The organism is Paenibacillus haidiansis (assembly GCF_036553665.1).
GTDB classification, from domain to species: domain Bacteria; phylum Bacillota; class Bacilli; order Paenibacillales; family Paenibacillaceae; genus Fontibacillus; species Fontibacillus haidiansis.
The window spans coordinates 1-115,343 of record NZ_JAZHPZ010000001.1 but is presented as its reverse complement, the minus strand read 5'-3'; the positions used below and the strand labels follow the sequence as shown (position 1 = coordinate 115,343).

94 protein-coding genes, 4 pseudogenes and 1 riboswitch (1 of these 99 running past the window's edge) are annotated in these 115,343 nt (G+C 51.9%); of the genes and pseudogenes, 75 read left to right on the top strand and 23 right to left on the bottom strand.

Annotated features, from left to right (window positions below; genetic code table 11):
- A protein-coding gene (gcvT, locus tag V3851_RS00490; RefSeq protein WP_331844535.1) for a glycine cleavage system aminomethyltransferase GcvT crosses the window boundary here: on the bottom strand, positions 1–432 show its 5' end (the start). Its footprint begins 684 nt before the window's first position; the window shows 432 of its 1,116 coding nt (coding positions 1–432); it begins with the start codon at positions 430–432; the stop codon falls past the left edge of the window.
- A 206-nt stretch (positions 433–638) separates the two neighbouring features.
- Positions 639–737: riboswitch (glycine riboswitch) on the bottom strand.
- A 222-nt stretch (positions 738–959) separates the two neighbouring features.
- On the opposite strand from gcvT, the gene gcvH reads away from it, so the two are divergent.
- Positions 960–1,355, top strand: a complete 396-nt coding sequence (gene gcvH, locus V3851_RS00485; RefSeq protein ID WP_331844534.1) for a glycine cleavage system protein GcvH — start codon at positions 960–962, stop codon at positions 1,353–1,355.
- Between the two features lies 1 nt (position 1,356).
- Here the strand turns inward: gcvH and V3851_RS00480 are convergent, their stop codons facing one another.
- From V3851_RS00480 to proB, 5 genes and pseudogenes are all read right to left on the bottom strand, one after another.
- A complete protein-coding gene (locus tag V3851_RS00480; RefSeq protein WP_331845225.1) occupies positions 1,357–1,482 on the bottom strand; it encodes a hypothetical protein in 126 nt (41 codons plus the stop codon).
- 197 nt (positions 1,483–1,679) lie between these two features.
- Positions 1,680–1,940: pseudogene (locus V3851_RS00475) on the bottom strand (class II aldolase/adducin family protein); the annotation flags it as partial.
- A 45-nt stretch (positions 1,941–1,985) separates the two neighbouring features.
- Positions 1,986–2,846: a pyrroline-5-carboxylate reductase gene (gene proC, locus V3851_RS00470; RefSeq protein ID WP_331844533.1), complete on the bottom strand. Its 861-nt coding sequence runs from the start codon at positions 2,844–2,846 to the stop codon at positions 1,986–1,988.
- Positions 2,847–2,862: 16 nt separating this feature from the next.
- Complete coding sequence (locus V3851_RS00465; RefSeq protein WP_331844532.1) at positions 2,863–4,110, bottom strand: glutamate-5-semialdehyde dehydrogenase; 1,248 nt, start codon at positions 4,108–4,110, stop codon at positions 2,863–2,865.
- 368 nt (positions 4,111–4,478) lie between these two features.
- Positions 4,479–5,585, bottom strand: a complete 1,107-nt coding sequence (gene proB / locus V3851_RS00460) for a glutamate 5-kinase (RefSeq protein ID WP_331844531.1) — start codon at positions 5,583–5,585, stop codon at positions 4,479–4,481.
- Between the two features lie 469 nt (positions 5,586–6,054).
- On the opposite strand from proB, the gene V3851_RS00455 reads away from it, so the two are divergent.
- A complete protein-coding gene (locus V3851_RS00455; RefSeq protein WP_331844530.1) occupies positions 6,055–6,864 on the top strand; it encodes a carbon-nitrogen family hydrolase in 810 nt (269 codons plus the stop codon).
- Here the strand turns inward: V3851_RS00455 and V3851_RS00450 are convergent.
- Positions 6,852–7,760, bottom strand: coding sequence for a LysR family transcriptional regulator (locus V3851_RS00450; protein ID WP_331844529.1), 909 nt, complete (start codon positions 7,758–7,760; stop codon positions 6,852–6,854). The two genes, V3851_RS00455 and V3851_RS00450, sit on opposite strands and share 13 nt — an antisense overlap.
- 200 nt (positions 7,761–7,960) lie before the next feature.
- Between V3851_RS00450 and lepB the strand changes: the two genes are divergently transcribed.
- From lepB to V3851_RS00435, 3 genes are all read left to right on the top strand, one after another.
- Positions 7,961–8,512, top strand: coding sequence for a signal peptidase I (lepB, locus tag V3851_RS00445; RefSeq protein WP_331844528.1), 552 nt, complete (start codon positions 7,961–7,963; stop codon positions 8,510–8,512).
- 32 nt (positions 8,513–8,544) lie between these two features.
- Positions 8,545–8,781 carry a hypothetical protein gene (locus V3851_RS00440; protein ID WP_331844527.1) on the top strand — a complete coding sequence of 79 codons (237 nt, stop codon included), beginning with the start codon at positions 8,545–8,547 and terminating at the stop codon, positions 8,779–8,781.
- A 198-nt stretch (positions 8,782–8,979) separates the two neighbouring features.
- A complete protein-coding gene (locus V3851_RS00435; protein ID WP_331844526.1) occupies positions 8,980–10,026 on the top strand; it encodes a 2,3-butanediol dehydrogenase in 1,047 nt (348 codons plus the stop codon).
- Between the two features lie 66 nt (positions 10,027–10,092).
- Here V3851_RS00435 and V3851_RS00430 read toward each other — a convergent pair whose 3' ends face one another.
- Positions 10,093–10,773: an SOS response-associated peptidase gene (locus tag V3851_RS00430; protein WP_331844525.1), complete on the bottom strand. Its 681-nt coding sequence runs from the start codon at positions 10,771–10,773 to the stop codon at positions 10,093–10,095.
- Positions 10,774–10,983: 210 nt separating this feature from the next.
- On the opposite strand from V3851_RS00430, the gene leuC reads away from it, so the two are divergent.
- From leuC to V3851_RS00370, 12 genes are all read left to right on the top strand, one after another.
- Positions 10,984–12,408 (top strand): 3-isopropylmalate dehydratase large subunit, encoded by a 1,425-nt coding sequence (leuC, locus tag V3851_RS00425; RefSeq protein ID WP_331844524.1) that lies wholly within the window; start codon positions 10,984–10,986, stop codon positions 12,406–12,408.
- Positions 12,409–12,438: 30 nt separating this feature from the next.
- Positions 12,439–13,029, top strand: coding sequence for a 3-isopropylmalate dehydratase small subunit (gene leuD, locus V3851_RS00420; protein ID WP_331844523.1), 591 nt, complete (start codon positions 12,439–12,441; stop codon positions 13,027–13,029).
- Between the two features lie 271 nt (positions 13,030–13,300).
- A complete protein-coding gene (locus tag V3851_RS00415; protein ID WP_331844522.1) occupies positions 13,301–14,797 on the top strand; it encodes an N-acetylmuramoyl-L-alanine amidase family protein in 1,497 nt (498 codons plus the stop codon).
- 44 nt (positions 14,798–14,841) lie between these two features.
- Positions 14,842–15,447 carry a GerMN domain-containing protein gene (locus V3851_RS00410; RefSeq protein ID WP_331844521.1) on the top strand — a complete coding sequence of 202 codons (606 nt, stop codon included), beginning with the start codon at positions 14,842–14,844 and terminating at the stop codon, positions 15,445–15,447.
- Between the two features lie 182 nt (positions 15,448–15,629).
- A complete protein-coding gene (locus V3851_RS00405; RefSeq protein ID WP_331844520.1) occupies positions 15,630–17,069 on the top strand; it encodes an N-acetylmuramoyl-L-alanine amidase family protein in 1,440 nt (479 codons plus the stop codon).
- Between the two features lie 28 nt (positions 17,070–17,097).
- Positions 17,098–17,715, top strand: a complete 618-nt coding sequence (locus tag V3851_RS00400; RefSeq protein ID WP_331844519.1) for a GerMN domain-containing protein — start codon at positions 17,098–17,100, stop codon at positions 17,713–17,715.
- Between the two features lie 72 nt (positions 17,716–17,787).
- Positions 17,788–20,514 carry an S-layer homology domain-containing protein gene (locus V3851_RS00395; protein ID WP_331844518.1) on the top strand — a complete coding sequence of 909 codons (2,727 nt, stop codon included), beginning with the start codon at positions 17,788–17,790 and terminating at the stop codon, positions 20,512–20,514.
- A 795-nt stretch (positions 20,515–21,309) separates the two neighbouring features.
- On the top strand, positions 21,310–21,978 hold the full coding sequence (nth, locus tag V3851_RS00390; RefSeq protein WP_331844517.1) for an endonuclease III: 669 nt from the start codon (positions 21,310–21,312) through the stop codon (positions 21,976–21,978).
- Between the two features lie 35 nt (positions 21,979–22,013).
- Positions 22,014–22,298, top strand: a complete 285-nt coding sequence (locus tag V3851_RS00385) for an NAD/NADP transhydrogenase alpha subunit (RefSeq protein ID WP_331844516.1) — start codon at positions 22,014–22,016, stop codon at positions 22,296–22,298.
- A 485-nt stretch (positions 22,299–22,783) separates the two neighbouring features.
- Positions 22,784–26,479, top strand: coding sequence for a dynamin family protein (locus V3851_RS00380; RefSeq protein ID WP_331844515.1), 3,696 nt, complete (start codon positions 22,784–22,786; stop codon positions 26,477–26,479).
- Between the two features lie 138 nt (positions 26,480–26,617).
- On the top strand, positions 26,618–27,799 hold the full coding sequence (gene purT / locus V3851_RS00375) for a formate-dependent phosphoribosylglycinamide formyltransferase (protein WP_331844514.1): 1,182 nt from the start codon (positions 26,618–26,620) through the stop codon (positions 27,797–27,799).
- Positions 27,796–28,251 (top strand): GNAT family N-acetyltransferase, encoded by a 456-nt coding sequence (locus V3851_RS00370; RefSeq protein ID WP_331844513.1) that lies wholly within the window; start codon positions 27,796–27,798, stop codon positions 28,249–28,251. Before purT ends, V3851_RS00370 begins: the two co-directional genes overlap by 4 nt.
- Positions 28,252–28,345: 94 nt before the next feature.
- Here the strand turns inward: V3851_RS00370 and V3851_RS00365 are convergent, their stop codons facing one another.
- Positions 28,346–29,203, bottom strand: coding sequence for an AraC family transcriptional regulator (locus V3851_RS00365; protein WP_414859252.1), 858 nt, complete (start codon positions 29,201–29,203; stop codon positions 28,346–28,348).
- A gap of 197 nt (positions 29,204–29,400) precedes the next feature.
- Positions 29,401–29,979, bottom strand: coding sequence for a hypothetical protein (locus V3851_RS00360; protein WP_331844511.1), 579 nt, complete (start codon positions 29,977–29,979; stop codon positions 29,401–29,403).
- A 230-nt stretch (positions 29,980–30,209) separates the two neighbouring features.
- On the opposite strand from V3851_RS00360, the gene V3851_RS00355 reads away from it, so the two are divergent.
- The 17 genes from V3851_RS00355 to gyrA all read left to right on the top strand — a co-directional run bounded on the left by V3851_RS00355 (position 30,210) and on the right by gyrA (position 51,260).
- The gene (locus V3851_RS00355) at positions 30,210–31,868 is read left to right on the top strand and encodes a response regulator (RefSeq protein ID WP_331844510.1); all 1,659 of its coding nucleotides are present in this window, start codon (positions 30,210–30,212) and stop codon (positions 31,866–31,868) included.
- Positions 31,865–33,655: a sensor histidine kinase gene (locus V3851_RS00350; protein ID WP_331844509.1), complete on the top strand. Its 1,791-nt coding sequence runs from the start codon at positions 31,865–31,867 to the stop codon at positions 33,653–33,655. The genes V3851_RS00355 and V3851_RS00350 overlap by 4 nt, the downstream gene beginning before the upstream one ends.
- Positions 33,652–34,632: a substrate-binding domain-containing protein gene (locus V3851_RS00345; protein WP_331844508.1), complete on the top strand. Its 981-nt coding sequence runs from the start codon at positions 33,652–33,654 to the stop codon at positions 34,630–34,632. The genes V3851_RS00350 and V3851_RS00345 overlap by 4 nt, the downstream gene beginning before the upstream one ends.
- A gap of 43 nt (positions 34,633–34,675) precedes the next feature.
- Positions 34,676–35,572, top strand: coding sequence for a helix-turn-helix transcriptional regulator (locus V3851_RS00340; protein ID WP_331844507.1), 897 nt, complete (start codon positions 34,676–34,678; stop codon positions 35,570–35,572).
- A 92-nt stretch (positions 35,573–35,664) separates the two neighbouring features.
- Positions 35,665–36,852: a M28 family peptidase gene (locus V3851_RS00335; protein ID WP_331844506.1), complete on the top strand. Its 1,188-nt coding sequence runs from the start codon at positions 35,665–35,667 to the stop codon at positions 36,850–36,852.
- 118 nt (positions 36,853–36,970) lie between these two features.
- Entirely contained in the window at positions 36,971–37,792 is an 822-nt protein-coding gene (locus V3851_RS00330) for an MBL fold metallo-hydrolase (protein WP_331844505.1), read from the top strand.
- Between the two features lie 201 nt (positions 37,793–37,993).
- Positions 37,994–39,022: a galactose ABC transporter substrate-binding protein gene (locus V3851_RS00325; RefSeq protein WP_331844504.1), complete on the top strand. Its 1,029-nt coding sequence runs from the start codon at positions 37,994–37,996 to the stop codon at positions 39,020–39,022.
- Between the two features lie 165 nt (positions 39,023–39,187).
- Positions 39,188–40,699 (top strand): sugar ABC transporter ATP-binding protein, encoded by a 1,512-nt coding sequence (locus V3851_RS00320; RefSeq protein WP_331844503.1) that lies wholly within the window; start codon positions 39,188–39,190, stop codon positions 40,697–40,699.
- A 24-nt stretch (positions 40,700–40,723) separates the two neighbouring features.
- On the top strand, positions 40,724–41,731 hold the full coding sequence (gene mglC, locus V3851_RS00315; protein ID WP_331844502.1) for a galactose/methyl galactoside ABC transporter permease MglC: 1,008 nt from the start codon (positions 40,724–40,726) through the stop codon (positions 41,729–41,731).
- 135 nt (positions 41,732–41,866) lie between these two features.
- Complete coding sequence (locus V3851_RS00310) at positions 41,867–42,382, top strand: CAP domain-containing protein (protein ID WP_331844501.1); 516 nt, start codon at positions 41,867–41,869, stop codon at positions 42,380–42,382.
- 145 nt (positions 42,383–42,527) lie between these two features.
- Positions 42,528–43,196 (top strand): PspA/IM30 family protein, encoded by a 669-nt coding sequence (locus tag V3851_RS00305; RefSeq protein WP_331844500.1) that lies wholly within the window; start codon positions 42,528–42,530, stop codon positions 43,194–43,196.
- A gap of 46 nt (positions 43,197–43,242) precedes the next feature.
- Positions 43,243–43,749 carry a DUF4178 domain-containing protein gene (locus V3851_RS00300; protein ID WP_331844499.1) on the top strand — a complete coding sequence of 169 codons (507 nt, stop codon included), beginning with the start codon at positions 43,243–43,245 and terminating at the stop codon, positions 43,747–43,749.
- A gap of 186 nt (positions 43,750–43,935) precedes the next feature.
- Positions 43,936–44,751, top strand: coding sequence for a GDSL-type esterase/lipase family protein (locus V3851_RS00295; protein WP_331844498.1), 816 nt, complete (start codon positions 43,936–43,938; stop codon positions 44,749–44,751).
- Positions 44,752–44,769: 18 nt separating this feature from the next.
- Positions 44,770–45,753 (top strand): ABC transporter ATP-binding protein, encoded by a 984-nt coding sequence (locus V3851_RS00290; protein ID WP_331844497.1) that lies wholly within the window; start codon positions 44,770–44,772, stop codon positions 45,751–45,753.
- Complete coding sequence (locus V3851_RS00285) at positions 45,737–46,738, top strand: ABC transporter permease (protein ID WP_331845224.1); 1,002 nt, start codon at positions 45,737–45,739, stop codon at positions 46,736–46,738. The genes V3851_RS00290 and V3851_RS00285 overlap by 17 nt, the downstream gene beginning before the upstream one ends.
- Positions 46,739–46,819: 81 nt before the next feature.
- A complete protein-coding gene (gene parE, locus V3851_RS00280; protein WP_331844496.1) occupies positions 46,820–48,805 on the top strand; it encodes a DNA topoisomerase IV subunit B in 1,986 nt (661 codons plus the stop codon).
- Positions 48,806–48,818: 13 nt separating this feature from the next.
- Positions 48,819–51,260 carry a DNA gyrase subunit A gene (gene gyrA / locus V3851_RS00275; RefSeq protein ID WP_331844495.1) on the top strand — a complete coding sequence of 814 codons (2,442 nt, stop codon included), beginning with the start codon at positions 48,819–48,821 and terminating at the stop codon, positions 51,258–51,260.
- Between the two features lie 79 nt (positions 51,261–51,339).
- Here gyrA and V3851_RS00270 read toward each other — a convergent pair whose 3' ends face one another.
- On the bottom strand, positions 51,340–52,221 hold the full coding sequence (locus V3851_RS00270; RefSeq protein ID WP_331844494.1) for a LysR family transcriptional regulator: 882 nt from the start codon (positions 52,219–52,221) through the stop codon (positions 51,340–51,342).
- Positions 52,222–52,321: 100 nt separating this feature from the next.
- On the opposite strand from V3851_RS00270, the gene V3851_RS00265 reads away from it, so the two are divergent.
- Both V3851_RS00265 and V3851_RS00260 read left to right on the top strand, forming a co-directional pair.
- On the top strand, positions 52,322–53,395 hold the full coding sequence (locus V3851_RS00265; protein WP_414859251.1) for a branched-chain amino acid aminotransferase: 1,074 nt from the start codon (positions 52,322–52,324) through the stop codon (positions 53,393–53,395).
- A gap of 205 nt (positions 53,396–53,600) precedes the next feature.
- A complete protein-coding gene (locus tag V3851_RS00260) occupies positions 53,601–54,011 on the top strand; it encodes a MarR family winged helix-turn-helix transcriptional regulator (RefSeq protein WP_331844492.1) in 411 nt (136 codons plus the stop codon).
- Positions 54,012–54,103: 92 nt separating this feature from the next.
- On the opposite strand, the gene V3851_RS00255 is transcribed toward V3851_RS00260, so the two are convergent.
- The gene (locus tag V3851_RS00255; protein ID WP_331844491.1) at positions 54,104–54,871 is read right to left on the bottom strand and encodes an RluA family pseudouridine synthase; all 768 of its coding nucleotides are present in this window, start codon (positions 54,869–54,871) and stop codon (positions 54,104–54,106) included.
- A 4-nt stretch (positions 54,872–54,875) separates the two neighbouring features.
- Entirely contained in the window at positions 54,876–55,739 is an 864-nt protein-coding gene (locus tag V3851_RS00250; protein ID WP_331844490.1) for a class I SAM-dependent methyltransferase, read from the bottom strand.
- 243 nt (positions 55,740–55,982) lie between these two features.
- On the opposite strand from V3851_RS00250, the gene V3851_RS00245 reads away from it, so the two are divergent.
- On the top strand, positions 55,983–57,707 hold the full coding sequence (locus tag V3851_RS00245) for an ABC transporter ATP-binding protein (protein ID WP_331844489.1): 1,725 nt from the start codon (positions 55,983–55,985) through the stop codon (positions 57,705–57,707).
- Here V3851_RS00245 and V3851_RS00240 read toward each other — a convergent pair.
- The 5 genes from V3851_RS00240 to V3851_RS00220 all read right to left on the bottom strand — a co-directional run bounded on the left by V3851_RS00240 (position 57,704) and on the right by V3851_RS00220 (position 62,734).
- Positions 57,704–58,540, bottom strand: a complete 837-nt coding sequence (locus V3851_RS00240) for a GNAT family N-acetyltransferase (protein ID WP_331844488.1) — start codon at positions 58,538–58,540, stop codon at positions 57,704–57,706. The two genes, V3851_RS00245 and V3851_RS00240, sit on opposite strands and share 4 nt — an antisense overlap.
- Before the next feature lie 73 nt (positions 58,541–58,613).
- Complete coding sequence (locus tag V3851_RS00235; RefSeq protein WP_331844487.1) at positions 58,614–59,735, bottom strand: GerAB/ArcD/ProY family transporter; 1,122 nt, start codon at positions 59,733–59,735, stop codon at positions 58,614–58,616.
- 18 nt (positions 59,736–59,753) lie between these two features.
- Positions 59,754–59,975 (bottom strand): hypothetical protein, encoded by a 222-nt coding sequence (locus tag V3851_RS00230; protein ID WP_331844486.1) that lies wholly within the window; start codon positions 59,973–59,975, stop codon positions 59,754–59,756.
- Positions 59,976–59,995: 20 nt separating this feature from the next.
- Positions 59,996–61,192: a Ger(x)C family spore germination protein gene (locus V3851_RS00225; protein ID WP_331844485.1), complete on the bottom strand. Its 1,197-nt coding sequence runs from the start codon at positions 61,190–61,192 to the stop codon at positions 59,996–59,998.
- 6 nt (positions 61,193–61,198) lie between these two features.
- Positions 61,199–62,734 carry a spore germination protein gene (locus V3851_RS00220; RefSeq protein WP_331844484.1) on the bottom strand — a complete coding sequence of 512 codons (1,536 nt, stop codon included), beginning with the start codon at positions 62,732–62,734 and terminating at the stop codon, positions 61,199–61,201.
- A 225-nt stretch (positions 62,735–62,959) separates the two neighbouring features.
- Here V3851_RS00220 and V3851_RS00215 point away from each other — a divergent pair, with 225 nt between their 5' ends.
- On the top strand, positions 62,960–64,003 hold the full coding sequence (locus V3851_RS00215; RefSeq protein WP_331844483.1) for an HD-GYP domain-containing protein: 1,044 nt from the start codon (positions 62,960–62,962) through the stop codon (positions 64,001–64,003).
- Positions 64,004–64,088: 85 nt separating this feature from the next.
- Here the strand turns inward: V3851_RS00215 and V3851_RS00210 are convergent, their stop codons facing one another.
- Positions 64,089–64,745, bottom strand: a complete 657-nt coding sequence (locus tag V3851_RS00210) for a L,D-transpeptidase family protein (protein WP_331845223.1) — start codon at positions 64,743–64,745, stop codon at positions 64,089–64,091.
- A gap of 199 nt (positions 64,746–64,944) precedes the next feature.
- Between V3851_RS00210 and V3851_RS00205 the strand changes: the two genes are divergently transcribed.
- The 6 genes from V3851_RS00205 to V3851_RS00180 all read left to right on the top strand — a co-directional run bounded on the left by V3851_RS00205 (position 64,945) and on the right by V3851_RS00180 (position 73,402).
- A complete protein-coding gene (locus V3851_RS00205) occupies positions 64,945–65,709 on the top strand; it encodes a hypothetical protein (RefSeq protein ID WP_331844482.1) in 765 nt (254 codons plus the stop codon).
- On the top strand, positions 65,694–66,716 hold the full coding sequence (locus V3851_RS00200; protein WP_331844481.1) for a DNA-methyltransferase: 1,023 nt from the start codon (positions 65,694–65,696) through the stop codon (positions 66,714–66,716). The genes V3851_RS00205 and V3851_RS00200 overlap by 16 nt, the downstream gene beginning before the upstream one ends.
- 201 nt (positions 66,717–66,917) lie before the next feature.
- Positions 66,918–67,931, top strand: coding sequence for a phosphotransferase (locus V3851_RS00195; RefSeq protein ID WP_331844480.1), 1,014 nt, complete (start codon positions 66,918–66,920; stop codon positions 67,929–67,931).
- Between the two features lie 69 nt (positions 67,932–68,000).
- Positions 68,001–71,660, top strand: a complete 3,660-nt coding sequence (locus V3851_RS00190) for a YobI family P-loop NTPase (protein ID WP_331844479.1) — start codon at positions 68,001–68,003, stop codon at positions 71,658–71,660.
- 147 nt (positions 71,661–71,807) lie between these two features.
- Positions 71,808–72,515, top strand: coding sequence for a FadR/GntR family transcriptional regulator (locus tag V3851_RS00185; RefSeq protein WP_331844478.1), 708 nt, complete (start codon positions 71,808–71,810; stop codon positions 72,513–72,515).
- Positions 72,516–72,604: 89 nt separating this feature from the next.
- Positions 72,605–73,402: an ABC transporter ATP-binding protein gene (locus tag V3851_RS00180; protein WP_331844477.1), complete on the top strand. Its 798-nt coding sequence runs from the start codon at positions 72,605–72,607 to the stop codon at positions 73,400–73,402.
- Positions 73,403–73,451: 49 nt separating this feature from the next.
- Here the strand turns inward: V3851_RS00180 and V3851_RS00175 are convergent, their stop codons facing one another.
- A complete protein-coding gene (locus V3851_RS00175) occupies positions 73,452–74,186 on the bottom strand; it encodes a cupin domain-containing protein (protein ID WP_331844476.1) in 735 nt (244 codons plus the stop codon).
- A 245-nt stretch (positions 74,187–74,431) separates the two neighbouring features.
- Between V3851_RS00175 and V3851_RS00170 the strand changes: the two genes are divergently transcribed.
- From V3851_RS00170 to V3851_RS00140, 7 genes are all read left to right on the top strand, one after another.
- On the top strand, positions 74,432–75,202 hold the full coding sequence (locus tag V3851_RS00170; protein ID WP_331844475.1) for an SDR family NAD(P)-dependent oxidoreductase: 771 nt from the start codon (positions 74,432–74,434) through the stop codon (positions 75,200–75,202).
- Between the two features lie 201 nt (positions 75,203–75,403).
- The gene (locus tag V3851_RS00165; RefSeq protein ID WP_331844474.1) at positions 75,404–76,729 is read left to right on the top strand and encodes an SPFH domain-containing protein; all 1,326 of its coding nucleotides are present in this window, start codon (positions 75,404–75,406) and stop codon (positions 76,727–76,729) included.
- Positions 76,726–77,463, top strand: a complete 738-nt coding sequence (locus V3851_RS00160; protein ID WP_331844473.1) for a hypothetical protein — start codon at positions 76,726–76,728, stop codon at positions 77,461–77,463. The genes V3851_RS00165 and V3851_RS00160 overlap by 4 nt, the downstream gene beginning before the upstream one ends.
- 35 nt (positions 77,464–77,498) lie before the next feature.
- Complete coding sequence (locus V3851_RS00155) at positions 77,499–78,065, top strand: hypothetical protein (RefSeq protein WP_331844472.1); 567 nt, start codon at positions 77,499–77,501, stop codon at positions 78,063–78,065.
- Between the two features lie 132 nt (positions 78,066–78,197).
- Complete coding sequence (locus V3851_RS00150) at positions 78,198–79,298, top strand: GIY-YIG nuclease family protein (RefSeq protein ID WP_331844471.1); 1,101 nt, start codon at positions 78,198–78,200, stop codon at positions 79,296–79,298.
- A gap of 23 nt (positions 79,299–79,321) precedes the next feature.
- Positions 79,322–80,149, top strand: coding sequence for an AraC family transcriptional regulator (locus V3851_RS00145; protein ID WP_331844470.1), 828 nt, complete (start codon positions 79,322–79,324; stop codon positions 80,147–80,149).
- Positions 80,150–80,267: 118 nt separating this feature from the next.
- Positions 80,268–81,314: an ABC transporter substrate-binding protein gene (locus tag V3851_RS00140; RefSeq protein WP_331844469.1), complete on the top strand. Its 1,047-nt coding sequence runs from the start codon at positions 80,268–80,270 to the stop codon at positions 81,312–81,314.
- Between the two features lie 81 nt (positions 81,315–81,395).
- Here the strand turns inward: V3851_RS00140 and adhP are convergent, their stop codons facing one another.
- Positions 81,396–82,409 (bottom strand): alcohol dehydrogenase AdhP, encoded by a 1,014-nt coding sequence (adhP, locus tag V3851_RS00135; RefSeq protein ID WP_331844468.1) that lies wholly within the window; start codon positions 82,407–82,409, stop codon positions 81,396–81,398.
- 97 nt (positions 82,410–82,506) lie between these two features.
- Positions 82,507–83,718 (bottom strand): oxalate decarboxylase family bicupin, encoded by a 1,212-nt coding sequence (locus V3851_RS00130; protein ID WP_331844467.1) that lies wholly within the window; start codon positions 83,716–83,718, stop codon positions 82,507–82,509.
- A 177-nt stretch (positions 83,719–83,895) separates the two neighbouring features.
- On the opposite strand from V3851_RS00130, the gene V3851_RS00125 reads away from it, so the two are divergent.
- From V3851_RS00125 to V3851_RS00050, 16 genes and pseudogenes are all read left to right on the top strand, one after another.
- The gene (locus V3851_RS00125) at positions 83,896–84,561 is read left to right on the top strand and encodes an MOSC domain-containing protein (RefSeq protein ID WP_331844466.1); all 666 of its coding nucleotides are present in this window, start codon (positions 83,896–83,898) and stop codon (positions 84,559–84,561) included.
- A 76-nt stretch (positions 84,562–84,637) separates the two neighbouring features.
- The gene (locus V3851_RS00120) at positions 84,638–84,955 is read left to right on the top strand and encodes a thioredoxin family protein (protein WP_331844465.1); all 318 of its coding nucleotides are present in this window, start codon (positions 84,638–84,640) and stop codon (positions 84,953–84,955) included.
- Between the two features lie 233 nt (positions 84,956–85,188).
- Positions 85,189–86,277: a GGDEF domain-containing protein gene (locus tag V3851_RS00115; protein ID WP_331844464.1), complete on the top strand. Its 1,089-nt coding sequence runs from the start codon at positions 85,189–85,191 to the stop codon at positions 86,275–86,277.
- Complete coding sequence (locus V3851_RS00110) at positions 86,274–87,524, top strand: hypothetical protein (RefSeq protein ID WP_331844463.1); 1,251 nt, start codon at positions 86,274–86,276, stop codon at positions 87,522–87,524. Before V3851_RS00115 ends, V3851_RS00110 begins: the two co-directional genes overlap by 4 nt.
- Before the next feature lie 307 nt (positions 87,525–87,831).
- Positions 87,832–88,860 carry an SAF domain-containing protein gene (locus V3851_RS00105; protein WP_331844462.1) on the top strand — a complete coding sequence of 343 codons (1,029 nt, stop codon included), beginning with the start codon at positions 87,832–87,834 and terminating at the stop codon, positions 88,858–88,860.
- A gap of 11 nt (positions 88,861–88,871) precedes the next feature.
- Positions 88,872–89,555: a hypothetical protein gene (locus V3851_RS00100; RefSeq protein WP_331844461.1), complete on the top strand. Its 684-nt coding sequence runs from the start codon at positions 88,872–88,874 to the stop codon at positions 89,553–89,555.
- Between the two features lies 1 nt (position 89,556).
- Positions 89,557–90,396, top strand: coding sequence for a hypothetical protein (locus V3851_RS00095; protein ID WP_331844460.1), 840 nt, complete (start codon positions 89,557–89,559; stop codon positions 90,394–90,396).
- Positions 90,396–92,315, top strand: coding sequence for a pilus assembly protein CpaF (locus V3851_RS00090; RefSeq protein ID WP_331844459.1), 1,920 nt, complete (start codon positions 90,396–90,398; stop codon positions 92,313–92,315). Before V3851_RS00095 ends, V3851_RS00090 begins: the two co-directional genes overlap by 1 nt.
- A complete protein-coding gene (locus tag V3851_RS00085) occupies positions 92,308–94,377 on the top strand; it encodes a hypothetical protein (RefSeq protein ID WP_331844458.1) in 2,070 nt (689 codons plus the stop codon). The genes V3851_RS00090 and V3851_RS00085 overlap by 8 nt, the downstream gene beginning before the upstream one ends.
- Before the next feature lie 17 nt (positions 94,378–94,394).
- Positions 94,395–94,886: an ABC transporter permease gene (locus tag V3851_RS00080; protein WP_331844457.1), complete on the top strand. Its 492-nt coding sequence runs from the start codon at positions 94,395–94,397 to the stop codon at positions 94,884–94,886.
- A 24-nt stretch (positions 94,887–94,910) separates the two neighbouring features.
- Complete coding sequence (locus V3851_RS00075; protein ID WP_331844456.1) at positions 94,911–95,378, top strand: ABC transporter permease; 468 nt, start codon at positions 94,911–94,913, stop codon at positions 95,376–95,378.
- A 63-nt stretch (positions 95,379–95,441) separates the two neighbouring features.
- Complete coding sequence (locus V3851_RS00070; protein WP_331844455.1) at positions 95,442–95,804, top strand: hypothetical protein; 363 nt, start codon at positions 95,442–95,444, stop codon at positions 95,802–95,804.
- A 3-nt stretch (positions 95,805–95,807) separates the two neighbouring features.
- Positions 95,808–96,371 (top strand): hypothetical protein, encoded by a 564-nt coding sequence (locus V3851_RS00065; protein WP_331844454.1) that lies wholly within the window; start codon positions 95,808–95,810, stop codon positions 96,369–96,371.
- Complete coding sequence (locus tag V3851_RS00060) at positions 96,358–97,350, top strand: hypothetical protein (RefSeq protein ID WP_331844453.1); 993 nt, start codon at positions 96,358–96,360, stop codon at positions 97,348–97,350. The genes V3851_RS00065 and V3851_RS00060 overlap by 14 nt, the downstream gene beginning before the upstream one ends.
- Before the next feature lie 655 nt (positions 97,351–98,005).
- On the top strand, positions 98,006–99,730 hold the full coding sequence (locus tag V3851_RS00055; protein WP_331844452.1) for a colicin E5-related ribonuclease: 1,725 nt from the start codon (positions 98,006–98,008) through the stop codon (positions 99,728–99,730).
- Positions 99,731–99,919: 189 nt separating this feature from the next.
- A pseudogene (locus V3851_RS00050) lies at positions 99,920–100,138 on the top strand (helix-turn-helix domain-containing protein); the annotation flags it as partial.
- Between the two features lie 106 nt (positions 100,139–100,244).
- Here the strand turns inward: V3851_RS00050 and V3851_RS00045 are convergent.
- Positions 100,245–100,899 (bottom strand): annotated as a pseudogene (locus V3851_RS00045) (IS630 family transposase); the annotation flags it as partial.
- A gap of 128 nt (positions 100,900–101,027) precedes the next feature.
- Between V3851_RS00045 and V3851_RS00040 the strand changes: the two are divergent.
- The 8 genes and pseudogenes from V3851_RS00040 to V3851_RS00005 form a co-directional block, all read left to right on the top strand.
- Complete coding sequence (locus V3851_RS00040) at positions 101,028–101,237, top strand: hypothetical protein (RefSeq protein ID WP_331845271.1); 210 nt, start codon at positions 101,028–101,030, stop codon at positions 101,235–101,237.
- A 656-nt stretch (positions 101,238–101,893) separates the two neighbouring features.
- A complete protein-coding gene (locus tag V3851_RS00035; protein WP_331844451.1) occupies positions 101,894–103,024 on the top strand; it encodes a copper amine oxidase N-terminal domain-containing protein in 1,131 nt (376 codons plus the stop codon).
- 7 nt (positions 103,025–103,031) lie between these two features.
- On the top strand, positions 103,032–106,454 hold the full coding sequence (locus V3851_RS00030) for a DUF5704 domain-containing protein (protein WP_331844450.1): 3,423 nt from the start codon (positions 103,032–103,034) through the stop codon (positions 106,452–106,454).
- 67 nt (positions 106,455–106,521) lie between these two features.
- Positions 106,522–108,210 (top strand): restriction endonuclease fold toxin, encoded by a 1,689-nt coding sequence (locus tag V3851_RS00025; protein ID WP_331844449.1) that lies wholly within the window; start codon positions 106,522–106,524, stop codon positions 108,208–108,210.
- Between the two features lie 23 nt (positions 108,211–108,233).
- Positions 108,234–108,638 carry an Imm7 family immunity protein gene (locus V3851_RS00020; protein WP_331844448.1) on the top strand — a complete coding sequence of 135 codons (405 nt, stop codon included), beginning with the start codon at positions 108,234–108,236 and terminating at the stop codon, positions 108,636–108,638.
- Between the two features lie 668 nt (positions 108,639–109,306).
- Positions 109,307–109,507 (top strand): hypothetical protein, encoded by a 201-nt coding sequence (locus V3851_RS00015; protein ID WP_331844447.1) that lies wholly within the window; start codon positions 109,307–109,309, stop codon positions 109,505–109,507.
- A gap of 1,054 nt (positions 109,508–110,561) precedes the next feature.
- Positions 110,562–111,033, top strand: a pseudogene (gene tnpA, locus V3851_RS00010) (IS200/IS605 family transposase).
- Positions 111,034–111,381: 348 nt separating this feature from the next.
- On the top strand, positions 111,382–115,343 hold a 3,962-nt coding region (locus tag V3851_RS00005; protein ID WP_331844446.1), incomplete at its 3' end, for a pre-toxin TG domain-containing protein.

The following is a 115,343-nucleotide window of genomic DNA, read 5'->3' as shown; positions in this document are numbered from 1 at the left end:
GGAACGGTCATACATAAGGACGCCGCCGTTAAAGGGTCGGCTTTGCTCCTCAAGCCAGTCCCAGTCTTTCCCGATGTTGGAGGCGTTCACGACGAGCATAAATTTTTGTTCATCCAGCTTATAGACAAGCAGATCGTCAACGACGCCGCCATCCGGATAACACATCAGCGTGTATTGGGCTTTTCCCGGGACCAGGTCGCTGACATTGTTGGTCGTCATCCGCTGCAAAAATGCTTCCGCATCAGGCCCTTCGATCACAAACTCGCCCATATGCGAAACATCGAACAACCCGGCCGCCTGGCGTACGGCCTCATGTTCCTTTTGAATGCCGCCGAATTGCACGGGCAGCTCCCAGCCGCCGAAATCGATGCAGCGGGCGCCTTCGTATTGTCCATAGAGGGGGAAAAGCGGGGTTCTCAGCAAATCCGACATGTTCATCACCTCGCAGTGGCCTTATTAGCCATATTCTTATCTCATGTTTTTGAAAAACAAAAAGACAGGCCAAAGAATAAGCATGCAAAATGCATATCATTCTTTGGCTCTGTCCCTTGTACCTGATAGTTACCCCGCAATATGAAGCGGTACGGGTTTCCCCTTGGGTGATCTGCGGTTTAACCGGCAGATGCTCTCCAGAGTCGCGTCCGGTAAAGGTCCTTTTGCCTGAGAGATTCACCGCTTTCTCCAAGCGGCTTGCTCCTTCGGCGTTACTGTGCAGTAATCTCTCCCATTACCTTCAATCGCTAGTTTTAAATCCATTAATACGTAAAACATGCTCCTATGTCAACAAAATTATCATGAAAAATAAAAATTTAAGTAATTATTGTAATTGATAACGATTACAATAATTTTCGTAAGGTTAGCTTGTAAGTAATCTTGACATGTCCAAGGAGGGTAGAATATGTTATAAAACAGAACTATGTTTTATAGTATTTGCCAATACGGTTGGGGAGGCTTAGTTCGTGGCAGGCGAAATCAAAGACAATTATTACTATAGCGAGGAGCATGAATGGGTTAGGGATTTGGGGGACGGTACGGTAAAAATCGGCATAACGGATTTTGCCCAGCATCGCCTCGGCGATATTGTGTTTGTAGAATTCCCCGAAATCGGTCGGGAGGTAGAAGCGGAGGATGGCGTCGCAACGATCGAATCCGTCAAGACAGTTTCCGACCTGTTTACGCCCGTAAGCGGAACAGTGCTGGAAATCAACGGGCAATTGGAAGACGAACCTGAACTGGTCAATTCCGATCCGTACGATAAGGGCTGGATGGTGCGCATCCGGTTGCGGGATCAGCCTGACGACGCTTTCGCCAAACTGCTGAATGCGGAGGCATACGCCAAACATATCGATGAATAATCTAGGTCTTGGGCGGCAGAAGCAGGGAGCGGTACAACACTTCAAAGGCGAATTCAAAACCTTCGAGGCGCCGCTTTGCTTCATGTACGTTGCCGCCACAGACATAGATGCCGCGATTGCGGGCAATAAGCAGGGGAGGTCGGGACGAAAGCGCCGCCGGAATTTGTTTGCCGCGGCAGCGGGGTCGGCGCTACCTGCGATAACCGGGATGTGCAAAGGGGCGGCGTTCTCCGTGCAAATCCCCAGCTCCTTGAATATTTCCGGCCTTTGGATAGGATCGTCTCCGCGCCCTCCATAATATTCGCCGATTACATGACTATAGACGGTGTGCACGTGAAAAGCGGCGCCGCAGCCGGTCAAACGGTAGATCTTGGCATGAATCGACGACTCCGCCGCGAGCGAAAGAGCGGTAGCTTCACAGGGCCTTCCGTCCTGATCGACAAACAGAAATCGCCCGGCCGCGGATATGGCAAAGTAAAAGCACCGCGGCGCAAACCCGCCGACGCGCGCCGACAGATTGCCGGTTACGCCGGGAAACCAGCCCTGGTCAGCGTATTGGCGGTGAATGGCCTTTAGCTCATCCAAGGTCGTCTGTTTGTGTCGGAAAAATTCATGGCTATGCTCTCCTTTTTAGAGCAGGGCTTTTTTTACTTCTTCTCCCATTTCGCGGGAACGCTCGGCGCAGCGGTGTACGGCGGCTTTTACAATTTCGGTGAACCCTCCGGCGCTCAGCACCTCGATGGCCGCTTGGGTCGAGCCGTTCGGCGAGGTGATGTCCTTCCGCAGCTTGGCCGGATCTTCCTTTGTCTCGCGCATCATCATCACGGCGCCCAGCACGGTTTGCTCCGTCAATTCCCGCGATTGTTCCGGCGACAGACCGCCTTCGATTCCCGCGGCGATCATGGCCTCCATCATGTAGTAAATATAAGCGGGTCCGGAGCCGGATACTCCGGTCAAAATTTCCTGATCCTTTTCCTCGATAACGACGGCTTTGCCCACGGCTTCAAAAAAGGACAGCACTTTTTGCCGCTGCTCGTCATCGACTTCGGGCGAAAAGGATATCCCCGTCGTACCTAGGCCGATCGTGGCCGAGGTGTTCGGCATCGTGCGGGCGACGGGTTGTTTTGTGCCCAGTAGTTGCTGAATGGTGCCGATCGACAAGCCGGCGATGAACGAAATGATCAGTTGCTTTTCCGACAGCAGGGGGCGTATCCGGCTGATCGCTTCTCCGGCGTCCTTCGGCTTCATCGCAAGAAAGATAATCGAGGCGCTCCGGATCATTTCGTCTTTTTCCGTTTGATCGGCGGCGGTATTCACTCCGTAATGCTCCGAAAGGTAAGCCAGGCGCTCCCGGTTGCTCCGGTTGAACATGGAGATTTGCCCCGGCTTGGCCACCGAACGGGAAATGAGTCCGCGCACGACGGCCTCGGCCATCGATCCCGCTCCATAAAATGTAATGTTCTCTTCTGGGTTTGTATGCAAGAAACTCAAATTATTTTCCTCCCTTTTACGGTCTGATCTGGCCGTTTCCTTGAATGACATATTTCGTCGAGGTCAGTGCCGGCAGACCCATAGGTCCCCGGGCATGAAGCTTCTGGGTGCTGATGCCGATCTCCGCCCCGAACCCGAATTCAAATCCGTCGGTAAAACGGGTGGAGACATTATGATATACGGCGGCCGCATCCACTTCACGCAAGAAATGCTCCGCATGCTCGCGATTTTCCGTGACGATGCATTCGGAATGCTTCGTCCCGAACCGGGCGATATGCGCCAACGCTTCATCCAAACCTTCGACAATTTTAATGTTTAAAATGTAGTCGTTATACTCCGTTGCATAATCCTGTTCCGCCGCCTCGTTCGCCCTAGGGACAAGCTGCCGCGTTCTGGCGCAGCCGCGCAGCTCGACATTCGCCTGCCGCATCGCTTCGGCGATTGGAAGCAGCCGCTGTTCCGCAAACCGCTCGTGTACGAGCAAGGTTTCCATGGCATTGCAGACGGAGGGCCGCTGGACTTTTGCATTCAGCGCAATGTCCTGCGCCATCTGCGGGTCGGCGGATTCGTCGATATAGGTGTGGCATATTCCGGCCCCCGTCTCAATGACGGGCACGGTGGCGTTTTGCACCACATTTTGGATCAACGCTCTGCCGCCGCGCGGAATGACCACGTCCAGCAATCCGTTGGCCCGCAGCATTTCATCCACAGACGCCCGGTCCGTATCTTCGATCAACTGCACCGCGTCCGCGGGCACCGAAGTGGACGATAATGCCTGGTGAATGACTTCCACGATTTTGCGGTTGGATGCGATGGCGGAGGAGCCGCCGCGCAATACTACGGCGTTGCCCGTTTTCAGGCACAGTCCGATCGCGTCTACCGTCACATTGGGGCGAGCCTCGTAAATGATGCCGATTACGCCGAGCGGAACGCGTTTCTTCGTAATGAGCATGCCGTTGGGCCGCTCGATCGTTTCCAGAACTTCGCCGACGGGATCGGGCAGGTCGACGATCTGCCTCAGGCCTTCGGCAATCCCGGCGATCCGCTGCCCGTCAAGGGCCAGGCGGTCCAGCAAGGAGGCCGATGTGCCGTTATCCCGCCCGCGCCGCAAATCTTCTTCATTCGCCGCGATGATGGCATCGGCATTCGCCAGCAGCGCGTCCGCCGCCGCAAGCAGGGCGTCATTTTTTTCCTTGGTCGTCAGCCTGTTCAATACGGCCGCCGCCGTGCCGGCCTGCTTTGCTTTTTGTATCACTTCGCTCATCACAGAACCCTCCAAACGTAATGAAAAATAAAAAAACTTCCGCCCCTGCCAAGCAAAGGACGAAAGTTATACTTCCGCGGTACCACCTTAATTGATGACTTATCGGTCATCCGACTTTGAGCCCGGTAACAGGGGCGTCTGTCCGGCTTTGGACAGCCGGCCGTTCGGGGATAGGTTCGGAAAGGGCAGGCGGTAAATTCTCGCAGCCGTTCGGAATTTACTCTCTGAAATACGCCGCTGATCATTCTTACTGGTCCCGTCATCACGTTTCGGTGAAGCAATCTATCCGGTTTGATTACTGATAGAATACCACGCAATAACTACCAATGCAAAGGAAAACGGCAAAATAGCCGCGCGCCGCCGCCCGCCTAAGATTTTAGAGAGATCCACTCGTCGCGGTGTATGACTTCCAAACGATGCACCTCGTGCACCCGCTTCATGACCTCGCTGCTCGGCAGGCCGAGGATTTCCTGGAGCTGTTCGGCGTCATAATTGATGATTCCGCGGCCCAGTACCTCGCCATCCTCGCTAAGCACTTCGACCACGTCGCCGGTCTGGAAATGCCCTTTGGCTCCGCGGACGCCGACCGGAAGCAGGCTGCGCCCGCCGTGGATGAGCGCTTCTTCGGCTCCGGCGTCGACCAGCAGGCTCCCGATCGGGGTCGACAGGAACCCGAGCCACTGCTTCTTTCGCGGCAGGGCGGAGCCATGGGACTCGAAATAAGTCCCGCGCCCCTGGCCGTCGACGATTTGCCGCAGCTCGCCCGGGAGGCTCGCTTTCCCGACAAACACCGGCACGCCGCCGCGCGAAGCGATTTTGGCCGCGTCGATCTTGGAGCGCATGCCGCCCGTGCCTACGGAAGAGCCCGCTCCGCCGGCGATTCCGTAAATCTCCTCGGTGATTTCCTTCACGTGCCCGATCCGTTCGGCAGAGGGGTCGATGCGGGGATCCCGGGTATAAAGACCGTCGGTATCGGTCAGAATCAGAAGCCGATCTCCCTTAATCAGATTCGCCACCAGCGCGGACAGCGTATCGTTGTCCCCGAATTTCAATTCGTCGACCGAAACGGTATCGTTTTCGTTGATAATCGGCAGGATGCCGCGGCCCAGCAGCTCTTCCAGCGCCATGCTGGCATTTCCCATCCGCTTCCGGTTCTGGAAATCAGATCGGGTGAGCAGCACCTGGGCGGCCGACACACCGTGCAAGGCCAGCTCTTCCCGGTAAACCTGCATGAGCAGCGCCTGTCCGACGGCGGCCGCGGCTTGCTTCTCGTGCAGCAGCTTCGGCCGCTCCGCATACCCGATCTCGCGGAATCCGGCGGCCACGGCGCCGGAGGTAACAAGCAGCACTTGTATATCCGCTGACTTCAAAGCGGCCAGCTCGGCGGCGAAATAGGCGATGGCATCCCGGTTTAGTCCTCCTTCCGGGGTAGTCAGTGAACTGCTGCCGATTTTCACGACAATACGGCGTTGCATGGAGATCACTCCTTAATGTAATAAATATGTAAATGCAATTTTTCGATGAAACCAAAAAAACTTCCGCCTTTGCATGCAAAGGACGAAAGTTTCGACTTCCGCGGTACCACCTTTATTGATGATTGATCATCCGACTCATATAGCCCGGTAACAGGGGCGCTGTCCGGCGTTGTCGGCCGGCCGTTCGGGGGTAGGATTCGGAGGGGCGGTCCGCAAATTCTCGCAGCCGATGGAATCTGCTCTCTTTAGGTCCGCTGGTCAATCTCTTACTGGTCCCGTCATTACGTTTATTGATAGAATACCATGCCGATGGAGGCTTTGCAAAAGAAAACGGCGGATTTGGCCCGAGGCTGCCGAAGCGGGAAAGACTTGCACGGCTGCGGAAGGCCCTATATGATGAGAGTCAGAATCATGCATTTTGTAATTTGTCATATATAAATAGATGCGAGTAGAGGAGGTTGCTTAGTCGATGGACCGCAACGCAAAAGCATGGCAGATCGCGCTGATCCAGTGCGATATCGCGCTCGGGAATCCGCGCCTGAACCGGGAACGGCTTGCGGACAAAATGGAACAGGCCGCAGCCGCGCCCGTGAAACCGGATGTGATCGTTCTGCCGGAAATGTGGAACACCGGGTATGCGCTGCCGCAAATCGGGGGCCTCGCCGACCCCGAAGGGCAGGATACCCGGGCCTGGGTATCATCGTTTGCCCGGAATCACGGCATTCATATCGTAGCCGGTTCGATCGCGGAGAAGCGGGACGGCCGGGTCTACAATACAATGCTGATGTTTGACCGGGAAGGAAGGGAAGCCGGCGCTTACTCCAAAATCCATCTGTTCCGGCTGATGGAGGAAGAGAAGCATCTGGCCCCGGGAGAACAGCCCGTCTTATTCGAACTTGACGGCTTCAAGGCCGGCGCGGCCATCTGCTACGATATCCGCTTCCCCGAGCTGATCCGCACGCTGGCGCTGAATGGCGCCAAAGCGCTGTTTGTGCCGGCGGAATGGCCTCATCCCCGGCTGCATCACTGGCGGACGCTGCTGGCGGCGCGGGCGATCGAGAACCAGATGTACGTGATCGCCTGCAACCGGACCGGCGCGAGCGGCAATGACGCCTTCTTCGGACATTCGCTCATCATCGACCCTTGGGGCGAAACCGTGGCCGAGGGCGGTGAAGGGGAAGAGATCGTCACGGGAGCGATCGACCTGGACCTGGTGGGGCAGGTCAGGGAACGCATCCCGGTATTCGCCGACCGGCGGCCCGGGCTTTATGAGCTGTAGCGCTGGGTAAGCGTCGATTTGAACGTTTCGATAAACGCTTCGGCCGCCTTGGACAAGTAGCGGCCCCGGCGGTAGGCGATCACCAGCGTCCGGCTCGGGGAGGAGGACAGCGGAATGTACACCGGGATCAGCTCGCTGCGTTTCGAGCGGGCGATGAACCGGGGCACCAGCGTGATCCCCATCCCGGCGGCCACCAATGATTGCACCGTTTCGATATTGTTGCTTTCAAATACAATATTCGGTTCAAAGCCGGCGCTCCGGCACAGGTCGATCGTCAGCTTGCGGAAGCCCTGGCCTTTCTTCAGGACGATAAACGGCTCGTCCTTGAGCTGCTCCAGCGCAACTCCTCCGGGGCTGGCTTCGAAAGACGCCAGCGGATGCTGCGGCGGCACGGCCAAATCGATGATTTCTTCTCCGATCGGCTCATAGGTCAGAGTCGGCTCCTGCAACGGCAGCGACAGCAGACTGAGGTCGGTTCCGCCCCCGGCGGTCAGTTTCTCCAGGTTCAGTGACGTATCCTCCAGCAGGGCGACTTGAATATCCGGGTAAGCCTCCTTAAACGCGGGCAGCACATAAGGTAGCAGATGCGATCCGGTGATCGGCATGCTGCCGATGACGACACGCCCGGCCCTAAGCTGGGAGATGTCGTCCATTTCCTGGCGGAGCTGCTCGACGGCGTCCATGATTTTGCGGGCATGCTCGATAAAGCTGGCGCCCGCGTAAGTCAGTTCGACGGTGCTGGTGTTGCGCTGGAACAGCTTGACCCCGAGTTCCCTCTCCAGCTTGGACAGCTGCTGGCTGAGCGAAGGCTGAGCGATATGCAGCTTGTCGGCGGCCCGTGAGAAATTGCGTTCTTCGGCGATTTGCAGCGTATATTGAAGCTGGCGGAGTTCCATATGTTCACCTCGTTAAAATCTTTATAAGTTTTACCTATTAAACATTATAACCTATATAGGCGGTTGGCAGGAGTCCTCTAACAGTTGTTTATAGCAAACGGGTATATTCATGAAACAAGTTTGAGATGGACCCGAAGTTGCATGTATAATAGATACATAATTATGATAATTATGATAAGTTTACGATGGAGGTGTACGGTTTGAAAAAGGTTTGGAAAGAGATTCAAGGCTGGGGCATCGCCGTCGTGATCGGCTTTGTGCTCAGTTTATTCATCGGAATTTTCGTGATTCAGCCCTATAAAGTCGAAGGCCATTCCATGGAGCCTACCCTGAACGACAATCAGCGGATTTATGCCTGGAAAGTCAGCCATGCGCTCGACAAGCTGCCCGAATATGGCGATATAGTCATCATTGACAGCCGGGTTGACCGGAGCCGGTCCTTTCTGGACGACTTGAAAGAACACCCGTTAATCAAGCTTCTGTCGGGCGGGCAAGAGGAAGAAATTTTTTACGTCAAAAGAGTGATCGGGCTGCCCGGAGATACGATCGAAATCAAGAACGGCCAGGTATACCGCAACGGAGAGGCGCTGCAGGAGCCGTATATCAAGGAGCGGATGAACACCGGCGTCGAACAAGTGTTTGAAGTACCGGAGGATCACATCTTCGTAATGGGCGACAATCGCAACAACAGCAATGACAGCCGGAATATCGGCCCGGTCCCGCTGGATCATGTAATGGGGATCGATTTCTGATTCGCCGGCATCGCATATGAGGAGAGAATGAAATGACGGATGTATGGGAATCTTGTCCCAAATGCAAATCCAATAAGGTGGTTTCCAGAGGCAAGCTGTACTATTTTCTGCTGTGGTTTGCCGCCGGCGGCTGCCTGCTGTGGCTCGGTTTGCTCGTGTACTGGCCGTTGTTGATCTTGGGATTCGTTTTTATAATCATCTCGGTATTCAGCTTCATGATGCCCAGAGTCAACCGCTGCACAGAGTGCAAGCATAAATGGAAACCGTAGTTTGCCGGGAAAAGAAAATTGGGAAGGCGCTGTAATCCGAAACGGATCGCGGCGCCTTTTTTATGGGTGTAAGCCAAGCTAATGGCGATGCGTTTTTGTTGCCGGCGAAATAACAGTGTTATAATTAAAAATGTCAATGACAATTTTTACAGACTTCTCATATTTATCAAAAAACGAATGTTAAGGAGATGCTTATTCATGAAAGCGGCTGTTATTTACGGCGCAAAAGACGTACGCATCGAAAATATTCCCGAACCGAACGCAACGGCCGGGAATGTCAAAGTCCAAGTCGACTGGACGGGGATTTGCGGGAGCGACCTCCACGCCTACCATCACGGCATGGGCGTATCCGAAACGCCGCATCCGGTGAGCGGGCGCAGTCTTCCTTTAACGCTCGGCCATGAATTCGCCGGGGTTGTTACGGAGATAGGAGAAGGCGTTAGCGGGTTGGCCGTTGGCGACCGGGTGGCGATCGAGCCTTTGATTTACGCGCAGGATGATTACTATGCAGGCTTGGGCAAATACAATCTTTCCAACACGTTCGGATTCCTGGGCCTGAACGCGGACGGCGGGTTTGCCGAATATGCGATCGTCGGCGCCGGCAAGGTCCACAAGCTGCCGGACAATGTGTCCATGGAGGAAGGCGCGCTGGTGGAACCGGCGGCGGTAGCTTTTCAAGCGGTCAAATCCAGCGATCTGAAGGCCGGAAACAATGTGATTGTCTTCGGCGCGGGACCGATCGGCCTGTTGACGATCATCTCGGCCAAAGCCGCCGGAGCCGCCAATATTATCGCGGTCGATATTTCCGCGGAACGCCTGGAAAAGGCGCTCGAGGTCGGCGCTACGGTGAGTGTCAACAGCCTGGAAGAGGACGTGGACGCAAAAGTCCGTTCCTTGTTCCCGCTTGGCGTGGATGTCGCTTATGAAGCGGCCGGCGCTCAAGCCACTTTTACAAGCGCGGTCCATTCGTTGAAGAAAGGCGGGCAATTGATGATTATCGCCGCCTTTGCCAAGCCGGTCACGCTGGACGTCACTCCGGTTCTGATCGGAGAGTTGAAAATTACGGCCTCTCTGGCGTACCGCCATGTCTTCCCCGAAGTCATCGCGCTGATCTCCGCCGGCCAACTGGACGTGAAGAAGGTCATCACGAAGAAAATCGGCTTGGACAACCTGGTCGAAGACGGTCTGGAGCTGCTGATCAAGGATAAGAGCCAATCGAAAATTTTGGTGAATCCGCGTGGATAACGGCAAGGAAATTTGAAACTTCGGCAATAAAATAAGCAGGGCAGGGGAGGTCTCTGCCTTGCTTTTTTATTTGGGCTCTGAAATTTCCTCCAGCAGCTCCGCCGAATCGTTCCTCACGTTCCCGACTGCAGAAGATACGGGGTAGGCTCGCATTTCGTTTGCGCCATACGGCTTCAATAGCTTAAGCAGCGACGGCACATCCGTATTTTCGCGGTCCAGCCAGGCAGCTTCTTCTTCCCGGCGGAGGATGACGGGCATCCGGTTGTGAATCTCGGCCATCAACGAATTGGGCTCGGTGGTAATGATCGTACAAGTAGCCAGCTTGTCGCCTTCCGGACCGGTCCAGATATCGTACAGCCCGGCAAAAGAGAAAATGCCGCCGTCCCGCATCAGAATCCGGTACGGCTGCTTCCCGCCCGCATTTTGCCGCCATTCGTAGAAGCCGTCCGCCGGAATGACGCAGCGGCGGGAGGAGAGCAGCCGGCCGAATGCCGGCTTTTCCGTCAGTGTTTCCGCACGGGCGTTGATCATTTTGCTTCCGATCTTATCATCCTTGGCCCATGACGGGACGAGGCCCCAGCGGAGCTCGCCCAGCCGGTTGCCCGCCTTGCTCCCGACAATCGCCGGAACCTTCTGGAAGGGAGCTACATTATATTTTGGCGTGAAATATGCCATTGTCGACTCTTCGATAAGATATCTTAAAATCAGCTCATCCAATGATATGGTAAGGGTATATCGTCCGCACATAAGAGGGCTCCTTAGCGTTTTACCAATATTGTAATTCGCGGCATTCAAAAATTCAAAGGAACGGGCCGGTTCACTTATAGGATCAAACTATCAATATTATAGTTATTATATCTTGGAACAATGAAACGAGAGATGATATATTTATTCTCAACAGAGAAACAGCCGTGTCTGTTTCGTCAAATGTTCGAATTCTTGTGTGGGGTGAATTCAATGACCAGCAAAAAGACGATGTATGAGAAAATTTGGGATAATCACGTGATCTATCAAGAGGAAGGCAAGCCGAGCATTTTGTATATCGACCTGCATCTCGTTCACGAAGTAACTTCGCCTCAAGCCTTTGAAGGGCTGCGCCTTAGCGGCCGCAAGGTTCGCCGTCCGGAGCTGACGTTCGCGACGATGGACCATAACGTGCCGACCAAGGACCGTTACAATATCGCGGACCCGATCTCCAAGCAGCAAATCGATACGCTGTCGCAAAACTGCCGCGATTTCGGCGTGACGCTGTACGATCTGGATACAATCGATCAAGGGGTAGTTCACGTCATGGGTCCGGAGCTGGGCTTGACGCATCCGGGCAAAACGATCGTCTGCGGCGACAGCCATACGTCCACGCACGGCGCGTTCGGCGCGCTCGCCTTCGGGATAGGGACGAGCGAAGTCGAGCATGTACTGGCAACCCAATGTTTGCAGCAAGCCAAAGCGAAGACACTGGAAGTGCGGTTTGTCGGCAAACGCAAACCGGGCGTGACGGCGAAGGACTTGATCCTCGGCGTGATCGCCAAGTACGGAACGGATTTCGCGACCGGGTACGTCATCGAATATACCGGCGAAGCCATCCGCGAGCTGTCGATGGAAGAGCGCATGACCGTCTGCAACATGTCGATCGAAGCCGGAGCAAGAGCCGGATTGATCGCACCGGACGACACGACGTTCGATTATCTGCGCGGCAGAGAGCATGCGCCGCAGGGCGAAGCTTTTGAGCTTGCGGTGGCGGAATGGAAAAAACTGACGACCGACGAAGGCGCGGAATACGACCGCGTCGTCGAATTCGACGTCGATTCCCTGATTCCGCAAGTCACCTGGGGCACAAGCCCGGGTATGGGCACCAGCATCAGCAGCCGCGTGCCGAACCCGGCGGATTTTGCCACGGACAACGAACGGAAAGCGGCCGAAAAAGCGCTTGAATATATGGGCCTTACTCCCGGCACGCCGATGACCGATATCGAAATCGACTATGTGTTCATCGGTTCCTGTACCAACGGGCGGATCGAGGATCTGCGCGCCGCCGCGGAAGTGGCCAGAGGCTATAAAGTATCCGATAAAGTGACGGCGATCGTCGTCCCGGGCTCCGGCCGCGTGAAGATTCAGGCGGAGAAGGAAGGGCTCGACAAAGTGTTTATCGAAGCCGGGTTTGAATGGCGCGAAGCGGGCTGCAGCATGTGCTTGGCGATGAACCCCGATGTGCTTCAGCCGGGACAGCGCTGCGCATCCACTTCGAACCGCAACTTCGAGGGCCGTCAAGGCCGCGGCGGCAGAACGCATCTCGTCTCGCCGGCGATGGCGGCGGCAGCGGCGATCAAAGGCCGCTTCGTCGATGTGCGCGAATGGAATGTGAAGAGCGAAGTCGTAAGCTAACCAAAGCGTATAGAGGGGAGAATAAGAACAATGCAAGCATTTACGAAAATGACCGGTATCGTCGGCCCTGTTGACCGTGTTAACGTCGATACCGATGCGATTATACCGAAACAATTTTTGAAGCGAATCGAACGGACCGGGTTCGGACAGTTTTTGTTCTATGAATGGCGTTTTGATACGGAAGGCAATGTGAACCCGGACTTTGCCCTCAACCAGCCGCGCTACGCGGGGGCATCGGTTCTGATCTCGCGCGTCAATTTCGGCTGCGGCTCCTCCCGGGAGCACGCGCCATGGGCGATTCTCGACTACGGCTTCCGCTGCGTGATCGCACCGTCTTTTGCGGATATTTTTTATAACAACTGCTTTAAGAACGGCATCCTGCCGATCAAGCTTTCCGAAGAGCAGGTGGAAGATCTGTTTCAGCGCACGGCGGCCCATGAGGGCTATAAACTGACCGTCGACTTGGAAAGCAAAACGATCACAGATGAATACGGCCTTCATATCGATTTCGATCTTGACGAGCACCGCCGCCAATTCCTGCTGCAAGGCCTGGACGACATCGGCCTTACGCTGCAGCATGAGGACTTGATTGCGGCCTATGAGCAAAAGAAATTCGCCTAATAGATTTATGTAAGGCAATCTTGCAGCCGCCCGGAATTCAAGAGAATTCCGGGCGGCTTTTTTGCATGAGGGGGTAATTTTGCCGTCCTTTTTTGTCTGCCTATGAAAATATAAGTCTATCAGAAAGGAATAATTTCTGATATTATGGAAGCAATTAGTAAACTTGTCGCATCGTTGGCCGCCGTCCGTTTTTTTATGACATGAGTTTGTCGGTATTCCTCGCACATACCGGAGCCACCCGGTAAATAACGAGAATGGTAGGGATTACATAATGAAGAAAATCGGATTTTTGCTTGTACTTGCTTTTTTTCTGCTGGCGTTCCCGGGATTGAGTCGAGCCGAATCGTCGGGAGCCCATATTTACCTGGACGGAGTCGAATTGGAGCAGCCTGCCCAGGCCAAGGCGGGCAATATTAACGGCAGCGTAATGGTTCCGCTGCGGGTGATTGTGGAAAGTCTGGGCTATGACGTGAATTGGGAGAAAGAGACCGGGGTGGTGACGATTACCCAGGGAGAGACGGATTTGCGGCTGACCGTCGGAAGCGGCGAAGCGACTGTGGACGGCAAGAGCGTAAGCTTGTCCGCTCCTCCGGTATTGCAAAGCAATTCGACGATGGTTCCTCTGCGGTTTGTCGGCGAACAAACGGGGCTTAAAGTTAGCTGGGATAACGATTCGAAATCGGCCTATCTTTATAGTCCAAACGGAGGAGCCGGAAGCTCCGCACGGCCCGGAATGGGCAGCGCCTCGCCGGGGGCGGAAACCGATGAGGTATTGCCGCCGGACGATAGCGATGTGGAAGACGCATACATACCCGAAACGCCGGTCGAGGATGAGTCTGACGGCGCAGGCGAAATCGGCTATATCAAAGGGATCAGCTTCAGCGAGAATCGGCTGATGATCGCAGGACCGAGCGACATTGAACCGAATGTGTTCACGATGAACGGGCCGGACCGGCTGGTTGTGGACATCCCGGATGTCGCTTTTGACGAGAGCTTCGGAGACATGCTTCCTCTTGATGAAACGAAGCGCGGACAATTTGCGGTAAGTGATTATCCCGATGTTACCCAGGTCCGTTACTCCCTGTTCAGCAGCGAGCCTTCGACGGTCCGGGTCGTTGTCGACCTTACTCACAGCGTGCAATATCAGGTAACGAATGACGGGAACGGACTACTCATCATTGATTTGACCGCGTCCTCCGCGAACTCGGGACTGAAGCCGGGCGCCGGCGGCAAGCCGCTTGTCGTCATCGATGCGGGGCATGGCGGCAGCGCGCCGGGGGCGACCAGCATTAATAACAAACTGGAGAAGGAATTTACGCTTGCCGTCGTATTAAAGGTTGAGCAATTACTCCGGCAGGAGAGCGGTCTCGATTATGTTTTGACCCGTTCCGCCGACGACACCCTATCATTGGAGGACCGGGCGAAGTTGGCGAACGATTTGAATGCGACGATCTTCGTGTCCGTTCACGGCAACAGCTTCGATGGGGCTTCCAATCCGACCGGTTTGGAAACGTATTATACGCGGGATGATAGCATTTCGCTCGCCAATGTGATGCACAACCATATGGTGGCGGCCACGGGGTTGACCGACCGCGGTGTCCGGCAAAAGAGTCTGCATGTAACGCGGGAGACGAAGATGCCGGCCGTCCTGCTTGAAGCGGGATACTTAAGCAACGTAAACGATGAGGCGCTAATGTACTCCGAAGATTTCCAGCAGCGTCTCGCCGAAGCCATTGTGGCGGGAATCAAGGAATATTTGGGCTTGTAGTCCGCCGCCATGGCGGGTACAAGCTTGATCAAGGGGGTTAAAGCATGAAAAAAATAGCGATTACGGGACTGCTTCTGCTTTCGATGTTGGCGGCCGCGGGCTGCGGACAAAAGCCGCAAACGGCTCCGGCCGCAGAACCCGGGGAACCGGTTCAGGAGACCCAAGTTACGGATCCGGGTACGGAAAATCCGGAGGGTGGCGGTCAAGTCGCGGAGGGAGCGGGTAGCGGCGAAGGGACTAAGGCGGACTCCGCGGCGCCGGAAGCCACCACGCAGACGATCGGGGTTTATTTTACCGATGATAACTTGATGGAGCTGCAACGAGTAGAGCGGGAGATTACGTATACGGAGGATCTGCTGAAATACAAGGAAGCGTTCAAGGCGCTGCAAACCGCAGACCCCGGACAGCTCTCATTGTGGGAGAAGATTGAACTGAATTCGGTACAATTTGCGGAGGGCGAGGTCGCGCTGGACGTTACCCTTCCCGCAGGAGCGCAGCTCGGAGCCGGCGGTGAGTCGCTTGCGATCGACGCTTTGAAACAGACGTTTTTCCAGTTCGACGAAGTGAAGGCATTGGAGCTTACGGTGGATGGCGAGAAGCCGGAGTCTCTAATGGGACATGTGGATCTTGAACATCCGTTCAAAAAATAAAAACAACGCCTAGCTGCCCTGGAGGGAACTCCGGGGCTCTCTTTATTTGCCAAGAAAAATAGCAATTTATCGCAACTTTTGAGGATTATGGGCGTCTAATATGTCGTCTGGTGGTGCCTGGGGCAACGGGCTTCTTCACCCGGTCATCATGAGGCAAAATTTAAGGATGGTAGGGGTGACGGATGAAAAAAATTGGGTTCACAGTGTTCATGTTTTTGGCTTGTATTTTATTTGTTTTTCCGCAAATCGGACAAGCCGCATCGGCGACCAGCATTTATCTGGACGGTAAAGCGCTGGATTTGCCGAAGAACGGCGAGATCCAAAACATCAATGGAAATGTGATGATTCCTATTCGTGTCGTCGTGGAGGAGCTGGGTTTTGACGTCAATTGGGATAAAAAGACGCGCACGGTAACCATAGAGCAGTCCGGTACAGTGATTAAACTGACCGTGGACAGCAGCACGGCAACGGTAAACGGCAAAGCGGTCAAGCTTGCGGCCGCGCCGAAATTGGTCAGCGACACGACCATCGTCCCGCTTCGCTTCATTGGCGAGCAGACGGGACTGAAAGTAAGCTGGGACAATACCAAGAAGTCCGCATATCTCATTACCCCGAATTCCGGAAGCGGAAACGGGACCGGCTCCGGCGAAAACGCCGGCAGCGGCAGCGAGGCCGGGGAGCCCGAGCAAGTGCCGGATCCGTCAGTCGATCTGGCGAATGTCGGAGGCATCAGCTTCGCCAACAATCGGCTTATGATCGCGGTCGACAAAAATGTAACACCGAAGGTGTTTACGATGACGGGGCCGGACCGGATCGTCATCGATCTGCCGAATACCAAATTCGCGGATACTTTCTCGAACGGGCAAATGCTTGATGAAACGAAGAACGGATACCTTGAAGTTACGGAATATCCCGATGTCTCCAAAGTCCGGTACGCATTGTTCAGCGATAATCCTTCGACCGTTCGGGTCGTTTTGGATATGAACAACGCCAAGTATTATGAAGTAGTTAACGAAAATGACGGCATTATTATCGTTAATCTGGATGCGGTTGCTCCATCGGAACCTGCGAAGCCGGGCGGCAACGGCAAAAAACTCGTTGTAATCGACGCCGGACACGGCGGCAAAGATCCAGGTGCGATCAGCGTGACCGGCAATAGGGAGAAGGATTTCAATCTTGCCGTCGCGCTGAAGGTGGAGGAACTGCTCAAGCAAGAGACGGATATCGATTTTGTCTTGACGCGAAGCAGCGATACTTATCCGACATTGCAGGACCGGGTCAAGATCGCGAATGATCTGGACGCCGATCTCTTCATTTCGATTCACGCCAACTCGGGCAGCGCGAGCGCAAGCGGCGTAGAGACCTATTATACGCGGTCGGAAAGCAAAGCGTTGGCCAACATTATGCACAAGTACCTCGTTCAGTCCTCGGGATTGTCCGATCGCGGCGTACGGACCGCCAGCCTGCATGTGACCCGGGAAACCGACATGCCGGCCGTCCTGCTGGAATGCGGGTATCTCAGCAACAAGAGCGATAACGCGTTGCTTTATACCGAAGCTTTCCAAGACAGCGTCGCCGCCGGGGTGGTTGAAGGAATTAAAGAATATCTAGGCATGAACTGACAGCATTTCGGTTAAGGAGGAAACGACAATGATTAAAAAACAACTATGGATTACCGGGATGCTCGTTCTCCTGCTCGCTTTGAGCACCGGATGCGGGCAAAAACCACAGGCTTCTTCGCCGGACGAGGGCTCCGTCAACGGAAACGCCGGGAACAGCGTGAGCGGGAATCAGACCGGCTCCGCCGCCGGGGGGAACAACAGCGTATCCCCGGGCGTCTCGGACCCGGATCAGGCCGCGGGCGAGCAAACGGAAGCAGAAACAGAAACGATCGAAACGTACTATACGGACGATCAAATGCTGGACCTGAAAAAATCTTCCGCGGAAATCACTTACGAAGATGAGGCGGAGAAATATCTGGCAGCTTTGGAAACTTTGAAATCAAGCGGGCAGGACGATTTGTTCGCCCTGTGGGAGAAGGTTGAATTCAATAAAGCCGAGCTCGAAAACGGACAATTGACGATCGATATTACGCTGCCGGACGAAGCTCGCCTGGGCGCCGGCGGAGAATCGCTGGCTTTGGATGCGTTAAAGCAAACGATGTTTCAGTTTACGGAAGTGCAATCGATCGAGCTGCTCGTGGACGGTGAACAGGTCGACACTTTAATGGGACATGTGGAGCTTGAACATCCGATGACAAGAAATTAGTCGATTTTTAGAGGAACATGGGGGCCGGCCGTCGAACATGGTAATGTGATCTTTTTTAAAGGGGAGAATGTGATGTCATCTTATAAACGAACTTTTAGACGTAGCACCAAGAAGGCAGTATCCACCATGCTCGTAACGGCGATGGTCCTTGGCGGGGGAACGGCCGCATTCGCGGACGGGGACCAGACTTCCACAACAACGCAAACGACAGCGTCTTCTTTAATTTTTAGCGATGTGAAAGACGGTTTCTGGGCTGAAAAGTACATCTATAAACTTGCTTCCGAAGGAATCATTCTGGGGGATGCCGGAAAGTTCCGGCCCGGCGACAGCGTGACCCAGCAGGAAGCGGTGACGATGGCTATCCGGTTTATGAATCTGGATTCGAAGCTTGGCGACGGTTCGGCCACTCCTTCCACGATGGAAGTGGGCACTTATTTTAAGCCTTATGTGGAGCTTGCGGTAAATGAAAATCTGATCAGCGAAGCCGAAGAAGTAAAGGCGACGGCGGCGGGCGAATCCTGGGGCAGCAAAAAGGCGACGCGTGAATGGGTCGCCAAGCTTCTGGTCCGGGCGCTGGGCAAAGATGCCGAAGCGAAGTCCGCGGCGGGAACTTCCACCGGTTTCGCGGATCAAGCCAACATTTCCGAAGCCGCCCGTGGTTATGTCAATGTGGCGGTGCAGCTTGAATTGACAAACGGGGTGGAAGGCAACAAATTCGAACCGCAAGGCAGTGTAACGCGGGCGCAGCTCGCCACCTTCTTCGGCCGGGGCAGCGAATATGTCGATCCGGGATACAGCACGGTTTCCGAAGGCATTGTTACCGGGCTGACCGATGACAAGATCACGCTGTACGTGGATGGCATGACCAAGAGCTTCGTACTCGATAATCGTTCCGTTTATTTTACGAAAGATTCGGAAACGAAGATCTCCAAAAGCAATTTGCGGCTCTACACCAAGGTGATGGTGGTCGATAAAGTCGGCTCGGCGGCTTACGTGGAAATTCGCGATCCCGAATTGCAGCTTGTCAGCACGGAAGGGACCCTGCTTTACACACTTTCGGATAACCGTCTGCTACTGCTTGTTGACGACGATTCGGTAACTTATACGTATGACAGCAGCACGAAATTCATCGACCAGAACGGCAATGAAATCAGTCCGGAGGATTTAACCAAGGACAGCATTGTGATCGTGCAGCGCGAGACGTTCAGCGGCTTGAACAAACCGGTGATCATTCAGGTTAAATCGGCCAATATCAACAAGAGCGGCAGCGGAACCGTCGAGGACGTGGATTTGACTGATAAGACGATCAGCATTCAGGACGATTCCGGCAACATGGAAACGTTCGGATTCGACAGCAGTTCCATTATGCTGTATCAGAACGAGCTGCTGGGCAGCGCGGGAGAAATCCAGGAAGGCGCTTCCGTCGAATATACCGTCAAGAACAGTGTCATTACCCGGCTGGAAATTACCGAAGGCATGGAAAGAACTGTAAAAGGAACCTTGCTCAGCATTGAAAGAGACAAGCTGCTCAGCTATACCAACACTTCCGGAAAGGCTGAAATCAAGTCTTTGGATGAGGATGTCGAGGTTATCATCGACGGGATTCTGAATCCGACCCTGGACGATCTGATTACGGACGTAAACGGCGGGGACATTGTGGAATTGACATTGAGCCCGGACGACGTGATCACCAAGATCGAAGTGACCGGCCGCCAAACCGAAGAGATGACGAATCTGACCGTCGTAAGCTACGATTCGAAATATCAAGCCTTGATGGTCGTGGATTCCAACGAGAAGATTCAGGCTTTTACACTCGATGACGACACGGAAATTATCGATGATTCCGATACGCTGACTCTATCGAAGGGCAAAGACCTTTTGTCCAAGGGCAAAAAAATCAGCTTGACCCATCTGGGCGACAGAGTTTTGTCTCTCGAACTGATTTATAAGTACGAAGGTACTTTTGTGTCTTATGACAAAGGAGACAAGGAGATCACCATTGAACTGGCAAGCGGCAAAGAAATCACGCTGTCTTACGATGGCTCCTCGCCCGATATTGAAGTATACGGGGAAAGCAGCCCATCGCTGTCCGACATCGAGGAAGGCGATCCGGTTACTGTGATCCTTTCGTCAAACCAGAACGAGGTAGACACGCTTGCCCTGAACAAAACGATGCAATTTAAAGTCGATCAGATCGGCGGCTCGAACAGCCGCGTCCGCGGCATTTCGGATGGAGAATATTATACGTTCTATGTCGATAAGGCGAAGCTCCTCGATGACAACGGAAAGGTGATCGATATTTACGATCTTGAGGAAGGCCAAACCGTCAACGTCGTTTTCAGCGGGCAGACGGCAACCTCCTTGCAAGTCATCAACCTGACCTATGGCGCGGTTGAGAGCATTGGGGATTCTTCGCTCGTCGTGAAGGATTACTCCGGCGAGTCTCAATCGTTCTCGCTGAAAAACGGCGTGAAAGTGGTAAGGGGCACGTCCGAAAGTAAAAATATTTCCAGTTTGACCACTTCGGACCGGGTGGAGGTCCGCAAGGCTACCGACGGTTCGCTGGTCGTAACGGTACTGACCAAGGAAGAACGGAAAGTATCCCGCTATGACGCGGTCAACAAAGAGATCATCACCTTGAGAGCGGGCCTCAGCGATACGAATTACCGCTTCCCGGTATCTTCGGACACATATATTCACCAAGGCGACACGACAATTTCCGTGCAATCCCTCCAAGAAAATGATAAAATTGTTCTATATTTCGACGGCGACACAGTGGTTGAAGTGGAAAAACAATAATCGTTTTCGTGAGAATAACCGTCTTGATACGGGATCATTCCCCGGTCAAGGCGGTTTTTTTGGGCGCTTCGGGATCGTGACGGGCAGGGAAAAGGCTGGATCTTTCGGCTTTCTCAACGTGAAGCCTATGCTTCCTGTTAGCATTTTTGCAAAACGCTTCAGGTTGCGAGAAGCTAGGGATTGAGGAACGGAGCTGAACGTTTTCGGAGAAAACGACTTCGGAAGCAGAGGCCGGAGAAGCCTACGTGAGTACCGGAAAGCCCGGCTGAACGCAAGATTCGATGCCGAATAAGCTTAAGAGCCTAGCTTCGCGATCAAAAGACGAATTATTAAATTACCGGAAGATGAAGATTTAATAATTTGGCTTTTCAGCGCCGAGAAGGTTGCGAGAAGCTAGGGATTGAGGAACGGAGCTGAACGTTTTCGGAGAAAACGACTTCGGAAGCAGAGGCCGGAGAAGCCTACGTGAGTACCGGAAAGCCCGGCTGAACGCAAGATTCGATGCCGAATAAGCTTAAGAGCCTAGCTTCGCGATCAAAAGACGAATTATTAAATTACCGGAAGATGAAGATTTAATAATTTGGCTTTTCAGCGCCGAGAAGGTTGCGAGAAGCTAGGGATTGAGGAACGGAGCTGAACGTTTTCGGAGAAAACGACTTCGGAAGCAGAGGCCGGAGAAGCCTACGTGAGTACCGGAAAGCCCGGCTGAACGCAAGATTCGATGCCGAATAAGCTTAAGAGCCCAGCATCGCGATCAAAAGACGAATTATTAAATTACCTTTAGGGGGTGGGGGAATGAATGCTGCAGAAGTGCGCCATATCCTGGACTGCATCGCCGCAATGTTTCCGGACGCGCATTGCGAGCTCAACCACAGCAACGCTTTCGAATTGACGATCGCGGTGCTGCTGTCGGCGCAATGCACGGATGCGACCGTAAATAAAGTGACGGCGGATTTGTTCCGGAAATACAAAACTCCCGAAGATTACGTTTCCGTTCCGCTGGAAGAGCTGGAGCAGGATATTCGCCGAATCGGCCTGTTCCGCAGCAAAGCGAAGCATATCCAGAATCTGTGCCGCATTTTGATCGAACAATACGGTGGCGAGGTACCCAGCGAGCATGATAAACTTGTAGAGTTGCCCGGCGTCGGCAGAAAAACGGCGAATGTCGTAGTATCCAATGCCTTCGGCATCCCCGCGATCGCGGTGGATACCCATGTGGAGCGGGTGAGCAAGCGCCTCGGGCTGGCGAATTGGAAGGATTCGGTGCTCGAAGTCGAGAAGAAGCTGATGAAGCGGGTCCCGAAGGAAGAATGGACGCAAACGCATCACAGGCTAATTTTTTTCGGCAGGTATCATTGCAAGGCCCAGAACCCGAACTGTCAGGTTTGTCCGCTGCTCGACGTATGCAGAGAAGGCAAGAAGCGTATGAAAAGGTCACAAGTAAGTAAAAATAGAGAACAGTGACAAAAAAAGATAACGATAGGTGAGGATGAGACTCAATGAAATGTATTTCCGTTTATACTGACAATTTCGAATTGTTTTCCGATGTATTTGAGCAAGTGATGGAAATGGACCTGCAGGAAAATGACGAACGTGAGCTGGAAGGCGTCACCGTCAGCGACTCCGGGGAAGTGCCGCAGCATTATGTAGAACGGATGTCGGTCAAACCTGAAGTAGTAGTTATGAGAGACCGCACCAAAGGGGTTACGATTTTGCAGCACGGCAAAGTGTTTGAAATATTGATCCCATCGCCGTCGGATGAGACCGAGGCGGCAGCATTATAATTGAAATGTAAATCAGCGGTGGCCGGGAGTTTCCCGGCTGCCGTTTTTGTTTTTTGTGGTAATTACCGCCGCGACACTGAGCAAACTATGCACACAAAATAAAGGGAAAACCTCCAGTTAATTTTACGGAATTATCGGTTTTCGAATAATTAACGGGAAAAGTTACAGTTAATTCCGCTCATTTGCTTCATTTTGGCTGATCTCGCAAAATTAACGGCATGTTTTCCAGTAAAAAAAGTAATAAAGGAGTTAAGCCCGAAAATAACTGGAGGTTTTCCAGTTAATTATTATAGTGGAAAACCGGCATGCATGAAGGAATTCTACATTTTAGATAAAAATTAAAGGATTTGTCCGGGAACGCTTCCAAGTGGTTTTAAGGTAAGGTAAAATGAATGCAAAACTAGAGAAAAAGAGAGTTTATCGGTCTTCCCGCCCCGGCTTGTCTCGCGGGCGAGCGGATGAGGAAGGGAAAAGGAGGGGTAGAGGTGGAAACGATTACAACCGAACCGGGGCCTGAAACCGCCTTGCCGGAAAGGCTAAACCGGCTGGAAGAATGGTACACGCACCAGGGCGATCCGGACGCCCGCGCAAAGGTTCGCGATTTAAGGGGAAAATGGTTTTCCGGCAAATTGACCTTATCGTTCTGCGGCCATTTCTCGGCGGGGAAATCCAGTTTGATCAACATGCTGTGCGGCAAGCCGGTGCTTCCGTCGGGTCCGGTCCCGACGACGGCCAATGTGGCTGCTTTACATAACGGCCCTCCACAAGCGCTGCTTGTCCCGGCGCAAGCGGAGAAGGGGAGCGGCGTGATTGACGGGAAGCTGCCGCTTAAGGTGGAGCTTGGCCGGTTGGATGAATATTGCCGGGACGGCGAAGCCTACGAAATGGTCTCCATTTGGGACGATATTCCACTGCTGGGCGAGCGCGGCGTGCTGCTGGACACCCCCGGGGTGGATTCGGGGGAGGCCGGCCACGCGTTGGCTACAAATTCGGCCTTGCATTTGGCGGACATCGTCTTCTATGTGATGGATTATAACCACGTCCTATCGGAAAGCAATCTCTCCTTTGCGCGGCGGCTTGCCGACTGGGGGAAGCCGCTCTACCTCGTGGTGAATCAAATCGACAAGCACCGGGAAGAGGAAGTGGAGTTCCGTTCCTACCGGGAGTCGGTGGAGCAGGCTTTTGCATTATGGGGGATTGAGAACGCAGGGGTCTTTTATATCTCGTTAAAAGACGAGCATCACCGGCTCAATATGCTGCCGCTGCTGAAACGGACGATTCAATCGCTCCTGGAGCGCCCGGGCGAGCTGCTTGAATACAGCATCGCGTGTTCGCTGCGCCACGGGGGTGAGGAGTTCTTGAAGCGCAAGGAAGCGGCCGAAGAAGAAGAGCGGGAGAGGCTGCTCAGCGAAGCCGGCGGAGAAGCGGGCATGGATGCGATCCGGGAACAGCAAAGCTCGCTCGAAGCGAAGCTCGAGGAAACCGCGGGGGCGGCCGAGCGCGTCCGCCGCGAGTGGCTGGCGGAGCTGGACCGCCTGCTCGGCAGCGCTTATCTTATGACCCCAGCGCTGCGCGAAGCTGCCGGGCATTATCTGGAAAGCCTGCAGCCCGGATTCAAGACGGGGCTGCTGTTTGGGCGCGGCAAGCGGGAGCGGGAAAGAGAGCGGCGGGCCGAACTGTTTCTGGCGCAGCTGAAAGAGCAGGTGTCCGCCCAGCTCGACTGGCATATCCGCGATTTGCTCCGCGGGCTGGGCCGCAGCCATGAGCTTTGGAATCCGGCTTGGGAAAGCCGGATGGACGAAGCGCTCCCGCAGGCGGAGGAAGCCTGGATCAGCGGCCCGGCCCGGGAGGGCGCGGTGCTGTCCGGCGAGTATACGCTTCGCTATACCGCCGATGTCGCGGCCGGCATCACCGGCCGCTACCGCCGCTCAGCCCTCGCCCTCGCGGACGGGCTGCTGGCGGAGCTCGCGCCGCGCCTGGCGGCGGCGCGGGAGGACCTGGCCGCGCAGCGCGAGGCGCTGCTGGCGCGGTCCTCGGCCGCGGCGCGGCTGGCGGCGCTCCGCGCTGCCGCCCAGGAGCGCGCGTCGCAGCTGCACGCGCTGCTCGGCGCGCCCCCGTCCCTCCCTCCTGGCCTCCTGCCGGAGGTGAGGGACGTGCCGGGCCTGCCGCCCGCTTCGCGGCGGCAGCAAACCCCGCCGGCGCACGCCGCGGGCGCGCCGGAAGCGACGGCCGCGCCGCAGCCCCGCGCGGCCGCTGTGCCGCCGGCCGCGGCCGAAGGCCGGCGGCGGCTCACGGCAGCCGCCGCGGCGCTGGAAGCCGCGGCGGAGACGCTGGCCCCGTACCCGGCCTTCGGGTCCGGGGTCCGGGACCTGCGCGCCCGCGCGGCCCGCTTGCGCGGCGGGACCTTTACCGTCGCGCTGTTCGGGGCGTTCAGCGCGGGCAAATCGTCCTTCGCCAACGCGCTGCTCGGCGCGCGGGTGCTGCCGGTATCGCCGCATCCGACGACGGCGGCGATCAGCCGCATCCTGGCCCCGGGCGACGGAATGAAGCACGGGGAAGCCGTGATCGGCTTCAAAACCCGGGAGGCGATGATCGGCGATCTCGCCCACTCCTTCACGGCTTTGCAGCTGGGCCCCTGGAAGGAGCGAAGCTGGCGAAGCGAAGTGGAGAAGCTGAAGGCGACGGATGTGCCACCGTCCGGCCGGGCTCATTACAGCTTTCTGAAGGCGGCCGCCGCCGGATGGGAAGACAACGCCGCCCGGCTGGGGACGCGTGCGACCGCCGGACTGGACGAATTCTCCGCCTACGCGGCCGAGGAATCCAAAGCCTGCTTTGTGGAAAGCATGGATCTTTACTACTCCTGCCCGGTCACCGAGCAGGGCATCGTCCTCGTCGATACGCCGGGGGCGGATTCGATTCATGCCCGGCACACCGGCGTGACGTTTCAATATATGAAAAACTGCGACGCCTTACTGTACGTAACGTACTACAATCACGCTTTTTCCCGGGCCGACCGCCAGTTTTTGGCCCATCTCGGGAGAGTCAAGGGCAGCTTTACACTCGACAAAATGTTTTTCATCGTCAACGCCTCCGATCTGGCCGCTTCCGAAGCGGAGCTGGCCTCGGTCGTGGAGCATGTGACGCAAGGCTTGCGCGGAGCGGGCATCGAGCGGCCGCAAATTTACGCGCTGTCGAGTCAAAACGCACAAACGGCGCAGGCCGCCGGTGATGAAGAACGGCTTGCCGCCTCCGGATTTCCGGCCTTCGAGGCGGTATTCTTTGACTTTATCGGCAAAGAATCGGCCGGCTTGGCCGTAGAGTCCGCCGGCCGGGAGCTGCAAACGGCGATCGGGCGGGCGCGGGATTGGGGACATGCCTTGACCCAAAGCCGCGAAGAACGGGAGGAACAGCTTGAGGTTATTCGCATGGAGCGGCATAGCTTTGCCGAAATGCTGCAAAGCTTGTCAGCCGCCGACAAGAGTCCGCAGATCATTCAGGAAACGGAGGAGCTGTTGTTCCATGTCCGAACCCGGCTGCGGCTGCTGGCGGGTGACCTGTATCACGAATTTTTCCACCCGGCCTTGCTCCGCGAGGAAGGCGGCGATTTAAAGCGGAAATTCGCCGCATCGTTCCAAGGCTGGCTGAGCCAGCTGTCGGTGGAGCTGGAACGCGAGCTTCAGGCGACCTCGCTGCGGCTGGAGAAGCGGTGCGACGCGATTATCGCGGCGGAATACACGGCCTGGATAGAGAAGGTAAAGGCCGAACTGAGAGTCTTTCCGGCTTTCCCGCAGAGCTCGGCTCCCTTAACCTGGGTAACGCCGGATTTCGGCGAAGGCGCGCTGGAGCAGCGCTTGAATGCAAGCGATTATGCCGGCTACTTCCGCAATCCGAAGGCCTTCTTTGAAGCCGGCGGCAAGCAGAAGCTGCGCGCGGTGTTGGAGCAGCCGCTGGAGCAAACTCTGAAGGAAGCGGTGGAAGAGGCCGGCCGCGGACTGGCGGACTATTATTCTTCCGAGACATCCCGCCGGTTTACCGCGATCGCAGCAAGGGTCGAGGCCGAATGGCTGGAGTGGGAGACCGGATTCGCGGAATTGGCGGCCGTTCCCGGGGAGGAATCGGAGTGGAATAAGGTTATGGAGCGGCTTACGGAATTGGCTTCCGCCATGACGCAGGAACCATAGGAAGCTTAAGGATAGTTTCGAATTTTGTAACTTTTTGTCGAATTATAAAGATTGTTAAAATTGGAGTATTGCATTATTTGCCGGAAAACCTGAAAATAGAGTTTAGAACAAGTTTTATCAAGGGGGAAATCGGTACTCATGTGGGGTGCTCCTGTATCAGAACGCGCCAAGAGCATTATGCTGCTTGGGGGCGGGGAACTGGGCAAGGAAGTCGTCATTGAAGCGCAGCGTCTCGGCCTGCGGACGATTGTCGCCGACCGGTACGAGCATGCTCCGGCCATGGGAGTCGCCCATGAAGCCCACTGCATGGATATGCTCGACGGAGAAGCTTTGGAATCGCTGATTACCCGGGTTTCGCCGGATATTATCGTGCCCGAAATCGAAGCGATCGCCACAAAAGTACTGGTGGAATTGGAGCAGGACGGCTTTAAAGTCATTCCTACGGCGAGAGCCGCCCTGCTGACGATGGACCGCGAAGGGATCCGCCGGCTGGCGGCCGAAGAGCTTGGCCTGCCGACCGCCGCTTACCGCTTTGCGGACAGCTTGGAAGAACTGGAGGCAGCCGTCGCGGAGATCGGCGTTCCTTGCGTCATCAAGCCGCTGATGAGCTCCTCGGGCAAAGGCCAAAGCGTGTGCCGCAAGCGGGAAGATGCCGCGGCCTGCTGGAACCTGGCCTTGGAAGGAGCCCGCGCCAAACAAACGCGGGTCATTGTCGAAGCGTTCGTTCCTTTTACCAGCGAAATTACGCTGCTTACCGTTCGCTCCGCATCCGGCACCATTTTTTGCCCTCCGATCGGCCATATCCAGCAGGACGGGGATTACGTCGAATCGTGGCAGCCGCATGAAATGAGTGAAGCGCAGATTCGGGAAGCCCAGGCGATCGCGCTTAAGATCACGGATGCGCTGGGCGGCTACGGATTGTTCGGCGTTGAGCTGTTCGTTACGAAGGAAGGAATCGTCTTCAGCGAAGTGTCGCCAAGACCGCACGATACGGGCATGGTCACGATGGTCACGCAGGATCTGTCGGAATTTGCTCTGCATGTCCGGGCCATTCTCGGACTTCCGATTCCCGGCGTGGAGCTTCTGACTCCCGGAGCGTCGGCGACCTTGAAAGCCGACCGTGAAGGCGAAGATTTTGGGATCAGCGGCTTGGAAGAAGCGCTGTCCCTGCCGAGAACGCAGGTCCGCGTCTTCGGCAAACCGTTGTCCAAACCGGGCAGACGCATGGCCGTCGCCCTCAGCAGCGCCGATGATGTAGAAACAGCCCGCAGCCGCGCGAAGCAAGCGGCGAGTCTATTAAAGGTGGTATGGTCCAATTGAGTACTCAGGTTTGCGCTCCGGCCTTGGTGATCCGGAAAAGTTGTTGTGAGGATGCCCAGCATCTGCTTCCCTTGATGCGTCAGCTTCGTTACCCGACTACACCGGGTGTGCTGAAAGAGCGTCTTTCCATGCTGGAAGAACATGACCAGCTTTGCGGTTTGGTTGCAGAACTGGACGGAGGTGTCGTCGGCACGATCTTTCTGAAGCAGCATCAGACGCATGATATGGCAAAACCTGTTACTCGCATTACGGCCTTGGTAGTCGACGAGAAGCACAGGGGTAAAGGAATCGGCAAGCGCCTGCTATCGGAAGCGGAAGCGTGGGGCAAAGGGCACGGCAGCTCGCAGCTGTTTGTTTCCGTCGCCGGCGAGAACCGAATATCCGCCAAATCGTTTTACGAGTGCTCTGGATTCAACTGCTCGGGTTACCGTCTGAGCAAGGATTTGGTATAGCGGAGCAAGGACAAATTCATAGTTTATAAGACAAACGGGGCAGACGCAAAGTAATCGATCTTACTTTGCGTCTGCCCCGTTTTTTCGATCTGTATTATCTTGTTTTCACGACCGGGATCCAGATTTCACTTCGATAATTCGGAACGGCGGTGTCTTTTCCTTCATTCCGCAAAATTTCCGGACCTTCGCTCAGCTCGTAGCCGGACGATGGGAACCATTCGGAATAAACGCGGCCCCATACGTTCTGCAGCTCATCCGGAAATTTACCGACCGCTTCAAATACGGCCCATGAGGAAGCAGGCACATCCAGTGAAGCCAAATCCTCGGGGCAGGGACGGGTCGTCGCCACCCCGATATAATGATCCAGCTCGCCTTTTTCCTCCATCCGCCCCTCGGAAAAATTCGCCGACGCGCTGATGATCCCTGCCGGTTCAACATTGGACAGCTCCTTAAGCAAGGCGATGAGCTCCTCATTTAAGCTCTTCGTCATCGCGGCGATTTCCGGGTTCACCCCCTCAAACTGAATCGGCACCCGTTTTTTGAGCCCCACGATGCGAAAGGCTTCTTTTTCGACAATGCGGTAATTCATTTCGCTTCCTCCTCGAATCGTTAGCTGGAAGGTCATCCGCGGATAAGCTTTCAACGTTGAACCGCTGTTTCTGGCTTCGGACGGAGTGATCCCGTGCATGGCCGTAAAAGCTCTGGCAAATGAATCCGGAGAGTTATACCCGTATTTCAAAGCGATGTCGATGATTTTTTGCCCGCTTTGCTTCAGTTCGAGGCCCGCCATTGTCAGCCGCCTGCGGCGAATATACTCTGACAGCGGAATGCCGGCCAGAATCGCGAACATCCGTTTAAAATGATATTCCGAGTAATAAGCCCGGTCGGCCACCTCTTTCATATCCACGTCAGCGGTCAAGTTCTCCTCGATATAGTCCAGCGCCCGGTTCATGTTTTGCAGCGTATTCACCTGCTTCATCCCTCCCTCAGGTTTAAGAATAATCAAACGGCGGCGGGTTTACCCGACAATTCGAGCCGAGTTCTGCAGGGTACAAAGGAAAAAGACCGCCAAGGACAAGGATGCGCCCCGTGGTCTTACTCTACATATTAAGAAATGCCGTTAAGCCTTGCGGGCTGTGAGCCCGAGGATCAATTTGTCGCGTACATATGCTGCTCCGGAAGCGCATCGCTGGGGCGGCAATACTTGCGCCGGTAGATTTCCATTTCCCCCCGAAAAGTAAGCTTAAGGAGCGAGGAAGTCGAGAAATCGTCCGGTGTCGTAAGCCCAGCGGATTTGTCGAGCAGCTTCACGCCGCATTCCTGGAATACGCTGCTGACGAACTGGGAGCAGAAATAGGAGTTTTCCCCGCCCAGCTCCGTATTCAAGATAACGCCCAATAATCCAAGATAATTGTAGCTGTACAAATCGCGGTTTTCTTCAAACCGGCGGACATAAGCGCGCATTTCATTATAGGTTCCCTCGTCGACGGAGTAACTGTACAGAGCGCAGGTGGCCCGTTCGAATACGCGCGAATGGATGTTTTCCTTTACAAAACCGCCGAACATAGGCAGCAGGGGATGCTTCCTCCCGAAGCTGTACATTTCGCTGAGTTCGGGATCGAACGCGATGGAAGCGTGATTGTAAGGGGCTCTGGTATATAAACCGATCATCTTTGCCACGACCGTGTTGGGATTGCTCAGCATGATATAAATTTGTTTGGTTTTCATATTATTCGACCGCCATTAATTTAATATTGGATATGTATGCCAATCAATGGTGTTCCATTTGATATTAACATGGTACTGGCTCCCAGAAAATACCGAAACGGCCCTAGGGCGGAATTTTGAACTGGACCAAGGTCGTGGATGGCCCTGATTATTGAAATTGCTTACATTTACAAAAGGATGCGGATACGATAAAATCGGGAAGGAAATTTAGGGGAAGAGGATGGTCTTCAATGTATAAGCTGATATTGGCCGACGACGAAGAAGATGTGAGAGAAGGGCTGCTGCAATTAATCGATTGGGAGAGTCTGGGTCTGCGGGTGGCGGATACGGCGGAGAACGGCAAGGAAGCGATGGAGCTTATGGAGAAGCATCTCCCCGACATCGTGGTCACCGATATTCAAATGCCGTTTATGAACGGCCTGGAGCTTTCCGAATGGATTCGGTCGACCTATCCGGCCACGAAAATCATTATTCTGACCGGTTATGAAGAGTTTGAATATGCGCAAAAGGCGATCCGGCTCGGCATAGACGAATACGTGCTGAAGCCTTTTTCCGCGGCGGAGCTTGCGGCCAGTTTGCGGAAAGTCAAAGAGGGAATCGACGAGGAGCGGGCGGCCAAAGAAAATGTCCAGCTATTGACGGAGCATTACCGCAAAAACCTGCCGATTCTGCAAAACCTGTTCTTGTCTTCGCTCGTCTCCCGGCGCCTGACCCGGAATGAAATCCGCGAGAAGAGCAGGCACTACGAATTGAATCTCGAAGGCGAAGGCTACATGGTTTCGGTGATGCGGATCGATCCCCTTCCCGCCCTCGGGGACAAAGAGGGGAGCAAGGCGGCCTCGGGATCATCTCCCTCGCTTCGCGAGACGAATGATATGCAATTGCAGCTGTTCGCCGTATTCAACATCGCGGACGAGATAGTCGGCCGGAATCCGCGGGACCACGTGTTTATTCATCATGACGAGATTGTGCTGCTAAGCGTTTTTGAGAGCGCTGACATAGAGGACACGGTCGCTGCGACGCTCGATTTGCTGGAGGAAATCCGGTTCAGTGTGGAGCGGTATTTGAAGCTGACGATTACGCTGGGAGCCGGTTCGGCGGTTACCGGTATTGGCGAAGTCTTTTCTTCCTACCAGGAAGCGCTGCGGGCGCTGGATTACCGGCTGCTGTACGGCGGCAATAAAGTGATTTGGATTAACGATGTCGAGAACCGGCAAACCGTCCCTTTTGTGTTTGACGAGATGAAGGAAAAGGAGCTGATTCGCTGTCTGAAGGTCGGCAGCGACCGGGAGCTTGCGGAACTTTTGGATGAACTGTTTAGCGGGCTCGTGGATAGCCGGATATCGTCCCAGGACTTCCAGGTTTATCTGCTTATGATGCTGACCGCGGTCATCAAGGCGGCCCAGGATGTGCATCAGGACCTCGATAAGCTGTTCGGCGACGGCAGTTCTTTCCTTGGCCAGGTGACGAAATTGTCGCATGCGGCGGAAGCCAAGCGGTGGTTTTCGGGGATATGCCTCAAGCTGAAGCACCGGGTGGCGAGCGAGCGCCAGACCGGTTACGGTAAGCTGGTGGAGGAGGCGAAGGATTATATTCAGCGCCATTACGGGGAGACCGACATTTCCATCAGCAAAGTGTGCAAGCAGCTTCATATCAGCACGGGCTATTTCAGCAATATTTTCAAGAAAGAAACGAAAATGACCTTCGTCAATTATCTAATGAGCGTCAGGATGGATGCGGCCCGGGAGCTGCTGCGGACAACAGACCTGAAGGCGTTTGAAATTGCGGAGCGCGTCGGATTCGCGGATCCGAACTATTTCAGCTTCTGCTTCCGCAAGAAATTCGGCATTTCGCCCAAAGAATACCGGGGAGGAGCAAGGACGGTATGAAATGGCTCCGCGCAATCACCCGGTTCTTCAAGGGCTTTCATGTCCGGAAAATCCAGGTGCTCATCTCCGTGTCTTCCATTACGATTACAATTCTGACCGTACTGCTGGTCAGCATGCTGCTGTTTAACCGTTTCTCCAAAGCGGCTGAAGAGAGCGCTTATTTGAATCTGGGACAGATCATCCAGCAGGTCAACGCCAATCTTGAGCTCTACGTCAGCGGAATGCAGGATACGTTTGAAGTGGCGCAACGAAATATGAACGGCGTGTCCGACATCCCCGACGACCGGAAGTTGGGCGAACAGCTCGAAACGATTCTGACCACGCGCAAGGATTTGGTCTCGCTGGCTTTGTTTACCATGGACGGGGAGCTGGTCCGTGGCGTTCCGGACGTCCCGATGCGCAAAAATACGCGGCTGACCGAACAATTGTGGTTCGAGTCGGCGATTCGTAATCCGGATGCGCTGCAATTTACGCCGCCCCATATCCAGAATCTGTTCAAGTCGGACTACCGCTGGGTCGTGTCGATGAGCAAAGTGATCACATATCGGGACGATTCGCGGGTGAAGCAGGGCGTATTGGTCATGGATATCAATTTCCGGACGATCGATGAGCTGAGCCAGCGGGTGGAGCTGGGCAAGAAGGGATACGTCTATATCATCGACAGCGTCGGGAATATCGTCTATCACCCGCAGCAGCAGCTCATTTATGCCGGGCTCAAATACGAAAACCTGGAGCCGGTGCTGAATTACGCCTTCGGGAGCTATCTCGACGAGTCCGAAGGGGAGCAGCGCATCATAACGATCCGGACGGTGAAGCCGGCGGGGTGGAAAATCGTTGGCGTTGCTTACGCCGATGAATATCTCACGACGAGCAAGGAGTTGGGCGGTTTTTTGTACGGGTTCTTACTGGCGGCCATCGCGGTGATTCTGGTGATCAATCTGTATGTCTCGGCGAAAATATCGCAGCCGATCCGGCACTTGGAGCGGTCGGTTCAAGCGGTCGAGAAGGGCGATTTCGGCACCAACGTCTACGTCAGCGGAGCTTATGAGGTGGAGCAGCTCTCGAAGCGGTTCAATCTGATGCTGCGGCGGATCCGCGAGCTGATGGACCAGATCATCCGCGAGCAGGAGGCCAAGCGGAAAAGCGAGCTGGATGTATTGCAGGCCCAGATTAATCCGCATTTTCTCTACAATACGCTCAACTCGGTGACCCGGATGGCTGAGCTCGGGCGAAATGACGAGGTCGTCACCATGATCACCTCGCTGTCGCGGTTCTTCCGCATCAGCTTGAGCAAGGGCAGCCATATTGTTTCCGTTCAGGATGAACTGGAGCATGTACGCAATTATCTCATTATTCAGACGATCCGTTTCAAAAACAAGTTCCGTTACGAGATCCAGGCCGATCCGGAGAGTCTCGATTGCCTTACGTTGAAGCTCATTTTGCAGCCTTTGGTCGAGAACGCCATTCATCACGGGATTGAGAAATCGGCCGAGGCCGGGTTTATCGGGGTTTATGTTCGCCTCAGCAGTGAGCGGCTGCAATTCGTCATCAAGGACAACGGAATCGGCATGACGAAACAAACGGTGGAAAAATTGCTGTCCGGAAACCTGCGCAGCGAAAGCGGGTCGGGCGTCGGCGTGATCAATGTGCAGGAGCGGATCGGGTTGTATTACGGCAAGCCTTACGGGCTTCATTTTGACAGCGAGCCGGAAGAAGGCACGATGGTTACGATAACGCTGCCGATCGTCAGATCCGAACCTTCAAAGAAAGAAGGGGAAGTATTATGAAGCTGAGCGGTATGCTCGCCAAAGGAGCGTTTCTCTTGCTTTTGCTGCTGCCGCTCACGGCTTCCTGCGCCCCGGCCGGCAGCATGCAAAAAGATGAAAAGATGCTTGTCGTCGATATGATCGTCAAGATGGACCGCGGCGATTATTGGAATACGATCAAAATGGGAGCAGAGGTGGCGGCCAAGGAGTTTAACGTAAAGCTGAATTTTCTCGCTCCCGATAACGAGAACGATTATAAAGAGCAGATCGGGCTGATGGAGGAGTCGATCTCCCGCCGTCCGGACGCGATCGTGCTGGCCGCCAGCGACTATGAGGCGCTGGGGCAGGTGACCGACCGGACTTCGTATTACGATATCCCGGTTATCTCGATGGACTCGGAGGTGGCCTCTACGAAGGTGAAAACCTATGTCGGCACGAACAATTACGAAGCCGGGCAAAAGGCGGCCGAGCGGCTGGTGGAATTGACGGGGGAACAGGCGTCCATCGGGATCGTCAATTTTGTCAAAGGAGCGCGCAATGCCGACCAGCGGGAAGAGGGCTTTCTCGATTACACGGCAAGATTCCCCGGCATCCGCGTCGTGGACATTCTCTATTGCGGGTCGGACGAGGCGCTGGCATACCGGCTGACCAGGGAGATGCTGCTGAAATACCCCGATCTGGACGGGCTCGTCTCGCTGAGCGCGGAATCGTCCATCGGCGCCGGCCGGGCGGTCGAGTTCATGGGCTACGGCGGCAAAATCAAAATGATCGCGTTCGACAACCCGCCGGAAATGCTGGAATTGCTCCAGGAGGAAACGGTGCAGGCGATGGTGGTGCAGAATCCGTTCAACAACGGCTATATGGCGGTTTCGGCCGCGGTCAAGGCCGCGCGCGGCGAGCGCCTGGAGGACAAAATTCAGACGGGAATCAAGCTCATCGATCTGGACAACATGCTGTGGCCGGAAAATCAGAAGCTGTTGTTTCCGTTTGTGAAGTAAAAAATCTAAAGGCAATTTTGTAAATAGGGCGGGTGGAATTTTCATGGAGCATCGGGATTGGATTGAGGCGGTTCAGCGGATGCAGGACTATATCGAACAGCACTTGCAGGAGCGGATCACCTTAAAAGCACTGGCGCGTACCGCCGGCTATTCGCCGTGGCACTCTGCAAAAATATTTAAGGAACTGACGGGAAAGCCCCCCTTCGAGTATATCCGCTCGCTAAGACTGACCCAAGCCGCACTTCAACTGCGCGACGATCGGGATAAGGTCGCCGAAGTGGCCCTCGACTTCGTGTTCGATTCCCACGAGGGGTTTACCCGGGCATTCCGGAAGGAGTTTGGCGTCGGGCCGATGGAATACAAGAAAGCGGCGCCTCCGATCTATCTGTTCAAACCGTCGCCGATCCGCGATACTTATTATCCGGAACTCGCCAAAGAAAAATTGGACTCCCCTCTTCGGCAATCCTATTATGTTCAGGTTACGGATTTCCCGGCGAGGAAACTGATTTTAAAAAGAGGACGTGGAGCGGAAGGGTATTTTCAATACGTAAAGGAAGTGGGCTGCGATGTTCTGGGTCTCTTATGCAGTGTTAAGGAAGCGCTTTATGAACCGGTAGGCATGTGGCTGCCGGAATATCTGCGCCCCGAGGGGACATCGGTTTATGTTCAGGGAGTTGAGGTGCCTCGCCAATATGACGGAATCGTGCCGGAGGGATTGGAAATACTGGATCTGCCAGCCTGTAAAATGCTGATCTTTCAAGGAGAGCCCTTTGAGGACGTACGTTTCCGGGAGGCCGTCCGGAATTTGCAATCCGTAATCCGTAAATATGACCCTTCAGCGATCGGATATGAATGGGCGGATGACGCGGCTCCCCGCTTCCAAATGGAACCCCAGGGATATCGCGGATATATCGAGGCCCGACCGGTAAAGCCGATTTGATCCCATTTTCACAAAGGAAGTCAAGAACGCCACTGCCGTTTTTGTTATTCTCTTCACGGAAGATCAATTGCGAAAGCGAAAGGATGATTCTCATGGAGATGAAAGAAGCGGTAAAGAGGCATATTCATTATTTGTGCCAAGAAATCGGCCCGCGGCCTACAGGCTCGGATAATAACCGGCATGCGGTCGAATACTGCCTCAAGGAATTGAAGGAAGCGGGTCTAAGGGTTCACCTCCAGGAATTTGACTGCATGGACTGGAAAAATAACGGCGCTGTCTTAACGGTGGACGGGCATCCCGTACAGGTGGTCGCGGCCGATTATTCGCTTCCGTGCCGGTGCGAGGCGGAAATCGTTCCGATCGGAACGGTTTCGGCATTGCGCGAAAGCGATTTGAAGGGAAAAATAGCGGTGCTGTTCGGGGAGCTATGCAAGGAGCCGCTCATGCCCAAGAATTTTTTCTTTTATAACCCTGAGGAGCATAAGGAAATAATTACTCTGCTGGAGAAGAAGGGACCTCTGGCCGTCATCACTGTAAGCAACACTCCCAAATTGCCGGTCCCGGTAATTGAGGACGGTGATTTCGATATTCCCTGCGCGGCGGCGGCAGGAAACGATTTGCCGGTATTTCTCGGCGCCGCCGGTTCCAAGGCCTATCTTCATGTCAAGGCCGAACGGAAGGCGGCCAAATCTGCGAACGTCATCGCTGCCTTCGGGAACGGGCCTTCCACCTTGTCCTTTTCCGCCCATCTCGATACGAAACCGGCTTCGAGCGGAGCATTGGACAATGCGTCCGGTGTGGCTGTGTTGCTTGCTCTTGCGCCATTACTGAAGAACAAGAAATTGTCGCATAAGGTGGAAATTGTTTTCTTCAACGGAGAGGATTATTATTCTGCACCCGGCGAAATGGCTTACCTGTCTTCCGATCTTTTTCGTTCCGGAAACTATACGCATGCCTTTAACATTGACGGCGTTGGCCTGATCGGCAGCAACACCTCTCTCTCCTTCTATGCAAGCTCCCCGGAGTTGGAACGGCTGATCGGAGACCGTGCTGGGAAAATACCCGGATTTGTAGTTACGGAGCCTTGGCCGCAAGGGGATCATATGTTGTTCGCCTCCACGGGAATTCCAACCGTCGCGGTAACTTCAGCGTCCATTTTCGGGTTGGCGGATAGTATTCTGCATACGCCCGATGATAATTTGAGTCTGTTGGATCCCGATAACCTTGTTCGGGTTATCCGGTTTCTTGAGTCTTGCCTGGAGGATTTGGCCATCGGGTAACCGGCGGCGACCATCCGGAATTCCGTGTACTCCCCGCCATCGGGGAGTACTTTTTTGACCATGGGGTAAATTACTGAATGAATCTAGATTGCTCCATCAAACGGAAGGAGAAAGATTGATGAGTGAGAAAGATATGCTGCACACGGGAACGGTGGATACAACCCGGGTCCTCGATGATCTGTGGTGCATTCGTACCTTGATGGTGAATGTCGTATTTATCGGCGAGCCAAATTCGGGCGACTGGATTATGGTCGATACCGGGCTCGGGCCGTTCAGGAACGCATTGGAGCGGGAAGCGGACAGAATATACGGACGCCCGCCGAAAGCGATCGTTTTGACGCACGGTCATTTCGATCATGTCGGCAATGTAATCGAGCTGGCCGATCATTGGGGGATTCCGGTCTATGCCCATGTCGACGAATTCCCATATCTGACCGGGCTGAAGGATTACCCCGAAGGCGACCCGTCCGTCGGCGGCGGGCTGATGGCGGGGGTGGCCCCGGCGTACCCGAACCGGGCCATCGACCTGAAGGAAAGACTGTCCCCGCTGCAAGACGACGGACTTGTGCCCGGAGCGCGGGATTGGCGCTGGGTTGCCACACCAGGACACAGTCCAGGGCATATTTCTTTGTTCCGTGACCGGGACCGCACGCTTATAGCGGGGGATGCGTTTATCACGGTCAAGCAAGAGTCTGCGCTCGCGGTAATGCAGCAGAGCAAAGAGCTGCATGGGCCGCCGATGTATTTTACCCCGGATTGGGGCCGGGCCGAGGAATCCGTGAAAGCGCTGGCCGCGCTCGATCCGGAAACCGCCGTTACGGGCCACGGCCAGCCGATGTCCGGAGAAGAGCTGCGCGGCGGGCTGAAGCGGCTCGCGGACCATTTTAACGAGCTGGCCGTGCCGAAGCAAGGGAAGTATGTCGGTACCGAAAAGAAATAAATAAGGTTTGAAATAGCCGAAAATCGGCGGAGGCGATTCACGATTGCCTCCGATTTTTTTTGTAATTATCAAAATAACATCATCAGAATTTTAATAGAATATCTCAGGATTTTTGATTCGCAAGCGGATCGAAAGCAGGCATAATGAAAACGTAACCATGAAGAAAGAAATATTACAATATCATTCCAGGAGGTCAAAAGAATGAAAAAAGTCGGTACGGCATTATTGGCTGCATTATTGCTCGGAGCTACGATGGCGGGCTGCTCTAGCGGCGGAAACAAAGGAAGCGGCGGAAGCGGAGAACCGTCGGTAGGCGTTGCGATTTACAAGTTTGACGACACCTTCATGACCGGGGTGCGCAATTCCATCGAGAAGAACGCCAGCGGTATCGCCAAAGTCGATATCGTCGACAGCCAAAACTCGCAGCCTACCCAGAACGATAAAATCGACTTGTTTCTGACGAAGAATACGGACGCATTGGTTATCAATGCCGTTGACCGTACCGCTGCCGGTGTCATTATCGATAAAGCCAAAGCGAAGGACACGCCGGTGGTGTTCGTAAACCGTGAGCCGCTTCCGGAAGACATGAAGAAATGGGATAAAGTATACTACGTCGGTGCGAAAGCGGAAGAATCGGGCACCATGTCCGGCCAAATCATCGTGGATTATTGGAAAGCCAATCCCGAAGCGGACAAAAATGGCGACGGCGTGCTCCAATACGTCATGCTGAAAGGCGAACCGGGCCACCAGGACGCCGAGCTTCGCACGCAATACTCCATTCAAGCGGTGGAAGACGCCGGCATCAAGGTTGAAAAGGTAGCCGAGGATACCGCGATGTGGGACCGCGTAAAAGGTCAAGAAAAGATGGCCGCCTTCCTTGCGGCGAACGGCGACAAGATCGAAGCCGTATTCGCCAACAACGACGATATGGCGCTCGGCGCGATCGAGGCGCTGAAAGCGGCCGGATATTTCACGGGCGACAAATATATGCCGGTAGTCGGCGTTGACGCTACCGCTCCTGCCATTCAAGCGCTGGAACAAGGCACGATGCTTGGCACCGTACTGAATGATGCCGAAAACCAAGGCAAAGCCTCGATTGTGCTGGCATCCCAATTGGCGAAAGGCGGCGAAATCACGAAGGACAGCATCGGCTACGACATTACCGACAATCAATATATCTGGATTCCTTATCAAAAAGTGACGAAAGAGAACGCAGCCGATTTTAAATAAACCGCTGTACCCGCTGGCATTGCCGTCAGGACTTCTCATCAAGAAGCGGGGCATGGGAGGTTCGCGACCCGTGGGGCCGGACCTCCCGATTTATTGAAACCACGCGTTTAGGAGGAAACGATCGCTGTGCCTCTGTTGGAAAAGGACTATTTAGGGGGCGAAACTATGGCTGAAGAGAAATACGCGCTGGAGATGAGAGGCATCTCCAAGGAATTTCCCGGCGTTAAGGCGCTGGACGGCGTTACTTTGCAAGTGCGGCCCGGAACCGTTCACGCGTTAATGGGCGAGAATGGGGCGGGGAAATCGACATTGATGAAATGCCTGTTCGGAATTTATAAACCCGACGGCGGAGAAATTTATTTGAACGGTCAAAAAGCCGAAATCAACAATTCCAGCGATGCGCTGGCGCTGGGAGTTTCGATGATCCATCAGGAATTGCACCCGGTGCCGTTCCGCAGCGTCATGGAAAATATATGGCTTGGCAGATTCCCGGTAATGGGCTTCGGTCCGCTCAAATTTGTAGACCACAAGAAAATGTACCGGGATACGGAAGAGCTGTTTAAACAATTGGATATCGATATCAATCCGGAAACGATCGTCGGAAAGCTGTCGGTTTCCAAAATTCAATCGATTGAAATCGCCAAAGCGGTATCTTTCCATTCGCAAATCATCGTGATGGACGAACCTACGTCTTCCCTGACGAGCGTTGAAGTGGAGCATTTGTTCCGCATTATCAACGATTTGAAGAAACGCGGAGTCTCCATCATTTATATATCCCATAAAATGGAAGAAATCCTGCGTATTTCCGATGATGTCACGATCATGCGGGACGGAAAGAAAATCGGAACCTGGCCCGCTTCGGAAATGACGACGGATCTGATCATCTCCAAAATGGTCGGCCGCGATCTGACCCAGCGGTTCCCGGACCGGCATAACGTACCGGACGGCGTCATTCTCAAGGTAGATAATTTGACTTCATCCAATCCGAAGTCGTTCAAGAATATTTCGTTCGAGCTTCGCAAGGGAGAAATTCTCGGCGTCGGCGGGCTCGTCGGCGCGCAGCGGACCGAGCTGATCGAAGCGCTGTTCGGACTGCGCGAAATCGCGGGAGGAAGTATCGAAATTAACGGTAAAAAGGTCAAAATCAAAAGCGCGGGCGATGCCAAGCGGCACGGCCTGGCGCTGCTTACGGAGGAACGCCGCACGACCGGTATTTTTCCGGTCTTGTCGGTCCATGAAAACGCGGCGATCGCCAATATAGAACGCTACGTACAACCTTATTTACTGCTGAATAACCGCCGGAAAAAGGAAGAAGCCAACAAAATGGTCGAGAAGCTGCGGACCAAGACGCCTTCGCCCAAAACGCTGATCATGAATCTTTCGGGCGGCAACCAGCAGAAGGTGCTGCTGGCGCGCTGGCTGCTTACCGAGCCGGAAATATTGCTGCTTGACGAGCCGACACGCGGGATTGACGTCGGGGCGAAGTATGAGATTTATTCCATTATTGCGGATCTGGCCGCGCAAGGAAAAAGCATCATCATGATCTCATCCGAAATGCCGGAACTGCTAGGCATGTCCGACCGTGTGATGGTCATGTCCGAAGGCCGTCTGACAGGGATTCTGGACGGGGATAAGGCTACGGAAGAAGAAGTTATGCGCTTGGCTGCCCAGCATTAAGGCAAAGAGAAGGAGGAGCAAATCATGGAAACCAAAAAACTGCAAAATTTCGTTACGCAAAATGCGATTTATATCGTGCTTGCGGTGCTCGTGATCGGCATCGCGGTGTACGACCCGAGCTTTATCGGCATCAATACGCTCCGCGACATTCTGATCCAGTCATCGACCCGGGTCATTATCGCCCTCGGCGTGGCCTTCATTCTGATCACCGGCGGCACCGACCTGTCGGCCGGGCGGATGGTCGGGCTGACCGCGGTTATTTCGGCGTCCATGCTGCAGGTGGAGGAGTATCCGCGGCGCTTCTTCCCGGACCTCCCGCAATTGAATATGTTAATTCCTATCCTGATCGCCATCGTAGTCGGCCTGATCTTCGGATTGATTAACGGCTTGATCGTGGCCAAATTCAAAGTTCCGCCGTTTATCGCCACGCTCGGCACGATGGTGGCCATCTACGGGATCAACTCGCTGTACTTCGATACGGAGCCGAACCAATCGCAACCGATCGGCGGGCTGCGCGGCGATTTTACAAATCTCGGCTCGGGCAGCATCGGCAGCGGACAATATTCGCTTCCTTACATCGTCATCATCGCCATCGTTGTCTGCTTCATTGTCTGGGTGATGTTCAACAAAACCCGGCTCGGCAAAAATATGTACGCGATCGGGGGCAATGAACAAGCGGCCAAAGTATCCGGTATTAATGTAACCAAATATTTGATTCTTATATACTCCTTCGCCGGCGCCCTGTACGGACTCGCCGGGGTGCTGGAGGCGGCCAGAACCGGCGGCGCGACGAACAACTACGGGAACATGTACGAGCTGGACGCCATTGCGGCCTGCGTCGTCGGCGGGGTATCCACCACCGGCGGGATCGGTACGGTGCCTGGCATTATGGCTGGCGTACTCATCTTCACCGTCATCAACTATGGCTTGACCTTCGTCGGAGTCGGTCCGTACTGGCAGCAAATCATCAAAGGCGCGATCATCGTCGCCGCGGTTGCCTTCGACATGCGGAAATACGCATCCAAGAAATAATAGCATTCCATTATGGGCCCCTTAACCAAATTTCCAATTTTCCATTTTTTTCGCATGCGTGAATTATGCATTCATGTTAAAATGTGACAAAGAATAGCAAATTTATTGGAAAAGTTACTAAGGGGAGAAGTATCCATGAAGAAGACAAACTTAAGACGCATTTCAACCGGCTTGGTATTCTCCGTCTTGGCGGGAGCCTTGATATTGGTACCGTGCGGCGAACAAACCGCATCCGCCGCTCAATCTCAGCGGCTTGCGGCCCTGTACGCCAAAATCCAAACCGAACGCGCCGCCGAGGTCGTCGCGCTGGTCAACAAAGAGCGGGAGGCCGCGGGCCTGAAACCGCTGACCGTCCATACGAATTTAACGAAAATGGCAAAGACGAAGGCTATAGATATGTACAAGAACAATTATTTCAATCATACTTCACCCTATTACGGCTCGCCTTTCGATATGATGGACGCGTTCAATATCACCTACCGATATGCCGGCGAGAATATCGCCAAAGGCCAGAAATCCGCGAAAGAGGTCGTAGCTGACTGGATGGACAGCCCGGGCCACAAGGCGAACATTTTGAACGCCAACTATAACCTGATCGGGGTAGGTTATTATAACGGGTATTGGGTACAGGAATTTATCGGGACCAAATAAAATTTTCAATCCTAACCGCTCCTTAGCCTAAACGGCCGGGGCGGTTTTCATATGCGCAAAAATATTTTTGTTCCCGATGAAACCTTGAGCCGCTCGATACGTAAACATTTATCAAGATACTTAAAATTAGGGAGGAAAATGAACGATGTCGATTTTTAAAAGATTGCGTGATTTAACCATGTCCAATATTAACGCGCTGATTGATAAAGCGGAAGACCCGATTAAACTGACGGATCAATATATCCGCGATATGACGGAAGATCTGGAGGACGCGGAGAAAGCGGTAGCCGCGCAAATCGCGATCGAGAAGAAATTCAAGGCGCTTTATGAAGAGCAGGAAGCGCTCGTCGCCAAGCGGACGCAGCAAGCCCACACGGCGGCCCAAGCCCAAAATGTCGATCTCGCCCGCCGCGCCCTGGAAGAGAAGAAAGCCGCCGAGGAGAAGATGAACGAGTACAGGGCAAGCTACGAGCAAAATAAAGCCTCCGCCGACAATCTCCGTGCGAAGCTGGAGGAAATGCGCAAGCAGCTGACCGAGATGAAGAACAAGCGGGAAACGCTGGTAGCCCGTTACAATGCGGCTAAAGCGCAAACCGAAATCAACAAGACGATGAGCGGGTTCAGCTCCGACTCGGCCGCGGGCGGCCTGAAACGGATGGAAGAAAAAATGCTGCAAATGGAAGCTCAAGCCGAAGCCAGCAACGAGCTGAATTCCAAGGCTTCCGATCTGGACGAAGAATTCGAGAAGCTCGGCAAAGACCAGGCCGTCGAGGATGAATTGGCCGCTTTGATGAAACAGTACGAAAACAAATAATCTCGGCCATATCCGAGATTAACTATAAAGCGAGGCAATGGAACTCATGAGTGTTTGGAAAAGAATCGGCAATCTGTTCGCGAAGCCCGAGCCGCCTCAGCCGGAGAAGAGCATGCTGACGCTGTCTCCCGGCGATATGTGCGAGGTGTCGTTCGTCACCTACGAGGTCACGGGACGGGTCCATAACCGCGGCCGGAACGCGGTCGTGCTGACGCTCCAGGACGGGGCTCGGATCAGCTACCTGCTGATCGAGGAACGCGAAGCCTTGCAATATCAGCTCTACCGTCCGATCGACGGCCGGATCGATACTCCGGATGTCGTTCCGTCGGAGATGGAATTGGACGGGAAAACCTATTACCTGGATGAGCAGTATATCGGGACCGTAACCGTCGCCGGCCGGACTCCTTTCATGCAGGGGGGCGAGCAGCATGTATGGCAATTCCAGTCCGACGATTTCGCCTTGCTGCGCATCGAATGGCAGAACGGACGCTTCATGCTGTACGAAGGGGAGAAGATCATCCCCGCTGACGTCAAGGTGATTAGAGCGAGCTGAAATGAGAAACAAATAGAAGCAGTGCCCCCGCGGCACTGCTTTTTATGTCATGTTTCCGGGACCCGGATTTATATCCCGAACAGCGTGATGCCTTACCGAATTTGCTTCCGGGTTCAAGAAGTTTTATGTTTATTACATAAACTGGAGAGGTTGCTTAGGGACTATTTTACAGGAGGAGAGTTGCTGATGTTAACGGGGTCCCGAATTTGGCGCGTGACGGGTTGGATCTCCGCCTTGTCGACACTGCTGCTGATTTGCGGTTTTCTGTATGCGGTCCGCGATGTTTTGTTTCCGGCCCGTACGGATTTGAACGGGACCGGTTCGCAAGTCGAGAGCGGTCCGACGGCACCGCCGACCATGGCGGCCATGGACGTGACGGCGATCGGCGATTCCTTGGCGAAAGGCACGGGGGATGATACCGGCAGCGGGTTTGCCCGGCGGACGGTCGATCTTTTGACCAAGCAGGGAGTTTCGTCCAAACTGGTCAACAATTTGGGCATCAACGGGCTGACGGCGAAGGAGCTGCTGCCGATGCTGGATGAGCGCGGCACGCAATATGCGCTGAGCCAAGCCGGGATTATCCTGCTGTCGATCGGCGCCAACGATCTGTTCGACGGTGCGGAACAGCTCGAGACGATGACGGAGCTGCCCACGGAAGCCCAAATGGAAAAGAGTATAAACAACGCGGGGGCGAATTTCATCAAGGTAATCGGCAAGCTGCACGAAATCAATCCGCAGGCGCAGCTTGTGTATATCGGCTTGTATAATCCGTTTTCCGATATGAAAGAACTGAAGGATGCGGGCGACCGGGCGGTGGCGAAATGGAACGCGATTGCGGCGGATGCCGTAGCCGCCCATGGCGGCGGCCTGGTGGTGCCGACGTCCGATCTGTTTACGCTGCAGGCCGGCCGGTATCTTTCCGGCGACCATTTCCATCCGAACGGGACGGGGTATCAGGCCATCGCCGAGCGAATTGTGCAAGGCATCGCCGTAAAAGAGTAGCGAGGGAGTGTGGCGGACGTGGCCGTGAATCATGAAGCCGTGCGGGAGCCGCGGCAAACGGTATTGCAGGTGGAAGGCCTAAAGAAGCGGATCGGCAAGAAATGGATTGTCCAGGACGTATCCTTTGAAGTCCGCGAAGGCGAGATTTTCGGATTTTTAGGACCGAACGGAGCAGGAAAAACGACGACGATCCGCATGCTGGTCGACCTCATCCGGCCGACCGAAGGAAGTGTCAAGGTGTGCGGCTTCGATGTCAGCCGGGAGCCGGAACGCGCCCTCGGCCTGATCGGATCAATCGTGGAAAATCCGGAGGTCTATAATTATTTGACTGGGTGGGAAAATCTGGAGCAATTTGCACGCATGATGAAGGGCATTGACGAGTCTCGGATCTCCGAGGTGGCGCGGATGGTCGGCTTGGACGAGCGGATTCACGATAAAGTGAAAACCTATTCGCTCGGCATGCGCCAACGTTTGGGGATCGCCCAGGCGCTGCTCGGCAAGCCCAGATTATTGATTCTGGACGAGCCGACCAACGGTCTGGATCCCAAGGGGATCAAGGAGCTGCGCCAGTTCATACGCCAACTGGCCGAGCAGGGCATGGCCGTGTTCGTCTCGAGCCATCTGCTGAGCGAAATCCAACTGCTGTGCGACCGGGTGGCCATCATCAGCCACGGCCGCGTGCTTGCCGTCGGTACGGTAAGCGAGCTGATTGCGGAAAGCTCCAACTATGTAGTATGGGAGCTTGAACCGCGTCCGCAGGGAGAAGCGCTGCTGAAGCAAGCCGGCGTAACGGTCGTCGAACAGGCTGGCGATGTGCTGGACGATGCGATTATGGCCGGCATCGGCGATAAAGCGGTCGTGGCGCAAATGCGGGGGGAGGACATCCCCGGCCTGCTGTCGAATTTAGTCGGGGCGGGGATTAAAGTCGGCTCCGTACACAAAATCAATCCAACGCTGGAACAGTTGTTTCTGGAGATGACGAATGATGAAAGTATCGAATAACGGGCTGGTTTCGCTGATTCAGAACGAAACGGTCAAGATGATCAAGAAGAAACGCTTCTACGTCGTGCTGCTGGTGCTGCTCGTGCTGGTTCCGATTTTTTCATATGCGCAAATGAAGCAGGCGGAGGACCGCCGCGAAAAGTACGGCACGGACTGGCGCCGGGAGGTGCAGCAGGCGATTACGGACAACCAGAACTCGCTCGGCAGCGACCGGGTGCCGGAGGAATGGAAAAAGTACCGGCAAATCTATATTCAGCAAATGAAATATTACCTGGAGAAGGATGTAAATCCGGCGCAGCCGGGAGGCGTCTCGTTTACCCGGGAGTTTCTCGACAATGCGTCGGGATTGTTTATACCGCTGCTGATTATGGGAGTCGGCGCGGATATCGTCTCGTCGGAGCGGACGTCCGGCACCGTGAAGATGCTGCTGACCCGTCCCGTGCGCCGTTGGAGGGTTTTGCTCAGCAAGCTGATTACCCTGCTCATGTTCGTCTCGCTGATCGTATTGTCGACGTTTGTCATTTGCTATTTGATTTCGGGACTGTTTTTCGGGTATAAAGGATTTAGCTTTCCGGTGTTTACGGGGTTTCGTCTGGTCGGATCCGATGTCGACATCTCCGGGGTGCACGCCGTGCCCCAATGGAAGTATCTGTTCATGCAGGCCGGACTGATCTGGTTCGTCGGGATCACCGTGGCGATCCTGACTTTCATGGTCTCCGTCTTGGTACGCAGCACGGCGGCCAGCATCGTCATTATGATGGCGGCGCTGATCGCGGGCAGTATTTTGACGAATATGGCTTCCTCGTGGGAAAGCGCAAAATATTTGTTCATGGTCAACTTGGGGCTGACCAATTATTTGGCGGGAACGCCCGCTCCGATCGAAGGGATGACTCTGGGATTTTCTTTGGCCGTGCTGGCGATTTGGGCGGCCGGATCGCTGATTGTTTCATTCCTCGTCTTTACTAAACAGGATATATTGAATTAAAATGGACAAGTATAACAAAACATCTGTTTGCATTTGTAGTACATAAATGACTACATTAAGTTGCTAAAAGGGGGAGCATGAATGGCCGAACAAATCGATTTGTTCGAAGACGCCTCCGGGGTCAAGCCCAGTGAAGCGGCTTCGGGATACGACGCGGACGACATTCAAGTGCTCGAAGGGCTTGTCGCGGTACGTAAACGACCTGGTATGTATATCGGCAGTACGAGCTCGTCGGGACTTCATCATCTGGTATGGGAGATTGTGGATAATGCGGTCGACGAGCATTTGGCAAAATTTTGTACCAAAATCGATATTTCGCTGAATAAAGACGGTTCCGTAACCGTCGTGGACAACGGGCGCGGCATTCCGACCGGAATGCACAAAACCGGCATTCCTACACCGCAGGTCGTTTATACGATTTTGCATGCCGGCGGGAAATTCGGCGGCTCGGGTTACAAGAAATCCGGGGGCCTGCACGGAGTCGGCGCATCGGTGACGAACGCGCTGTCCGAGTGGCTGGAGGTCGAAATTTACCGCGAGGGCAAGATCCATCGCATGCGGTTCGAGTATTGGGTCGACGATCGAGGGATCGAGCATGTCGGAGAGCCGGTGACGGGCCTGGAGGTTCTGGGCAACACGAACAAGACGGGCACGAAGGTTACGTTTAAGCCGGACAAACGCGTATTTGTAAATGGAATCGGATTGAATTACGATACGCTCGCGGAACGATTGCAGGAGATCGCTTTTCTGAATTCGGGCCTCAAGGTGACCTTGAAGGATGAGCGGTCGGGCAATTCCGACGAGTTTTTTTATGAGGGCGGCGCGAGCCAGTTCGTGCAGTTTCTGAACGACGGCAAGGATGTGCTGCACGATGTGGTTCATTTCTACGCCGAGCGGGATGACATCGAAGTGGAGGTGGCCCTGCAGTACAACGCGGGCTACACGGAAACCCTGGTTTCCTTTGTCAACTCCATTCCGACGCGCGGCGGCGGAACCCATGAAACGGGGTTCAAAACAGCTTACACTCGGGTGATGAACGAGTATGCCCGCAAAAACGCGATGCTGAAGGAGAAGGAAAAAAATCTCGAAGGCAACGATCTGCGCGAAGGGATGATGGCGGTCATCAGCGTCAAAATGTCCGAGGTGGAATTCGTCGGACAGACCAAGGACCAGCTCGGCAGCGCTTCCGCGCGCAGCGCGGTGGACGCGGTCGTCGCGGAGAAGATGGCCGTGTTCCTGGAAGAAAACCCGCAGGTCGCGCAGATGCTGATCAAGAAGGCGATTCAGGCCTCCAAGGCGCGGGAAGCGGCCCGCAAGGCGCGGGACGACATGCGTTCCGGCAAGAAGCGGAGCGAGAGCAGCAACCTCGGCGGCAAGCTGAGCCCGGCGCAGTCGAAGGACTATACGCGCAACGAACTGTTTATCGTCGAAGGCGATTCCGCCGGCGGCTCGGCCAAGCAGGGCCGGGATTCGAAAATTCAGGCGATCCTGCCGCTGCGGGGCAAGCCGCTCAATCCGGAGAAGGCCAAGCTGGCCGATATTCTCAAGAACGACGAATACCGCGCGCTGGTTGCGACGATCGGTGCGGGAATCGGCCCGGACTTCGCCTTGGAAGACAGCAACTACGCCAAGATTATTATCATGACCGACGCCGATACGGACGGAGCGCATATTCAATGCTTGCTGCTGACCTTCTTTTACCGTTATATGAAGCCGCTGATCGAAGCAGGCAAGGTGTATATCGCTCAGCCTCCGCTCTATAAAATCACCCGCCGTTCCGGCAAGCTGGAAACGGTGCGGTACGCATGGAGCGACGAGCAGCTGCAAAACTACCTGAAGGAATTCGGCAAAAACTTCGAGCTTCAGCGGTATAAAGGGCTGGGCGAAATGAATCCGGAGCAGCTGTGGGAGACGACGATGAATCCGGAAACCCGCACGATGCTCCAGGTCCAGATCGAAGATGCCGCGAAGGCGGAACGCCGCGTTTCCACCCTGATGGGCGACAAGGTCGACCTGCGCAAACGCTGGATCGTGGAGAATGTGGATTTCACGGAGTATGAGGAATAGAAGGTGACATGATTTGAGTTCATTGGAGAATTTTCTGCCGGCCTTTCTCGAAGAAGTCGTTGGCGACCGGTTCGGCCGGTATTCCAAATATATTATCCAGGACCGGGCCATCCCCGATGTCAGGGACGGATTAAAGCCGGTGCAGCGGCGTATTCTGTACGCCATGTACGACTCCGGCAATACGCCGGACAAGCCTTACCGCAAATCGGCCAAAACGGTCGGGGACGTGATGGGTAACTATCACCCGCACGGCGACTCCTCGATCTATGAAGGCATGGTGCGGATGGCGCAGCCTTGGAAAATGGGGCATGTGCTCATCGACGGCCACGGCAACTGGGGTTCGCAGGACGATGACCCGGCGGCGGCGATGCGGTATACCGAAGCCCGCCTGTCGCCGATCGCCATGGAGCTGCTGCGCGATATCGAGAAGCGGACGGTTCCGTTCAAGGACAATTTCGACAATACGGCGAAGGAGCCGGTCGTTTTGCCGGCCCGATTCCCGAATCTGCTGGTCAACGGCGTCAGCGGGATTTCTGCCGGGTTTGCGACGGAAATTCCGCCGCATAATTTACGCGAAATTATCGATGCCTGCGTCGCCATCCTGGACAAGCCGGACCTGTCGTTGGCGGAAATCCGCCAGTATGTGAAGGGCCCGGATTTCCCGACCGGGGGCATTATCATGGGCGAGGACGGGATTCAAACCGCCTATGAGACCGGGAAAGGGCGGATTTATCTCCGTTCGAAAACGGAAATCGAAATGCTGCGCGGCGGCAAGCAGCAGATCGTCGTTACGGAAATTCCGTACCAGGTCGTCAAATCCCGCCTCGTGACGGCGATGGAAAACATCAGGCTGGAGAAAAAGGTCGACGGCATCGCCGAAGTCCGCGACGAAAGCGGACGAAACGGCCTGCGCATTGTCGTCGAACTGAAAAAGGAAGCCGATGCACAAGGGATTCTGGCTTATTTGCTGAAGAAGACCGATCTGCAGGTAAACTATAACTTCAATATGGTCTCGATCGTCAACCGGGCGCCGCGCCAGCTTGGCCTTAAGGCGATGCTGGACGCTTATCTCGAGCATCAGCGCGAGGTGGTGACCCACCGGACCAAATTTGAGCTGGAAAAGCTCGAAGACCGGGCCCATGTGCTGGAGGGCCTCGTGAAAGCCTTGAACATCCTGGACGAGGTGATCGCCGCGATCAAGGCGTCGAAGAACCGCCAGGATGCGCAGAACAACCTTCAGTGGATGTTCGGCTTTACCGAACGCCAGGCGGATGCGATCCTGACGCTGCAATTGTACCGGCTCACCAATCTGGAAATCACGACGCTGCAAAAAGAGCTTGACGATATTCAAAAGAAAATCGTCACGCTGCGCGGAATCCTGGAAAGCGACAAGAAATTAGTCGCGGTGATCAAGAAGGAACTGATCGAAATCCGCGACAAATACGGTATCGACCGACGCTCGGAAATCCAGGGCGAGGTCGAGGAACTCAAGGTAAATCTGGAAGTCATGGTGGCCCAGGAGGATGTCCTGGTCACACTTTCGCACGAAGGATATATCAAGCGGACAAGCATGCTGTCCTTTACGCGCTCCGGCGGAGAGAAGGATGGATCGGGAGTTAAGGAAGGCGACTACGTCAAGCATGTATTCGAAGTCGATACGCTGCAAAACATCCTGCTCTTCACCCAGCGCGGCCAATATTTCCTGCTGCCGGTCCACCAGATTCCGGAATTTAAATGGAAGGACAACGGCACCGCGATCGTCAATGTGATTCCGCTGGCCAAAGAGGACCGCATCGTCAGCGCGGTTCCGCTCAAGGGCTTTGACGAACCGGGCATAAGCCTCGTCTTCGTCACGAAGCGCGGTCAGGTGAAGCGAACCGAGCTGAAGGATTACGAGACGAAACGGTCCGGCGCCGTTGCGGCCTGCAAAGTGGGCGACGGGGACGAAATTATCAGCGTGACTGTCAGCCGCAACAACCGGGACATTCTGCTCCTGACGAAGCAGGGGATGGCGATCCGGTTTGCGGAAACCGAAGTCAACGCCATGGGCCGCGTGTCGGCCGGCGTCAAAGGCATCGGCTTGAAGGAAGGCGACGAGGTCGTCGCCGCTCTATGGGTGGAAGGCGACGAGGGCGAAGTGCTGGTCGTGTCCGATCTGGGCTACGGCAAGCGGTCGCTGCTGCTGGATTATCCGGTGCAGAGCCGCGGCGGCAAGGGCGTCCAGTCGTTCGAATTCAAGGAAGGCAAGCGGGTCAAGCCGAACGGCAGCCGGCTGGTCGGGGGTTTCCACTGCAAGGAGCCGCTGGCGCTGCTCGCGGTAACGAAGGAAGGCGGCATGCATCATTTCAATTCCGAGGATTCCCCGCTTGCCGACCGCAAATCGGTCGGCAAGCAGCTCGTGCCGGTGGACAAACAGGACGAGATCACCGATTTGCTGGTTAGATCGGAAGGGTAAACAATCATAGAATAAATATAGTGCAATTGTCCAAGCCCGGAGACCTTAAGGCCTCCGGGTTTTTGTCATCCTCACCATGTCAGATTTTGACGAGATGGTTGATAAAAGCTTGTATGGTATGATCCAGAAACATATTTTTACGGTAGACGAGACCGACCGTCTTTCGGGGAGTCGGATCTGTCAGCGGGATCACGGCGATATCCGGGTGGCTCAATCCTTTGGCATAGGAAGCGGGCAGCACGGTTCCGCCGACATTCTGAATCACCATCTGCATTTGGGATTCCATCGTCGACAGCTCCATGATGGGCTGCAAATGGAGGCCGATGGATTTGCAGGCGGAATCGATCATCTGCCGGACCAAAAATTTCGGCTGAAACAGTACGAGCGGCAGCCCGCTCAGCTGTTCAAGCCGAATGGAAGCGGACCCGGCGAACGTGTGGCGGCGCGAAACGACGAGAATCAGCTCGTCGTCGAAAAGCGGCACGCTCTCGATCTGCTCATCCTCCAAAGGCAAGTAGACGACGCCGAGATCGAGTTTATTGCCGAGCAAGCCATCATGCGTCTCTTCCGTCGCCAGCTCAACCGCATTTACGACAATCCCGGGGTAGTGACGGTGGAAGGAAATCATCGCCTCTGTCATGAGATGGTTTCCGGAACAGCCGATCCGGAGGCGGCCTCTTTGCAGTCCGGCCAGTTCCCCGATCTCCAGCCGGGCCTGCTCCAGCTCATGGATCACGCGCCGGGCATGCTCCATCAGAATGGTTCCGGATTGAGTGAGATGGATTTTCTTTCCCGCGCGGTGGAACAACGGGGTGCCGACTTCCTGCTCCAATAAACGGATCTGATGGCTTAGGGTCGGCTGGGTAATGCCCAGTCTGTCGGCGGCCTTGGTAAAATGCAGTTCCTCGGCGACCGCCATGAAATAATCCAATAACCGGTGTTCCATGGTAATCATCCCCATTATAGATAATTCCTATGATTATAATTGATATCATGTTATTGATCAATGATAAATCTGAGAGTATAGTTAATTAAAAAGCAGCGGTTAAGAGAGGAAGCGAATAACAGTGAGCCAAATTCAATTTACTCGAAATGAGCAGCCCAAAGCGAAACCCGACGCGAATCATCTGGGCTTCGGCAAATATTTTACCGACCATATGCTGGTTATGGATTATACAGAGGATCAAGGATGGCACGATCTTCAAATCGTACCCTACGGCCCGATCAGCCTGGACCCGTCAGCGATGGTGTTTCACTACGGCCAGGAAGTGTTTGAGGGCATGAAAGCCTATAAAACGGCGGATGGCCGGATTTCCCTGTTCCGGCCCGACATGAATTTAAAGCGGCTTAATGCGTCTTGCGAGCGGATAAGCATTCCGCAGGTCGATCCCGAGGCGTTGATGGAAGGCATTGTGGAGCTCGTCTCCGTCGACCGGGAGTGGATTCCGGAGGGGGACGACACTTCCCTCTATCTTCGTCCGTTTATTATCGCCACGGAGCCTTGTCTGGGTGTTAGAGCGGCAAAAGAATATAAGCTGATGGTAATCCTGTCGCCGGTCGGCTCTTATTACCCGGAAGGGATTCATCCGGTTTCGATTTACGTTGAGGATGAATATGTCCGGGCGGTTCGCGGCGGAACCGGCATGGCCAAAACCTCGGGCAATTACGCCTCTGGAATCAAGGCTCAGGAAATTGCCAAGCTGGAAGGTTTCTCCCAGGTGCTGTGGCTGGACGGCGTGGAAAAGAAATATATCGAGGAAGTCGGCAGCATGAATGTCTTCTTCAAAATCGGCGGAGAAGTGATCACGCCGGAGCTGTCGGGCAGCATCCTCGCCGGTGTTACGAGAGATTCGGCGATCGCCTTGCTGCGCTCTTGGGGCTTGCCCGTGACGGAGCGGAAGCTGTCTGTGGCCGAACTGTTCCAGGCGGCCCGCGATGGTAAATTGGAAGAAGCGTTCGGCACAGGGACGGCGGCGGTGATATCCCCGATCGGGACGATGAAATGGGGAGATGAGCAAATTTCCATTGCCGGCGGCGATACGGGCGAATGGTCCAGGAAGCTGTACGAGGCCATTACCGGTATCCAAAAGGGACTGCTCGACGACCCCTTCGGCTGGAGACAAATTATCCTGTAGCAAACCATAGTCTTGATATCTTGATAAACAAGCCACTTTGGCCGGATATTCCGGCCGGGTGGCTTTTTTGTCGGCAGCCATTTTGGATTAAATTGGCACATTGAAGGAATTTTCCGTCTCCGTGTCGAACTGTATGAATAACGATTAATGACGTAAATTTTACAGAGATATCCGGTTTACATTAAAGGATGGGGGGAACTAGCGGATGCATACCGCCGAATTCGCCAGACTATTAAATAGGATTGTAAAGGATTATGAGACCCATATGGAGCAAGAACTGGCTCCCGCGCTGACCATGTCCCAGCTGGCCGTGCTGGAGCTGCTGGAGGCAGAAGGGAGCTTGAAGCCTTCCGATCTGATCCCGTTCCTCGCCACGACGCCGGCTGCGGTGACGATGCTGCTGGACCGGATGGAGCGCGGCGAACTGATTGTGCGTCAGCGGGATGAGGGGGACCGCCGGATCGTATGGGTATCCATTACGGATAAGGGCAAGCAGGAGGCGGAACGGGGGGTTCGGGTGCGCGAACAATACTTGGGCGGTGTGCTGGACCGTATATCGACCCATAATCAACAGCTACTGGTCTACTTGATGGGTAAAATAGCGGGGACCAAATAAATTGGTTGGAAATTGTTTGGAATATTATATATAAATTTTGAGGCTGTTCGTAGTCATCTTTAAGAAAATGACTACGGTCAGCCTCGATTTGTTTACAACCACTCCTCGGTGCCGGATTTGCAATCCTCCGCCACTCGCGCGTAAATTCCTTCATCCCATAGATTCCACGGGTAGGCTCGGGGCGGAAACGAGACGAGATCGACCGGCTCTTTACTCACCGGATGCGGAAAGCCGACGTAGAGCGACCACAGGGCGATCTGCTCGCCGGGTTTATTGACCCCGGCGCCGTATTTCTGGTCCCCGTACAGAGGGCAGCCGAGCGAGCTTAGCTGCACGCGGATCTGGTGTGAACGGCCGGTGTGCAATTTGATTTGCACCAGGCTGAGGCCTTCTTCCGCGGACGTGCCCAGTACGCGGTAATCCAGGACCGCGTCTTTGCCGCCCGGCGTCCCCTTGGGCACGACCGCCACGGTGTTCGTCCGCTCGTCCTTCAGCAGTGTATCGGTCAGCCTACCGCGCTGGGCCGGTGGCTTCCCGCGCACGATCGCCACATACGATTTCTCGAAGCGGCGGGTCCGGACGGCATCCGACAGGCGGGAAGCGGCTTTGGACGTCTTGGCGAAAATCATCGCGCCCCCGACCGGCCGGTCCAGCCGGTGCACGAGTCCGAGATAGACGTTGCCGGGTTTTTGATAACGGATCTTGATATCTTCTTTCAACAGGCTCAGCAGATCGGGATCGCCGCTTGCATCTTCCTGGGTCGGCACATTGACCGGCTTCTCGATCCCGAGCAGATGATTGTCCTCGTATAGAATTGCCATCGAAGGAATGCCTGAGGTGTGCATTTGGCCGGATGGCATAAGCCTATTCCTCCCAGCGGCCCAGAATACCGCACGGCAGATGGAGTCCGGAACGGGTGATCGGCAGCCCGAGCTCGCCGGCGGATATCTTTCCGCCGTACCGCTTCTTCACCGTCATCGACAGAATGTTGTGCAGCACGGTCGGCGAGATGCCGGTCGTATAGGAGTTGATCAGGAAGAACAGCGGGTTGTCCGACAAAATCGGCAGGCACGATTCCACGAACGGATAGAGGCTCGTCTCCAGCTTCCACATCTCGCCGCCCGGTCCCCGGCCGTAGGACGGCGGGTCCATAATAATAGCGTCGTATTGGTTGCCGCGGCGCTGCTCGCGCTGGACGAATTTGAACACATCGTCCGTGATGAAGCGGACCGGACGGTCGCCGAGCCCGGATAAGGCCAAATTCTCCTTCGCCCACTGCACCATGCCTTTGGCCGCGTCGACATGCACGACCGAAGCGCCCGCGGAAGCGGCCGCGACCGTGGCGCCGCCGGTGTAGGCGAACAAGTTGAGCACCTTGATCGGCCGGCCCGCCGCCGCAATCTTGTCCATCATCCAGCGCCAGTTGGCCGCCTGCTCCGGAAACAAGCCCGTGTGCTTGAAATTCGTCGGGCGAATATAAAATTGCAGCCGGTCATAGGATACGGTCCAGCGTTCGGGAATCGTCTTCTTCATTTCCCATTGCCCGCCGCCCGAAGAGCTGCGGTGATAATGGCCGTGAACATCACGCCACTCCCGGTTCTCCTCGTCGATCGGCCAGATGATTTGCGGGTCCGGCCGCCGGAGAACGACATCGCCCCAGCGCTCCAGCTTCTCGCCGTCTCCCGTATCGATAACCTCATAATCTTTCCAGTCGTTTGCTACGTACATGTTTCGATCCTTCCTTCCATTCAAAAGAGCGGCCCGACCGCCATACGCGGGTTGAAGGCCGCCGCCGCTTTCGTTTGAACGATTCCGTTAATTTCAGTTGATTCGCTAGTTATTGTACCTTATTTATCTATTGCCATGCCAGCTTATGCGAAAACTTCATTTATAAAGATTCCGGGGCTTGAGAAAATGAAAGAATCTGTGTTAGTCTTTTCACCAGTAGATACAAGACAAGGGGAGAGAAGCATGCTGCGGCGTTTTTTTTCATATTATCGGCCTTATAAGAAACTGTTTATTCTGGATTTTACCTGCGCGGTCGTAGCCGGACTGCTCGAATTGGGCTTTCCCATCGCGGTGAATGAATTTGTCGACAAGCTGCTGCCGGGCAAGAACTGGTCTCTGATTCTGTGGGCCTGCGTTGCGCTTTTGGGCGTTTACGTGCTGAATACGGCGCTCAATTATATCGTGACCTATTGGGGTCATATGCTAGGGGTCAACATCGAAACGGGCATGCGCAAAAAAATGTTCGAGCATCTGCAAAAGCTGTCGTTCCGCTTCTATGACAATCACAAGACCGGCCATCTGATGTCGCGGATATCCAACGATCTGGACAATATCGGCGAAGTGGCCCATCACGGTCCGGAGGATGTATTTATCGCCGGGATGACCCTGATCGGCTCATTCTTCCTGATGCTGTCGATCAACTGGCAGCTCGCCGTGTTGACGTTTCTGGTCGTTCCGGTGCTCGTGTGGACGGCATTGCATTTTAACGGGAAAATGACGCAGACGTACCGCGGCCTGTTTACGGCGCTTGGAGATTTCAACGCCCGGGTCGAGGAAAATATCGGCGGCATCCGCGTCGTGCAGGCTTTTGCCAACGAGGAGCACGAGAAAGTCCTGTTCGACAAAAACAACCGCAGTTATCGCGCCACCAAGCTGCGGGCTTACAAAATTATGGCCGGAAGCATGTCGGTCAACTATATGCTGATGCGGCTCGTATCTTTGTTTGTCATGATTTGCGGTACCTGGTTCGTCATTCATGGCGAATTGTCATATGGCGAATTCGTCGGCTTCCTGCTGCTGGCCAATGTGTTCGTGCGGCCGATCGAGAAGATCAGCGCGATCATCGAAAGCTATCCCAAAGGCATCGCAGGGTTTAAGCGTTATCTGGAAATCATGGATACCGAGCCTGATGTCGCGGATGCTCCGGATGCGTCAGATGCCGGCTGGCTGCGGGGGGATATTCACTTCGAGGGGGTCAGCTTCGGTTACGAGGAAGGCGCCCATGTGCTTAGCGATATCCATCTGCGGGTGAATGCCGGAGAAACAATCGCCTTTGTCGGTCCGTCCGGAGCCGGGAAAACGACGCTGTGCAGCCTGCTGCCGCGCTTCTACGAGCTGGACGGCGGGAGGATTACGATCGACGGCAAAGACATCCGCGGCATGACGCTGTCATCGCTCCGCCGCAATATCGGAATCGTGCAGCAGGACGTGTACCTGTTCTCCGGCACGATCCGGGAAAATATCGCTTACGGCAAGCTCGGAGCCGGCGACGAGGAGATTTGGGCCGCCGCCCGGCGGGCCCAACTCGAGGATTTCATCCTGGCGCAGCCGGAAGGAATGGACACGGTAATCGGCGAGCGGGGAGTGAAGCTGTCCGGCGGCCAGAAGCAGCGGCTGGCCATCGCCCGGATGTTCCTGAAAAACCCGCCGATTCTGATTCTCGATGAGGCGACCTCGGCGCTCGATACCGAGACGGAGATGGCGATTCAAAAGTCGCTGACCGAGCTGTCGGCGGGACGGACTACACTCGTGATCGCCCACCGGCTGGCGACGATCAAAAACGCCGACCGCATCGTCGTCGTCACCGAGGACGGCATCTCCGAGGAAGGCCGCCATCAGGAGCTGGTCGCTGCCGGCGGCCATTACAGCCGCTTGCATCACGCCCAGTTCGGCGCCCACTCGGTTTAAACGGGCGAGTATTCGTAGTAATCCTGGGCGCGGATCGCCCGGAAACCGACGGATTCATAGAGCTTTTTGGCGTTCGGGTTATTCACCGCGACCTCCAACCAGATGTCGTATCCGTCTTTGTGTTCGCGATCAATAACCTTGCGGAGCGCCGCGCTGCCGACACCTTGCCCGCGGCGGGCCGCCGCGACCGCGAAACCGTAAATCCACGCTTCATTATCGCGCCGGGACACCCGAAGCTTGCCGATCGGTTCTTCGTCCAGAAGCAAAAGCTCGTATTCGGGAAGTTCCAGCCCGATATCCGTATCGTAAACTTCCAATGCTTCTATGAGCGGAATGTCGAACCCTTCATGATCCAGCTTGGCCAGCAGCGGCTTGTCTCCCGATTCGGCACGGCGGAGCTTGATGTCTTGGCGGACGGGGAGCGATTGGTCCAAGCAGGAATCATACTTCATTTGAATTTCGGAATGAGCAAAAGCGCAGGGCACCGACTTCATGAAGGCTTGGCCCGAAACGCTGTTTTCCGGCGTATTCAGAAGAATGACGGAAAAGCGGGATAACGTGCTCTCGTCAAGCGCTTGTTGAAGCAGCGAGGAGAAGATGCCTTGCCTGCGGTAATCGGGATGAACCATTCCGCAGATCTCCAGCGTACTGCCGAATTCATATTTTCCCAAAAAAGCGGCCAGTTTGCCGTCCCTGTATTCAGTTAGGCCCGGCGAGAGGCCCGCCGTCGCCGAGTAAAGCATATCCCAATTGAGTTTCAGGGCGATTCCGTCGTAAAATTCACAGATTTTCTGCAGCTTTTCCACGTCCGAATAATTTATTTGAGCCGTCATGAATGAACCACTTCCTTCCGCATCCAGTTTAGCCGATACAGGGCGAAAGCGGAAGCGGATGTTATCGGAACGATCAGGAGCCTGCCGGGTTGCTTGCGGCGGGCTTGGCATTGTTCTTCTTCCCCCGAACGGCGGACGCGCCCCAATAAATCGCCGGAATCACAATTTCCCCCACAAGCAAGAACGGACCAAAGTAATAGGCCATAAAAGTGCCGAGTTCCGTATGTGACCTGGCGATTACGATGGATAAGACGCCGATGAAAGCGACGATAGGCAGGGCAAGCGGCTTATTATCCTTGATCCCGGTCAACTGCGATATGCAGATCACTGCACTAAAGCTCAAATATGAGATTTTGACGAAGATACTGGTCAGCCATAAAATGATCAGGATCGGGTCAAGCGTTTCGATAAATGAACCGGCGCGGATAAACCGGATGAGCTCCACATCGGGGTACAATAAATTCGGCGCCAGCTCCTCTCCGAAGGTCAGCAGGACGGGAATTAGATGCGACATGATGATCACCAGCGCCACTATTGTGGTGATGAAATACGAGCGCATGATTTTTTTCGGCTCCCGCAAATAGGGATAGAGCAAAAAGAGAAAAGACAGTTCTCCGAACATGGTCAAATTATAATAAACTCCTCGCCCCAAATCGGTAAAATTGAAATGGGTAGCCAGCGCGATCAGAGCGTCCCCTTCGATTTCTTTCATGGCAAGGAACGGAATGATCAAGGCGGCCAGCGCACTGATCATAAAAATACCTTGCGCCGCGCGGAAAATGCTGGTTAATCCGGATCTTACCGCATAAGCGATACATATGGCGAAAATAAGCACAACCGCCCAGGACGGTGTATTGATTAAATATACCGTAAGCAGATAATCGGACATTTGCCGCAGATTGACGGCGGATAAGAGGATTTTTATAAGCACGATATACAGAATCAATACCGCGTTCGGAATTCGGCCCACAAGTTGGCCGCCGAATTCCGTTAGAAATTCGTCCGGCCGCGAAGAGGCAACTTTGTATGAGGGGTATACAAGCACTAGGGACAGCAAGCCGCCGGCAATTGTAGCCAGCGGCGCCGTAAAATGGCTGCTTGCGATCAGAGTGCCCTGCAAAAAAGCGTTGGCCGTCGTGAACAGATGCAAATTAAAGAGGGAAAATATTTGGGGAGCAGTTACACTTTTTTGCATCGAACGATTCCTCCTTGGTTAAGATGCGCCGAGCATGCGCATGACCGAAGTAACCATATCATGGGTCATGGTCGCAACATTCCAGTGTTTATGCAAGCGATATTGTGCGATCGACATGACCAATAGGCAAAAAGTAATGACCAGAACGATCCATCGTTCGCGGCGCTTCGATTTCTGTTTGCGCTGATAATTCCAGTCATAGGCCATGATCAAGACATACATCAGACCGATCCAAATCATTCAATTCACCGCCCGCTTGATTATAGGTCCTTCTCCTGGGTAATGGAATGCAATTCAGCCCCGGTTCGTTTCACGGTAACATCCGCTTCGACTTCGATGGGGAGCTGGTCGGCATAATAACTTTTCCATTCCCCTTTAATCCGCCTCCAGGCGGTCGGATATCTCCAATCCAGATACTGGCTCATGATAAAGGCGTCGGACTTCGCTTGCCGCGTTTTGGAAATGACCTGATTCAGCCTTTCTTTGATCGTCTTCGCGTACGCTTCCTGCAATCGCAACAGTATTTCCTCCCTTGTCAGGTCAAGCTCCGATAAGGATGAAAGGAGGTAGGCGTCGGCGCTCGTTTTGATTTTAAACGAGATCGCCCCGCCTTTTACGACGGGCAAAATTTTTGTTTTAATCCCCTGCGCCAAGGCATCGATCTGCTTGCCGTCGGTCGGCGACGAGACGCTAATGATGGACGATTTCAGCTGTGAGCTGATCCAGAGCGCTCCTCGGAGTTCATCATCATTCAATTGGATGTCCGACATTTTCCCCCCGCTCATAATGGCGGCCCCGCCAGAACTCAGCCATTCGCCCTTTTCGGGCTTTGCCGCCCCGACCCCGGCTTTGGGATTGAATTTGAGCAGCGGCAGCAGAATGTCACCGCCCTTGTACCTGGCCATCAGCATATCCTTCGCCGTCGTGTCCAACGTGAAGCTTTTGCCGACGTATTTGCGCAATATGTCCGAAATGAACCGCTCGAAAACGGTCGGAGTTTTGACGATCTCGGTCCCTTTGTCTTGGGTCACGAAGATATTGGAGCTGAGATGGAACGCGGGCTGGCGGGAGATAAACTCCAGAACCGGGTCCACTCCCTTTTGGGCGTATTCCCGCCCGAGCACGACGATCCGCGTTTGCCCGAAGGTGACCGATCTCGAGAGATCGGCTTGGATCCGTTCCAGAGCTTCGGCAATGCTTGAGTCCGTCTTGCTTACGAATGTATAGGGAGATCCCGTAGTTTCTCCTCCGCCTCCGCCGGCCGACCCGGGGATCATCCGGTTCGGCAGGAAGAAACCGAGTGTTAATTCGGTTTGACCGTTATCCGCCAGGTCGACGATCATCATATTGACGAACGCCCGGTTATTGAGTTCTTCGGCCGACCAGCAGCCGCAAAGCCCCGTCAACAGGACAACGGCCATGCCGGCCTTGAGCCAGGCCAATAGTCTGTGGTTCATGTCGTCTCATCCTTTGTCCTTTGCCCAGCCGCGGGCATTGTTCTTTTGCCGGACGGCATTGTCTGTAGTATTCAGCGGCCGTTTATTCATGCTGTGCCATGGCGCCCTGACCAACGTGTCGTTCAAATCCGCTTTGACGATCGGAGCCAGCGGAGACAGATAGGGGACGCCGAATGAATTCAAATTAATCAGATGGATATATATGAGAATCAGCGCGCAGGCGATCCCGTACAACCCGAACATCGAGGCCAGAAACATGATCGGAAAGCGCAGCAGCCGAAACGACAACCCCAAATCGAAATGCGGAATAATGAAGGAGGCGATCCCGGTTAAGGATACGATGATGACCATCGCCGCCGATACAATGCCTGCTTCCACGGCCGCGGTTCCGATAATCAGCGCCCCGATAATGGAGACGGCCTGACCGATCGATTTGGGAATGCGCACCGACGCTTCGCGGAGGGCCTCGAACGCCAGCTCCATGAGGAATGCCTCGAACAAAGCGGGAAACGGCACGATTTCGCGGGAGGCGGCGATCGTGCGCAAAAACTGCGCGGGAATCATTTCCGGATGAAACGTCGTGATGGCGATGTAAAGTGAAGGCAGCACCAAAGAGTTAAACGCAAAAAAATAGCGAATCCAGCGAATCCATGTCGCGGCGACATACCGCTGGAAGTAATCCTCCGCGGACTGCAGCAGCATCGGCAGCGTAACGGGCGCCAGCAGAGCCGACGGCATTCCGTCGAGCAGAAGCGCGACTCTTCCCTCCAGCAGGGCGCCCGCGACGACATCCGGCCGCTCCGTATACTGAATTTGCGGAAAAGGGGAATAAGGATTGTCCTCAATCGACTCTTCCAGATAGGACGATCCCAGAATGCCGTCCATTTGGATATACGAAAGCCGGCGCTTGATTTCTTTTACCAGTTCGGGTTTGCAGACGCCTTCCATATATGCGATCACGAGATCCGTTTCGGTCTTTTCCCCCATAATCTGGGCTTCGGTCTTGAAGTTCTTGGTTTTCAATCGTCTGCGTACGAGGGTGAGATTGATCTCCAGATCCTCGATGAACGCTTCCCTTGGTCCGCGGATGACGGCTTCATTCGGCGGTTCGTCGACCGAGCGGGTAGGATAGCTCGAGATGGAGAAGGTCATCATCCGACGGTCCCCGTCGACAAGCAGAAGCACACCCGCGTCCAAGATCGCGGCAAGCCCGTCGTTCAGATCATTGATAACCTTGGTATTGGATACGGATAAGCCCTTGTCTTCGAACAGGAAATGATAAATATCGCTATCGCTGTCGATCAGTTCGTCCGCTTTTTCCTGCAAGCTTCTTATGATGAAGTCCTGCGCCGTAGCTTGGCTGATCAATCCTCGGATGTAAATCACCGCGCAGTCTTGACCGGTCGATAAGGAAAACTCTCTGAAAATAACATCCGAGCACTTATCGAATTCTTGCTTAAACCAGGCAAGCTTGTCCGGAAGCGCCGGACCGATATCGGGTGCGGAATCGGGTTTATTTGCCTGCTGACCGCCGGATTTCATGGATGTTTTGCCTCCGGACCGTGAATTTCGTTGCGGCCGTCTCCAGAGTGGCATTCGTGGCTTCCTCCCTTCGCGAACAATTTGCTTTATATAAAATTCTCTGGAAACAGGAAAATTATTCTGCGTATTTACATCAAATGCAGACTTTGGAACTATTTATTTCGCTATCCCTTTATTCGATATTTAAGGTATAGGGAAATACCAAGGCGGAGGAGGGGACGATGAATGAAAACCCATGTCATGGAGCTGCAGGACGGGGATCGGCTGAAGGACGATGTATTCAACCGGGCCGGACTCCATGTTCTTCCCAAAGGAACGAGTATACATAAAGAAGAAATCGCGCTGCTTATCAGACAAAGCATCCATTATGTCGACGTTGAGCCGGGAGAGGATGGTGATTCTCTGTCCGGCCTGGACCGGGAGGATTTTGCGAAAAGGCTGAAGGATAATTTCGAACGGACCTTGCTGGGCTACCAATCGATCTTTTTGGAGGCGTTGACGGCGGGGAAATTCAATGAGTCCATGGTTGAAGAGAAATTGAAGCCGCTGTTTGAAATTATCGACCAGAAGAAGGATGTCGTATCTTTGCTGATCATGTTCGGGGAAGAAGACGGCAATTTGTATAATCATTCTTTGCAGGTGGGGCTTATGGCCTACTATATCGCTTCCTGGTTGGGATATACCCGTGAGGAATGCCTTGAAATCAGCAAAGCCGGGTGCCTTCACGACATCGGCAAAAGCAGGCTCAAGAAGGAACTGAGAAATTATACAGGGCCGTTCAATGAAGCGCAGTGGGATGAAGTAAAGCGGCATACGCGTTACGGCTATGAAATTATTCGCGACTCTATGCCGGATGAGGTGCCGGCGCTGGTGGCGCTGCAGCATCACGAGCGTGAAGACGGAACCGGTTATCCGCAGGGCCTTAGGGCGGACGAGATCCATCCATACGCCAAGATCGTCGCGGTCGCCAACACCTACGTAGAGTTGACGACCCGGGATAAAGGAAAGGGAAAAGCCGGCTTGCTTTCCATGCTCCGCGAAGTTTACGAACTCGGCTTCGGAGAGCTGAACGAGAAAGTCGTTCAGGCGCTTACCCGCCATCTGCTGCCGCATTTCATCGGCAAGCAGGCCCAACTCAGCAACGGCGAGACGGCAACCATCGTCTGGAACAATCCGAGCGATTTCTTCCGGCCGCTTGTTCAAGTCAAGGACCGGTTCCGCGATTTGTCTGTCGAGCGCGAGATTGAGCTGAAAGAGATTTTTATATGAAGATTGTTTGTACATAACAAGGCCGGCCCCCGTTTTTCGGGGGCCGGCTCTTTTTTGGCTTGGGCACTTAAGGCCGCTGATCTGGTTATTCGAGCAGGCCCAGCTCCTTGTAAATGTCGATCGTGACCACGCCGGTTTCGGGCAGGCTGCGGTCATGCTGGAATTTCCGCAAGGCGGCAGTCGTGTCGCCGCGGAATTTGCCGTTGGATAATCCTTGGAAATATCCCGCGCTTTTCAGGCGGGATTGGATCAATTGGACATCTCCGCCGACATCCCCTTCGGCCAGATTGCGGGGCTCCTGATTCGGATCGCCGAGCACATGGCCGAAGATGGTTACTTTGGTGCCGACGGGGATCAGTTCGTACAGCTCAAGCACATCGCGGTTATGCATACGGATGCAGCCGTGGCTGAGATGCTGGCCGATGGAATATGGGCGGTTCGTGCCGTGAATGCCGTATGTTCCCCAGGGCACGTTGAGTCCGAGCCAGCGCGGACCGAAGGCCGGGCCCCAATTCCTTCCCTTGTAGACGATCTTGAATTCGCCTACCGGGGTCGGTGTGGAAAGATTGCCGACCGCCACCCGGTACTTCTTGAAGGGCTGTCCCTGAGCCAGCACGATCAGCCGATGGCCGGAAGGATAAACCTCGATGGTCAATAGTCCTTCGTCCGAAGTGATCGGCAGGGAGGGATCAGGCCGGGCAAGGGAAGCCTCCGCAAACGGTGCATCCAGCCCGGAAAACATAACAGCTAATGTAAAGATGATAAAATAGCGCCGAAACCGGCAGAGCGTAGTTTGTGTCATGTGTTAATCCCCGATAAACTTTAGTTATGGTTGGGAGTAGCTTTGCCCGGGACAACGATTTTCATTCTTCCCGTGCCTTGTTCTTTTCCGGCTTCATGATACACTAAAGAGTGATTACGGAGAAGGAGAATCGGAGCGGATGAACTACGAAGACATGGACTTCAAAATATCGCAGGAAAGCGCGGATTATGAGGCGCAATCGAATCTGGTCGTCAAAAATATCGAAGCTGTCATTAAAGACAGCATTGCGAACCAAAGAAACAAAATTGTGCTCAATACGAATTTGAAGCTGGGCCTGCCTTTGGAAAATATCAACAAAATTGCCGGTCCGATGATGGAAGCCTGGGCCGCGGAAATTTTTACGGATGTCAGGGACGATGTGGACAACCCTTACCGGCTGATCAATGTCGATGCCCAACCCCGGCTGGGGATGGCGGATATCGTATTGCAATTCAAACAAGGAAGCTCCGTTTTCACCGGAAATGTCGACGTGAAGGCGACGGCGGGCGACATTTTGAAATCGGGACGCGGGCCGAATATTACCTCGTTTAGCCGGATTAGAACCGCCTATGTGGAAAATCCCGATTTTATGTTCATTATTTTAAGCCTGAAGCATAAAGTGTACTCCGTCCGCAACGAGGAAACGCTGCTGATGGACGGAATCATGGAAATTACCGACTATCACGCGTATGATCTGAAGTTTATCAGCGACGGGGATATCAGCTATAATCCGGCGCTCGGCTCGGGTCAGATTCAGATCAAGGACATTCATTATATTACCTACCAGCACAGAACCACTTGGGAATTTTGCCGGCTGCTTGACGCGAAATATTTACGGAGCTCGCGGCGGACCATGGACGACTGGTACAGGGAGGCCGTCAAATACAAATGGATAAAGAGTTGAAGCTGGAAGCGATTTGCGGCGACAGTCTGGAGATCATGAGGGGGATGGATTCCGAATCCGTGGATTTGATCGTGACCGATCCTCCTTACAATTTGTCCAAGGATTACGGGAATACGAAAGACAATTTGGAATTTGAGGAGTATTTGGATTTTTCCAGGAAGTGGCTGTCGGAATGCAAGCGGCTGCTAAAAAAAGATGGAACCATCTATGTTTTTATGGGTGTTAGGTACATTTCCTATATTTACGCCATCCTCGAGCGGGAGCTTGGGTTCGAGTTCAACTCCTGGATCACTTGGTATTATACGCAGGGCATCGGGAAGACAAAGGGCTTCAGCCCGCGGCATGACGATATTCTTATGTTCACGAAATCGAAGAAGTTCAATTTCTATCTCGACCAGGTCCGGGTACCGCAAAAATATTACCGTAGCGTCAACAATATGCGGGGCGCGAATCCGGGGAATGTGTGGGAATTCAGCCATGTGCACTACTGCCAGACGAGCCGTCAGCCGCATCCGACCCAGAAGCCCGAAGGGCTGTACGAACGGATGATTCTCGCCAGCTCGAAGGAGGGGGACACGGTGCTTGATCCGTTTGTGGGCAGCGGCACCGCGCTCAGGGTGTGCCAGCAAACCGGCAGAAACGGGATCGGCATCGATATCAACCGCGAATATATCGACATGGCAAACGAACGGCTCAATCAGGAATTTAACGGATTCGACAGCATCGACGACCGGTTTGAGCGGGTGCCGAACGATTTGAACGAGCGGGAAATCCGGCGGGAATATATCCGCAATCATATAACCTGGTTTCTGGAGCATCACCGGGGTTCGCTGGATGCGTTCGTCGCTTCCGTCAAGGAGAAATACGGGCAGAAGATGGATGCGGAGGAGCTGGGTGAGTTGGAGAGCCTCGTCCGGAACAAGGTTAAACCGGCCAATAAGCCGGCGCTTAAAATTCGCGGCGATCAGCCGAAGAAGGAGCAGGTTGAACAAATCGAGTTTCTGTAAAAAAGAAAGAGGGCCGAAAATCGGCAATAAGAATCCGGAATGATAAAATCGGAGTCGCTTTCTCAGGAATAAGCCTGTGGAGCGGCTCCTTTTTAATAGAATTCTCATTTGGAGGGTGGACAATATTTTGCGATAATAAAGGTGGATATGCAGTAGAAGCAGAATACTACTATCAACATGAAATTTCGGGAGAGGATTTGCTTGTCGGAAAAAACGGTGCAACGATACTGGCCGGATTGGAACGGAGAAATCAACGAGGGCGACAGCGGCTGGAACAATACGACCCGTTATGTCGAGAATAAAGGCTTGAACTGTGTACTGAGAATTTACGAAACCCATCGCGACCGGAAGAAAATCGCTTTTGAACATGAAGTTCTGGAACGGATCCGGGAGCTATCGCTTCCGTTTCAAACTCCGGTTCCCGTGAAAACGCCGGACGGGGAAACGATCATACCGCTGGAGGACGGCAGCGGGCGCTTCGCCTGTCTGTTTGAATACATCGAAGGAGTCTCTCCGAAGGAAGGCCGTTTCAAGGCGGCGTACGGCTTCGGAGCGGCGACGGCCGAACTGGTCAAAGCGCTGGCCGGAGTCAAGACGGAGCTTGCGCCCGTCTATCGCCCGTATTATGAATTGCAGCAGTCTTATCCGTTATGTACCTACGATGCGGTCCTGGCGTTTTGCGATGAACCCCCGGCAGCGTTCCGGGAACTGCGCGGCAGCATCTTTGTGCTTAAGGACGCTTACGAACAGATCCACGACCGTCTCCGCGATTTGAGCAAGCTGCCGCGGCAGCTGGTGCATGGAGACCTCAACCCTTCAAACCTGCTCGTAAGGGAGGGGCATGAGGACGAGATTGCGGCGCTGCTTGATTTTGAATTTTGTACCCGCGACATAAGAGCGATGGAGCCCGCGGTCGTCATATCCGATCTGCTGGGCTATGAAGGCAAGAAGGAGCTTATCCGCCATTTTTGCGAAGGCTTCGGCTCCCGTTTGCGCCTTGCCCCGGAGGAGATTTCGGCCATACCGGTGCTGATGCGGCTGCGGAAGGTCGATGTCTTCCTGCATTTCCTGAGCCGTTATTTGAACGGGACGGACGGGACAAAGGCGCTGCGCGCGCAGATTCTGGCGTTGGCCGGAGAATTGGAGAGCTTGAAACAGGATGAAATTTGGATTCGCGAAATGCTGCGGGAATATTTGCTGGATTGGCTGGTTTGAGTACTCTTGAAACGAAGGAAAACCGGAGTAACCGCAAACAAGAATCACGAAAGAATGGGGAAAGTAACCATGAATTTGCCAGTTTTAAATAATCACCCGGGGATCGGGAGTCCCGGGAAAGACCGCCCCGGCGACGGGGCGGCCGATGATTTCTTGTACGAGGACTTGACTCCGAAAAGCAATGCCGATGAAGACGGACAATATGCGGAAGCGATAACCTGGGCGTTAAATAATGAAGAAATTAAGAATATCGCGCTAACGGGGCCCTACGGCTCCGGCAAAAGCAGTCTAATCAAGACATATATCAAGCAGCATGGGGATAAGCACCGCTTTTTGAACATATCCTTGGCTACTTTTAAAGAAGAGACCGTATCCGAAGGCGTTCTGGAAAAAAGTATTCTTCAGCAAATGATCTACAAAGTACATAATGATAAACTTCCGTATTCCCGCTTCAAGCGAATCAAGCATAACCGGAAAATGTCGCTGCATTCTTTTATTTCCAGCTTACTTTTGTTCATGCTGCTGCTTATCATCGTGATCAAACCCGATTCCGTACAAAATTGGCTGGAACATACCGCAATCATGAAAAGCGTCAGCAGCGGAAATTCCTTATTTATCGGTGCTACTCTTTTTTCGGCTGTGCTGCTTATAGTGGGAGTATCGTACATATTGGCCAAGCTCTTTGATTTGGTCGGGAAAAATATCAATCTGCGCAAAGTCAGCACCCCGAACATCACGATCGAACTCGACAGCCATCCGGAAAGCTCGATTTTTCACAAATATTTGGACGAAATCATTTATTTTTTTGAAGCGACCGATTACGATGTCGTAGTGTTCGAAGATTTGGACCGGTTTGAAAATCTGGATATTTTCGAAAATTTGCGCGAGCTCAACACGCTGCTCAACAATTCCGAGCAAATTAACCGGCGCGTTGTATTTATTTATGCCGTGAAGGACGATATGTTCGGGTCTCCGTCCGAAGGCGGCGCGGCTAAGCGGGACAATATGTTCAGCAGCCGCAACCGGACGAAATTTTTCGACTACATCCTTCCCGTCATTCCCGTAATCAATTCGTCCAACTCCGGAGAAAAGCTGTACGAGAAATTACAGAAATCGGATTATGGCAAGAGGGTCAGCCGAGAACTTATTAATGACGTAACCGTCTATATCGACGACATGCGAATATTGATCAATATATGCAATGAATTCGCCACTTACGTCAAAAAACTCGGCAGCAACGCCTTGAATCACAACCAGCTGTTCGCCATGATCGTCTACAAAAATATATACCCGGCCGATTTTGCCGACCTGTTAATGAACCGGGGCATGGTTTACGGCGCCTTTACTAGAAAAAACGAAGCCGTCGATACGGAAGTCCGCTCCATTGCGGCAGAGATGGACCGAATCGAATCCGATTTGGTGCAACTCGAGAAGGAGACGCTGGACAGCGTCGAAGAGTTGAGGCTTGTCTATTTAAAAGCGATCGGGTTCGGCGTGCCTAACAATTACCAAGGCTATCATATATTATTGGATGACACCCGATATGATCTCGGAACGATGCCGGGGGCCGATTTTTTTGCGAAACTGGCTTCAGCGACGAAAGTGACATTCCAAATGAACAGGGGAACAAGCGGTCATAACATCGAGGACAACAGAAAGCAAATCGACACGGTGTTCAATACCAAGCGAAGCTACCTGGAGCGGGAAAGAATCATCGGTATCAAAGAACGGGAAGCGGCCGAATCGTTGAAGCTGCGGTTGGAAGCGCTGAACCGGACCAAAGGCGAAGCTTCCGCCTGGTCGCTGAAAGAGATGATCGCCCGGCGCCCGGAAGCGATATTTAACGGGGGAATCGGCAGCGAAAAGCTGCTGATCTATCTTCTGCGGCAGGGGTATATTGACGAAATGTACCCTAATTATATTACTTATTTTTATCCGGGAAGCTTGACTAGCGGCGATATGAGATTTATTCGCAGCGTCAAGGATCGGGAGGCTTTGCCGGCAAATCATAAATTGCATCGGATGGACGGCATCCTGGATAGATTGTTTATCGATGAATTCAAGCGGCCGGAAATTCTCAATTTCGATTTGGTTGACTACATTATATCCGGCAAGGATTACCCGCACTTCCTGGAGGCTATCTTCACTCAATTGGCCAACGAAAGCGAGTCTTCCTGGGAGTTCATCGACCGGTACAGGAAGGTGACCGAACATAAAGCCGAGTTCATCCGATTGCTGTGCCGCAAATGGAATCATTTCTGGGACTATGTCGAGCGAAATTCCAAGCTATCGGATAAAACCAAAGACGAGTATTTGGCCGAAATTATTGCATACGCGGATGAGGATGATCTTCACGCCTTGAATCAGCAAGAGGATTTGGCCGGGTCGATCTCCGGCAGAAGCTACTTTCCGGCGCTGTTTCATGATTCAATGATCCATCCGAAGGTTCAAGCGGCCATGCTTGCGCTGCAGGTGAGGTTTATGAATCTGGATGAAGCCGTGAGGGAAAGCCCGCTGCTCGATTTTATCTATGAAAATCAGCTTTACATACTAAATCCCGAAATGGTGCGGTTTATCCTGCACGATACCGTAAAGGGCAACCCGTGGAGCTATTCGGCCATAACCCGGTCGGGTCAGCAGCAACTGATCGACCGGGTAGAAAACAATATTAATCAGTACGTAGAACAGATTTTTATTAAGATGGGCGTGGACGATGAAAGCGAACAGACCTTACTGCACCTGTTAAACCGGGATGATTTGGATCAGGTACTCAAGTATGAAATTATTAATTTGCAGCAGGTGCGTATATCGGATATTTCGCTTGTGTGGGAAGAGCTATGGGGAAAATTAATGAATTCGCGTAAGCTGATTCCCGTATGGCACAACGTCCTTCAATATTATGAATCCCAAAAGAAAACCGTTGATGATGCGCTGGTCCATTATTTATCGGATGAAGGGATATGTAAGGAATTATCCCTCAGCCCATTGCGGGATGCCGAGGATTTCGATGATGAACTGCGAGAGCAATTGACGTTCGATTTGATCGAATGTGATGAAATACCCGATCCGTTGTTTGAAGTGCTAGCGGGGAGCTTATACAAATTGGATACATACCCGATCGGGGAACTGTCCGAGGATCGGGTACGGATCATGGTTCACACCGGTATGCTGCTCTTTACCGCGGACAGCTTCGCGGCCCTGAAACAGCATTTTCGTCCGCTTCATTTGAAATTAATCGAGCAGGACCCAAGGACATATGCCGCAGGGCCGGACGCATTTCCGCTTGACGCGGCCGATCAGGTCTATCTGCTGAACTCGCCCGATCTGGATGCGGACATCAAGGAGCTTATCTATCAGCGTGCGGACAACCATGCGGCGGCAGGAAATGCCCGACTGGCGGAGGCGATGGTCACCCATGTTCTACGGCAAAAGCATGTACTTGAGAAAGAGCGCCTGATCCCGTTGTTTGACGCGGACATAGACCTCGCGCCGAAGCTGGAGCTGCTGAACAGCCAGCTTGAGAAGCTGGATAATGAGACGATTACCGAGTGTCTGCACAAGCTGGGCGAGCCGTATTCTTTGCTTACAGAGCCGAGAAAAAGGCCGCATTTGGGCAATACAGCGCTAAATCGCACATTACTGGCCAAGCTCGAAGAGAAAAAGTACATTTCCTCCTGGAAACAAGCCGGCGACGTAATCTTGCAAGTGAACACAAAACATAAAATATGAAGCTAAGCGGTGGCCCCTGCCCAATGAACGAATTGGGCGGGCGCCGTGCCTTCCTCCCATGCCCAGAATTAAGCCACGGTGAAGCGCGATTCATATTGAACGATTCCATAGGGCGTGATATAATTTCTCGAAACAGGAGATGATCTGATGAATTCTAAACTGTCTTTTGAACCGTTGAACAGGCATAGGCTGGTCGACGATGTGGTCAATCAGCTGCAGAAGAGAATATCCGAGGGCGGGCTGCAGCCGGGCGACAAAATTCCGACCGAACCGGAACTGATGGAGCAATTCGGTGTCGGACGGTCCACGATCCGCGAGGCGGTAAGGGTGCTGGTTCATGCCGGATTGCTGGAGAAAAGACAGGGATTCGGCACCTATTTGAAGGTAAGCCCGGTCATCCAGGAGCCGCTGGCGCAAAGGCTGAAACGGGCGGAAATCCTCGAAGTCTATGAAGTCAGAAAAATGCTGGAGCTGGAGACGGCAAGACTTGCGGCCGGGCGGCGGGAAGAGAAGGATTTGCAGGCGATGCGCGATTGCCTGGACCGGAGAATGGCCGCGCTAAACGAAGACGATATGGAGGCTTACCTGCTTGCGGACATCGATTTCCATCTGTCCGTGGCCGTCGCCAGTAAAAACAGTGTCGCCGCCGATTTGTTCCGCACATTTTCTTCCGTGCTGCTGGACGCGCTGCGGAATTTGGTTAAAGACCGGAATGTGCATGACCCACATGTTGCGTACCATGAAAGCTTATATACCGCGATTCTGGAGCGGGACGCGGATGCGGCCGAGCAGTGGACGCTGATGAATCTGGATGGCACCGTTCAGCAATTGAAGAAAAAGATGCGGCAAGACTAGCCTAGCAAAATGTTCACTCATAAACATCAGATGATAAGATGTAATCAGAAATACAATGATTTCAACTAGGACGAGGGGAGAGTAAATAGATGAACATTATCGAAATGAACGGGGTAAGCTGGTCCAGGGACAATAAATTAATCCTGAACGATATTAACTGGCGCGTGAATGAAGGGGAACACTGGGCCATCCTGGGCTTGAACGGGTCGGGGAAAACGACGCTGCTCAATATGATCAACGGTTACATCTGGCCGAGCCGGGGGCAGGTATCCGTATTGGGACTGCCTTTCGGTACCGTAGATTTGAGGGAGCTGCGCAAATCGATCGGTTGGGTCAGTTCTTCCTTTCAGGAGAGATTGTACGCTTCCGACAAGACGCAGAATATCGTGATCAGCGGCAAGCATGCCTCCATCGGCCTGTATGCCGAACCGGATGAACAGGATTTCCAGAAGGCCAAGGAATTAATGGAACGGTTGTCCTGTTCTCATTTGTATGACCGCACTTATCAATCCTGTTCGCAGGGCGAGAAACAGAAGCTCTTGATCGCCAGAGCGCTCATGCCCTCCCCCAAGCTGCTCATTCTGGACGAAGCGACCAACGGGCTCGATTTCCTGTCACGGGAAGCGTTGCTGTCCAGCATCACCGAGCTCGCAGCCAGCCCCGACGCGCCGTCCATGCTGTTTGTGACCCATCATATCGAAGAGATTTTGCCGATCTTCAACAAATCGCTGCTGATCCGCAAAGGTGAGCAGTTCTCGCAAGGCGGCTCCAAAGAGATGCTCACGAGCGAAAATTTGTCGACCTTCTTTGAAACGCCGGTCCAAGTAACCTGGCAAAACGAACGGGCATGGCTCAGCATTCCGCAAAAGGACGACGGACAAGCGTAAATATTGAATAAGGAGCTTTTGCAAGCTCCTTATTTTTTGTGCGATTTTTTTAGTTTCCCGGCCAACCGGGAATATATTGTCCGCCGTTGCCGATGATGTTTTGCCGCGGATAACCGCCGCGGTTCATATAGCCTTGCGAAGGCGTTTGGCCTTGATAAGGATGGAACGGCATATTCGCATTTGGATAAACCGAAGCGGGATGAACCATATTGGCGTTGGGGTGAGCGGCGTTCATCTGCGGCATATGCTGAGCGGCCACGGTCTTCGGGCAATCGGCGGGCGGACCGATGACCACCGTGTCCTTGATCGGCGCCAGCGTGGCCTTGACCTGCTCTTCATTCAGACAGTAAGTATGCGCGAAAATTTCCGCCGGAGTGAGACGAAGCAAGTCGGAGCCGCCGATAAACTCGGGGATCGGGGCGTCGAAGATAGCCAGAATATGGGTGTTATCGACGGTAGCGATCTCATAGTGCCACCACCCTTGCGGGACATTTGCCACTTGCTGGGGGGTGATTGGAATGTTGACGAGTTTTTTGGTAAAAGGATTGATTAAAGAAACGACCGCCGCCCCTGAAATGCAGTAGACGAGTTCGGATGCGTTCTGATGAATGTGAGGCTCGACCACATTGGATTTGCTCAGAAAAATATCCAGCAGCGACACATTGCCCAAAGTGTTCAATTGCTTAATGGAGAGGGCGTTGATATAATTCCGGTCGTCTTTCTTAAAATATTGATTATTCCGCAGGTCAAAGAAATATTGCACATTCGGGGATGTAAAATCCATGTAGGAAATCATCGTGATCCTGCCTTTCAAATTGAGTTGTTTGCCTATTTACATCATTATGGTATTGGCGAATATGGGCAAATGTGCCTGTCTGATTCATTACATACGGAATTACAACCGGCCGAATCCGCAATCCGGCCCTTTTTGAAAAGATTAAAATTTTAAAGGTATAATAGGGTTGACGCGTGGTTAAGTCTATATTGAATCAGCATGCGATCAATCTACGGAAAGAAGGATGATGAAACATGACTTACCCGGTACTTCAAGACAAGGTGGCTATCGTTACGGGAGCGGCAATGGGGATGGGCTATGAAACGGCCAAATTATTCGCCGAAGCCGGAGCAAAGGTCGTCGTGGCCGATCTGAACGAGGAGAAGGGACGCCAAGCCGTTACGGACATCGAGAGCGCGGGCGGGCAAGCCTTTTTCTTCAAAGTGGATATTTCCAACTCCGAGCAGGTTCAAGCGATGGTCAAGGCGACGGTGGAAAAATACGGCAAGCTCGATGTGGCCGTAAATAATGCGGCGCTGACTCCGGACGACAAGCCGGTCGCCGAATTTGACGAAGCCTATTGGGACAGGCTGATGAGTATTGACCTTAAAGGCACGGCATTGTGCTTGAAATATGAACTGCAGCAGATGATCAAACAGGGGAACGGCGGATCGATCATTAATATTTCCTCGGTCAGCGGCTTCCGGCCGCAGCCGGCAAATCCCGCTTATGTGGCGGCCAAGCACGGTGTTGTCGGCTTGACCAAGGTGGCCGCTATGGAAAACGGCGACAAAAATATCCGGGTCAACTCGGTGGCCCCGGGGGCGATCGATACTCCAATGCTGCGGGGCGCCTTGGAGCAATTCGGTTTCAAGGAAGAGGAGTATGCGCCGCAGCTCAGTTTACTGAACCGGTTCGGACAGCCCCGGGAAATTGCTCAAGCGAGTCTGTGGCTGGCATCCGATATGTCTTCCTACGTTACCGGTACCACGCTGCACGTGGATGCCGGTTACACCAGCCGATAAGATCGCCGCTGCTCCCTTTCCATAAATATGAAAGGCATTTCCCGCCTTGGGAAATGCTTTTTCTTTTTTATTCCGCGAAAAAACGATTCCCCGGAAGGATACAAAGCGGAAATCTCGAATAAGTAAATAGGAGAAAGGTATCAAGTTAGATTGTAATTTACGGCATGCCAGATTATTTTTGTAAGAAGTGGGGAATCAGCAATGGCTTTAATCGAAGTAATCAAATATGACGGGTCCCCGGATGTGTTTGCCTGGAAGCATCCGGATGCGGAACTCGGAACATGGACGCAGCTCATCGTGAATCAGTCGCAGGAGGTGATCCTGTTCAAAGACGGTAAAGCGCTGGATTTATTCGGCGCGGGACGCCATACCTTGAGTACGGCCAATATCCCGATATTGAGCAATATTATCAACCTGCCGTTCGGGGGCAACTCGCCTTTCGCGGCGGAAGTATGGTATGTCAATAAGGCAAGCTCCCTGGATGTAAAATGGGGCACTCCCAAACCGGTACATCTGCAGGATCCCAAATACAATATCATCGTGCCCGTAAGAGCCTTCGGCCAATTCGGCATTCAGATCGAAGACTCCCGCAAGTTTTTGGTCAAACTGGTGGGAACGTTAAGAGCGTTTACGCAAGATCATTTGGTCGAATATTTCCGCGGCATCATCACGATGAATATCAACTCCATGCTGTCCTCGTATTTGGTCAACAAACGAATCAGCGTGCTGGAGATCAATGCTTTCATCGGGGAGATGTCCGCCCATTTCGAGCAAAGCCTTGCTCCGGCGCTTGAAGAATACGGGATTCGTCTGCTTAATCTGTATATACATAATATCAATTTGCCGGAAGATGACCCTTCCGTCATCCGTTTAAGAGAGGCCTTGGCCCGTAAAGCGGAAATGGACATTATCGGCTTCACCTATCAGCAGGAACGGACGTTCAATACACTGGAAGGGGCCGCGAAAAATGAAGGCAGCATGCAAGCGGGACTCATGGGCGCGGGAATCGGGCTCGGCATGGGGTACGGCGTCGGCGGGCCGTTGAGCAATGAAATGTCGCAAATGACCAAGGTATTGGGCACGGCGAACCAATCCCGCATTTGCGGAAGCTGCCGGCATGCCAATGATGAGGGATCCGCTTTTTGCAGCGCCTGCGGCAAGCCTTTGGCCGAACAGACGGTGCAAACCGGGATGGAATCACTCACGACGTGCAACGCCTGCGGCTCGCCCTTGTTGAAGGGCGCGAAATTTTGTCCGAATTGCGGGGACAAATATCATGCCTGCCCGAAATGCGGTACCGATAATCCGGAGAGCGCGACCGAATGCGTCAACTGCAAAGAGCCGCTGGCCAGCCGCTGCCCGAACTGCAGTCAGGAAGTGCCGGCCGGCAGCAAATTTTGCGCAAGCTGCGGAACAAGTGTCTCCGCCGCCAAGGCCAAATGCAAAAACTGCCAGCACGAGCTGGAGCCGGGGCAGAAATTTTGTCCGCAATGCGGCAGTAATCAGACGGAGGGAGGCGGCCAATGATGCTGAAGCGGAACGGGACGGCCATTGCCTTTGTTTTGTACGCCGTGGTGCTGATCGCATCGCTCACCGTATATATTTCGCTCCTTCCGTTTAACTTGTTCTCTTCCTCGTTCTGGCTCTCTCTCGTCACCTTGATATTGGCGGAGACGGCCGTATGGTTCTATGCGCATTATTGGATTCAAAATTATGAGCGGGTAAACCGGATGATCCCCGGTTATACGGGTCTGGGTGTGATCGTGGTCGGCTATTTGGCGGCGGTGATCGTTTATTCGCTCCTGTCGGACGCCTTCCTTCCGGGAGCGTATACGATCTTGCATATTCTGACCTTGGCGGCCGCTGTGGTGATCGGCGGAATCATTTTGATATTTATAAATTTTACCGCGGCCAAAGAGGAGGAAACGAGAGAGCAAGTTGCGGCCTTGCACGAGATGGAAGCGGCGCTGAAGCGGCTGCTCGGGAAGCTTCCCGCCTATGAGGAACCGCAGTTGAGCGAATTGAAATCTGTGCTTGCGCAGTTGATCGAGAAGGTGAAATACAGCGATCCGGTCACTCCCGAGTCGCTGCAAATGACGGATCAGCAGATGCTGTACCAAATCCATTTGTTGGACGAGGAATTGTCGAATGCGGCCGAGGGAGATATTGAGGCGCCGCCGTTTGACTTGACGCTTCGCCGCCTGCGGGAACTCGGGCAGTCTCTGACGCTACGCAACGAACAGGTGTTAATTTCTAAATAAGGATCAGCGTTCACAGGTTTAGGAGGATTTTTTGCATGAAAACAGTCAAATTAATCATTGGCATACTAATGGCCATTTTTGCTTCATTTTTTCTCTTGCTGGGCTTTATTTTCTTGTTCGATGAAGAGGGCCCGGTGCTCAGCATTATTTTCTTCTTGACTCCGGGAGCGCTATTGGTCTTCGGCAGCGTCAAAATGCTGCAGGCGCCCAAGAAAATGGCGGCTTCGCAGCCTAACCATCCCAATCAAGGCGGCCCGAGACCTAATTACGCTCCGGGGCCGAATCAGGCGCCGCGGCCTCGTCCGGGAGTTCCGCCGCAGGCCTTTCAGCCTTATGACGCCAAGTCCGTAAACGACTTTGTACAGCAACAAATCAAACAAGAAAGCAATAAAAATAAGATCAATGTGGATATAAACGTAGGGCCGATCATCGATACTTTCTTTGGAGCGGCGGGCGGATTCGCCAACGAGGCGACGGCCGCAGCGGCCAAAGAGCCGGTTTCCCTGGATTGTCCGGGGTGCGGCGCCAAAACGGCCGTTTATCCGGGCCAAACCGCGAATTGCGAGTTTTGCGGCACAGTGGTTCCTTACAAGGCAAAATAAATTTTTGATTATGAAGAGCGGATCGCTTTAACGGGGTTCGCTCTTTTTGCTGCCTTCAAGCGCGAACTTGCTTTTCATAGACTTGGTTTGCGGCTATAATTGTCCTGAATGAGAGAAGGAGGGGATTATAAAATGAGAGAATTCCTGCGCAATCTCCCCTCGTCGCCGGGGATTTATCTAATGAAGGATTCCTTGGGCGGCATTATCTACGTCGGCAAATCAAAAAATTTGAAGCAGCGGGTGCAATCGTATTTTTACAACTCGAAGTCTCATTCCACGAAAGTGAAAAGAATGGTGAGTCAGATTAAAGATATGGAGTACCGGCTCACGGATACCGAGTTCGAGGCATTCATGCTCGAATGCAAGCTCATTCACGAGCTTAAGCCCGTTTACAATAAAAAGATGAAAAACCCGCTCGCTTATTCCTATATCGTTATCCGAAACGGCCGGGGGATGCGCCGGATTGAGATCGACAACAACCCGGCCGGGGAAGACGGCCAAATTTGTTTCGGACCTTATGCCGTAAGCAGAAACACGGTGGAGAAAGCCATGCAAGAGGTTCGGGAATGTTTGCGAATCGCCTGCAATCAGTCCATCACCGGCAGCCCGTGCTTGAACCATTCGCTCGGATTATGCCTCGGGATGTGCATGGGCGGGGAAGCGGAACGGGAATTCAATTCGATTCTGGACCGGTTTATTGCCCTGTTTAACGGAAGCGACCGGGGATTGTACGAGGAACTGGAGCTCCAAATGCATGCGGCGGCGGAACGGTACGATTTCGAGAAGGCCGCGAAATTCCGAAATTGTATCGAGCATTTGAACATCCTGCTGAATAAAGAGAAAGTCATCGAATTTACGGCGGCAAACCGCAATATCGTTATTCTTGAACCGTTGGGGGAAGACACTAGCAAACTGTTTTTCGTCAAACGGAACAGAATTATTTATAGCCAAATGCTGGATACATCGTCTTCTGAAACGGACAAGCTGGTGGTTACCGTCAAGGAGCTGGTGCGGAGCCAATTCGGGAACAACTACGGTTTGGGCTTTGGCGGAGAAATCACCCGTGATGAGGTCGATGAGGCGGGGATTATTTACAGTTATCTGCAGGGCAGCGGCTGCAAGTATGCGATCATTCCGGAGGAATGGCTGAACCATGGGGAGGATACCGTGCTGGTTCAGGCGCTCGATGCCTTGTTCGGCTGTACCGCCGCCACCGCTGAACTTTCCAGTTAATGTGAATCGGAGGTCAGACCATCATGGGACCGTATTATGAAGAATTGGCCAGAGCGTTCGCGCAGGTGCCCGTACACGTTTACGAGGTATACCGGACTTCGCTCGAAGCGGGAAGAGCGTACCGCGGGCATGTCGACCGGCCGACCTCCAAATGCGCGCTAATCATCGGACTTCGCGGGCAGGCTGTGTTTACGTTCCAGAAAACGCAGAGCTACGAATTAGAGCCGGGCAGCGTGCTTGTCGGCGGATATCGGATGGAGCTTGAGATCCAGGTCGGCTACGACGGGTTTGATTATTTTCTTGTTCATTATTTGCCGGCCGATCCGCATACGAGCGAGAGGGAAATCTTGACCTCGGTGAGCGCTCTCCAGGTGAGCCTCGATCCGGGGACGCTGCAATTGCTGGACCGGCTGCAGTATGCGGCGACCGTACCCGCGTATATCGAGCAGTTGGAGAAGAAAACTTTATTTTACCAGCTGCTGGGTAAGGTATTGCTCGATGAACGCCACCGGCAGAATAATGAAAGCTATCCGATTGTCGAACAGGCGATGGAGTATATACGGCGGCATTATATGGAGCCTCTAACCTTGAAAAGACTGGCTACCCGCTTCGGAATGAAGGAAAAGAACTTTTCCCACATCTTCCGTAAGTATGCCGGGATCGGCCCGATCGATTATTTGATCCGGTTCAGGATGAGCCGGGCTCACGAACTGCTTGTTTCCGGGCAGTTTCCGGTAAGTGAAGTGGCGCGCAGCGTCGGGTACAGCGATGCCTATTATTTCAGCCGGCTATTCAAAAAGCATATGGGGCTCCCGCCAAGCCGCGTAAGCTTGAGAGAACGTGGAAAATAGTCCATCGTAATCTCGGAAATTGTCTATTTTCATGGCGGGGTACCGGTGTTATTGTATTATTTGATAATGAGAATCGTTATCATATATTACATATGCAATCGGAAAGGAAGCAGGAGATATGAACAACAGATTTGCAGCTCTTCAACATACGGGAAAAGCCATGATCGCGGCATTGATTTGCCTTGTCTTCCTCGTCAGCGCCTGTTCGGGCGGCGGGTCAAGACAAAACCAGGCCGGAGCTCCGCAAGGAAATGCCTCCCCGCCGCAGCAGGAACAAGAAAACGGCGGGAATGAGGAAAGCGGCGGCGCCTTCCCGCGGACGATAACCGATGCCCAAGGGAAGGTTACGATCGAGAAAAAGCCCGAGAAGGTCGCGGTCGTCCATTGGGGCTACAATGACGCCATTTTGATTTTTGACGTACCGTCCGTTGCGCTGGCCTTGCCCTTTACGTATAAGCAATCGGTTTTGCATACGGAAACTTATAAGCTGTATGTGGACAAAATCAAGGACCTGGAGATTGTGGGGGAGAACACCGAAGTAAATCTGGAGCAGCTTCTCGCGTATGAGCCGGATCTGATCATCGCCGGGGGCACCTTGAATCAGGAGATCGGCGAGCAATTATCCGCGATCGCGACAACCGTATTTATCGATGAAACGAAGGATGACGTATGGACGAACTGGCCGGCCGTCATCGCCAAAATCGGAGAGATTCTGGGGCAGGAGGAAAGGGCAGCCGAATATATCGGGCAATTCAACGAGCAAATTCTGACGGCTAAAGAGAAGCTTTCGGGCGTCAATGGAACGGTTGCTTTCGTTCAGGTCCGCGAAAAGGCGGTATATTTGCAAGGAACCAATTATCTCGGCCGATATTATGACGAACTCGGTTTGACCGCGCCGGAGGATCCCGTTATGGCCGAAGGCGCGGAGATGTCGCTTGAAGGCCTGTATCAATTGAACCCGGATCATCTGTTCCTGGGATATTTCAATTATACGGACGAATCATTGCCGGCTTTAACCGACGAATGGGAGAAGGGGAGCGTTTGGGGCAGCTTGAACTCCGTAAAGAACGGCCATGTTTATCCGATCAACGGCGAGCTGGCGCTGGGCTATGGGCCGATCGGCCAAAGCTACGGTATCCAGGCGATCGTTGAGGCGCTGCAATAGGTTTTGAGATTGAAAAAATAGCCGAGCCTCCGCTGCCGAAAATAGGCATACGGAAACTTGGCTATATGTCTTATTGGCGTTTTAGCGCATATCCAGCACGACTCTGCCGTTGATTGTGCCTTCTTCAAGATCTCTGAAAACCTCGTTGATATCATCCAAGTGCTTCGTTTCGATAATCGCCTTGATTTTGCCTTCGGCCGCCAACTGCAGCGCCTCCTGCAGGTCGCGCCGGCTGCCGACGATGGAGCCGACCAGATTGATGCCGCCGAGCACCGTGTCGAAAATCGGCACGTCCATGGATTCCGGCGGAAGCCCGACCAGGACGCAGGATCCGCCTCTTCGGATCGAACGGTATGCCTGGTCGAAGGCGGGTTTGGACACCGCTGTGCAAACCGCGGCATGCACGCCGCCTATTTTCTGTTTAATCCATTCTGCGGAATCCTCCTGTTTGGGATTCACCGCAAGATCCGCTCCGAGGCTCTTGGCCAGATCCAGCTTCTCGTCGAACGTATCGACGGCAACGACGTTCATGCCCATCGCTTTGGCATACTGTACGGCAAGATGCCCAAGCCCGCCGATGCCGTAGATGGCCACCCATTGGCCGGGCTTCGCCTCCGATACCTTCAGCGCCTTGTATACGGTAACGCCGGCGCAGAACAGCGGGGCCGCCTCGATGAAATCCAGGTTATCCGGGATTTTGACGACATAATCGGCATCGGCCAGGCAATATTCAGCATAGCTTCCGTTGACGGAGTAACCGGCATTCTGCTGATTCGGGCACAGGTTCTCCCGGCCGGTCAGACAATATTCGCAGTACCCGCAGGCCGAATAGAGCCAGGGGATGCCGACGCGATCGCCGACACGGAGATGGGTTACGCCTTCTCCGAGCCGCTCTACGACGCCAACGCCCTCATGACCGGGGATAAGCGGCATGATCGGCTTGACGGGCCAATCGCCGTGAACGGCGTGCAAATCGGTATGGCAAACCCCGCAGGCTTCGATGTGCACCAACACTTGCCCGGGCCCGGCTTCGGGTTTAGGGACATCCTTGATTTCCAAATTTCCGTGAAACTCGTGAACGACGGCTGCTTTCATTTTATTCCCTCACTTTTTCAATAATAGTGAATATATTCACAATATTATTTCCGAAATATATTTGATACATACGAGAAGCATGACCTATGTCTCTGTGTTAGCTAGTTCCGCCGGGAGGCATACCTTCATTTTTCGGGCTGGCGTAGCCCGGATACTTGACGACGGGCTCCTTCACTTTGTGCAATTTGCCGATGAAATCGGGACCGACCCGTAAGTTGGACTCGACCAGTTCCGCAGGGGTGAGCGCCATCCATTGATTGAGGGAAACGTCGGCGAAGCGGTTGCTTTTAAACATTTCCAGAAACCAAAGTGTCTCCGTGCCGGTGTTTTGAATATAGTGACCAAAGGCAAACGGAACATAGCCGACGTCGCCGGCTCTGTAATCGAAGGTACGGGCGGCGCCGTTCCCGGCGAATACGGTCATTCTGCCTTGTCCGGTAAGGTAATACTGCCATTCGTCGTTATTGGGGTGCCAGTGTAATTCTCTCATCCCCCCCGGCTCAATTTCTACCAGCGCGGCGGCGATCGTGGCGGAGATAGGGAAGTTGGACGAATCCACGATGCGGACGCTGCCGCCGGAGGTTTTCAGCGGTTGTTGGGCGAGAAGCCGGTGCTTGAAGGACAGAGGGACCGTTCCATAGGGGGACGGGACCGCCTGACTCTCCAGCGGGCCGGGAACTTTATCCTGGTAAATGTAGACTTGTCTATTCGGTACGGATTGGAAATCCGATTCCGGGACGCCGAAATTGGCGGACAATACTTCCTTCGGCGTATGCGCGAACCAGTCGGAGATGGACAGGGTGTTCAGATCCGAGAAGCCGCCGTCGTCAAAAACAAGCAGAAATTCGCAGCCCTCTTCCAGGCCTTGAATGGAGTGGGGGATGCCGGGAGGGAAATACCAAAGATCGCCCTGGCCCACGTCGGCGATGAAATTCCGCCCGTTCTGATCGACGGAGGTGATCCTGGCGCTGCCCCACAGCATATACGACCATTCCGCCTGCTGATGCCAATGCAGCTCGCGCACGCCTCCCGGGGTCAGGCACATATTGACTCCGGCCAGCGTCTTGGCGACCGGCAGCTCCCTGACGGTTACCTCCCTGGACCAGCCGCCATGGTTCAGCTGCATATGCGCATCGGAGAAAGAAAACCGCAAATTCGGTATCAGCCCGTTATCGGTGACCGGTGGAACGAGCAGGTCCGGATTTTGCAGATCGCGCAAAACATCGCGCGGCCCCTTGTCGATGTATCCGGCTCCGTCCGGGCGGATCGGCTGGGGAATCGGCGTTTTTTTCCACGAAAGATCGCTCATATTTGAAATCGTCCTCCTATTATAATCTTCCATTATCCAGTTTATGAGCGGCTGGGGCGCATTATCATTGGATTGTCTCGGTCAAAGGTCTGTATTATACTCAATAGAAGATTTGTTGCGGACAATGTATCAGAATCGTTTCTCTTGCGGATAAATCAAAATCGGAGGTGGTTACAAATGGGGAGTATCGAGGTTGTTTCGATGAATACGGGCAAGCCGAGGCCATTGCAGTATAATAAAAAGGAAGTATCCTCCGGCATATTCAAGTCGCCTGTAAACGGGCCTCTTTTTTTATCATTGCTGAATTTGGACGGCGACGGGCAGGCCGATTTGGTACACCACGGCGGAAGGGACAAAGCGGTATGCGTTTACTGTTATGAGCATTATCCCTATTGGGAGGAGCAATTACATAGGAGGCTTGAGTCCGGAGCATTCGGCGAAAATCTGACAATTCGGGGGATTACGGAACAGGAAGTCCGCATCGGCGATACGTTTCAGTTCGGGGAGGCGGTCGTCCAGGTCAGCCAGCCGCGGCAGCCTTGCTATAAAATCTCCGCGCGATACGGCGTACCGGATATGCAGTTAAAGGTACAGGAAACCGGCTTCACCGGGTTCTATTTCCGTGTCCTGAAGGAAGGGAATGTCTCGAAATCCGATAGTCTGATTCTGATTTCCCATCATCCGAAAGCCGTCACGATCGCCGATGCGAATCGGGTCATGTTTGGCAAGGATGTTCCGGCGGAGGAGATTCAAAAGATCCTTGACGTCGACGCACTGTCGGAAAGCTGGAGAGATACGTTGTCCAAACGGCTGGACCGTCTTGAGAGCGATACTGTAAAATAAATATGTGTCTTTATATTCGGCTTATACAGCGATTGAAGCCATGCAGCCAGAGCAAAGAACAAAGGAGAGAAAACAGATGGAAAGAGTACAATCGGAACAACAATTCCGTGATTTAATCGGGCGGGACCAATATACCGTGATGAAATTCGACACGACGTGGTGTCCGGACTGCAAAAACCTCGACCGTTTTATCGGCGACATCATCAAAGAACATGAGGATAAGGATTTCTACGCGATCGATGCCGAGGAATTCCAGCCGCTGGCCGAGGCCGACGAAGTCCGCGGGATTCCTAGCCTGCTGGTCTACAGGAACGGAGAAAAAGTAGCCCACCTGCACAGCAAATTCGCCAAAACGCCGGGGCAGATCAAGGAATACCTTGCCTCGTTGGACTAAAGGAATTCGAATCCGTGGGGTAAATGAATAAGCAGTCATGCGAAAGACCGGGCAGGGATGCCCGGTTTTTTTAGTTTCCAAAGTACTACATTGCCGTATGAATTTTCGCTATTTTCCAAAAACGATTCTCCTCATCTTAAATCAACATTCATATTTCGACAAAATTCTCATATTTTAGGTGGTATACTTAGAGAGATGTCGATTGATTATTTGTCATGATGGAGGGACTCGAAGTGGAACGATTTCAGGCCTTGCAAGACGGCTTGGTCATTGGGATGAGCCTCGTCTTATTTCTGATGAGCGGATTGATGTATCTGAAATGGAGGAATCAGCTTTACTTGAATTTTACGGGAGCCGCTTTGCTGGCTATGGTTTCATCTTTTGGCATGGCCGTGTTTTCCCATGAGCTGAATGTTTTGTTTTTGTTCTTTGCTTCCTTGTTTACCTGCGGGTTTATCATGCAGCAGATCAACAGCTTCCGCCTGTTTTACTCCAAGCGGGAGGACAAACTGTATATTCACCTTGGGGCTACTTTTCTTACGGTAATGACAGCGGCGGCCTCATTATTCCTTCCGCCGGAAATGCCGCCCCTTTTGCTGTTGATGGCCGTTGCAGGTCTAGGATTCTACTGCGTCTTTAAATTATTTGCCGATGATGGAATGAAATTGAGAAATACGATTTCGCTTGGCTTATATGGGGTATATGTGCTTTGTCTGTTTGTCTGGGCGATTACGAAGGTGCACCGTCTGCTTTTGTTCGGCAATCTATTTCTGATCCTCTCGCTGCTGGCTATGTTCGCTTTGTTGTTCGAACGCATTGTCGGAATGATGCAGGCGGCGACCTATACCTCTACTCGGGATGAAATCTCCGGGTTGTTTACGCGGAAGCATTTTGTGCAGCAGGCGCAGCAGTGGTTGAACCGGAAACAGGCTTACGGAATGATCTATATTGAAATGGATGCCGGCCGGGATAACATCAATTTATCCAACGACGAAATCGTCAAAAATCTGGGTGCCGCGATCCGGAAATATACGGCGGAATACGGCATATCGGGCCGTTACGTTCCTGACGGATTCATCGTCCTGGTAACCAAGCCTTCCGTCGAAATCGGCGATTTGGCCGAACGGATCCGAATGAGGCTGGAAGCGGAGCTACCGGAATCGATATTTACGGGTTGCATGCTCATCAGGGAGGAAACCGATCCGGAGCAGGTGATCCAGGAAGCCCAAAAATCGGCTCAGCGGTCCCGGATGAATAGAATGGACAAGATTTATAGCCTGGATCAAAGCAAAGTATTGACGGATAGCGGGGTGCCATTTTGAACGCGATCATAGTCTCTAATAAATCTGCATCATATGTGCTGGAGGCGATCGGCAATTCGGATATCAGCTACGAGAAGGTAGGAAGATTTACGGCCGAGCAATTTTGGGAATATTGCCAATCCGCGGCCAGAATACATATCTCCACATTTATTACGGATTTGGACTGTACGGAGCCTAAGGCCTTTATGGAGGGAGTGCGGCAGTACAAATCGTACCGGAGCCAGGTTCCGATCATCGTGATTGCTTTGGACCGGCAGGACGATGACGGAATGGTTCATCAGCTCGCGGATATGGGGATTACGGTAATCACCACCGCCCCCGGAACATCGCCCAAATCGATCGTGAAACCCCTGTCGAAGCTTCAGCCGAACAGCGGGCAGGAGCCGCTCGCGCTTGCGGCGGAGGACCCGGAGTTCAACCTGGAACGGGTTAAGGAGCGAATCTATCGTTACACCTCCAACTTGAAGTCCGGCCCGATGTACGGAACCGACATAATGGAGATGGAACTGCCGGATCTGCCGGTGCAAGAGCGCATTATTTTGCAGGACCGGATTATCGGCACGATTACGGTGGCGGTCATCGGAGTGGAGTCCAAGATGGGAGCCACTCACTTTAGCATCATGATCGCCAATTATCTGAATAGAAAAGGGTACAAGGTCGCCATTAAAGAGGCGAACAGCAACAAGGATTTTACGAGGATTGAACACGCTTATGAGGGAATTAAGGGCTTTGAGAGTCAAAACACCCGCTTTAATCTCGACGGCGTCGATTATTTTAAAAGCAGCGATCAAGATGATATGGGCAAGCTGATTGCATTGGGATACGATTATCTGATCCTCGATATCGGTTATCCGGATGAGAGCGATTGGGGGGAGGAGTTTTTCAGAGCCGGGGTTCAGCTTGTGCTCGGAGCGGGCAGCGAATGGAGGCAAGCGCAGTTGATCCGGTTCCGGGAGCGTTATAAGCATCTGGATCAGTCGAACTGGCTTTACTGCATCCCTTTTATCGAGAAGCTTGGGATCAAAGATCTCCGCAAAGAGCTGCCGGGGAATTTAATCTACAGAATACCGCCGCACCCCGATCCCTATAAGCCTCAAGCGGATAGCGATTCTCTCATGAGCAATTTACTGAAGAAATATATGGGGGAAAAGAAGAAAGCTTCGACAAAGACAATCCTATACAGCGTCATAGGGGTATGTGTTCTGATTATTATTGTGTTGGTGATAGCACTATTAGTAATTATATAAAACAATGACAGCGCCAATTCTTGGGAAATCCGAGGGTTGGCGTTTTTTGTCTGTTACTGAGTCTAATGGATCAGACTAATTCTCCTATTTTTTCACATCAACAAAGATTAATATACAGAAATCGACAAATTTTTCAAAATCCATATGATATAATTTTCCTGTATTTAGGGGCTTGATGGGTATATTGGATCGTCTGTTTGAAGGAGGAAGGTGTGAGAATCGGGGCATTTATTCAGAAGTCATCAAAATCGGACAACAAAATCACTCTCAAGTTAGCCAGTCTGAACAAAGCGGAAGGAGCAAGAGGATGTCCAGGATTCGTTTTCGACAAAAACGGCTGCTGATCGCCGCTCTGATCGGCGGCGTTGCCGTACTGTTAATTTGCTTTATTTTCGGTTATCTCTTCTTTAATCATTTACATAACAAATACGAAAAGCGTACGTCGGAGATTGAACTGAAATTGAATGAAGCGGAAAGGCGTTTGAACGAGGAACGGGTCGACGTTACGGTAGTCAACAAGAGCATTCCGGCGGGGGAGAAGCTGCTCGAAACCGATTTGCAGACGATCAGTATCCCGGTGAGCACAGCGCCTGCCGATGCAGTCGATAAGGAAGCGATTGTCGGCAAATACTCGAAGATCACCCTGCAGCAGAACGCCGTGATTACGGGCTCTATGCTTTTTGAAGAAGGGGTGACGCCGAACGATTTGCGGATACAGGAGTTCAGAGTGATCGAACTGCCGATCAAGCTGCAAAAAAATGATTTTGTCGACGTCCGCATCAAGTTTCCAACCGGTCAGGATTACATCGTGCTGTCCAAGAAAAAAGTCAAGGACCTGGTTACGGGAACAATCTGGTACGAGATGAGCGAAAAAGAAATTCTCACGATGTCGAGCGCTATCGTGGATGCTTATATCAACGATGCTTCCATATATGCGCTAAGCTACGTTGACCCTTATATGCAGGATGATGCGGCCGTCACTTATCCGCCGAACCCGCTGGTTCAGGATTTGATTGCAGCGGATCCGAACATTGTGGAGACGGCACAATACGAGATGGAACGTAGAGCAAGAACCAAATTGGAACAGGATCTGGCATCGATGTCTCCAGAAGATGTCCAAAGCTATGTAAGCGGCAAGAGCGCAACGGATTCCAAGGCTTATGAATACAGCATGGAAGAGACTGAGGGTAGCGGAGACACGCAACAGAATCCGCTGCTTGACGGCGGCGCCGGCAGTGACGATGCAAACTGGACGGAGGCTGGCCAGGAAAATAACATGATGAGCTCGGAACAGATCTTTAGCGATAATAGCGAGTCAGTTTCCATCAAGAAGTAAGGTAGAAAATAGTGAAGCAGGCCGTTTTTATTGGTGATTGTGATAAAACAGACCTTCTATTTTATGTGTGCAAGCTGCTGGGAATGCAGCACGATGTCTTACTGGCGGATTTCACCAGACAAGGACGCTACCGGCACGCGTATCCCAATGTGGAAATGGATAAAAAGGTCCAGCAGTATGACAATTTTGATGTAGCGGAATCTTTGGGCGGAGCCGCCGAGCTTGAGGAATTGATCGCGGCTGCGGCTTACGAATATGTCATTATCGATGCCGACGATCCGGACAAGCTTGGGAATTTCGTGTCTTCGGACATGTTCTATCTCGTAACGACTTACGAGAATCCCGTGATGCAAGGAAACGGAGCTTTGCTTGAAGCCATGCTCCGAAATATTCCGGAGGAACGGCTTCCTCTCCATATGACCAAAGTGATTCGCGAGCCTGGAGGGAATTTAACGGAGGATTATTTGACCCGGCTTTACGACCATTTACCGATCCACTGGAACGAGTCGCTGATTTACATGCCGGAAGACAGGGATTTGAGCCGCAAAATCCAGAATCAATTTTCCAGTACCGTAAAGCTTAAGAAAATTTCTCCCGAATTTAAGCTTGCGATCAAAGGTATCGTTGAATCAATTTCGGGATGGGAAGGGACCCAGGTCAACCTACTTTGGAAAAAGGCAGAGAGGAGCAAATAGGATGGGAAGAGTGACATTCTGGGGAATGCAGCACGGCTTGGGCGTAACGAGTATGGCGGCTGCGGCCGCGGCCTTCATCGGCTCCGAATATGATACGAAAACCTTGGTTTCCCAGCCGCAATGCTGGGATTCCACCCTGGAAAGATTTTTCGGCCGTGCGATATCCCAATACAACAAGCAGTTCGCCGAAGTATCGGCCCGGGGCATCGACGCCTTGGAACGGGCGGCGCGGAGCAACAAGCTGGAGAAGGATACGATCAAGAACCATGCGCTTCCTATTGAGCGCGGCCGTCTCGATTTGCTGCAGACGACCGAGAAGCCGGGCAGACAGCCTTCCGATATCGATGTCATGAACATTATTTTCGACAAGGCCGAGGAATATTACGATGCAATTCTGCTGGACGGTCAAAGCGGAAACGATCAGTCCGTTTCGCATAACTTGCTGGAACATTCCGATTTGATCGTTGTTTGCCTGAATCAGGACGTGAACGTTCTCGATAAATATTTTGACCCGTCCAAAAGTTTTTGGCCCGAAGCCTTGCATCGCATTCCCCATATTGTGATCATCGGGCAGTACGACCACAACTCCAAATACAAGGTCAGAAATATCGCGGCCAAGTATAACTTTAAGGGAGATCTATTCCCTCTTTCTTATAATACTGATTTTCGGGACCATCTCAACGACGGTGATATTAGGGGCTTTTTCGCCCGGAGCAAAAACTTGAACAAGCAGCATGAGAACTACGTCTTTATGAAGGAAATCGGTCAAATTGTCGGGCGCATTCTGGATTTAACCCATGTTTACGTGCCGAACCATCATCTTGAAAGAAGGGCCTTATAATGGGGCTGTCCTTTGCCGTTAATTTTGTAATTATCATTCTCATCCTAATTTCGCTGATAGTTTTCCTGGCATTAAAATTGAACCAAAAGCCGAAGTCCGCGGATCATGGGCGGAATTCAAAGGCTGCCATGGATCAGGACTACTTCAAGCTGGATACGATATTGACTTATGTGAAAAGAGCCATTAACGAGTACGTAAACAGCAATCTGTTGGACATGGGGCTGACCGGGGAAGAGTATCGCCGGCGGCAGGCGATCGTTGCGGAACTTAGAAGCGCCATGAAGAACGCAACGTCGGGCGATATCCAGGAGAAGGTTTACCTGAAGCAGTATATTTATGATCTGCTCGACCGCAATTACGGTTTCAATGAGGACAATATCAACCGGGTCATCTCTTTCGACGATATCGATAGGCTGACACATCAAGACAAATTCGACATTATGCTGTACTTATACAAGAAGCAGTACGGTTTCCAGGGCCTTTCCAAATGGATCGATAAATATGAGCTGGATGTTCCGAAGAAGGTCATCGAAGATCAAACCGTCGATTCTTACATTATTACGGGCGAAGAAATCGACAGAATCTTCAAGAAAGAATACAAAGGCGTCATGGATTATTCGGATAAGCTGAATATCGTAGTCCAGCGGATTTATCAGCATTACAAAGGCTTTGGGGTCATCGATGAAATCAGGGATATGTCGATCGACGGCGTATCCGGCGGGGTATCCGGTATCCCGGTCAGCATGCAGATGATCGAGGATGAAATGGAGCTCCTGCACGGGATGAAGCAAGCCCAATATCCGGGGTATCAGAGCGTTTGGATATTTTTTCGTGGCAAATCGATCCATATGTCTTTCCTCAGCTTTGGTTCAGATAATGAGCTGAAGCGGGTTTGCCAGAACATTTACAAATACGATAACCCGGGGCAATTAACCGAGACGAACGGTTATAAGGTCAATGAAATGAAGGACGGCTCGCGCGTCGTTGTCGTCCGTCCGCCTTTTTCGGAAAGCTGGGCGTTCTTCGTCCGCAAATTCGACCTTCCGAATATGAATCTGGAAAGGCTTATCTCTTCGCAGAAAGCCCGCAATGCGGAACTGCCCAGAGAATTGATCAAGTTTTTAATGAAGGGAGCCCAGGTTACCGCTTTTACCGGTCCTCAAGGCTCGGGGAAAACCAGTCTGGTCATGGCTGCCGTAAAATACATATATGCCACCTTAACGCTGCGGATTCAGGAGATGACCTTTGAGCTCCATTTGCGAAGACTTTATCCGGAGCGAAACACGCTATCATTCAGGGAAACGGACAGCATTTCCGGACAAGCGGGCCTGGATCTGCAGAAGAAAACCGACGGCTCCGTCAACATTCTGGGGGAAGTTGCGACCGACCCCGTCGCTTCATGGATGATTCAAATGTCCCAGGTCGCCAGCTTGTTCACGGTGTTCACCCATCATGCCACCACGGCCAGAGAACTGGTTTGGTCCTTGCGAAATTCGCTCCTGAAGACAGGTGTCTTCCAGAATGAACGAATTGCCGAGGAACAGGTTGTCAATGCGGTGAAATGGGACGTTCACCTGCGCAAAGAAAATGACGGTAGACGCTATATCGAAAGAATTACCGAGATCATGCCGGTTAGTTACGATATGGATTTGCTGGAGGGCCAAGGTACCTCCTCTTATGGCGACACCGTCGAGAGCAAGCTGGATGCGCTCCTGCAATTGCAAAAAGAGGTCTTTCGCCGCAACAACGGGCGGGTATGGATCGCCCGCAATATCGTCGAATATCGCGATGGCGAGTATGTGGCCGCCGCACCGATTTCGGACGAGAAGGTTGAAAGTATGCTGTTTAACATGAATTCGGAAGACCGGGTTTTATTCCGGCAATTTCTAAAGGATTATTGGGGGGAGCACCATGAATAAGTGGTTCTGGATTCTCCTGATCAGCGGAATCGCCGTCGTGGCCTCCGGCCTATTCCTGGTCTATACGATTCTCAAAGAAAGAAGACGCAAGCGGAATTTCGGCAGCGTTTGGACGACGGGGTCTTTAAGAAAACGGGCTACGCATCCCAAGCTGCTGGTTTTCTACCAGAAATCGTATGCAAAGTTGCAGAGCGTGCCGATTTTCAGCCATCAGATGAAACGCATCCGCAAAAGATTGTCCGCAATTAATACATATGACGAATACACGCTTCGCAAGGAAACGATGCGGATCACTTTTCTGTCTCTTGGCTCGCTGCTGCTTGTGATCGTCCTGCTGGGCATTTTCAGCAGAAGCTGGGTTGCCGTGTTCTTCGGGGTGCTGATTTCGGTGGTAGTCAACGAGATGTTCCTCGATTTGTTCGTGAACCGGATTGAAGACAAGCAGTTGAAGCAGTTCGCCCAGTTCCTCGAGGATGACCGGCATTTTTATCAGGAGCTGCGGATGGTGGATGAATCCATCTATCAGGCGGCACAAGTCTCGGCGCACGAAATCAAGCTTCAGGTGGAGAAAATACACGAAATTCTCGTGTCGAACGAACCTACGAAAGGGTTGGAAAACTATTATGCCGTCGCCCCCAACCGCTACTTGAAAGTATTTTCGGGCATATCCCATCTGGTTCAGGAATACGGGGACCGGACGCTGCAAAAAGGCTCTATGTACTTGAACGCGATCAACAAGCTGGTTCAAGAGATCAGATACGATTTGTTGAGACGGCAAAGATTGCGTTATAAGCTGGGCGGGCTGACCATGATCGCCCTGGCGCCAATCTTGCTGTCATTTCCGCTCAAGCGCTGGGGGGAGAGCTATTTCCCGATTACGAAGGAATTTTACGAAGGGCGTATCGGCTACATTATTCAATTATCCATCTACGCGATCGCCGTGATCAGCTATGTGCTGATCCGCAAGCTGTCCGAGAACGATGAAGCGAAATACGTTACCAAGGGCAAACGGAAGCAATGGGAGAAGAAGCTCTGCAAATGGCCGCCGCTGAAGTGGCTGGTGGACCGCCTCGTTCCGGCCAATCATACCCGGCAGCATTATCGTCTCGATATGCTGTTGAAAGAAGCCAACTCCCCGCTCACGATGGAATGGTTCTTCTTGCACCGGGTGTTGGTAAGCATTGGAAGCTTCCTGGCGGTGCTCGTGCTCTGCTTATTTCTGCATTGGAATGCGGTGCATCATATTTTCAATGACCCGACTAAAGTGGATATGAACATTCTGGGATACATGAACGAGCAGGAGATCCAAAGCGCCCGCGAGATCACCGAAGCGGATAACAAGATGATCAACGAATTAAAGGATGCCAAGGATTTGTCGCGGGATCGGGTTGTTGAAGAGGTGCAAAAGAGCGGCGGCAGCATGGAGACGGTGGATTTGAATACCACTGTCAACCGGATTATGGAGAAAATTCAGGTCATCAACAGCGAATATTTGAAATGGTATGAATTGCTGCTTGCCATTGCCATGGGAGTTGTCGGTTACAACTTGCCGCTCTGGATCCTTCTTTTTCAACGACGAATGCGCGCTTTGGAAATGCAAAACGAGGTGGACCAGTTCCATGTCCTGATCTCGATCCTGTGTGAGTTCGAACGGATTTCCGTCGAGTCGGTGCTGGAATGGATGGAGCGGTACGGCATTATTTTCAAGCCGGCGATCCAGCGAGCGCTGCTCACTTATGACAGCGGCGCCGAGGAAGCCCTCAAGACGCTGCAGCAAGAAGCGCCGTTTGAACCGTTCGAGCGGATTGTGCGAAGACTGCTGCAGGCTGTCGAGAAGATTTCGATTCACGACGCGTTCGACGATCTGGAAATGGAGCAGGAGTATTACGCGGAGCAGAAGAAGGAGCGGCTGGAACGCCTGATCCGCAAGAAAACGTCCTGGGGGAAAATGATCGGTTGGACTCCGGGAGCGCTATTAATCGGGCTGTACCTTGTATTTCCGTTTCTGTACATGTCGTTCGGACAACTGAGCGACCTTTCCACTAAAATACAATCTATTTAAAAGGGAGTTTGATAAGTATGGAAGAGAATACTGGCGTCGGTATACGCGTTGCGGCCGGCATCTTTCTGACGATCATGCTGATCACGATTGTCGTCATTATCACGATCTCATCCCAGGACGCCGCGAAGCAAGGGCAGACCAAAATGGCTTCGATCACGACCCAGCTCTCGGACACAGAGTTCAACACCTACAACAATACGACACTCTCCGGCAGCCAGGTGTTAAACGCGATCCGGCAGTATATGAATTTGGAGCAGTTTGGGATTCAAGTTACAACCGGGAAACAAATTTTTGAGGGTGAAGACCAAACGAGCTTCTATGGTAACGATTTTGAAGAGGAGAATGGAATTATATCTAAAATTGGGGACGATGATGATAAAAATACTGAACTCGATAAAGCACTAAATGAATCTTTCGATGAATACATCAACCCTAGCGGCAAATTTAAATCTTATATCGTTAGAGACAAGAACAAAATGATCCGCGGGATTGTCTTTACACAACAATAATTTATTTTTAGGGAGATGTGAAATATGGAGGAAAATACTGGAGTTGGTATACGGGTTGCGGCGGGGATCTTTCTGACGATCATGCTGATCACGATTGTTGTCATAATTACAATTTCATCTCAAGATGCCGCCAAGCAAGGACAGACGAAGATGGCCTCAATTACGACTCAACTTTCGGAAACAGAGTTTAACACGTATAACAATACTACACTTTCCGGTAGTCAGGTATTGAATGCGATCAGACAATATATGAACTTGACTCAGTTTGGTCTAAGGGTAACCACAGGAAAGGGTGCTACAGATTATTATGGTAATAGGTTTAATGACTCGACTGGCGAAATTACGAATAGCGATACAGAAAAAAAACTGAATTTAAACGATGCTGAGAATCAATCCGAGCCTGAATACATCAATCCCAGCGGTCAATTTAAATCGACGATTGTCAGAGACAAGAACAACATGATCCGAGGAATTATCTTTATTCAGCAATAAAACTTAATCAGGCATCCCTTTTCGTAGAAAAAAAGGGATGCCCTTCTGTACAGGTGGGAGATCATGAGCGATACCGTTGAGAAAGCGATTTTTTATATGGTGGAGTTGTTCATTTTTATAACGGCCTGCATTTTTATTATCGGCGGAATCAATGAACAGGAAAGGACTCTTAATGTCGTCCACCAATCGGTTAAACAGGAGGATCGGCGGCTGTTTACCGATTTAAAGGACAAAGGCAATGAGACTTATACGGGTGCGGAAGTGCTGATGACCATCTATCATATCAAGGAATTAAATGCAAATATTCGGGTGGACGGGAAAGAGATAGAAGAACTGGACACCTCCAGTATTTTGCTGACAAAAAGCTATCAAGTGGAATATATCTACGATTCCAATGGAACGGTTCTAACTATTGTTTTTTCCTAGAGGGTGAGCAGACTGGAAATCTCATTATCAAAAATTTTGGGCGTTTTTATCGCATTGATCCTGATGTTTGCGTATCCACTGTACCAGCAGGCGCAGAGACAGGATCAATTATCGCAAATTGTCGTTCATTCGGCGGTTACGGAATTTGTGGACGCTTCACGGACAAAAGGATATATTACACCGACGATGTATTCCGATTTGACGCGTAAATTGGGAGCAACCGGCAATCAGTACGAAATCGAGATGGAGCATCTGCACAAAAAGTATAGTCCCGATTACAGTGATCCGGCGAATGAAAACAGCTTCAAAAACAGCTTTACGACTTACTTTGACGGTCATTATACCGATGAGATTATGAATCGGCTGTTTCCCGATAATACTTTGCCGGTCAATAGTCTGGACCGTAGATATGTGATGACCGAAGGCGACTTCTTCACGGTGAAAGTGAAAAATATCAACCGGACGATGGCCACGATATTGCAGGATTTCTTCCTGAACGGAAATACGGGAGATAATACTAGAATTTATATGCCGTACGGAGGGATGGTCATTAATGAAGATTACTAATTTGGCCATTTTGTTCGTCTGCATCTTCTTTCCGTTCATGCTGGTACTTGATATGCGCACCAATGACCAGGAAACGGTGCTCCAATTGGAAGACCAATACTCCGCCGCGCTAAGAACAGCCATTCAGGACGCGGGGAAGGTACTCAATATCAATGAATTACAGGAATATGAGGCGGCGTACGAGTCGGAGAAATATTTTAAAGTGAATAAGGAGCTCGCGCTCGATACTTTTTTTCGGACTCTGTATTTGAATTTTGGCGTGGCGAACGACCCGATCGGGCAGGGAACGTTAGCTTCTTACATCCCGGTGATCGGGGTGACGGATTATGACGGGTACTATTTATATGCGATGACCGAATATGTCGATGCCACCGGACAAAAGATCGCCAAGAAGATGTGGCGCCCCAAGAAGCCTTATGCCTATTCCGATAACCGCGGGAATGCGATCAATTTCACTCTGGATAGCTATGTTTACGCTTATGACGCTGTTCGCGGCGAATGGGTCAAGGGATACCGGGAGGATCTCGAGGGAGAGACCTCCATTCCGCTGCTTAACGATTCCGCTAATTTTGATACGGTCCGGCGCAGTACGATTGTGCGGAATTTGCAGGAGGATTTTGCTTACTTTATCAATGCCTATAACGAATATTCCACCCGTTACGGCATCAGTTATACGTTCAAACTTCCGGAAATCTCCCAGGAAGAATGGACGAATACGGTCAGCGACATCGGCTTCATGGCCTTTATTCAAGGCATGCCCGTCGGCGATCAGACGTACAACAACTACGCCTTCGGCGGGGGACGGCTGGTCAAGAAGACCAATTACGTAGGAGCCGTCGATAACCGGACAGGAATCAAATACTACTACAAGGAAGGATGCTCCTTCTCTTACGAGCCTCAAGAAAACTTCGACAATGCCGAGGAGGCGGCGGCAAAAGGGTATTTTCCCAAGGAATGCGTGAACGGGTGGGGTTCTTGAGGGGGTTATGACGAAGTTCATGTTTTGCAGTTTTTGTGGAAAATCTCCAAAATCGTTGCGGTCAGAGCATCTTCTTTCTTTCGTTCCTTTGCTTCATAGTAGTACTTTCTGCGATTTGCAGGACGTTGCACATTGCTGATACCGAGTATTTATCACGCTTATTCTGGACGATAACTACTTTCGTCCCATGATCAGCGCGGCTTGCTTAAAAATGTCGTTCTCCATCTTCAAACGTTGGTTTTCTTTTGGTAAAGCAATCAGCTCATTTTCTTCTGACGAGCGATTGTACCTTCTCCTTGGATGAGCCTGTGCTCTTGGCTTGCTTGGTCAAGAGGTCTAAAGCAGAAGCTGTGAGGTCATATTCCTCCACAATTGCTGCTCTTGATATCCCGTTTTCATAAACTCGGTTGTGAACGTGCGTCGTTTGTTGTTTAGGCATTGTAGAGATCTGCTCCTTAGCATGTTAGGTTATATTCTATAAGCTCTTATTTTTCTGTCCAATTAAGTGTAGCCGATCCAGTTTATTAATAGATTAGCATCTACCCCCTTTAGCTATTTTATTGAATCTGTGTGGTTTTCAAATTCCCTAATGTATTATTAAGTATTTAGAGTTAGAATATTTTCGAAGAAAACACTAATTTCTAGGAGGTAATTTATGGAAAGTCGAAGAGTTTGGAGAAAGATTACTTTATGTTTTCAAGTTTTTCTCTTAATTTTTATCATTGCTTCCCCAGCACCTAAAGCAAACGCTAATCCTGCACTTGCTCTTGGCGCAGTAGAAACAGGAGCAATAATGTTTTGGGGTGGTGCTGTTCTTGTGGCAGCTGCAGGCACTGCCGTTGGACTTGATCCTCAAGTGATGGATAATATCGAAGAATTTGGAAAAACGGTTTGGAATGAAGCAGACGAATTCACAAGAAATGCTATAACAGCCTCTGTTCAAGGGTTTGAGTCTATTTGGGGAACAACAAAAAAATATAGTCTTCAATGGAACTCTACAGCTTATACATATCTAACTGATAAATGGAATGAATTTTTTGCTGCAGGTGCCATGATTGATTCATCAACAGGAAAGATTACATCGGTAGTAACCAACACATCAGTTATAGCCCCTTCCAGTGTGTATCCACCCGAAAATTTTGATCTAGGAAAAATCTTCGAAGAAGGCTATGAACTTGAGGTAGTAGCAATTAGTAAATACGGATATATTACATATGTATATTATGATCATGTTTTTCATAGTAGAAAACAAAAAGAAATAAAATATGATGATAACGGCAATGAATTAATATTTCCTAATGCATTAGTTGCATATAATTGGTTGAAGGAGAACCCTCTCTTTCAGTACAAGAAGACACTCCAAACTGCTGAACCTATTTTTTCGGATAGGAGAACTTCTAAAGATATAGAATATAATCCTCTATTTTATCCCTCTATTTTTCCAAGTACTATAAGAGTGCCCGCCCTTAAAGGTGTGGTAAATGATTATGGAGAAGTCATAAGTTATGACACTCCTAATATCGGGCGAGTCGGTAATTCTATTATGGGCGATATAGCCATAAATTATCCAACTTATGTTGGTGATACTGGAACCTTTACTAAAGAGGATGCTATCTTAAGCCAACCTGTTATAAAAATTGAAATAGATAAAAAAATAGCAGGGCAAATGGAAAGAAGAGGCTGGACTGAAGACTCAATTGAAGACACAGTTAATGAACCTCATGAAACAAGTGAGGCAACAAACAAAGCAAATGGAGAAGACGCTACCGCATACTTTAATGAAGACGGGAGTTATGTAGTAGTAGAAAACAATTCGGAAAAAGTAATACAAGTAAGTAATAAAAATGACCCGTTATGGATTCCTGACAGTACCATTAAAAACCCGTACATTCCTAATGGAGGCAGATTAATGAGCCAAGAGAATTTACTTGAGGATAAAGCAATCATACGAGGTGGTATTTCTTTATTTAGTACGAATGACGCTTTGGAACTTGTTCAGCTATGTGAAGATAAAAATTATAATATCCTAGGTATTGATGCCTTCATAATAACTGATACTACTACTCAGCCAGTAATGGAACATAGTGTTGACTTCACCTATAATAGTAGTTCAAGTGGAAACTGGTCAGAAGCGAAAGAATTCATTCAACAAAAAGCTGATTATAATTTCGTGTTCGAAATTGTTTATAATTCGGAAGCAGTAACTAGTGAATACTATTCACCTTTTGATTTGGCCGCTTATAAAGCAATGATTAAATTCCTAGAGAACTCTAAAAACGATTATTCTGATATTGATTCATTGTTAGAGTATATAAAGCTATCAGATAACGGATTACCTCTCAATTCTGAAGTTTGGCAAAAGTGGTTAAACAGTTTGTAGAAATAAAAGAACGATACAATAAAAAGCCCACTAACCAATATGATATGCTCCCTTTATAGTAGAAAAAACAAAAACTTCTACTTCTACTGAAGTGCACCCCTTAGAATAGACATTGGAAAACCCCCTGGGTAAACCGATGAATTCTAGGGTGGTGTATTTTTATGTAAAAAAGGAAAAAAATTAAAATCGTATTCTGAGGAAACCAAAGCAGAAGCTATTCGATTGCATGTTGAGGAGAAATGGACCTATCGGCAGATAACCGAACATCTTGAAATTCAAGATAAGGACAGAGTGAAAAGGTGGATGCGGAAATACCGGGAACAAGGGGAGTTTGGTCTGCTGGATCAAAGAGGAAGACTCAAAGAATATGTGGATCAGAATCGTTATATTCAACAATTAGAACGGTAGAACCGTATGCTAAAAAAAGTGTTTGAAACTGGATTATGGCAGCAGGTCCTCGATAATCCCAATTAATGGAGGAATTCTTTTAAATGATGTAGTTATATAAGTTGAACTAATGTATTTCTATGATGCTATCAGATTCCATCCGTACGCAAAGACGGTCAATGATTGCTTGAGGATTTTCCATTACCTTATTCATGAAAGAGTGGACGTTATTCCGTATCTCAGTCACCGTGTGGTAGAAGACGTTATTTACATCTGCTTTTAGCCACTTCCATAATCCCTCAACAATATTGAGTTGTGGACTGTATGGCGGGAGAAACACCAATGTCAGTCGCTTATGCTCTTGAAGAAAAGTCTCCAGCAACTTGGCATGATGGATTCGGGCATTATCTAAAACCATGGTAATGGTCCCCGATGGATAGGCGTCCGTGACCTTATTCAAGAATTTCAAAAACGTTTCAGCCGTATACTCCTCGTCTTCATGCCAGACGATGTTACCAGTACAATAATCGAAAGTGGATAACAACTTTACGCCGCGATATTGTTTTCCAGTTGTCCGAATCACTCGTTGCTTGCCCTTCTCGAACCATGTTCGCTGGAGCGCTTGATAATCGCGGATCATGCTTTCATCCTCAAACAAAAGATGACGAATTTCGCCAGTTTCATCCCTTTTTTAATGTTGGAAACGTTTCTTCGACAAAATGCTGCTGTTTCACAGGATCTGCGGCAGCAAGCGTATACGTCGGTTTCGTGTAACTCATGCCTGGAGTGCTACGATAAAAATGCAGTCGAAAAACCCCCTCGTATGAAATAAAATGAAAGCTGACGAGGGGATGAGAGACAATGAATCGGTACGACAAGGCATTCAAAGAATAAGCAGTAAGATTGAGCGATGAGATTGTCCTACTATACTTTGCAGGAATGGAGAAAGCGAAGAACCCTGCATGGCGATCGAGCGCATATCGGGAGCGGACGCGCTTATGCATCTGCCGATAAGCCTGCGCGTGAAATCGAATTAGAAAAAGAAATCGGCGAGTTGCGCCGCGCGAATGAAATTCTTAAGGATGCACTGGGTTTTTTCGCAAAAGACCGGAAGCGGTAAAGGCATGCCAGCTCTATGCTTACATCCGTGAACGACGGGATCAGTGGACTGTCAAGGAGATGTGCAAAGTACTTGCTGTTAGCGAATCGGGCTATTACCGTAGCTTGAAGCCCACACCCAAACAGGAGCGGCAGCAACTTCTTCTGGTCAAAATCAAAGACATCATTGGAGAACATGAAGACAACCATAATTACGGTGTCCAGCGTATTCTGCTGGCGCTATCACAAATAGTTCCATTACATTGAACAGGTCGATTATGGTCAGATACCACCATGATTGACCTGTTTTTAGTTTATTTTGGAGTATTTTATGGGATTTATACTATAAATTGGGTGATAGTTAAATTGAAGTACAAGAGGGGGACGAAAAAACTCTGAAAGTTAAGAGTATCATAGGAAATTTATTGCACTACTGATCTTTTTCATGATTTTGCAACAAATGCATCCATCATCTTCACGGTTCGACAAATTTCTCATAATCTGGATGGTATAATTCCTTGATGGTAATAATTAATCCTAAATCGACAACAATTTTATCTATCCAATCAGCATATAAAACATAATTATTTCGTAAAGGTAGGCTATATCAAAAAGAATATTGCTCCTAAAAATACTTAATAAGAATTAAAATTTATTCTATTTTAAAGGGGTTTGACCATGTCAAGAAAACGTTACATAAGGCTAAAGAAAACAAAAAGTCTAGTAATTGCTTTGCTTGCGCTAGTAATGATATTTAGTTTATCCGGAGTTACTTATGCCACAGGGACACCGGTCCGAGTCGTCGTCGACGGAATCAAATACCCGATTGAAGAAACGACTCCGTTTACGGAAGGGGGGACCACCTGGGTGCCGCTTCGTTTTGTTTCGGAAAAAATGGGGGCCAAGCTGGATTGGGATCCAACGACGAATAGAATCGGAATCAGTAAAGGGGATAAGACGATATCGCTCACTGTAGGTTCGTCCATGGCTCAGGTGAATGGAGAAACCGTGATGCTCGATGCGCCCGTTAGGCAAGAGCAAGGCACGACGATGATTCCGCTTCGGTTCATAAGCGAGCAACTCCATGCCGAGGTCACCTGGGTTCCTTCCTTAGGAACGGTGAACATTCTGATGCCGGACAAAGAGATCGGCGCAACGGATCCATACGGACGAAAGATTCGGACAACGAATCTTCCGAAGAATCATCAGGAGTTTCCCTATATTCTGGAGGATATTCCGAATGAAATGTATGAGATGAAGATCGAATTTGCAAATGCTTTTGGCTATACGCCACCAGCCAAGCTTTTGGAAACGGATCCCGAATTTACCAAGGAAAATATCGATATATGGATGGATCACATTGTCAAGTTTGGAGATTTATCATTAAACATCGATTATAGGACCCTGGATAACCAATGGGTAGATGATATGCTGGAGCATATTCTAGAGCAATCCCAAGGGACAATTTCAGGAAATCTTAAAGACTATGCAGCTTGGGTGAAGGAGAATCATATCATTATAGAGGGTCATATCGAGCCGGAACCCTCTATGATTTTCTTTGACAACTGGGGGAAATACTATGTTCGTTCGAAAGTAAAATTTAAGATTACGTCATTTGGTGAAGCAAAATATCTTTTATATAACATATTTGATGACCATGAAAAGACCCTTAAGAAAAATGTATGGTACGTAGGATACACGGATATTGAGATGTTTACGAATGTATCCGGTGTTTGGGGTGAGACACTTAAAGTTGCCGGAAGAGCAGATGTGTTGGAACATTCTAATCTCAAAATATTAAATAAGTGATTCTATTATGAAACAATTATATAAGAAACTCTGGATTATTGTTTGCATCTTTGTTTTAGTTTTTCCCTATCTTGGGACGAATACAGTCTATAGTGATCCTACTAATCCGGTAGACGCAAAAATAGTAAATGGAGCCATTGAATTTAATATAACCTCTACGGCAGCAAGTTCTTCCATTCGATACAAAACAATAGGATGGACGGTTCGTAGAGAGAAAGCTTGTACCTATAAAAGTAACGGTAAGAAGGATGATTGTAATCCAAGAAAAGATAACAATTATGTTGGATTTGAAGGAAGTAAGGAAGTTAAGCAAATTAAGCAAGATCCTCCAGATCCCAAGCCTGGGGAGCAAGTTACCACTTATTTTTCCGTCCCAGAACCACTAGTCTCAAGCGGACTAAAAGCTCATAATATGGGCGACGTTAAAGATGGGGACGAAGTTTTCTTAAGTGCAATTATGATCTCAATTGACAAGAACGGAAATAAACGAAGCGGGCCCTGGTATACATTGGCAGACATTAAGAAAGCAGAAGGATGGGCTCATCCCGAAGATCTGGATGATTATTTTGATGTTAGAACTATCTATAACAGCGCTGAGTATCCTATAAGGCATGTGTATGTCAGAGAGAGCAAGCAGGACCCCAAATCTCCTTTCGATTGGGATGATCTTAGTCCAGCAAAACCTGGAGCCACGGTTAGATACGAGATCAATAATGGGGACGGAACGACTACCGATCCCAATGGAAGAGAGTATACAATTGTAAAGTCTTATCTAGCACCCATGGATAAGCCAACCGAGCGTAAATTCGAGGTGATGGCCGACGGAACTGACAAAGTTTTTAATAGAAATTTTACCGTGGATTTAGGAGGCACTTACATCGTATCGGTATGGCGGGAGAAATGTGAAGATGAAGAAGGGGGATGCGGTTCACAAGGAGGTGGAGAAGGGGATTGCACCTACACCATACAACCCCCTTACGAAGCTGATATTCGGGCAGCTTCTGTGATGGACCCTGAGGCAACGGGGGTTATTTTGGCGGATGATAGTGCCAACGATAATATTCACTTCGATGCTAGACAAGCAATCCCCACATCGGAATATTTGTATGCCAATGCCTGGGGTTTAAATTATCTTTTTCAAAATGAGTTTGCCAAAATGGAGGGAGACATCGTCTATCAGTGTACGGTTGATGTAACTTATCCTACTAAATGGGAAGAGGAGCAGGATCCTATACCTGGGCCAGATGGGGAAATGATTCCTCAGGATCCGATACCTCGAACAGGCACCCTGGACATTACCTACGAATTTGAATTAGAACCACGGGAGTATTCCTATTGGCAAATAAACCAGTTGGAAGTCTATGAAATTGATCAGGCTATCATGGAGAATTATGCGTTGCCGGGCGGAGAAGTTACATTGTACCCAATCGGTTATGATCCACCGACGATCGATCTATACAACAGTACTGACGTCGAGGAGCATGTTTTTCCGAAAAACACAGGTACCATCAGTTTTACTCCACAAGAGATTGATGGAGGGGATCAAGAGCCCACAGAAGCGGATGCTCCGGATGATACGGAGGCTCTGAAGGCGATCGCTGAATCGCAAACGGAAGACCCGGATGTAAAAAACGACTTATTTAAATTTAATGACGAAACTATTATGGACGATTCCGAAGTAATTCAAGATGGACCAGAACCGTCAGAAATTCCATTTCCAGAAGTAATTGGCGACAATGTGCTTTATGAAGGTGGGCAGTGGATTAGCAGTTCACTTTTGAATAAGTATAGGGCGGAAAGCGATGGAACAATTTATTATGATTTGCTGCCGGAAAACGTTGATGGGGGCAGTGACAGTAGAGAATTTGCCATTAATGGGATTAACGATGTCACTGTCCATACCCCCGTGGTCAACTATTCATCAGTCTCCGACGACCAGTTGCATAATCAGAAGACGAAGCCGAACACGGCCCGGGCGGCCTTGATTCTGGAACGGCCGTTTACAGTCCGGATTCCAACCAACGGACAGCATATCGATGAACGTCAATTCCCGGGATATGGCGACAGGAACTATTCCAAGTACTTCCGGACGAAGCAAGTATTGTTCCCGTTCGATGTGTACACCGAAGATAAGACCCAGTTCATTCCCCAATTTACCTGGATCGACATTCCTGTAGACCAACTGGATACGACATTCTATTTACCGGTGTGGGTGGATGAAGGAGATTATCAGGTATATTTCCGAAATATAGCGGAAAATTCTCCGTATGATTACAAGAATCAGGGGGAACCGGATTTCAATGAGGATTTGATTCATCATATGGCAACCGATGAGGTGTCCGTGGAAGTAATCGGGCGGGTGTACGATTTTCATGTAACGGATATCGCCGATTACAACTGGGAACCGGTGTTCCGGACCGGGAAGGGCAGCACGGAATTACGCGGACTCTCCTACTGGATCGGCCAGAGAGGCATCGACGGGGATCCGCGCGGGAATAGCTCGATCTATACGTTGCCTATCCATCCCGGCAGCCATCCTCTCAAAGGATATAAGAATGTTGCGATCAAAACAGGGTACCACTTCAAGTTTGACTTCAAGACGAAAGGGAATATGTTTGGCCAGCTCGATGGCATCCGAATTACTCCGAGCTTTTACTATGCCCCGAAGAGTGGTACCGGCCAGAATGGAACCGAGCGAATTCCCGTTGATTTATACTACAAGACGAATACCCGACAGTTTGTGAAGATAGGTTCGCCGGAGGACCAGGTCCAGCGTTATGTGATCCTTAATGACCGGATGAGAAATGTCCCGACCGAAGAGCTGGGGGATACGGCCGCTTACAAGTTTGCGAAATACGATATTTTCGGGAATCTGACGAAGCAGCAGTATGTGAAGCAGTATCTGGAGAAGTTTACGAAGCAAAAAACGCCGGTGGGCGGTTACAGCTTGCTCTTCATGCCCGAACAGCTGCGGACTTTTATCGGGCCGAAGAAGGACATTCCGGAATCCGTCGATAAGCTGAGAGCGAATGCGTCGATTCAAAAATGGTATGGGGAATACAGTCTCCCGGCGGATCCCTATGTCGTCGAAGCGGGAACGAATATAGCGGAATACGGGCGGACGCATGGGGGACTGGATGAGAAGTCGCCGATCTTTTTGAAAGACGGGTATATTATCGTGAACTTCAATATTGAGACGATTCGGGACGATAACTTGAGCGAACCTCATCTGCAGTATATTCATGCGCCAATGATGAATCTGAAAGAGGGTAATGACAAGAAGCGGGAGAACCAATGGGAGATGGAAGGCTATCCGGCGGTGATCCGCGATTCGTTCGGGCATCCGTTTAAGTTGGAATACGGAGATGTTGCTTTCTACCATGCGGACAAATCCAGCAGAGACGATTTCAGTTCCCAAGTGCCGCAGTAAGCCTAGGTAAAAGGCCCTCAAGCTTTGAGGGCCTTTGTTTCTAAACCAGTTTGTGGGAGGAAGACGGTTGAAAATTGAACTGGATGCAAGCAGTTTACAAAAAACAGGCCAAACGATGAACTCCGCCTACTTGAATATCGACCAATTTCGAAATGCCTTAAGGCAGGCGATGGAAAACTTGACACTGCAAAGCCGCGCACGGGGAGATGTGGATGGAGCATACCAGCAAATTGATCAGCGGCTTAGGGAACTTACACAGGAACTGGCGGAATGGTCGCAATTCGTTCTTCGCAAAGGGGATCAATTTGTATGGGATGATGCTTCCGGTAAAAAGCTTGAGACCGGGAAGGCTTGGAGCTGGGTAAGCGGCCTGGGAAAAGCGCTGGATTTTTTACCAGTTATCGGATTTAGAGAATCAAGTGAACTGCTAGATCCATGGGTACTTGTTCAGTTGCTGTTGTTTGGTCAAATAGGTAATCTTGTTGCCATAGGCGCAAAACTCGTGGACTTTTTGGATGAGGATGTTGGGGGGGTTCAATTTGTTACGCGGAATGCAGCTTTAACGAACCATGCGCAACCGATTGACCAAGAGGAGATAGGCGAGCCGAAAGTCAATGAGAGCAATCTGGCGATGCTGCTGCAACAATATGAAGATGAAAAGGGCTATACTCTTTTTCGGGGAGAAGTAGTATATAAAGATTTGGCGATGGAGCAAGTCCCGCTATTTTTGAAATTTGCGCTGGATAAAGGATATGACCCCGACACCTTCGAATACCTCGAGTATAGGGACCGGTCCGAAGCATACCGTAGATGGGAAGAAACATTGTCCCGGTTACAAGAGGAGCAGCAGGTTTATAATGAACATTTGCTCGATGGATTCGAAGTACTGGCGTTTGGACGGGGTTTTTATACTGGATTGGAGAATAGCGTGAACAATACTACGGATCAAGTGATAGAGATTGTATCACACCCGTTGGAAAGTGGAAAGGCTGCATTGCAAGGAATAAAGGAGATCTGGATTGATCTTAATGAAGAAGCCGGAAAATTCGCAGATAATCCTCTAGGATACTTAAAACAAACGGCAACGAATCAGTGGAACAACTATAAAGACCTGTACGAAGAATTGAAGGAGCTCGAGCCAAGCCAGAGATGGGAGCGAATCGGTGGAATCGTAGGCGAAAATGTCCTAGGCGTAGCAGCCAGTTTTATTGGAGGGGGACTGGCTGGTAAAGCATTCCAGAAGGTATCCATTGTTGTCAAGTCGAAGATAGATGTAGATGTGCCGGTGAAGGATTGGGTTCCCGAGAAAAGTAATGGGACTTACTCTACAAAGTTAGATGAGACAGAGAAGATGGTTGAGAGGACGGGAGATGCTGCTTCGAGACTAACTAGTGGTAAAGGTATCTATACCCAGTATTCAGGAGGAATAAAGCAAGCAGCTAAGGAAGATGCAGGTGCAGATTTGCTTGCAGAAAAACTCGGCGGACAGTCTCGAATGATATTCAATAATGACCCTAAAGGTCGAGAATTTGATGTGATTTCTGACCAGTACATTGGTCAAACCAAAACTTCAATGAATAGTCTAAGTTCCCAATTTAGGGAACAAGCAAAGGCAACCATTGAAGCTGCTATTGAAACAGGTAGGCAGGCGTACTTTCATTTTGAGACAGCACCTGCGGATAAAGTAATTAGACAATTAAGAGAATATGAGAAGAGATACGACGTTGAGATTATAATTGATATCTCGCCATTTTAATGAAGGACTAGAGAGGTGAAAGTATGTATCAATACCATGGTTGGGCGGTCATTCTAGAAAGTACTGGTGATGAGGCAAGTAATGAAAGAGAAGTAAATGTTCTTGATACAGTTAAAAAGTATATTGAAGACTTACAGCCGAATGTAGATGTGTTAGACATGAAGGCGATAAATGGACAATTTCACCTTTGGTTGACGGGATTGTGGAATCGTGAGCCTTCATCAAAATTTAGTCCAGTGGAAATAATGAAGAATGTAGGAATTATTGCACCTGGCTCTTATGGTATGCTCTATGTTTTTAATGATGAGCACCCAAAACATTTTAATGAGTTTAAGGTTTACGTTCTAACGAGAGGTAACATTGAAGAAAGAGACGATCCATTTTTGTCTCCATTAATACCTGTTGTAGCTGATGATTCTGAATTATAGAATCATCAAAAAATATTATAAGTTGTTAGAGTGGTTGTATTATAATCGGAGGGGCTACCCAGTGCCGAATGAACCCATCATTCACCGACGTTGCCCGCCTCGCATCACGCACCGTCTATTAAGCGGGCGGGAGATAACGAAGCCAAACAAATTTAGCTTTTCATGCCCGCTTGAAGATTAAAACGAATCGGTAAATCATCCATATAGTGTGACGAGATGTGGTAATTTAATCGAATACATTTGGGAATTACCCTTACTATCTAAGCTGTCTTGCTATTCATGGATTACTCCCGATGTGACAAATTCAAGATAGGGAAAAACGCCCTATGCCTCTGTATGTCTGTTGTGATTCCTGCCTGTAGAGTGTCTAACCTATAAGGGAAGACAACTTGAAAGGAGAAATCATTCATGAATCATCCAGTCAAAGAATGTATTCAGAAGCTAGGACTTACACATCGTGCGTTTGTTGTCCTGTATGACATCTCATGGGAAAGGTTTCGTAGTTGCTTGTATGGCTACACTGATTCCATCCCCCGTGCCATCCTGAATGTCATGATACAGAATGGCTATGATGAGCAGGAAGCACAACGGCAGTATCTCTTATGTAGGAAATGGAGCGTTCAGCAAAAGCTAGCCGCCCCCGCCGCTACAGAAGGGAGGGCGAATACATGGAGCGACCACCGTTAGATACCGCCCTAGCCCTAATGCGGCGGGAGAACGTGCTCGGACATTGTTCAGATGATATGGACGAGCTTGTCGGCATCTTCGTCAAACATTTCAAAGACCCGATGTCACAGGAGCAAGTCGAGCTAAGTCTTGCGCATTACCTAGCTAAAACAAAACACAACGATTTCGTTCATCGGGATTAAGTCTTAGCAAAAGTTGCTCAATTCCTAAATCAGTATGATTGGCGGCTATCCGACGATCATATAGACTACTACCATAAATACTTGCCGTTGTTTGGCTAACCTGTCCCCCGCCGTTGTGCGTGCTCTTTTTTTGCTGTTTTCGTCGGGATATAAAAAATGGGGGGAGCGGGGAGTTCGAGGCTTTACGATCTCAATCATCTATATATCTATTCGTGATTCAATAGATTCCTGGTTCGTGGTATCCGATTCCTACTGTCTATTCTGATACTTGCTTATCTACTCTGAGCTACTGCTCTTCCTCGTATTCTATTCTTTATCTTACTTATGTTGTTCTTCTTCCTATTATCTATTCTCTACCAGTGTCAGCGTTCATTTCAGTCTCACCCCCCGCCCGCTCCGCAGGCGGGGAGTTCACCTGTGTGAAGGGAGGACAACAGAGCGTTCCCCCTCTTGCGAGGGAGAACGACTAGGCTGTGTGAAGTTTTAGGTATCCCGAGCCTACGAGACATCTAGCGCACCCAGGTGTAGCTTTACTGCGCAGTTAGCTTGAAGCTACCACTCTGTCAAGGTTCCCTGTCCTTTCGGACACTACGACGGAAAATCTGGGGAAGTGAAGTAAGGCATCACGTCTTACTTTGCCAAAGGCTAATCCTCCGCTTCTAACGCGACTTCGTTCAAGTAATAGGAAGATTTACATGACCACATTCGGCTGATGAACGCCGAGGCATTTTTTAACGTGTTCTTCTGCGACCACGTGTAGAGCTTCCATATTCAATTCAGTATCTAATCAGACCTGTTACTTACTCTATACGACTAGACTAGGACAGAGTTAAGAGGAACCCATCAACTTTATATAAAATATTCGCGCAGGAATCACGCCGCCCCTGCGCCCGCGAGGGCGGTTCTTGTTACGGCTTTTAGCCAGTTGAGTGCGTGGAACGCGCGAAACAAAAAACCACCCGCTATGCGGGTGGAGGGATCAAGGGTTTGACCAACAAGACCATTCCAATAAAATTGAGATGTTCAGGCTCAAAAACGAAAGGAATGGTCTTAGATGGCAAACAAGAGCTATAGTCTACCTCACACGAAGTGGATGTGCAAATACCATATCGTGTTCACCCCGAAGTATAGACGGAAAGAGATCTATAATCAAGTGAGGAAAGACTTGATCGAAATTTCCAAGCGTTTATGTAAATACAAGGGAATGGAGATCATAGAGGGCCACATGATGCCAGATCATGAATATGTTAGTGGCAATACCTCCGAAAATCTCAGTATCATCATTTATGGGATATCTGAAGGGAAAGAGCTCGTTGATGATATTCGAGAAGCACGCAAGTTTGAAGTATAAGTATGGGAATCGGAAATTTTGGGAGGAAGGCTACTACGTCAGCACCGTAGGCTTAAATGAAGCTACCGTCGCAAAATATATACGTGAGCAAGAAGCACATGATCAAGCAGTTGATAAGCTGAGTGTAAAAGAGTACGAAGATCCATTCAGCAGTATCAGTGGAAAGAAGAAGTGAACCAGTTTAACTGGTAGGTGAAAGTGACAAATTACACTGAGCCTGAACAATTCATTGTCAGGCTAGCGTCTTTAGGCGCAGTTTGGCAACAGGGGGTTATACCCCAAGAGCAAACCACCCGTTGGACGGGTGGTTATGATTATATAAAGTCAAAAGAGATATTTTCAAGAATTATCCTTTTCAAACAACTAACGACATATTGCGACATATTTCTCAAAAGGGGAATGTTATAATTTTCCTATGACCATAGACTTAGGAAAATATCAAATATCAAGAGGGACGGGCGTGCCGGGAACGCGAGATACTTCTATGGCTAGTCCAGCTGGGTGCAAATAGGAGGATGACGGTTTGAAGATCGAATTGAATCCGGAAGATTTGAAGCAAACCGGGAAAACATTGAAAACGGCGGCCGGCGAAATCGAAGATATCCGGTCGGATTTGCAGCGGGCGATGAATCGGTTGACGCTGGAGAGCCGCAGCCGCTCCGACGTGGACGGCAATTTTCGGAGAATCAGCCAGAGTCTGAACGAGCTGAATGAGCAACTGCTGAAGCTGTCCGATCTATCGAAGCGGAAAGGGGAGGAATTTGCGGAGGACGACGCGTATGGTCAGAAGCTGAAAACCGGGAAATGGTGGGAACTCTTCAAGACGGGCGTCAGTATCGCGCTCGATTTTGTCCCGGTGATCGGGAACGCGAAAGGGGTCGTCGAAGCGATCACCGGCCGCGATTTAATTACCGGCGAGAAGCTGGCTGCGTGGGAACGGCTGTTGGCGATTGCCGGCCCGCTCGGTAAGACGGTGCGTAACGGGGCCAAAGTGCTAAAGGTTGCCGACGAAGCTGTCGGAGTCGTGAATTTTGTGGCCAAGCATGGCGACGAGGTCGCCAGTGTATTGGGCAAAGTGGATGATGTGGCGGCGGAAGCGCTCAGCCATGGGGACGACATTGCCAACGTCGTCAGCGGTACAAGCAAGGCCGGTGATGCGGCAGGCGACGCCGCGAAGCTGGCCGATACGGCGGCGGATACGGCCAAGGCCGGGGATTATGCTGAGACGGCCGCGAGAGCTGCGGACGGGCTGAGCGCTGCGGAGGCGGCCGCCGCCGTCGCTGTCGGCGGCGCAGGAACTGCCGCAGCGGTGGCTGCCGGCATGTCCAAGACGGGCAAAGCCGCCGATGCGGCCGGAGAGGTGGTCAGCGATGCATCCAAGGCGGCCGATCAGCTCAGCGATGCGAAGAAGGCGGCGTCCAGCGCGTCGAATGGGGTAGATGCCGCCAAAAAGCAGACCCAGGATCTCCCGACCCGGAACAATTGCAGTATGACGGGCGACCCGATTCACATGGGGACGGGCGACCAACTGATCAGCCATACGGTGCTTAAGCTGTATGGCGCAGCGACGTGGCCGATTATCCTCCAGTACAATTCGGGGCTTCTGCAGGTTAGCGAAATGGGGGCGGCGTGGACCCATAACTATGCAATGTCCCTGCAATTTGGAGAGGAATCTTCCGCGGAAAGCCCGAGCGTTATCACGGTGTTTTGGAACGCCGCCCGAAATAACAAGTACGAGCTCGGAAGCGACGGGATCTACCGGACGAACGACCTCGATGCCAAGTTCGACGAGCTGCACCCGGTTTCGGACGGCTACAAGCTGTTCCACCGGAAGAAACAGGAGACATTCCTGTTCTCCAAAGAGGGCCGGCTGGTTGAGCTGGTCAACGTGGAAGGCCAGACGCTTCGGGTAGAGCAGAACGAGCCAGGGCTCACGGAGCGAATGACCGATCAACTGACCGGCAGAATCCTAAATTTTACCTATGATGAGCGTGGACTGCTTATCGCGGTCCAAGATGCCAAGCGGACTGTGAGATTCGAGTATAACGAGCATCGCCACATGAGCCGGCTCGTGGATGCGAACGGACAAGCCACGGACATCCTTTGCGACGAAGACGGCCGGATCCTAAAGGTGGCGACGGACGGGAAGCTGGAATTCGAGAACACGTTTGACGTCTATCACCGGATCGTGGCCCAGAAGGATCCGAACGGCCAGATTTCCTATATGGAATATGATACGGAATCGCTCCCGGGACAAATCGTGACCACCTTCACCAATCCGCTGGGATACCAAACGCGGTATGTCCATGATCGCGAATGCCTGCTCACGGAAATCGCCTATCCGGACGGCAGTAAAGTCAACTATACATACAATGAGCATGGTCAGGAAATAGGCTGCGCTTACTCGGACGGACGGATCGTCTCCCGCCTCTATGACGAACGAGGAAGACTTATCCAGTACATGGATGAGCTTGGGCATCAGACTCGCTTTGAGTATAACGAGCGGGATCAACTGGTGAAGGAAATCGATGCCGAAGGTCATGAAACGAGCTATCAATACGATGAACGGCATCGCTTGGTGAGCGTGATCCGGGCGGACGGAAGCAGCTCGGAAATGGGATACACGGCCGAAGGGCAGAAATCGTTCTACCGCGATTTTAACAGCGCGGTCCGCAAGTTCCGCTATGGAGCAAACGGAGAGCTTGCCGCCTGGGAGGATGCGGAAGGGCGGCCGAGCGAGGTCGCGGTGGACGAAGCCGGGCGGATCGCGGTGGTGCGAAACGCGCTCGGCGAGGCATTCACACGCGAATATGACGGCAATGACAACCTGATCCGTACGCAGGATGCGCTCGGGCACACCTGGGAGTATCGGTATGACGCCGACGATCACCTGATCGGCAGCAAGGACCCTTTCGGGGCGGAAACGATTTACACCTATACGGCTTCCGGGAAACCGGCGAGCGTGACGGACCCGCTGGGCCACACCACGGAGTACCGCTACGATGCCGCTGACCGGCTTGTAGCTGAGATCCATCCGGACGGAGAGCAAACGACACTCGAGTATGACTTGGGCGACCGGCTGATTGCGGTCATCGATCCGCTGGGGAGAAGAACACAGTACAACTATGACGCGGCAGGAAGATTGCAGGCGGTTATTGACGGGGAAGGACGCCTCGTCAGACAGCTGACGTACGATCCGGCGGGGAACCCGATTGCCGTCACCAACGGGCTCGGTCACACCACGAGCTACCGGTTCAACCAAATCAACCGGGTGACCGAGGTCAGCGACGCTTCCGGACGGGTGACGCGGTATAAATATGATGCGCTCTCCCGGCTGACGGAAGTGGAGGAAGCGGAACAGGCCCACTACCGTCAAGAGTATGACGGGGAAGGGAGAGTCACGGCTTACGAAGACGGAAACGGCAACCGGACCGAGCTGCGTTATGACCGTACGGGTTTACTCCTCGAAGAAAAGAACGCCTCGGGCCACGGGATCACGTATGCCTACGATCTGCAGGGACTGTTGGCCCGCCGGATGAATGCCCGGCGGCAATCGACCGCCTACCGTTACGATGTGGCCGGACGGCTCATCGGTCTGGAGGACGAAGCCGGTGATATCCGCATTGATTATGATGCGAACGGACGCGTGACCTCCCTGACGGAAGGCGAAGCCGTGATGTCCCGCGTCTATGACGCCGCCGGACGACTGGTCTCCAGCACGGACACGCTGGGATATACGATCGGCTACAGCTATGATGCGGCTGGCCGCCTGACGATGCTTACCTACCCGGACGGCAAGCAGGTGCACTACCGCTATAACGCGGCCGGCGAAATGGTGGAAGTCAAGGACTGGCGCGGCCGGTTGACCCGTTATAGCTATGACCAAAGCGGCAAGCTGATCGAGACTTGCCGAACCAACGGGAGCAAGGAGAAGCGGACGTATGACGCCGCGGGGCAGCTGATCCGCATTCAGGATAGCACGGCCCAAGGAATCATGCTGCAGCAGTTCCGGCTTACCTATAACGAGATCGGCCAAATCATTCAGGAGGAAGACAAGCAGTATACGTATGATAAGCTGCGGCGCTTAAGCAGCGGAGCGTTTAAAGGGCGAATCGTCAGCTACGAGTACGACCTGGGCGGCAACCTGACCTTAACCCGAGACTCTTTGGAGGGTAACGCCTCTTCCTTCCGTTATACCTCCGATAACCGGCTGCACGCCCTTGGGGATTATCCGGTGGAGATGGATGCGGACGGCAATTTGCTCTACAAGAGCAACGGGGAGAGCATGGCTTCGTATGAATACGACGCCCGTAACCGCTTGGTAAAATCCGGGAAGGCGCGCTATACTTATAACATGCTCGGCAATCGGACCTCCATGAGTTGGAGGGGCAAGACGACCCAGTATGTGGTCGACGACCTGGGCGAGCTCAGCCGGGTGCTGATGGAACTGGACGAGGAAGGGACGCCGAAGGCTTATTATGTCTA

What these genes read in the sequence shown, in the direction of transcription:
- leuC (WP_331844524.1), top strand. Translation starts at nt 10,984, where the DNA reads ATGACCAGCAAAAAGACGATGTATGAGAAAATTTGGGATAATCACGTG.
- V3851_RS00105 (WP_331844462.1), top strand. Translation starts at nt 87,832, where the DNA reads ATGTCCAGGATTCGTTTTCGACAAAAACGGCTGCTGATCGCCGCTCTG.
- nth (WP_331844517.1), top strand. Translation starts at nt 21,310, where the DNA reads ATGAATGCTGCAGAAGTGCGCCATATCCTGGACTGCATCGCCGCAATG.
- V3851_RS00465 (WP_331844532.1), bottom strand. Translation starts at nt 4,110, where the DNA reads ATGAGCGAAGTGATACAAAAAGCAAAGCAGGCCGGCACGGCGGCGGCC.
- V3851_RS00285 (WP_331845224.1), top strand. Translation starts at nt 45,737, where the DNA reads ATGAAAGTATCGAATAACGGGCTGGTTTCGCTGATTCAGAACGAAACG.
- V3851_RS00270 (WP_331844494.1), bottom strand. Translation starts at nt 52,221, where the DNA reads ATGGGGATGATTACCATGGAACACCGGTTATTGGATTATTTCATGGCG.
- leuD (WP_331844523.1), top strand. Translation starts at nt 12,439, where the DNA reads ATGCAAGCATTTACGAAAATGACCGGTATCGTCGGCCCTGTTGACCGT.
- V3851_RS00070 (WP_331844455.1), top strand. Translation starts at nt 95,442, where the DNA reads ATGAGCGATACCGTTGAGAAAGCGATTTTTTATATGGTGGAGTTGTTC.
- mglC (WP_331844502.1), top strand. Translation starts at nt 40,724, where the DNA reads ATGGAAACCAAAAAACTGCAAAATTTCGTTACGCAAAATGCGATTTAT.
- V3851_RS00335 (WP_331844506.1), top strand. Translation starts at nt 35,665, where the DNA reads ATGGAGATGAAAGAAGCGGTAAAGAGGCATATTCATTATTTGTGCCAA.
- V3851_RS00035 (WP_331844451.1), top strand. Translation starts at nt 101,894, where the DNA reads ATGTCAAGAAAACGTTACATAAGGCTAAAGAAAACAAAAAGTCTAGTA.
- V3851_RS00235 (WP_331844487.1), bottom strand. Translation starts at nt 59,735, where the DNA reads ATGCAAAAAAGTGTAACTGCTCCCCAAATATTTTCCCTCTTTAATTTG.
- V3851_RS00430 (WP_331844525.1), bottom strand. Translation starts at nt 10,773, where the DNA reads ATGTGCGGACGATATACCCTTACCATATCATTGGATGAGCTGATTTTA.
- V3851_RS00440 (WP_331844527.1), top strand. Translation starts at nt 8,545, where the DNA reads ATGACGGATGTATGGGAATCTTGTCCCAAATGCAAATCCAATAAGGTG.
- V3851_RS00020 (WP_331844448.1), top strand. Translation starts at nt 108,234, where the DNA reads ATGTATCAATACCATGGTTGGGCGGTCATTCTAGAAAGTACTGGTGAT.
- V3851_RS00090 (WP_331844459.1), top strand. Translation starts at nt 90,396, where the DNA reads ATGGGGCTGTCCTTTGCCGTTAATTTTGTAATTATCATTCTCATCCTA.
- V3851_RS00130 (WP_331844467.1), bottom strand. Translation starts at nt 83,718, where the DNA reads ATGAGCGATCTTTCGTGGAAAAAAACGCCGATTCCCCAGCCGATCCGC.
- V3851_RS00245 (WP_331844489.1), top strand. Translation starts at nt 55,983, where the DNA reads ATGCTGCGGCGTTTTTTTTCATATTATCGGCCTTATAAGAAACTGTTT.
- V3851_RS00220 (WP_331844484.1), bottom strand. Translation starts at nt 62,734, where the DNA reads ATGAAATCCGGCGGTCAGCAGGCAAATAAACCCGATTCCGCACCCGAT.
- V3851_RS00260 (WP_331844492.1), top strand. Translation starts at nt 53,601, where the DNA reads ATGCATACCGCCGAATTCGCCAGACTATTAAATAGGATTGTAAAGGAT.
- V3851_RS00395 (WP_331844518.1), top strand. Translation starts at nt 17,788, where the DNA reads ATGTCATCTTATAAACGAACTTTTAGACGTAGCACCAAGAAGGCAGTA.
- V3851_RS00450 (WP_331844529.1), bottom strand. Translation starts at nt 7,760, where the DNA reads ATGGAACTCCGCCAGCTTCAATATACGCTGCAAATCGCCGAAGAACGC.
- V3851_RS00140 (WP_331844469.1), top strand. Translation starts at nt 80,268, where the DNA reads ATGAACAACAGATTTGCAGCTCTTCAACATACGGGAAAAGCCATGATC.
- V3851_RS00305 (WP_331844500.1), top strand. Translation starts at nt 42,528, where the DNA reads ATGTCGATTTTTAAAAGATTGCGTGATTTAACCATGTCCAATATTAAC.
- adhP (WP_331844468.1), bottom strand. Translation starts at nt 82,409, where the DNA reads ATGAAAGCAGCCGTCGTTCACGAGTTTCACGGAAATTTGGAAATCAAG.
- proB (WP_331844531.1), bottom strand. Translation starts at nt 5,585, where the DNA reads ATGCAACGCCGTATTGTCGTGAAAATCGGCAGCAGTTCACTGACTACC.
- V3851_RS00160 (WP_331844473.1), top strand. Translation starts at nt 76,726, where the DNA reads ATGATGCTGAAGCGGAACGGGACGGCCATTGCCTTTGTTTTGTACGCC.
- V3851_RS00405 (WP_331844520.1), top strand. Translation starts at nt 15,630, where the DNA reads ATGAAAAAAATTGGGTTCACAGTGTTCATGTTTTTGGCTTGTATTTTA.
- V3851_RS00075 (WP_331844456.1), top strand. Translation starts at nt 94,911, where the DNA reads ATGGAGGAAAATACTGGAGTTGGTATACGGGTTGCGGCGGGGATCTTT.
- V3851_RS00180 (WP_331844477.1), top strand. Translation starts at nt 72,605, where the DNA reads ATGAACATTATCGAAATGAACGGGGTAAGCTGGTCCAGGGACAATAAA.
- V3851_RS00310 (WP_331844501.1), top strand. Translation starts at nt 41,867, where the DNA reads ATGAAGAAGACAAACTTAAGACGCATTTCAACCGGCTTGGTATTCTCC.
- V3851_RS00060 (WP_331844453.1), top strand. Translation starts at nt 96,358, where the DNA reads ATGAAGATTACTAATTTGGCCATTTTGTTCGTCTGCATCTTCTTTCCG.
- parE (WP_331844496.1), top strand. Translation starts at nt 46,820, where the DNA reads ATGGCCGAACAAATCGATTTGTTCGAAGACGCCTCCGGGGTCAAGCCC.
- V3851_RS00320 (WP_331844503.1), top strand. Translation starts at nt 39,188, where the DNA reads ATGGCTGAAGAGAAATACGCGCTGGAGATGAGAGGCATCTCCAAGGAA.
- V3851_RS00300 (WP_331844499.1), top strand. Translation starts at nt 43,243, where the DNA reads ATGAGTGTTTGGAAAAGAATCGGCAATCTGTTCGCGAAGCCCGAGCCG.
- V3851_RS00030 (WP_331844450.1), top strand. Translation starts at nt 103,032, where the DNA reads ATGAAACAATTATATAAGAAACTCTGGATTATTGTTTGCATCTTTGTT.
- V3851_RS00365 (WP_414859252.1), bottom strand. Translation starts at nt 29,203, where the DNA reads ATGAACCGGGCGCTGGACTATATCGAGGAGAACTTGACCGCTGACGTG.
- V3851_RS00400 (WP_331844519.1), top strand. Translation starts at nt 17,098, where the DNA reads ATGATTAAAAAACAACTATGGATTACCGGGATGCTCGTTCTCCTGCTC.
- V3851_RS00185 (WP_331844478.1), top strand. Translation starts at nt 71,808, where the DNA reads ATGAATTCTAAACTGTCTTTTGAACCGTTGAACAGGCATAGGCTGGTC.
- purT (WP_331844514.1), top strand. Translation starts at nt 26,618, where the DNA reads ATGTGGGGTGCTCCTGTATCAGAACGCGCCAAGAGCATTATGCTGCTT.
- V3851_RS00325 (WP_331844504.1), top strand. Translation starts at nt 37,994, where the DNA reads ATGAAAAAAGTCGGTACGGCATTATTGGCTGCATTATTGCTCGGAGCT.
- V3851_RS00360 (WP_331844511.1), bottom strand. Translation starts at nt 29,979, where the DNA reads ATGAAAACCAAACAAATTTATATCATGCTGAGCAATCCCAACACGGTC.
- V3851_RS00455 (WP_331844530.1), top strand. Translation starts at nt 6,055, where the DNA reads ATGGACCGCAACGCAAAAGCATGGCAGATCGCGCTGATCCAGTGCGAT.
- V3851_RS00295 (WP_331844498.1), top strand. Translation starts at nt 43,936, where the DNA reads ATGTTAACGGGGTCCCGAATTTGGCGCGTGACGGGTTGGATCTCCGCC.
- V3851_RS00205 (WP_331844482.1), top strand. Translation starts at nt 64,945, where the DNA reads ATGAACTACGAAGACATGGACTTCAAAATATCGCAGGAAAGCGCGGAT.
- V3851_RS00230 (WP_331844486.1), bottom strand. Translation starts at nt 59,975, where the DNA reads ATGATTTGGATCGGTCTGATGTATGTCTTGATCATGGCCTATGACTGG.
- V3851_RS00415 (WP_331844522.1), top strand. Translation starts at nt 13,301, where the DNA reads ATGAAGAAAATCGGATTTTTGCTTGTACTTGCTTTTTTTCTGCTGGCG.
- V3851_RS00410 (WP_331844521.1), top strand. Translation starts at nt 14,842, where the DNA reads ATGAAAAAAATAGCGATTACGGGACTGCTTCTGCTTTCGATGTTGGCG.
- V3851_RS00355 (WP_331844510.1), top strand. Translation starts at nt 30,210, where the DNA reads ATGTATAAGCTGATATTGGCCGACGACGAAGAAGATGTGAGAGAAGGG.
- V3851_RS00085 (WP_331844458.1), top strand. Translation starts at nt 92,308, where the DNA reads ATGAATAAGTGGTTCTGGATTCTCCTGATCAGCGGAATCGCCGTCGTG.
- V3851_RS00190 (WP_331844479.1), top strand. Translation starts at nt 68,001, where the DNA reads ATGAATTTGCCAGTTTTAAATAATCACCCGGGGATCGGGAGTCCCGGG.
- V3851_RS00080 (WP_331844457.1), top strand. Translation starts at nt 94,395, where the DNA reads ATGGAAGAGAATACTGGCGTCGGTATACGCGTTGCGGCCGGCATCTTT.
- V3851_RS00240 (WP_331844488.1), bottom strand. Translation starts at nt 58,540, where the DNA reads ATGACGGCTCAAATAAATTATTCGGACGTGGAAAAGCTGCAGAAAATC.
- V3851_RS00330 (WP_331844505.1), top strand. Translation starts at nt 36,971, where the DNA reads ATGAGTGAGAAAGATATGCTGCACACGGGAACGGTGGATACAACCCGG.
- V3851_RS00210 (WP_331845223.1), bottom strand. Translation starts at nt 64,745, where the DNA reads ATGTTTTCCGGGCTGGATGCACCGTTTGCGGAGGCTTCCCTTGCCCGG.
- V3851_RS00055 (WP_331844452.1), top strand. Translation starts at nt 98,006, where the DNA reads ATGGAAAGTCGAAGAGTTTGGAGAAAGATTACTTTATGTTTTCAAGTT.
- V3851_RS00095 (WP_331844460.1), top strand. Translation starts at nt 89,557, where the DNA reads ATGGGAAGAGTGACATTCTGGGGAATGCAGCACGGCTTGGGCGTAACG.
- V3851_RS00250 (WP_331844490.1), bottom strand. Translation starts at nt 55,739, where the DNA reads ATGTACGTAGCAAACGACTGGAAAGATTATGAGGTTATCGATACGGGA.
- V3851_RS00345 (WP_331844508.1), top strand. Translation starts at nt 33,652, where the DNA reads ATGAAGCTGAGCGGTATGCTCGCCAAAGGAGCGTTTCTCTTGCTTTTG.
- V3851_RS00385 (WP_331844516.1), top strand. Translation starts at nt 22,014, where the DNA reads ATGAAATGTATTTCCGTTTATACTGACAATTTCGAATTGTTTTCCGAT.
- V3851_RS00215 (WP_331844483.1), top strand. Translation starts at nt 62,960, where the DNA reads ATGAAAACCCATGTCATGGAGCTGCAGGACGGGGATCGGCTGAAGGAC.
- V3851_RS00340 (WP_331844507.1), top strand. Translation starts at nt 34,676, where the DNA reads ATGGAGCATCGGGATTGGATTGAGGCGGTTCAGCGGATGCAGGACTAT.
- V3851_RS00015 (WP_331844447.1), top strand. Translation starts at nt 109,307, where the DNA reads ATGGAGCGACCACCGTTAGATACCGCCCTAGCCCTAATGCGGCGGGAG.
- V3851_RS00155 (WP_331844472.1), top strand. Translation starts at nt 77,499, where the DNA reads ATGAAAACAGTCAAATTAATCATTGGCATACTAATGGCCATTTTTGCT.
- V3851_RS00145 (WP_331844470.1), top strand. Translation starts at nt 79,322, where the DNA reads ATGGGACCGTATTATGAAGAATTGGCCAGAGCGTTCGCGCAGGTGCCC.
- V3851_RS00165 (WP_331844474.1), top strand. Translation starts at nt 75,404, where the DNA reads ATGGCTTTAATCGAAGTAATCAAATATGACGGGTCCCCGGATGTGTTT.
- V3851_RS00350 (WP_331844509.1), top strand. Translation starts at nt 31,865, where the DNA reads ATGAAATGGCTCCGCGCAATCACCCGGTTCTTCAAGGGCTTTCATGTC.
- V3851_RS00255 (WP_331844491.1), bottom strand. Translation starts at nt 54,871, where the DNA reads ATGCCATCCGGCCAAATGCACACCTCAGGCATTCCTTCGATGGCAATT.
- V3851_RS00120 (WP_331844465.1), top strand. Translation starts at nt 84,638, where the DNA reads ATGGAAAGAGTACAATCGGAACAACAATTCCGTGATTTAATCGGGCGG.
- V3851_RS00170 (WP_331844475.1), top strand. Translation starts at nt 74,432, where the DNA reads ATGACTTACCCGGTACTTCAAGACAAGGTGGCTATCGTTACGGGAGCG.
- V3851_RS00175 (WP_331844476.1), bottom strand. Translation starts at nt 74,186, where the DNA reads ATGGATTTTACATCCCCGAATGTGCAATATTTCTTTGACCTGCGGAAT.
- V3851_RS00200 (WP_331844481.1), top strand. Translation starts at nt 65,694, where the DNA reads ATGGATAAAGAGTTGAAGCTGGAAGCGATTTGCGGCGACAGTCTGGAG.
- V3851_RS00040 (WP_331845271.1), top strand. Translation starts at nt 101,028, where the DNA reads ATGAGATTGTCCTACTATACTTTGCAGGAATGGAGAAAGCGAAGAACC.
- V3851_RS00125 (WP_331844466.1), top strand. Translation starts at nt 83,896, where the DNA reads ATGGGGAGTATCGAGGTTGTTTCGATGAATACGGGCAAGCCGAGGCCA.
- V3851_RS00225 (WP_331844485.1), bottom strand. Translation starts at nt 61,192, where the DNA reads ATGAACCACAGACTATTGGCCTGGCTCAAGGCCGGCATGGCCGTTGTC.
- V3851_RS00150 (WP_331844471.1), top strand. Translation starts at nt 78,198, where the DNA reads ATGAGAGAATTCCTGCGCAATCTCCCCTCGTCGCCGGGGATTTATCTA.
- V3851_RS00435 (WP_331844526.1), top strand. Translation starts at nt 8,980, where the DNA reads ATGAAAGCGGCTGTTATTTACGGCGCAAAAGACGTACGCATCGAAAAT.